Below are 115343 nucleotides of genomic sequence, written 5' to 3' on the forward strand. Positions count from 1 at the left end.
TCCCGCAAAAATTGGGTGACATTTGGGCCATCCTTCGTATGAACATTTTCAAAGTCAATATTAATACCGTCCAGATCATTTTCTAGGGCAAGTGAAATCATCTGATCTACAATCGACTTTCGACGTTCAAAGGTGGACAAAGCTTCTGTTGTTAATTCGGGATTAAAGCTGTTGCTCAACAAGCCCCAAACCTCCATCCCCTTGCGATGTGCCCAGCTGACATAGGCAGGATCTGCCTTGCTTTCTACAGTACCTTCATGATCGACGACACTGAACCACGTAGGGCTCACCACATTTACTCCAGGCATAGGATCAAACTTGGAAGGATCGGGCTTGCGATTATAGACAGCTTCCCAAGCGAGGTTTACTGATCTACCCTCCCAATGTTTTTCCGAGATGGACAAATCGTCCTTAACCGAAGGGATCACAAGCTCTTCTCCTTCAGCGACATGGTCTGACTTAATGTATCCTGCATAACCATTGTCTAACTGAACAAAATACCAATCGCCCTGTTTGGACCAAATACGCACCTTCGTCCGCTGAGATATATCTGTCAAAATGAAAGATAGGCTAGAGGCTTCTTTACGTAAGGCGATTGTAGCATCCTGTGGGCCATCCTTCTTTTCTACACTCCCCAGCCTGACCTTCTCTCCAGCCTTCATTAGGATGACAGCACCAGTCACAGGGTCTTCGTGTATAGAAACGCCGTATACTTCACGTACAGCCTCTATCGGGATATATACCTCTCCACTGATTACCTGAGGGGTTGCGCTCAGCGCATATGTTTTACCATTCAGTTCCCCTTGTGCCTTCGAAACCTTCATATAGAGCAGGTTTTGTCTCGTCGCCATAATGACGGTTTGGCTGTCATCCTCGTAGCGAACCGTAGGATCAATTTTACTTTGCACCAATTTAAGCGGCATCAGCATGTTCTTGCCGGAGCTCTGAGCTTCATACCCAGTCAACTTTCCCTGCATAAAAATAGGACGGACACTGCCCTGCCAATCGGGTTTCTCGTGAAGGGGATTACCAAACCATACAACAGTAATTGCACATATAATCGCTGCAAATAATAGCAGGCTTGCCGCTCCTTTGAATCGTGAACGTTTACGGCGGCGTCTGGAATGATTTCTGGCCAATATTGAACCTCCATTGTATGAACTTTGAATTTCCGTATTTTGTAACCTCAACAGATTACTTAAAACAAAAATAAAGTGATTTAAACAAAAAAACGCGGTAAATCCCCGCTTATGGGGAATTCCTCACGTTTCCAATCCATTACAATATATACATACCGCACAAAAAACTTCTATTCCTTGTTTCGTTACGTTTGTTTGTTACTACAAGCTTTGCATACTCCGTGTAACTCCATACGATGTCCATGCACCTCGAAGCCTGTTTCCAACGCGGCATGGCGTTCCACATCGGCCAAATACGGATAACTGAAATCTTCAATCTTTCCGCATTTTTCGCAAATGATGTGATAGTGCTCCGAAATATTGGCATCATAACGACTGGCGTTATCTCCATAGGTCAACTCATGTACCATACCCGCTTCTATAAACATCTTTAAGTTATTATAAACCGTAGCCACACTCATACTTGGAAACTTGGACTCAAGCGCTCGATATATTTCATCTGCAGTCGGGTGCCCCATAGTTTCCATTAAATAGTTTAATATGGCATGACGCTGGGGTGTTATGCGTACACCTGTCTTCTTCAGAAGTTCCAAAGCATGCTGGACGCGTGCTGCCATATATGTCCACCGCCTTATCCCTTACTTACGATCCTATCAATTACCACGCATCTATTTACAATTCACTTCTAAACCTACTCACATTGTACGGTCTACTCAAGTTTCTTGTCAACGCGCCGTATTGTCGCCGGATATTCCTATAGAGGTATCTGTCTCAGAAGCTCCCGGTTCAGCCGCAGAGCTTTCAGATGTATCGGGCGCAGTCGTACCCCCGGAATCATCCAAGTCGGGTAACGACGGCATCAGTAACTTTTTAATGGTTAAATTACTGTTGCCCTCTACGTTGATCGCATACTTGCCTGTCCCGTTTTGGCCTGAAATACTTTTACTGTCTATTTTAAATGGAAAATCGGATTGAAGATTACCATAACTGCTTGAACCCTCTAACTGAAAATCTCCATTCGACGGAAGATCCAATACGATATCACCGACAGCACTGTATATTTTCCAATCTCCGCCTATCTGCTCGCTATGCACTTTGATAGAGCCATTAAGCGAATTTGCATTCAGCTTGGCTGTAGAATTCAGCACATTCATGTCACCATTCTGAGTATCTACGGTGATGTCCCCTTCCGAACGAGCGAGTTGAATATCACCTACCATGGTGTGCAGTGTCACAGCTCCTTCAATATCGCCTGCTTGCATGTCGCCACGGTTCGTGCGCACATCCACATCTCCAGAAATCCGATGCAATTTAACCTGACCGTTCAGCGTGCCTCCCTTGACATTGCCGATAGCGTCATTAACAGTGAGATTTCCATTACCGCTCTCAAGCCGAATGCTGTCAATTGCATCAACTCCATTCAAGGAAATATTCCCGTTGGAGGTTCTAATCTGCACATTGAACCGCCGGTCCTCCGGCACGGTGATCAGCATGTTCACACGAGGCTGACGTTTGCTTGATGCTCCGTACGACTTTGCCTCCGGACGAATCTGGATAGTCTTGCCGTCGGTAGAAGTCAGTGAAGAAGCTTGAGCAATCTTGTCCGCTTCGGCAGCAGGCGCTTGATCCACCCACAGAGTACCTCGTACCTCTATATTGGACACAGGCCGTCTGATCAGTGTTACATCACCATTAACCGAATCAACTACTAAATCGGACGTCTGCATAGTTACAGGTACCAGCATACCACCCATATCATACCGATTCTCTTTAGCCTGGCTAAAATCCATAGAGGCTGACGTCAGATTGAGACTGACCCGGTTCCACAGATACATATAATGATTTTGCTGGGTCACGATAAAAACCGAGGCTGCCACTACCAAAGCGGACAGAATCCCCTTTAGGTCAGGTCTGAATCGCCTTCCGTTGTCAGACTTGCCTTCTTTCCGATAGTACATGGCAAAAAAAATCAGATACTCCAGTCCCCAAAGCACAAAGATTACGGGCCACCAAACGAGGAGCTGAAGCATATATTCAGTATTTTGAAACACATCTACAATAAGCAAAATGCCTACAGCCATCAACAGAAGCGAAGAGGTGTAGCGCCCGACTCTTATTTTGCGGTGCACGCCAGCTTCACCCTCTTTCTTTCAACTTTTTACGCTTAAAGTTCAGAAAGGCTTCCCTTAGAAAAAGGAATAAACCGATCATCATTAATAAAATGGCCAGCGTAAGGAATCCATAATCCTCAAAGAAATTACTCAACCAGCGAGGTTTCATGCGAAACAAAATCATAAGTCCACCGCCTGCCACCATTAGCACAGCAAAAGCAAAGCCTCTCTCCCATGAATAAAAAGGACTACTTTGCTGGCCTCTAGCATCCATTCGTGCATAACGATCTGGCTTACGCCGATAACGAACCATGTAATCTGCTGACTGTAAGACATCATATACATTATAAAAATATAAAACGGGTATGAACAATCCAAGCAAAATAAGTAATGGAATGTTGATCCTCAAGCCGTCAGAGGAAACATACAACATCGCAAAAATATCTAGCAGGAGCAATACAATAAAACTAAGCCCCCTAATAAACAGTCCTAAAAAAAGATGTCCCAGTCCGGGTAACAATGCCGCCATGATAATAGCAATCACTTTGCGAAATTTAGCGTATTTTAGACGTTTCCCCTGTCTGGGCTGTTCCCGCTGTTCCGACGCTTGTAGCTGTCCAGTCTCTCCAGACGGTAACGGTTGTTCCGAGTTCATGCCATCCTCCCCTTTGAATCCCATGCGTGGCTCCGCTGAAAATACTTCGATGCTTACATAGTACCCCAATCGGATTTAAGAGTAACTGTTAAAAAAAGGGAGACTATTACTCGACGGAGACAGCAGCTATATCTTCCCATTGTCGTAAATCAGCTGCAATACGTACGGGATTAAAATCATGACGGGCCAGCACCTCTAGGGAAACTTCCATACTCTGCCGATCTGGGTGTAATTCGTGAAATGGGACATTTTCATGTTCTTTAATCATTATTTTACGTATTTCCACTTTTTCTTGCTCTAAATAAGTCGAAATCTGCTCCAGCAGTCCGTGAGAGGACAATCCGTACAATGTAATAAGATGACGCTTGCGTCCACGCATATACCGAAGTTCAACTTTGTTAAACACCCATAAATTTAAAAATACGAGCACTGTCGCCGCTATAGACGGGAAATAAAAGCCTGCTCCCACCCCAAGGCCAATAGCAGCCACGACCCAAATGGAAGCCGCAGTCGTTAGTCCGGTAATGGATTTACCTGTGAACATAATCGTCCCTGCACCCAAAAAGCCTACGCCAGTGATCACAGCCGTAGCCAAACGAGCGGGATCTATGCGTACATTAACTTCTTTAATGAAATCGGCAAAGCCGTAAATGGAGAGTAGCATAATCAGCGTCGAACCAAGACTGACCATAATATGAGTCCTCAAACCAGCTGCGTGATTGGAACGTTCGCGTTCAAAACCAATGAATCCACCGAGAAGCATGGACAGTAAAAGCCGTAAAATGATATGTGAATCGTCTATAATCCACGGATTATTCATTCGAGTCTCTCCTCCCGGTTATGTCGTGCTTCCCACTCCGGGTGCGCGGTTTGTGGGCTTATGTGCATTTTTAATGCCAATTTAATGATATCTCAATGCTATTCCACCTTATGCAGATGGTAGGTGGTTAATTCCACGCCTGGGGCGACCTCGGCCGCAGATACGGGGCGAAAGCCATGTTTTCGATATAATGTCACCGCAGGAGTATTTAAGGTTCCTGTAGAGACGATAAACAACGGGATATTTTGATATTCACTCAAAACATGCTTCATTAAAGAGTCCGCAATGCCTTTACGAAAATGATCCGGGTGAACCATCATACGTGTAAGGGTAAGCGAATCGGGCGACTCAGACTGCACAGCCAGTGCTCCTAGCAATTCACCGTCCTCCAGCCACCCATAAAAAGACTCTCCACAGCTTTTCAGCGTATCCAATGTATCCATCAGTGGAGGAATCTCATCAAACCCAATCAGCTCAGCTTCCAACCTATAGGCAACGTGCTGTAGACGCCATATCTGACTGACGATATCATCATCTTCCAATGAACATAGGGTAACCATGCTGTTTTCCCTCCTAAGGAAACTCATAAAATGCCATCAGGATTCTAAAGCTTGTTCGCGCCAACCGTTCTCAGCGTCTATGCAAAAGGGGCCTGTCCCTAAAAGACAAGCCCCTGTCAAATCTATGCCATTAGCGGTTCAGCACTTCCGTCAGCAACTTATTAGCAAGACCAGGGTTTGCCTTCCCCTTGCTCTCCTTCATCACTTGACCGACTAGGAAGCCGATGGCCTTTTGCTTGCCAGCTTTGTAATCTTCGACCGATTGCGGGTTAGCTGCTACAACTTGTTCGACAATCGTCAGGATTGCACCCTCATCACTGATTTGTACAAGCCCTTTTTCTTCAACAATTTGCTGTGGCAGTTTATCACTTTCCAGCATTTCCTTGAAGACCGTTTTAGCGATTTTGCTATTGATCGTTCCCTTCTCCAGCAGTCCGATCATTTCACCCAAGCCCCGTCCGGTCAATTTAACCTGCGACAGCTCCACACCGGCACTGTTCAAATAACCGAGTAAATCCCCCATAATCCAGTTGGATACTGCTTTGGCATCCTTGGTAAATTGAAGGCTATCCTCGAACAAATCGGCCAATGGCTTGGAGGACGTAATCACCTGGGCATCATACTCAGGTAATCCATATTCCGAAGTGTAGCGTGCTTTACGCTGGTCAGGCAATTCAGGAATCGAAGCACGGATGCGCTCTTTCCATTCTTCATCAATATGCAGTGTAACAAGATCCGGGTCTGGGAAATAACGATAGTCATGAGCCTGTTCCTTACCACGCATGGATAAAGTTTTACCTTGCGCTTCATCCCAACGACGTGTCTCCTGTACAATCGTTCCGCCTTCGTCCAGCGTCTGCTCCTGCCGGAACTGTTCATATTCCAGTCCGCGCTGTACGCCACGGAAGGAGTTCATGTTTTTCAGTTCCGCTTTAGTTCCCAGCTCTTTTTGTCCATGCGGACGAAGGCTGATATTCGCGTCGCAGCGAAGTGATCCTTCCTCCATCTTCACATCGGATACGTCACAATACTGCATAATGGCACGTATTTTTTCCAGATAGGCCTTGGCTTCTTCCGGCGAAGATATTTCCGGCTCCGAAACGATCTCGACCAATGGTGTGCCGACCCGGTTAAAATCGACCAAAGATGCGTAGCCACCATCAACATGTGTTAATTTGCCTGCGTCCTCTTCCAGATGCAGTCGGGTAATACCGATACGCTTTGTCTCACCATTCACTTCAATATCAATCCAGCCATTTTCGCCAATGGGTTGATCGTATTGTGAGATTTGGTAAGCCTTAGGTGAGTCGGGGTAAAAATAGTTCTTGCGGTCAAACTTGCTCACATCAGCAATGGTGCAATTCAGCGCCATTGCTGCTTTCATCGCATAATCAACGGCCTGACGGTTCAATACCGGCAGCACCCCTGGATGACCGAGACAGACCGGACATGTATGAGAGTTGGGTGGTGCTCCGAAGGATGTCGAGCATCCACAGAATATTTTAGACTTCGTATGCAATTCCACGTGCACTTCAAGTCCGATGACCGTCTCATATTTGGATGTAGTTGTAGACATGAATAGGTTCCCTCCTTTTTGGCAAATTACAGCTGCGGACGCTGCTTGTGAAATTCGGTATTTTGTTCAAAAGCATGAGCTACGCGTAGCACGGAAGACTCGTCAAAGGCTTTTCCGATAATTTGTAGTCCGACTGGCATTCCATCCGCAAGACCACACGGAATGCTGATGGCTGGCACACCAGCCAAGCTTACCGGAATCGTCAAAATATCGTTCAAATACATTGTTAATGGATCGTCCACTTGCGAGCCGATTTTGAAAGCAGTTGTCGGTGCAGTAGGTCCGATAATCACATCATATTGTTCAAATACACGATCAAAATCCTGTTTAATCAGTGTGCGCACTTTTTGAGCTTTCAAATAATAGGCATCGTAGTACCCGGAGCTGAGTGCATAGGTACCCAGCATAATCCGACGCTTCACCTCGGGACCAAACCCCTGCGTACGGGACTGATGGTATAGATCAAGCAGATTGTCCGGATTGTCAGAACGCACACCATAGCGCACGCCGTCAAAACGGGCCAGATTGGATGACGCTTCGGATGAAGCCAGCAGGTAATATGTAGCTACCGCATATTCTGTGTGAGGGAGAGACACTTCTTCCCAAACAGCACCCAGTCCTTCCAGCGTTTTCAGTGCATCCAGCACCTTTTCCTTGACCTGAGGATCGACGCCCTCACCAAGATACTCTTTAGGCACAGCGATACGAAGTCCTTTTACATCCCCGGTTAAAGCGTTCAAATAATCAGGAATGTCTACCTTCGCAGAAGTGGAGTCCTTCTGGTCATAACCTGCAATGGCTTGTAGGACATAGGCTGAATCCTGAACATTTTTAGTAATGGGTCCAATTTGGTCTAAAGAGGAGGCAAAAGCCACCAGTCCAAAACGGGATACTAGACCATAGGTTGGTTTCAGGCCAACTACACCGCAGTAAGAAGCAGGCTGGCGAATGGAACCACCTGTATCCGAACCGAGTGTGAAATAAGCCTCACCCGCTGCAACAGCCGCAGCTGAGCCGCCACTGGAACCGCCGGGAACACGTTCTAAATCCCAAGGGTTACGTGCAGGGAAAAAGCTGGAGTTCTCGTTAGAGCCGCCCATGGCGAATTCGTCCATGTTCATTTTACCGAGTGTCACGGTTTGCGCTGCGCGTAACTTGCTAACAACTGTGGCATCGTAAACGGGATCAAAATTTTTCAAAAACTGACTGCCACATGTTGTACGCAGCCCTTCTGTCACGATATTATCCTTAATACCAACCGGCAGGCCAAACAACAGCCCTCTTTCCTCTCCGGAAATCAGCTGATCATCCAGCTGACGTGCGGATGCACGGGCCTGTTCCTCGTCAACGGTAATATAAGCTCTGATCTTGTCTTCCCGCGCACCAATCGTCTCCAGAGCGTGTCCCACCAGATCACTCACGGAAATTTCCTTTTGATGCAGCTTGTTATGTATCTCGGGCAATGTGTTATTGAACAAGCTCAATTTGCATCCTCCTTTCAAATATGAGATCTATTCCAGAACAGCTGGAACCTTAAACTGTCCGTCTTCTTCTTCAGGTGCATTGCGCATCACTTGCTCATGTGTCAAACTTTCGCGAACTTCGTCGTCTCGCATGACATTGCTGACGTGCAGCACATGAGTGGTCGGTTTTACCTGCTCCGTATCCAGCTCATTCAGCTTCTCCGCATAATGGAGAATGGCGTTTAATTGTCCTGTCATCGTTTCTTCCTCAGCCGCGGTCAGATTCAACCTGGACAGCTTGGCTACGTGACGGACATCTTCCGTGGAAATGTTCATACAAAACCCTCCTCATGTATATGAGGATTTTGCAAAAAATCCTATAGGCGGCTTCCAATGAGCAAGATATAGATCAAAATGGTTTAGTTCATCTATATATTGCACTTCGGAGCGACTGGAATTGAATTTTGCAAAATCCTAATATTAAAAAATGCTGCACCGAACTTCGAAATAACGTTTTTAATTATAGGATAGAACCCTTTACAATTCAATCTTTGACGCGGTACAGAAGCAAACTGTACATCAATGAGGTAAATGTTGCTAAAAGGATATAAAAAAAGCACCTCTCGGTGCTCTTTCGAGAAAACTATAGGAGCTGAGATTGTGCCCATTATATATTTTTAAAAAGAGTCGGCAGTAGCCGACTCCTATATCCAAGCACGCAAATTGACTTGTCTGATAAAATCAGCCTGTGACAACAACTCTGCCGCGGTTTCTTCTTCCTCTTCAGTCTCTACCGAATCAAGACCACCGTTCATTACATGCTTGAACAGTTTCTCATTATGAGTAGCAAGGGCGTAATCTATCAGCGCTTCACGCTCAATCCGCTCGGCTTCCAGCTTGAGAATACTCTCTTCCAGCTCGATGTCCCCGGATGGTACAAAAAAGTTGCGGTTCACCTTCGGTACGCGAATGACATAGTCAAAAGCATTGTCCGCATTACGGTCGTAAGCAATGATATAACCATGTTCGCCCACAGGAAGATTCTGCTCAAAAGCATCCGCGACGATCATAATTCTAGCTCCTAAATGATGCATCGTTAGCCCCCCCCGTTTGTCTGAACTTATCTGCTAAGTCTACTAAAAAAAAAGTAGCTTGTCTATATCATCTATGTATCTTCATAATCGACCGTCTCCACGTCCCAACCTGTGTTCATTCAGCCTCACATGCCAGTTTTGTGAAGGGATTCCGCTCCGTCGTTTCACCTTTTTCCAAGTCATGATCTTCGGCTCGGAACCTACCACAGAATCTTCAATATCTATTATATTGGGAACACGGAAACTACCTCCAATCTCACGTTGTACCCCAAATATATGTTTTCTTTTCATTCTTGCTCCCCCTTGTGATCTGACGGCCTCATGCCTCTTTATCCTCTTAATGGGCAAAAAAAAGAACGCAAACCGGGATTCATCCACAGCTTGCGTGCTTCGCGAGTTTAGTATGTAACTTTAATAAATTTATGTTAACAAAAATAAAAACCTTTGTCTATACATAATTTATAATTTGTTGTCGAAATGGGGCAAAACCTGTCACACCTTTGATTTTGCCCCTACTGAAAACGTTCATCACATTTACCGGATATACGGATTATTAGCTTTCTCATAACCGATGGACGTTTTGGGACCGTGACCGGAATAGACTGTAACGTCATCTCCGAGCGGAAACAATTTGTTCTGAATAGAATCGTATAGATCCCGTTCCCGACCACCCGTCAGATCCGTGCGTCCGACGCCCTGACGAAATAGCACATCCCCGGAAAAAAGATCTTTGCCGCACAAAAAGCTGACACTTCCGGGTGAATGGCCCGGTGTATGGAAAACCCGGAACGTGTGCCCGATCAGGTTCAATTGCTGACCTTCTGCCAAATCATACTCGGCAGGTTCCGTCGAGATCGGAGGGGATGCCTCTGGCCACATCAAGGAACCATTCAGCTTAGGAGATGTGAGCCAGTCTTGCTCCAAGGCGTGCAGATAAACCGGGCAGCCTTTGGTATTGCGAATCTCCTCTACTCCACCGATATGGTCAAAATGGGCATGAGTCAGCAGGATAGCTTCAATGGTCAGTGGCTCAATAGCTCTGAGCAAAGGACCCGGATTCATCCCCGGATCAATAATAACGGCGCGCTGCGGATCATCCCCTTGAAGCAAATAAGCATTTGTTTGGAGAGGACCGAGATTAAAGCTGCGAATAGATAACGTCATAAGTTAAAATCCCGAGATCAGCTCGCGTAATTCCTGAACAATCACAGGATGGACCTCGGTTCCCTCCCCATATTTTTCAGCCATTTCTTTACGAGCAACTGCGATTTTTTCTTGATAATCATCAGCTTCCCGATCTGGATTTTCACGTTTGAATCCAATCATAATTTGTTGGACATGTGCAGGGCGTGGTCCCCAGTGGCCAAGTACGTGACCTCCTGTATCCGCAAAAATCACAATCGGAACAGCACGTCCACCCATTGTCAGGAAGTCATCCATCAGCGCCTGATGGTTTTCCAAGATTAATACTTCGGTCGGAATCCCGCTATTCTCCAGCGCACGGAACACAACTGGCACATTGCGCACCACGTCCCCACACCAGTCGGCAGCCAAAATAAGCACGCGCAGATCATCCCGATGGTTCAAGCTTTCAAAATACTCTCGATCCTCTTCGCGATTCCACACAAACTGATCGTACCCAGAGCGGAAGGCTTCTTTGTTCTTTTCCATGCCCTCCATAAACTGTTCAGGGCTTAAGCCCTTTCCGAAGTATTGCGATACATTAGTACGGCTCATGTTATACACTTCCTTTTTTGTTTTTGGACAAAATCCACTTGATAACAAAATAAATGATCAAGAGTGCAAGGGCAACCAGCAAAATCGGTTTGATGTAAGGTGCTGCCACTTCGTCAATTTGCTCCCACTTGTCTCCTAGCAGCATACCTAAATATATAAACAAAACAGACCAAGGTATAATCGCTAGCGTTGTCAAAATAGTAAAGCGCCATACGTTCATTCGAGCCAACCCGGCAGGGATTGAGATGGCATGACGCACAACAGGAATAAAGCGAGCTGTGAAAATGACCCCTGTGCCGTATTTGTTAAACCAGGCTTCAGCATGGTCGACATGACTTTTTTTGATAAGTATGTATTTCCCATACTTATCTAATACCGGTCTGCCGCCATAGCGCCCAATCCAGTAAATGAATAGCTGGGCCAGCACCCCGCCAATCGTTCCAAAAACGACTGCGCCAAAAAAATTAATATGACCCGAGGATACCAAAAAGCCACCATAAGCGAGGACAATTTCGCTTGGAATGACCTCAACCATCAAGCCTAGCATAATACCAAAATACCCAAGACTACGAATGATCTCAAACAAATAATTAATGATACTAGATATTTGGTCCACTTCTCTTCCCACTCCCTGCCTGTTTCTCTATTTTCATTAGTGTATCACAGCGGCAGAACAAGTCGCCACTTCGCCCAAATAGGGAGGTCAGTGACCCCGACCCCTCTGCCCGCATAAGTTGAGAGAGAGAGGAGGGGGTACAATATGCCTCCCGGCAAATTCCCCAAACATGACAATTCACAATCCCGTTTACCCACGGCTCGTGGTATTCGCCGCGCATGTATCAAAGAGTTGTATCGAACCTGCAAACGTCTGCCTGTTCACATTGCTCCTGATCTGGTCAAGCAGGGCGAGGAGCTATACTGCCGCAAGGTCGTCGGACACCTTATCTGGATTGCGGAAAACCATAGTAACCGCAAACTACTATGCGACTGGTGGGACGAAGATGTCAGTGAGGAGCTCGCAGCATTGTGGAAGGTGGATCGCGATGTTTTGTGCACCGCTTTTAGAAGTGCCTATGGTGGATAGATGTTTGCGTACTGCAACTATGAACCGTGAACTACAAAAAAAGTGGAGCCACCCCGCAGTGGCTCCACTTTTACTATATTCCTAGCTGTGTGTCTACTTTTTCCCTGCTCCTTCGGGAAGCAAATCCGCACAAGCGCGTTCCAAATAAGGATCAGCATGAATAAAATCCCGAAATGCTGTGTATTCACGCCACAGAACGGATTGTTCTCCCGCCTGTCCTTTGACGGCACGAATCAGAATGTTTTTAGGTGTATGCTCCATGTCGATAAATTCCAACAGCTGTGTCCGATATCCCATCATATCCAGCAGTTTGGCCCGGATTCCATCCGTTGCCAGTGCTGAAAAACGCTCCTTTAAAATACCATGGGAAAGCAACGGCTCCAATACCGGATTTTCCAGTTGGCTGAACAGCTCATGCTGGCAACACGGAACCGACAAAATGACGGAAGCTCCCCAGCGGACGGCCTTTTCCAGCGCCGCATCCGTTGCTGTATCACAAGCATGCAAGGTAACAACCATATCCACCTGTTCCAGTTCGTTATAGTCTGCGATATCACCAACCAGAAACTCCAACTGTCGATATTGCAGCTTTTGAGCCAGAACATTACAGGTTTCAATGACATCTGCCTTCAAGTCCAAACCAACGATCTGCAATGGTCGCTTTTGCTGTACAGCCAAATAGTGATACAGCGCAAAGGTCAAATACGATTTGCCACAGCCAAAATCCACAATCGTCAATGGGCGGCCTACCGGAAGGCTAGGCAATACATCCTGCACCATTTCGAGAAACCGGTTAATTTGACGAAACTTATCATACTTGCGGGCCAGTACCTTACCATCCTCATTCATTATCCCGAGCTCAATCAGGAAAGGAATTCGTTCCCCTTCTTCGAGCACATATTGCTTTTTGCGATTATGAGACAGGTCGGCTTTACTTTTGCTCGGTGACTTTGTCAGAATGGATACTTTATATTTTTTACTGATCAGCACTTGGTAGTCTGCATCCTTGGCGCATAAAAGTCCTTGGCGGAACGTGTCCTCAAACAAGGCAGTCATACGCTCATTAGCTTCGTCAGAGGTCAGATTTTCATGAATGACTTTGTTGCTATAATGAAAAGCAAACTGGTAATGCAGCTTGTTTTTCAATTCTACAGGTTTGATTTGCACTTTAGTAAAAGAAGCATCCTCCCGTTTGCGAAGCTGACTCAGCGTCGCTGTTATGAGGGATCCTCCCGTGGTCAATTGGTATATAAGTTCGCGCAGTGAATCCAAAAGGTACATCTCACTTTCTTTCATGTAATTGGGTGATCTCGGTCAAACCCTCGGTGACTTCCTGGCGTGAAATTCCACCCAGCTCCAGCTCTGCATTGGTCTTATCCAGTAATTGACTATAAAACGTCTCCGCTTCCGCTAGCAGCTCTGGCTGCTCCCATGCCAATCCAAACCAGACATCGGCGGCTTCGTCCAGCCTGTTTTCCCGCTCGTAATGAACAGCCAACAGCTTGCTGGTTTCAGGGGGAAGCTCATATTCATGCACCAGTTGCACGATACACGCTATTCGTTCAGGCAGGACCTGTAGATTACGAGTCGCACCATTCAAATCGCTGTACAAATATAAATGAAGAGATTTCATCAAGATTCGTACGCCCTCGTCTGTTCTGCTGGTTTCCAGGTAAATCACGGCTTCTTCCTCTAAAATGCGAGCCACCTGCTGGAGCTTGTCTGCTTCAATTCCAGGGCCCAATCGGAAAAGCTCAATAATTTGTTCCGGCGGCAATCGTCTGAGCAGATCTGAACGAAGACGAAACTGCTTGTTGAGCAGGTCATCTAGCTGTTTTAGCGCTTCGACGTGTTTATTTTCACGCCTTAGACCGAGCACCGATGCTACTGCGGATGTCAATTCTTCCATCATACTGAGCAAATAATCTTTTCTAAGCAAGCCGTTCCCTTCCTTTCATCCCGATGCCTAGACAACCAGAAACTCTGTCTTCTGATTGTATGACATCCTTGTCTAAAAGCCAAATGCCCCACCATGCAGAAATACCACTCATAACCTTCACCCTCAGTTAATAACATCAATGATCAGGTAGTCAGAATGCTCACGTATGGCAGTGAAATTCCTACGGTACAGTACTTTGTAGCTGATCATGTGAATAGCGAATGATGAGTTTTTTTAAAATCAATATTGCTTCTTTGTTAGTGTCGTGATATTTTTGTTTCATACGAAACAAAAAATAATCAGTATATTTAAACATTCTATAAAATAATTCATAGTAATTATTTTCTTTAGAAACAAAATTTATATGAATATTTTTGTGAGAAAGGATGATGGAGTTTGGGTAAACAATTTAGCTCGATATTACCGGAACATCAAGAGTTTATACAGCGGCAGCACATTTTCTTTGTAGGATCAGCACCGCTATCCAAGACAGGGCACGTTAACCTTTCCCCCAAGGGATATGATTCCTTTCGTATTCTATCGGACCAAAGGGTAGCCTATCTCGACTTGGCGGGAAGCGGCAACGAGACAAGCGCTCACATTATCGAGAATGGACGGGTAACAATCATGTTTTGTGCATTTGAGGGCGCTCCCAGTGTACTAAAGCTCTATGGTACTGGTACCGTCGCGCTGCCTGATACTAAGCAATGGAATGAGCTGTACCCACTCTTCAACCCGCTTCCCGGTGCAAGACAAATCATTGTTGTGGACATTCACATGGTTCAGAATTCATGTGGTTTTGCGGTTCCCTTCATGACATACACGAGCGAACGGGAAAAGCTGAAGGAAGTCTCAATTCAGATGGGAGAAGAAGCACTTAAAAGATATGCCTATGAGAAAAATTTGGAGAGTATTGACGGTTTGCCGACAGCGTTTGCCTTTAACAAAAGCAACATAAATTAGACACCTTACACTCCTAAAAATAATTGACTACACAAAAAAACAGAACCTTCTGATTATCACCTCAGAAGGTTCCGGTTTTTTGGGCTTCCCTTAGTCTATTTTTTCAAGTTCTGCTCTAAAAATGTCAAGATAGCGTTCGCTAATAACTCCGGTGCTTCGAACAAGCTCATGTGACCTGCTTCCGGTAGGGTAACCTGAGTTACTCCGGCCCGATCTGTTGTAAACGTCCGCGCTGGAGGAACCGCCTGATCCTGCTCACCCGCTACTAAAAGGGCCGGCAATGCAGAAGCCGACAATACATCCCGACGATCAGTACGCTCGCGCATAGCCAGTGATGCTCCTACGGCTCCTTGTGGTGGTGTTTTGTAGCCAATTTCTTTGACTTTCAGTAATTGGCTGGACATCGACTCCACATGATCAGGAGCAAATAGCCCCGGTACAAGTCCATCTACAAAGGTTGTAATCCCCTCCGTTTGGATGGTGGATACAGCCTTATTCCGCTTTTCTTTACCTTCGTCCGTATCTGCATAAGCTGTGGAATGAATCAGTCCAAAGGCTGTAAGGCGCTCTGCATGTCTCTGCACTGCCGAAAGGGCTAGATAGCCTCCTAGGGAGTGACCAAACCAGGCAGCCTGAGGGATGTCCAATTGTTCTTGAAGTTTAAGCACATCATCTGCCATTTGATCAATAGTATAGGCTCCTAGTGGAGCATCGCTGCGTCCGTGTCCACGCAAGTCTGGAACAATACAACGATAGCTTTGGGACAGCAATGGAACAACCTCATCCCAATAGGAGGAACTTCCGCAAAAACCGTGCAATAAAATGATCGGTTCTCCTTTTCCCTGTTCGGCATAGCAGATCGTCGTTCCTTCGCATAATACCTTTTCCATATGGAACCCTTCCTTCTCTGTATATAATCTATTGGAGCTGAATATATTATTAAGTAGAACAATGCTGATGTATATTATTAAGCAGACCATCAATATCTGAAACGGTAACCCTCTGGAAAATCTTGCGAAGCTGTTTTCAAACCAAATTCATAAGCCGCCGCATTAGCAATATGCGCAGCCATTGTCATGACCAAGTGAAGCGACGTCATTTGGAGTGTCCAATAGGGTTTGGGGCTGCGCTCATTTACAATCGCTGCAACACTATAATGACCAACAGACGGCAGAGACAGCCCCACCGATCGCGCAGGAGTTAGCGGTTCACGCGCAATAAGAAACATTCCCGTTGAGCCGTGCTGTCCAAGACATGCATCTATGGCGATCACATGATGATCTTGGGGAATGCACTCCAAGTATGAAACCAGATGATCCGCATCACAGGGCTCCGTCATTGTGCCAATCACGTGCGGAAAGCCTTGCTCCTTGAGCATGGTGCCTACCAGTGGCCCGAGTGAATCACCCGATGAGCGATCTGTACCGATGCAAACAAAAGTCAACTTATCTATAGCATGCTGATGATGAATTTCTCGGAAAAACGGCGCGAGTCCATCTCGATCTATTTTCTTTACATTATGTTCTAAGGACGAGCGACCGGGTGCGGAAGCTCGATTATACAAAGACAACTTTGTCCATCCTCCTTGATTCGGTTGTATATCGGTAATCTGGCTTTCAGTACATTCTACAACAAAAACATGATACAATACAGGCAACTTCCCCTGTTATGAAAGGATGGAAAATTAACGATGGATTTGTCTGTACCGTCTCATGCCAACATTGAGTATATGATTGAGGGTATTAAAACCAAGCTCCGTATGGCGAGTGGTGCTGCTATGCAGGCATCCGCTTTCTCGCTGGAGCAATACGAGGACATTCATGATGTCTATGATATGGTGATAAGCAAGCCTAACCTGAGCATTTCAGAGGTTGAAGCTATTGTTTCTGAACTGGGCAGATTGCGCAAGTCCTCCTGAATCAGCTTGTAGGACAGCCAGCTTAGCTGTATTACATCCTATCATCATGAGCAACAGCTTTCATGATAGTAGCCCTGTCAGCGTAAATAAAGCTCGTATCTCCGGTCGTCTCAGCAGACGTGCAACGGGATACGAGCTTTATTTTTTCGATTGCATATACGCATTTTCATACACTTCTTCACTCAAGGATGCTTCAAGGCAAATCAGCTAACACCAGTTCAGATATATCCTCATTCCCTGTAGCTCGTATCTTTAATGTACAGCTTTTTTGAATTCGCGCGGCATCACCAGGCCCTAACTGAAAATCCCCATCCTGGCATGTAACTTCTACATGACCGCTAACTACATAAATGTGGGTGCGGCGCTCCTCTTGCTGCGGATATTCAAGCTGCTGTCCTTTTTCCAATCTGCTCAGATACAGATTTATATCCTGCGCGATGGATAACGCTCCCTCCACTTCTGAACCAGACACAACAGGCTGAAGCCGATTTAGACGTTCACTGTGCTTGAATCTTTGCACCTGATAAGAAGGCTGAATGCCAGGACTCTCGGGTAAAAACCACATTTGCAAAAAACGAACTGGTCTTTCATCCCCAGTATTTCGCTCTTCATGTTCAATTCCGGTGCCTGCACTCAGAACCTGGATCGAGCCGCTTTTCAAATCCTGCTCATGTCCTAAGCTGTCGCTATGATGCAATTGGCCTTCAATTACATAGGTGATGATTTCCAAATCGTGATGCGGATGTCTTTTGAAGCCTTGCTGCGGTTCAAGCTCGTTATCATTATGGGCTAGCATACAGCCAAAATGGGCATTGCTCGGATCTTCATAATCGGCAAACGAAAAGCTAAACTCGCTATGAATCCACCCTTTATTTGAGGTATGTCTTTCTGCCGATGTCACTATTTTAATCATCCTTAACACCTCCATGGATTACAGTTCCGTAAAGCAGCTTTGCTTCGTGATGACTATTCCACTTCCGGCCCTGGCATTACAAACGCTGTGATACGATCCCTTTACCCCGGGCTTATATGCCTCAATCAGCCTGTCGTCTCCGTCGGGTTTTGCTCTTAAGTTCATTATTAGTTAAGTTAATAGTACGAAAAATTGAATCTATCACAGCCATAAGGAGGAGATTTATTACATATGCTATCTCATGAACCCCAATCATCCCGTTTCCTACCGAGCTATTTGCGCCGTAGTCTGTATGCATCTATTACCATGATCGCTGTGTTGCTTCTCGTCGCCTACTCTGTGAAATGGATTGGCACAGCTCCTTTTCTATATTGGGATGAACGCATACAGGATGCCATTTTTCCAGACACAGCAGCTGTTCGCTACCAACTGCTAACCATCGCTATATTCATTACATCTTTCGGTTCATTCCGCATGTCCTTGATCATCGCCCTCGGTGCTGCTACCTTGTGTTGGGTCAGTCTTCGTTCAAAAGCTTATTCCTTTGCGATCCTAAGCAGCTTTACGGCGATGTGGGTGCTGAATACGCTCATTAAGGAAATTTTGCAACGGAAACGCCCGTCACTTCAACATTTGGTTGAAGCCGGGGGCTATAGTTTTCCCAGCGGTCATGCGATGATTTCCATGGGATTTTTCGGAATGATATTTGCCATTTGGGCCATGGAACGAAAGATTCGTGGGCGTTCGCTCTTTCTTCCGTGTGTTCTTGGTGCACTACTGATTCTCTTGATTGGATTAAGCCGCGTATATCTAGGCGTTCACTTTCCTACAGATATTGTGGGTGGCTATATTGCAGGTATAATTTGGCTGGTGTTTACCGTTCCTGTGATCTATTGGCGAGCGCGCATGAAGCTTCCTTCCACTCCCCACCGGTAAATGTCCGAGACGGCTTTTTGTTTCACTCCGGGTCACGACGTTTATATACGAAGTAAGCAAGGCTCAGCAATATCGAAGCTCAGCCTTCATTAAAAACGTTATGGTTTTGTGAACTTAGGATAAGGGAGGCGATCCTTGTGTGGGGAATTGTACTAAGTATTGTAATGGCTATTATTATCGGATTGATTGGCGATGCACTGGCTGGTCATGAAATGCCTGGCGGCATTGCGGGCTCTATGATTGCTGGATTTGTAGGAGCTTGGCTAGGTGTCATGCTATTGGGAGACTGGGGCCCGGTCATCGGAGATTTTGCAGTCATTCCAGCCATACTCGGAACCGCATTGTTCGTGTTCTTGCTCGGACTTGTGTCCAGGCTATTAAGAAGGGCTACCTAACATTTATATATATATCTTTTATTCTTTAATTCTATAAGAGGAGTGATATAACATGAGTAACATTGACAATCAAAATATGGCAAGTACTTCAGGTTTTGCAAAAGGTTTATTTATTGGAGGTTTGATTGGTGCTGCCGCAGCCCTGCTGTTCGCGCCGAAGCCGGGTCGTGATTTGCGTAGTGATCTGTCTGATAAAATTACAGTTGTCTCTGATAAAACAAAGGACGTGGCATCTGTAGTTAGCAGCAAAGCGACAGATTTGGCCAAAACCGTTTCCACCAAAACAGCAGATGTAGCCAAAACGGTATCCGAGAGCAAAGACAATATCGTATCCAGCGTAACCAAGGCTTCTGCAGATGTCGCTAATGAAGCAGCCAAAGCGGATAAAGAGGTTATGGATGCAACGGCTCAAGCGGCCAAGGATACGCAAAAACAATTGAATGCTAATTCCTAATAGCTACACATTCTGATGGCAAAAAAATAAGCCCTAGACACTGAACAGCCAGCATGCAAGAAGCTGGCTGTTTTTAAATGATAGAAAGGCTGGGATGACAATGAGCAAGCCAAACTCCTATGGAGATGATCTTACCGCGAACAACAAAAGAACCTTTCATCCCCTACAGGCTCAAGATCAGCCAGATGAGGTTTCATCCAAGCAGGCTTCTTCTACTCCCAATCATGTTAAAACGCATGATCACGAGAGAGACTTTGATGTAAATGAGCATCCTTTTGAGCTGCGCCATGAGGTCAAGCGGCTTAACAAACGCTTAGATCAAATAGCAGATACGCTCGAAAGAGCAGAGTTCAAAGATATTCTGGAGAACTACTCCAGCACTAAAAGAAGAATTATGAGCAATCTGACCGCAGGGATTGCACGTGGTCTCGGCCTTACGCTGGGTACAGTGGTCATACTCGCCTTGCTCGCTTGGTTGCTCAGTTTCCTGGTACAATTAAATCTTCCGGTCATCGGAGATTTCATCGCCGAATTATTAGGATATATCAAAATGAGCCAAGGTACTAAGTAATTGTCCCTATCTCATTTAAAAACGATCCATCGTAACCGGTAATAGACTCCTCAAAGAGCCTCCAGTTACGATGGATCGTTTTTTATTTGTAAATTGTAACAGCTGTAGTCAGCCGCTACAATTTGTTGCGCTTGTTAGCTTTCAATAAGTCTCCTGTCCACCCCTTCATCATCAGCCAGCCGTACATTCCCGCCATACTTAGCAGTGTGGCAATAATCACGGTGGTAAAACCCCAGCCTGTTTTAATCCAAGGCAGATTTTCAAAGTTCATGCCCCATATAGCGCCCACTACAGTTGCTGGTGTAAATACGGCGGTGACAATGGTGAGCGTCTTTGTAATCTCATTCCCCCTAAATGCAGAAATGGCGTCGTCAATGGAGATCAATGTGTCGATTTCCTTTTCATAATGCAGGAAAAGTCCTTCCATCCGAGTAACACGGTAAAGTAACTGCTTGAAAAAACGATTCTCCTCCAGTTTATCCAGATATGCCTCCCGAGAAGCCGTCACCAGCTCTGAAAAGGGAATGAACATATTGCTCCAATACAACAGCTCGAAACGTGCATTCAATATAGAATCCATCAGCGTACGAGCATTCCTTTTCTCCATGTCCTCTTCCAGTCTTCTCAGGTTGATCTCGAACTTATCCATACCTGTATGAAAGTAATGGAGCACGGCTCTCGCCAATACAAACATGCCATCAGCTGCATCCTCACACTGTTCCAGCATTTTTTGGCGTTCCGCGGTGTGCATGATTTCACGGGTATTTTGATCCAGATTTAACGTCACTAACTTCTGATTTAAGACCAGAAAATAAAACTTGTTGCAATTGCGCTGACTGTCGATCTCCTCCTGAACAGAGTAGATCAGCGACCCGTACATTAAGGGCTGATTGCCATCTGGAAAGCGCACAGATATAAAGCTGGATGGAATGTCCTCTACCTTGTCCAGCCATTCTGAGGCTTCTGGGAGCTTCTCCTTCAAATGCTGTATGACCGAATCTTGCCAATTCCCAGCACTGATGTCCCACCATTCCCATCCTCCACGAAAGGAAGAAATCTGTTCAAATGCTGTCATGGATTCCAACCTTCCTCCCAACCTTTTTCGCTTTATAAAAAGGACACGCTTCCCATATCGGAATAACGTGTCCTTACGATGTGACGTCAAATATTTTAAGCCATATAATCTGCCATCTACTCATGAAATAGAGGAATTAGACATAATCTGCTTCAGCTTTTCCGTTGCCCGCTTCTGAATACGGGAAACGCTCATCTGCGATACGCCCAACGTCTGTGCAATCGCACGTTGAGATTGACCGTCCTGAAATGCCAGAAGAAGCACCTTTTGTTCCTGCTCCTTCAGTTGGCTTAAAGCCTGCTGCAAATCCATTCGTTTTTCCACAGTGTCATAATCGTTAGCATCCGAGCTAATGAGCTCGCCTAACGTAGCTGCACTCTCATCCTGGGATAAAGGCGAGTCCAGTGAAACATAGTGATAGCACTCACGGCCAGCAAGCACCTCAATCGTTTCTTCCACGGTAAGATCCAAATAGGTCGCAATCTCGTCCACATTGGGTGAGCGTTCCAATTTAACGGTTAGTTCATCAATAGCATGTTGAACAAGCGCACCCTTTTCTTTAATGCGGCGAGGAACCTGGATGTACCAGGATTTGTCGCGCAAATAATTTTTCATATGTCCCAGCATACTTTTCATAGCGTATGGTTCAAATGGGATACCCAAGCTGATATCGTATTGCTGAAGCAGACGTATCAAAGCCATCTGACCGGTCTGATATAAATCCTCGTATAAGTCCGGACGGTTACGGGAGATCTTCCCAGCAGCCATCTTGACCATCGGCTCATACTTACGGATCAGCACGGTAGCAATCTCGTTATCTTTTGTTTGCTGGTACTCCCAGATTAGACCAACGGCTTCATCCATCGACTCCGGGGGAGTTACCTTTTCATTCATACTCTTTCCTCACTTCTGGTCAGTCGCTTTACAAGCACCACTTCGGTGCCTTTTCCTGCCTCATTCAAGATATGGACATCGTCCATAAGCGCCTGCATGAGATAAAAGCCTAATCCGCCTATCTGCGCATCATTCAACTCCTTGTCATGCAAGGATGCGATACGGGACGGGTCCTCCACACGTTCAAAGCTCTCCCCTTCATCTTTGACACGAATGGACAACGAAACTTCATCAAATTCGAATATTACTTCCACGACTCCCCCCTCATGACCATATGCATAAAGGACAGAGTTATTACAGGCTTCCGATACAGCCACTTTCATGTCTTCAATATCCTCATAAGAGAATCCCATTTTCGCGGCAATACCGTATAAATTTAATCTTACAATATCAACAAAGTCAGCAGTTGCCGGCAAATTAAGAACTACTTTTTGAATTTGAGCATTCATTTCTTTTTCTTTCCTTTCCTATTGGGAATTCTCCTGGGGGACAAAGAATTTGGCAATACCGGTCATATCAAACAGCTTTTGAATTTGAGGCGGTACCTCTTGAACAGCAAAGCGAGACTCCATCCCATGCCTTGCTTTTAAAATGGATAACAAGATACCAATCCCCGTGCTGTCAATGTATTTAAGGTCTCTCAAGTTAATAATCAAATCTTGGCTGGACTCCCCCACCAAAGGCTCCATCACCAGACGAAAATCAGGTGCTACCGAAAGATCCAACTCTCCACTCAGATAAACGGTATTTACGCCATCGGTTGTTTCTGTAATTGCATTAAACTTCTCATTTTTATTTGTATTCATAGGCCTACTCTCCCGAAAAAAGATTTCCCTACATACTAACCCATTATACGATCGTTTGAATCACGGTATAACTTTTTAAACACTACCAAATGCCACCATCTAGGCTTCATTGATTTGTTCTTTACCCGGCTGCATTGGAAAATGGTCCGGAGAATGCCGTAGCAACGCCTGTTTTACACTGCTGATTTTAACGGGCTTACTGATATAATCGTTCATCCCAGCTTCAATACATCGAGGCTGAATACCCTCCATCACATTAGCCGTCATGGCGATAATGGCAGGTTGGGATCTTCCCGCCAATTGCTCACGCACTCTACCCGTACACTCCAGACCGTCCATCACAGGCATCTGCAAGTCCATAAAGATATAATCATAGTCCTGATTCGCCATGACCATTTCAAGCGCCTGTTGCCCATCTGCTGCCACATCTGAAGCTAAACCGAGCTTATCCAGTATATTAACCATCAGCTTCTGGTTAATCGGATGATCATCTACGACCAGTACAGGTTTACGGCTTGGAGATTCCCGATGTGGAATTTCCCAGTCGTGGCTGGACTCCCCCTCCAGTTCATTTTCCTGAGCAAAGCCAAGCTTCATTGTAAAATGAAACGTCACGCCCTGTTCTCCGCTCGTATCTACACGGATATCTCCGCCCATCATATTCACTAAGGTTTTACAAATGGCGAGTCCTAACCCGGTTCCACCATATTTACGCGTCATTGAAGAATCCAGTTGGGAAAAGGGCTGAAACAGCCTTCCAACCTTAGCGGGATCAATACCAATGCCTGTATCCTTCACAGAAAACTCAACGGTAAGTCCATTGTCGCTTTGCTCTTTGACAGATGCGAAGACATACACCCCGCCCTGATCTGTAAATTTGACGGCATTGGATACCAGGTTAATCAATACTTGACGCAATCTTCCCATATCTCCATATAACACAGGAGGCATCTGTTCATCGAGGAAATAAACCAGTTCCAAGTTCTTTCGGTTCACCTCTACCGTAAATAGGCTGAAAACTTCCTTGATACAGGAAACCAGATCAAAAGGATATTCCTCTACCTCCATTTTGCCTGACTCCAGCTTAGTGAAGTCCAGAATATCATTAATGACTGCTACCAGCGCGTCTGCACTACGACGGATGATATCGGCATATTCCTGTTGGTCACTTTGCAGCTCCGTCTCCATCAGCAAATCAATCATGCCAATGACGCCGTTCATAGGTGTGCGGATCTCATGGCTCATCATCGCCAGAAATTCCGTTTTGGCATTGGCAGCAATCTCTGCTGCCTCCTTGGCGGCAATCAGTTCGCTGTTCATCTTCTCCAGCTGCTGGGTCTTCTGATGAAGCAGCATGGACTGTGTCTTCAAGCGCTTGTTTGTCAGATACATTTGCACGAAGCCTTCAATTTTGGACTTGAGAATTTGAGGGATGAACGGCTTCACCATATAATCAATACCGCCCGCTGAATACCCCGCAAATAAATGCTCCGCTTCCTTGCTGTTAGCTGAAATAAAGATAATCGGAATATCCTTCGTTTTCTCTCTGGCCTTGATTAACTTTGCGGTCTCAATTCCATCCATACCCGGCATCTGCACATCCAGGACTACGATTGCAAATTCATCTTTTAATAGACATCGCAGCGCTTCTTCCCCGGATGTGGCCTTTACCAAATTATATTGTTCACTCTCCAGCACCGCCTCAAGAGCGAGCAGGTTCTCAGGTCTGTCATCTACCAGCAATATATGAATCGGTTCATGAAGCCCCATGGAATCCTCCTAAGCATCTCTATTTAATCTTCCGGTAAATTTTTTCTATCCGGTCCAGCGGCTCGTAGGAATCACTATAATCGGTAAAATGTATGGATTCCTTGGCCCCAAGCACCAACACACCAAAATGACTCAAGCTATCATAAAACAACCCATGCACGTGGTTGCGAAGTTCGTCGTTAAAATAGATCATGACATTCCGGCAAAAAATAACATTGAACTCGTTAAAGGACCGGTCAGTCGCTAAGTTGTGCTCCGCAAAAATAATATTTTTCCGTAAAAAAGGATGAAACATCACTGAATCATACTTGGCTGTATAATATTCAGAGAACGATTGCGTGCCCCCGGACTCCAAATAATTTTTGGTATACAGCTTCATTCTGTCGATCCCGTATACGCCTTCCTTCGCCTGCTGTAAAGACAGGTTATTCATATCCGTCGCATAAATGCGGGCCTTATCATATAAGCCTTCTTCATGCAGCAAGATCGCCATAGAATATACTTCCTCACCTGTGGAGCAACCTGCATGCCATATTCGAATGTACGGATACGTTCGCAAAATAGGAATGATTTTCTGCCTAAAATTCAGAAACAGCTCCGGGTCACGGAACATCTCGGTCACCGGAATGGAAAGGCTTTGCACCAGTCTATCGAAGGCGCTGCGATCATGCAGCACCTTCTCCTGAAGTCCTGATATCGTGCTTACATTCTCGGACTGCGCATGATAATAAACACGCCGCTTAATCGATGGCAGAGCGTAGTTACGAAAATCGTAGCCGTACAGCCGATGTATACCTTCCAGCAACAGCTCAATCTCAATCAATTCCCGCTCAGTATCATTCGATTTCACTTCATTAGCAGCATTATCCGCCATATCCTTAGATGTCATAATCTCTCTCCAATTCCTAAATAGGTTTTGCCTGTGCCGCTCCAATCATGTGTCGATTTATATTACCCAATTTTTTGGGTTACGAATACAACCACACCCGCATTAATGATAAAAGCTGTTCGGTTTGAATCGGTTTTTTTACATAATCGGAAGCGCCTGCCTCAATACACTTGGAACGATCATCCTTCATGGCCTTGGCTGTCAGGGCAATAATAGGCAACTTCTCGAATTGTGGCATTAGCCGGATACGTCGCATCGCTTCATATCCATCCATTTCCGGCATCATCATATCCATCAGAACCAGATCAAAATCAGGTGTCTGTTCCAGCAGTTCCAGTGCTTCTCTTCCATTTTCCGCAAAGGTAACCTCCATACGATAGCTTTCCAGCACGCTGGACAGAGCAAATACATTGCGAATATCATCGTCTACCAACAATATTTTTTTATCTTCAAACAGTTCTTCCTTGTTGTATAGCTTCTGCAAAATTTTGCGTTTATCCTCAGGAAGATTCGCCTCTACACGATGCAAGAACAACGTTGTTTCGTCTAAAAGCCGTTCCGGCGATTTAACATCCTTAATAATAATAGACTCTGCATATTTGCGAAGTTGCGTTTCTTCTTTGCTATCCAGATCTTTGCCTGTATAAATAATGATCGGCAGATCAGTTAGCTGCTCGTTCTCTCGAATACGATCCAGCAGTTCAAAACCAGTCATGTCGCTCAGCATCAGATCCAGTACCATGCAGTCATACCGCTGGATAGCCAGCTCATTCAGTGCTTCCTGACCTGTCGATACCGCCGTAATGGCAACATCATCATGATCGATCAGCTCAATAATGGATTTACGCTGATTATCATCATCTTCAACCACAAGGAGACGTTTGACCATTTGGTCCGTATACGATTTTATATGTGAAAATGCCTTATCCAGACTTTCCTTCGAGGAAGGCTTTTTGAGATAGGCAATCGCGCCCATCATTAAGCCCTGCTTCACATCATCTATGACCGAAATAACATGCACTGGAATATGACGTGTCGATGAATTTCCTTTCAGCTCGCCCAAAATGGACCAGCCATCCATCACAGGTAATTGAATATCTAGTATAATAGCGTCCGGCAAATAAGATTGAGCCATGTTGAGCCCATCGTCTCCTTGGAGAGCGATCAGTGCCTTAAAGCCCCGGCTACGGGCCATATCGTACAAAATATTAGCAAAATTAATATCATCCTCAATAATCAACAGCACTTTATCCTGCGAGGTAATCTCGTTTCGGTCGTCCCCCGGATGTATAATGTCCTCCGCTTTGTTTTTCGAAGGCATCTGATATAATGGCAACCGTTTAGCAGGCATAATCATGGGAAGGTCCGTTTCTACCGAGGCTGCGACACTCTCAAAACCCGAATTCACATCCGCACCGTTAAATTCCTCTCTCGAATGAGACTCCATATCCTCAGCCGTTGGCGTTTGTTCCGGCAAATACAATGTAAAACAACTGCCCTGTCCCTGCTCGGATTCCACCGTAATAACGCCGCCCAACAATCTGGAAAGCTCGCGGCTGATCGACAGACCTAGTCCTGTCCCCCCATATTTCCGGCTGGTTGTACCGTCTACCTGCTGGAAGGCTTCGAAGATCAGATCCGTTTTATCGGAAGCAATCCCAATGCCCGTATCACGCACAGATAGAGCCAGATAGGATCTTCGTGGATTTAGCAGACCAGGAAGCTGCTCTCCGTTTGCCCGAGATACAATGAAACGAATAGAACCTTCCGTGGTGAACTTGAAGGCATTAGACAGCAAATTACGTAAAATTTGTTTGAGACGATAACCGTCACTGATAATGGCATCTGGCAAGTTCTCTTCGATTTCGGTATGCAGTTGAAGCTCACGTTTGGCTGCGACCGGAGCAAAATTCTGCTCCACAAACAGTTCCAGTTCCTTCAAATGGACCGCTTCATGGTTAATATCCATTTTTCCAGCGTCCACTTTGGATAAATCCAGAATTTCATCAATCATTTTCAACAAGTCCGCGCCTGACATATAAATGGTTTGTGCATATTCCACCTGCTTTGGCTTGAGATTGCCTTCCTTGTTCTCAGACAAGAGCTGAGAAAGAATAAGCAAGCTATTTAGCGGAGTACGCAGCTCATGAGACATATTGGCCAAAAACTCAGATTTGTATTTGCTTGTGATTCCTAGCTGCATGGCCTGTTGCTCCAACTGAGCTCGTGCATGTTCAATCTCATCGTTCTTTTCTTCCACTTCTCGAACTTGTTCTTCCAGCGCTCTAGTTTTGGCAATCAGTTCAGTATTAAAATGCTCCAATTCTTCCTGTTGACGCTGTAACAATTCCTCTGAACGCTTGAGCTCCTCTGTTTGCTCCTCCAAATTTTCGTTGGAGCGCTTGAGTTCCTCTTGCTGAGTTTGCAGCTCCTCGGACTGGCATTGCAATTCCTCAGTAAGTGCCTGGGATTCGCGCAGCAATTGCTCTACACGCATCCGTCCCTTGATATTGTTCAGAATGATCCCCAAGCTCTCTACTAATTGAGCAAATAGCTTCGTTTCCAGATCACTGAAGCGATCCAGTGACGCTATTTCTATAGCACCGATGCACTCATCCTCGAACAAAATAGGGAAAATCATAATTCCCACTGGCTTACTTTCTCCTAAGGCAGAGCCTATGGACAAATATCCGTCAGGAGCCTCTGTAATCAAGATCGGCTTACGATCCAGAACACATTGTCCGAGCAACCCTTCGCCCACATGGATAACGTCCCTAATCGAATTTTCGCCAGTCACCTTTGCATAGGAGCCGTATAACTTAAAACGGTTGTCTTCTACATCTTTTCCTTGCAAATAGATAGCTCCATAGCTGCCTCCCAAGATGGGCGTAAACTCACTAATGAACATCTGAGCAACCTGCTCCAGTGAATTCACACCACGGAACAGCTCAGTCACCCGAGCAGTATTGGCATTAAGCCAAGTTTGATCCTTCTGCGTTTGAAGGACAGAATGCTCGAATTTCCGCTTTTCTTCCAAGTCCCCGGCCATTTGTTGAAATACACGAGCGACCTCACCGATTTCATCTTTGGAGGCAACACTCATTCGGCTGATGGCCCTGTACTTTCCCTTGCCAAAACCATTAATCATGAGACTAACGATATTTAGACCTTTGGCAATGCTTGGGAGCACCCACAAAATAACCAGTAAGCCCATGATCAGACCGGCGGCCATCAGAATTGTGGTAATCTGTACAGATTCCTCATAGGCCTGATTGGCTTGCTTCATGTCGTTATCAATCTCCCGATCCTGAAAAACGGCAAGGGCATTAATGCTGTCCATTGCCTCCTCTTGAGCAGGCAAACCAGTACTATTGCGGAAAGCGTTAGCCTCATCAATGCGATCTTGTCCCAGCAAGGAAACTAACCTTTGTTCGTAACTTAGAAATTCATTCCAGGCGACGGCTACCCGATCAACCTGCTGCTGCTCTTCACTGGTGCCTGAGTTTGTTTGCAGACTTGCCAGCACTTTCGTTCCAGTAGCGGAAATATCATCGAGCTCACGTTTGGCCTCGCCGACGGAGGAGCCCGGATTCAAAATCAGGTTGGCCATAACTTTGGCCATATCATTCACCTGACCGCGAATAGCCGTTGTTTTCCGGACCTTCACATATCGGTCCTGGTAAACCTGATTCAGCTGCTCATTCAGGCTCCCCATACGGTCATAGCTGATTAGCGTCAGCACAAGGAGGATCGCCATAAGCGATCCAAAGCCGATCAGCAGTTTATTTCTGATTTTCATGCAAGCTCTCTCCCTCTTTCAATGAAATCCAGATCAGGCACTTATCATCATCGCGATCCTGTGGCGCCTCATTACGAAAAAATGCATCCAGCATCGCTTCTTCATTCCAATCCTCATACTTACGTAGGCACTCAGTCAGATACTCCAACTGCTCCTCATATTCACCTTCCACCGCTTCCAGCAAGCCATCCGTATACAAAGCGATATGTCCAGTTCCTTCATAATGAATCGTGTGCATTTCTGCATCAATCTTATCAAACAAACCAACCGGGCTACATGCACGGTCAAATTTGGTAATGCTGCCATCCTGGTTGAACAGCAAACCGGGAGGATGTCCCGCATTTACATAGTCAATTCGCCGTGAACGGGTATCAATCACCATATAAATCGCCGTAAAATAATACTGAACCAGCTGCTTGCCCAGATCCAGTTGATTAAAACGACGATTTAGCTCTTGTATGACTTTCTCAGGCTCCACATATGTGGTCACCGTATCCTTAAGTACAGACGCAATAAACATGCAGAACAGCGAGGAAGAAATGCCATGCCCCATCATATCAAGCAAAATGATGGCATATCGCCCCTCCCCTAACGGATACCATGAATATAAATCCCCTGCCAGTTCAAAGGAAGGCTGATAGAGCGCATTCACTTGCAGCACCGGGTCCTGAATGGCAGGACTAAGCACCGCCTGCTGCACCATCGCGGCCAGCTTCAACTCATCCTGAATTCGCTGATCCCGATCCTTATGCCAGTCCTTCTCCTGTTTGAGACGCAAAGCAGACCGGATTCGCGCCATTAGCTCTACCTTGTTGATCGGCTTTGTGACATAATCGACGGCTCCCACATCCAGAGCTTCGGCCAATTTTTTGGAATCGCCTACTGCCGTTACCATAATAATCGGGATATCTTTTAAATGCTCATATTCCTGCACAATACTGCAAGCTTCAATGCCGTCCATTTCAGGCATCATCATGTCCAGCAGCACCAAATCAATATCTGAAGGACGGGGTCGAAGACTAATGGTACGATCGCCGATTCCCAGATGCTCCAACATTTCTGCGGCCGAGCTAGCAGAGATCACATCCCGATAATTTTCTTTTTTCAGTATTTCACGAATAATAATGACATTCGTCGGGTTATCGTCAACAATTAGAATTCTCATTGGCCTCTCCTTATCTGTAACTCATGTATTATACTATACCTGCTTAAACGGCAACACCCTTGTTCAATAGAAGTAGTGTTTCCGTAAGAAGGCATTCCAAAAACATAGATAAGGAATGAGGCTGGAACCCCATTCCTTATCTATGTTTTTGGAGGACCCGCGAAACACTTGTGCTGCGGTCAACATCCTCTTTTTCGAATCTAATGCCACTCTGCTTTTATGGTGAACAGCAATATCACGCTTTTTTAGCAATGACCAGCACTTTACCCTGATCCAGTTCTTTTTCATAAAAGTCAGCTTCGGTATCTGTAAATCCCAAGGAAGTAATTTTAGCGCGAAGCTCATCGCCGCGGGAACGGAACAAGTTGGCTAATGAGTCGAAAACGCCCTCTTCCTTAATCCCGATTTCCTTGGCATCCACCGTATCAGCAATACGATCTGTCCGATCCTGATCATGAGCGAGCACGAACACATCCTCATAACGATAGCCCGTGTTACGCAACTCATTTACTGCTTCAACGGCTTGTACACCGTTATCTACCACTTTGGCATAAGATTTATGATTGGTCTGATTCATGTTTCTCACGCTCCTTTAAGGATTGACTTCTCTGACTATTACACTTCACACATCCATTTGAAACTTCCATGTTATGTCACGCCTCGGAAATATCAATTACCATTCCGTTTCATCAAAAAACTCGACATACTTAGGTTTATCAGACGTCTCATCCATAAACACTTTGATTGCACGTTGTCCGCGTACATAGACCTCTCCGTCTTCCGCCGTGAATTGCGAGCCACCCAGCGCCTGATCCAGCGTTTTCCGTTGCAGCGGCAGCCACTCATCATTTACCTTGATTCGACCGGCAGCAGGGTCTACATGCACATAAGAAACGACGTCATCACGCATACCAACTACAACATCTGGATATTGGTATTCTGTAGAAAGCAGCAGCATATCCTTTTTGACTCGTAGTGGCTTGCCCAGCTTTTTCAATACATCGGCACGTGTATCATCCAAAGATATGCCATTTAAGGTATGAAAATCTGCTGGTACAGCATGTGGAGCGGGTATCGTCTGCACAGTCCTAACCATATGCCCCGCTGTTTGCGGGGAAACGGTTTGCTGAACCGTATCCTGTCCGGAAAAGGGAGTGAGCAAACCAGCAGCTAGTAATAACGTCTTCATCATAAATCTCACCCTTTCAATGAATTTCCTGTAGTTTACGGTTCAGCCACTATGCTACTGACGCATTTTCTGCCACACCCCAGCAGCGATGTCTACATAACCCAACCAGTTTTTACCCGGCTTGGCCGCAGGCTCTTCATAAGTCGCATTGTAGCTCTGAACCGTCCGCTCCGTTGCGGTCAAAGGTCTACTCGGTGTCGTTGCCTTAATCGCATTATCCGTTCTGGAAGTATTACTCGCAGCGCTATGCGATTTCTGAAACCGTGTCATTAACGCTGTTGAAGCCTGCTTGGCAGCCAGCGTCACTTCGCTGAGTACCTCCCCCAAGTTTCTAACCGATTCCATCACTGGCTCCACTTGCTTCAATTTATGATCAACATCTGCGGTGATGTCATTCGCATGTCGAACCGTTTGTTTTACTTCATAACTCAGTTCATCTACCGTTTTTTGCACATCCTGTAAGGTTTGAGTCACCTTATCCAGTGAGCCTTGTGCTGCTTTCAACGTTTTAATGAGGAAAATAACGAGAACTGCAAATGCGATAGCAATAATAAAAATGCTGACCTGTGTTAACATGGCGTAACCTCTCTTTCGTCTTTCACGATGATGTTTATGATTACTGCATAGTTACCCTTTAGATTCAGACACGAAACAACGTCCAGGCTGGCTTCTTCTCCGCTCCAAACGTTATGATTCACGGACTCTCGCACCGTTTAAAACAACATATAACGATGGCACAGCCACGAGTAATCTATAGAAGTCACCGTCATCTGCAACCACGCTCTATCGGGGCGTGAGTATGCCACATTATATACAATTAAAGGAGGATACAGAACATGCTAAAATGGTCCGCTTTATTCTTAATTTTTGCTGTGATCGCCGGAATCTTAGGTTTTTTTGGTATCGTCGTGTCCATAGCTGCTACAATCGCTAAAATATTATTTGTGATATTTCTGGTGTTGTTCGTCATTTCACTCTTTACCGGAAGAAGACGGGTTTCATAGTTATCGGATGCTAGCTGTACAAAAGCAATATTCTAATGTTTATAAAAAAAGGATGTTCCCACCCTGGTCAACAGGGCTGTGGAACATCCTTTTTTGATGCAGCTTTTTTACGGTTAACGGCGCTTTTATTGAATCACGCTGCCCCCAAACAGGAAACGGTCCTGCCAAGGCTTGCTGAAATCCGTAACTTTTACACCGCCACCCGCTACAGAAAACGTATGGAGAAGCTTGTTGTCTCCCAAATATACAGCTACGTGTGTAATCGTTTGAGAGGAATTATCCAAGGACGTGTACGCCCCGGAAGATGCATTATAATTTGTAAAGAAGAGTAAATCGCCACGCTTCAGCGTAGTCATGTCCATATTCGGCTGACTGTTTTGCTTGATCCACTCACCCTGTGAACGGGAATCTGCCGGAAGCTGGATACCTACAGCCTGACGGAAAATTTGACGGGTAAATGCCGAGCAATCAAAAGTAGCCGTACTGTTACGATCCGAACCATATTCATATGGAGTTCCGAGATAAGTCATCCCCGTATTAATAACCTGCTCTATTGCAGCCGCTGCATCACCGGAAAACATGTTCGTAGTTGACGCAGGAGATGCTGTCACAGGTATTGCGGTAGTATCAGGAGTGGTTGTCACCGGAGCAGCCACAGGCTGCTGCACAACAACGCCCTCGCCAATACGAATATACTGTGGAGACGAGCTGACGTAGCCCACCGTACCATCAGCATTGGTAACCTTGAACCAATAAGCATTACTTGGATCGGTAATCGTAACGACATCCCCTGCATTCAAATAGCCCAAAACCTCGGAAGAAGTGGATGCCTCCGCCCGCAAACGAACGGACGTTTGAATCGTGGCTTTCGTTTGACCGGCAGAACTATTCACTGAGGCCACAGCCTCTTTAGCTGAAACATTTTTAACTGACTCTGCGGCTTCCGGTTTACGGCTGGCAGATGAGGTGACAGCAGCAGCGACGCTGGTAGCGCCAACTTTTATGTACTTGTCGGAGCTGCTAGTGTATCCGGTTACTCCATCAGAAGTCTTGATCTTATACCAATAGCTGTTCGTTTTCTCCAATACCGTTACGGCCTCTCCCTGCTTCATAAAGCTGACTACATCCCCTGTAGTCGAAGGACCGGATCTAAGCTTTACAGCCGCCTGAATAACCGCCTTCTGTCCTGTGGATGCTGTTGATGCCGCTGCGTCAACCTGACCCGGCGCCACATGAATTGCTGCCAACAGCGCGGCTGACGTCATGAGCATTCCCATCACGCGTCTTCTCAATGTTGCACCTCCTGGCTGTTTTTACGAATTTGAAGAGCATATCCAATTCCGACGAATATAGCCGGACATGCCTTCATTATAGTAAAAGCAGCAGGAAGAGAGATATAATCCAAACGTCACAAAAGGAAGCGTATACGCCTTTTTCATATAGGTCTAAAGTCACTTTTAACACTAAATATTCAATAAATAATCTATAATTTGGGTTCTACATGGACATGGACATGCATCGTATTATGAACCTCTTGCAGACGTTCCTCAATCCGGTCGCTGATCCGATGCCCTTCAATCAGGCTGAGTTGCGGATTGACCTCAATGACCACATCCACCAGCGCATGATTGCCGTGTACACGTGCCTTAACGTCCCGAATCCCCTCTACTCCAGGTATACAGGCAATCGTACTCCGTAAGTCAGACAGCTCTTGCTCATCAAATCCATCGGTCAAGCTGTGCGTGGAATCCTTAAAAATATCCCACGCTGTTTTACAAATGATAAATCCTACCGCGATCGCAGCTACAGTATCCAGCCAGGGTAGGCCGAACTGTGCGCCGATAATGCCAACTGCTGCCCCAACACTGACAAGTGCATCCGATAGATTATCCTTGGCCGCTGCCAGCAAAGCCTTATTGTTAATTTGCCGTGCCAGTCTGTTATTGTAAAGGTACACTCCCAGCATAATCACTGCACAAATCACAGCTACACCCGCGGAGGTGATATCCGGTATTTGCTTTCCGCCCTTGAAAATGCTCCCGATCCCATCAATAAGCACCTGCAAACCGACGACAGCCATAATAAAGGACGCCAGCAGCGCCGCGATCGTTTCTGCCCGAAAATGTCCATAGGCATGGTCAGAGTCCGGTGGCTTTTGGGAAATTCTCAGTCCAACCAGTACAGCAACCGACACTACAATATCGGTGACATTATTGAAGCCATCCGCCCGCAACGCGCTAGAAGCAAATATATATCCGCTAATCAGCTTAAAGGCGGACAACAAGAGATAAGCAGCAATGCTCACCCACGCCCCACGCTCACCTTTTCGTATCTCTTCATAGACATTTACCACAACGTAGGACACTCCTTCAAATATATAGTTCCCAGCAGAACGATCTCACCGGGCCCAAAAATAAAAATAGCAGCGTTGCTGCCCTGAATAATATCAATTTTCTTTGGTTAACTGTTATTTTCAGGATAGCAGACGAACTTTGTGTGGGTCTAGAGAAACAGTCTTTCCGCTCTGCATCGCTGTAGTAACAACGAAAAAGTATTGCCAGGCCCCATTCCTGTAGGTTATACAAAACATTTTTTACTTCACGCAAAAAACAGAGGTTTTCTCTTCCAACCCACCCCAGATGTGTGTTATCATTGTTGCCCTTGTCCCTTCTTTTAAAAACGTATAAAATGAGGACACAGCCGCGTTTTTATTCAATCCAGCATGATTGACATGAATTTGGCGGCAACAGGAGGAATTTATTCATGAGCGATGCTAATGAACCACGTAAAGTTAATCTCGCAGATGCCATTCGGGAAAAGCTGGCACAAAAAAAACAGCAGTCCGGCGCTTCACAGCAGGGCGGCTTTCAAGGCGGTTCCGCCAAAACACTGAAAAGCCAAAATACGAAGAAGCCGAACAACCAACGCCGTCGTACAGGCGGATCATAAGCCACCCCATAGTATATATATTGTACGCAAAATCGGACGAGGTCTATCTTACCTCACTCCGGAACCGAGTAAGCTATGGGCATGACACAAAAACGAAAAAGAGGAGTCTCCCCGCCATCTAAATGGCCTAAGGAGCTCCTCTTTCGTTTATCTAGTTGTTGAAGTTAGCCGGTTTGGATTTTAGCCGATTTCTACCGGATACATACGTTCACGCAATTTTGTGATTTCTTCATTTTCCAAGTATTCATCATAGCTCATCGTACGGTCGATTACGCCGTTTGGTGTAATTTCCACGATTCGATTCGCGATCGTTTGAATAAACTGGTGGTCATGGGATGTGAACAATATAGTACCGTCAAAATCAATCAGACCATTGTTCAGCGCTGTAATGGATTCCAGATCCAAGTGATTGGTCGGTTCTTCCAGCAACAGCACATTGGCACCGTTCAGCATCATTTTCGCCAGCATACAGCGAACCTTTTCGCCCCCGGACAGCACACTTGCTTTCTTAAGCGCTTCTTCTCCAGAGAAAAGCATACGTCCCAAGAAGCCGCGCAGGAACGTTTCGTCCTGATCCTTGGAATATTGACGCAGCCATTCCACAAGATTCATATCCACACCTTCAAAATAGGTGGAATTATCTTTCGGGAAATAAGCCTGGCTAGTTGTAATCCCCCAAGAGAATTCTCCGCTATCCGCTTCGATCTCGTTCATCAACACCTGGAAGAGCGTCGATTTAGGCATGCCGTTCGGGCCAACAAACGCGATTTTATCGCCTTTGTTCACAACCAGACTGAACTCATTCAGCACTTGCTCGCCTTCAACAGTTTTACTGAGGCGGTCTACTGTCAGGAGTTGTTTGCCTGCTTCGCGTTCAGGCTTGAAGTTCAGGAAAGGATATTTACGGTTCGATGGACGGATGTCATCCAACGTAATTTTATCCAGTTGTTTTTTACGTGAAGTAGCCTGTTTGGACTTGGAAGCATTCGCGGAAAAGCGCTGAATAAAGGCTTGCAGTTCCTTGATCTTCTCTTCCTTCTTCTTGTTGGCATCACGAGTCAAGGCAAGCGCAAGCTGGCTAGACTCATACCAGAAGTCGTAGTTTCCGACGTACATCTGGATTTTGCCAAAATCAATATCCGCAATATGCGTACATACCTTGTTCAGGAAGTGACGATCATGGGATACAACGATGACGGTGCCTTCATAGTCCATCAAGAAATTTTCCAGCCATTGAATGGATTCGAGGTCCAGATGGTTGGTAGGCTCATCGAGCAGCAAATTGTTCGGACGACCAAACAACGCTTGAGCCAGGAGAACACGTACCTTGTCATTACCACTCAGCTCAGACATGTTCTTGTCATGCAGGTCGCGGGGAATACCAAGACCGATCAGCAAGGAAGCTGCATCTGGCTCGGCATCCCATCCGTTCAGCTCCGCAAATTCACCTTCAAGCTCACCGGCACGTAGACCGTCCGCTTCGGTAAATTCCGTTTTGGCATACAGCGCATCCTTTTCCTTCATGATTTCATACAGACGCGTGTGGCCCATAATAACGGTTTCCAGAACCGGGAATTCATCGTATTCATAATGGTTCTGCTTGAGGACTGCCATCCGTTCACCCGGTGTCATGTGAACCTCGCCAGAATTGGCTTCAATTTCACCGGAAAGAATTTTCAAAAAGGTGGATTTACCCGCGCCATTCGCCCCAATCAGGCCGTAGCAGTTCCCAGGAGTAAATTTGATATTTACGTCTTCAAAAAGTGGGCGTTTACCATAACGAAGCGTTACGCCGCTTGTACTGATCATATAAGCATACCATCCTTATCATTAGTAAAGTGCTAAACACAAAATTACCGACGGCAATAGTATAACACACAAAAGATCGGATTCGAACCGTAGTATAAGTATAACCGCCCCTGAATCTCATCCAATATCTTATAAATAAAATAAAAAATGCTTCTGTCTCCACCATTGTCGCCTGACAAACACATGGACCAGAACCATTTTCATGTTCTAAATTCGTTGAGATGCCGTTAGGACAGACGCGTTATTCAGTCGCGGCATTGATGTTCCATGCGCTTGTAATTGTCAGGAAACCCCGACACCTAACGGAATGAGGTACATGCCGACTTCATCATCCTGTTTGATTACGACCTCCACGTCATAGACCGTCTGGATCAGTTCAGATGTAACGACCTCTGTAGGTGGGCCGTTCGCTATAATACGCCCTTCCTTCATGGCAATCATCACATCGCTATACCGAATAGCCTGATTGATATCATGCAGCACCATCACGATTGTCAGTCCATGTTCCTGGTTTAACTGCCGAATGAGCTCTAAAATTTCAAGCTGGTAGTACATATCCAAATAGGTGGTCGGCTCATCCAAAAATAAAATTGGCGTCCGCTGTGCCAAGGCCATTGCAATCCATACACGCTGCCGTTCTCCTCCTGAGAGCTGATCCAATGTGCGAGTTCTACGTTCGTTCAGGTTAGTGCAGGCTATTGCCCACTCAATCGCCTCCTCATCCTCGTCACGCCTCGCTGTGAACATGTTCTTATGCGGCAACCTGCCGAAGCTTACGAGCTTTTCTACAGTCAAGTCGGAAGGTGCCTCGTTCTGCTGATGGACTACCGCCAGTTGACGGGCCAGCTCCTTGGGCTTGTAGTGGGCTATCTCCTTGCCGTCCAGAATCACTTGGCCCAAGCGGGGAACAGCATTGTTGGACATCACGCTGAGCAGCGTTGATTTGCCGCATCCGTTGGGACCGATAATGGTAGTGATCCGTCCCGACTCAATAACAGCATTAATAGCATGCAGACGATCTGTTTTCCGATCATAAGAGAAGGTTATATCCTTAATGTCCATAGGTGCGATCCGCCTTTCTGATCAGGAATATCAGGAACGGCCCGCCAATGACGGCCATAATAATAGAAGCCGGGATTTCATTGGGAGCAAGCACTGTCCGCCCCAGTGTATCCGCGAGCAGCAGCAGCAAGCCGCCGCATAAGGCGGAAAATGGAATCAACCACTTATGATCCGAGCCAACTAGGTAGCGGGCACAATGCGGAACGAGCAGACCGATAAAGGCAATCACTCCCGCGATGGCTGTAGCCGTTGCTGCAAGCAGCACTGCAATCACAGAAATCAAAAGTCGTGCACGCGTTACATTGAATCCCAGATTTTTAGCTGTTTTATCTTGAAGGGACAAGAAATTGCACCAAGAGAACACGAGCATGGCTAAAATTAGTCCAATCCCGCCATAGGTCACAATAACCTCGACATCTACCCATTTTTTCATAGACAAGGTTGAAGTGGTAACCTGATTAATGCTAGTGACTGCATAACTGCCTCGATAGTTAAACGACTGACCTAGGCCGGAAAAAATGGCGTTCACAGCCACCCCGATCAGAATGAGACGAATCGGATGCAAGCCAGATTTCCATGAAAAACCATAAACCATTAGACAGGCTAACGCACCGCCAATAAATGAAAAGAACGGCATCCAGAAATAAAGCGCAGGAAAGACCGTCACCGCAATCAGCGAGATCAATGCCGCTCCCGAAGAAATGCCGATAACCCCTGCATCCGCCAGTGGGTTTTTCATGACGGCTTGCAGCAAAACACCCGCTACTGCAAGTGCTGCACCTGCCATCACGGACACGAAAATTCTCGGTAGTCTCAGGTCCTTGACCACATTCACCTGATCATCTGTACCTGTCCACAATCCGGTCATCAACTGACTCAAATCCACCTTGAGACTGCCTGTCATCGCTGAATACAGCATGACGCCGACGAGCAAGACAATTACAACAATAAGGCTCCATACTTTTTTGGACATGTCATCAGCTTCCTTTAATTCGAAGGATACAGCATTTTCATCAGCTCATCCAGCGCCGAGTTTGCCGCTAAATTCCCTGTTGTGCCAAACAACGGTTCAGGCAGATCATAGACATGCCCATTTTTCACAGCGTTGAAATGCTTCCAGATATCGTTAGTTTTGAACTCTTCATCGAACATTTTCACTACTTCATCCGGCATCCCGTGTGCAGCGCGCAAAATGATATCGGGGTTGGATTGCTGCAAGGCTTCGGTATTGTGGGCAATGAACTCCACCTTCTCGCCCTGAACCACATTGGTTCCGCCTGCAATTTTAACCAGATCCCCAATATAGGAATGCTCGGTAGCCACCAGATAGCTTCCCGGTACTCCCAGCAAAATCAATACTTTAGGGGATTTCTTCCCTTTGATCTTTTGTTGAATCTCAGCTACTTTCGCATCCAAAGCTCCATTAATCTCTTTGGCCTTATCGGCTTTGCCAAACGTGTCTCCCAGCTTTTGAATTTCTTTTTGCATATTCGCGAGACTTTCAAAATTTAAAAATTCGGCATTGATTTTCAAATCTTTAAATTTAGGCTCCAGATCATATTTCAGTGTCGTCACCGACAGTACGTCCGTCGGCTTCAATGACATCACTTTTTCCATATCAGGACTCATCGGATTACCCACATCAGGCACATCCTTGTAACGGTCAGGCAGCACTTTCGTGCTTGTCGGCTTGCCTGCCAAATCCAGGCCCAGTGCATCCGTGATTTCCGCAATGGCTACCGTAGTCGCCACAATACGAGGAGCTTGAGCTTTACCGTCAGACGACTTTCCGGTTGCATTAGATGTTGCCGCTGATTTCGAACCATCGCTCTGGTTCTGCCCGGCCTGTGCCCCTCCCGAACATCCAGCCAGCAACAAGATCACGATGCCGATTAACATATACAAACAAAACGATCTTCCTTGAGCCAATGCTATATACCGTTTCATGAAAATCCAGTCACCTCAATTCAAAATATAGAACAACATTAGGAACCCCAACTTTTCGGGTATCCGGATTTTGCAAAATTCGATTCCAGTCGCTCCAAAGTGCAATATATAGACGAATTAGACCATTTCGATCTACATATTGTTCATTAGAAGTCGCTTATTGGATTTTTGCAAATTCCTCGGGTATGTAAATGCTGACAAGTCTTGATGCCGGGGCACCAAGACTTGCTCGCATACAAACTTTGCTGTTATTCAGACTACATTGATTATCACAACCTGAGGCTACTTCGCTTTTAGGCTTTCTTCATCAAATTGGAACTGAACTGTATACCAGTGATCATACGGCACTCCGCCAAGAACCAAACCAGGCACAATGACGTGTGTGTAAGCACCAATTTTCTGAGACAAGTCCCCTACCTCGAATTGAACGACACGTGTATCGTCGGATGTCGAGATTACTTCCACATCTTTCAGGGTACCGTTTTGCTCTACTTGGAGAGCTGGCATCCAGGAACTATTTTTCAAAGTAATTTGAATATAGCGCTTGTCTCCCTTTTCAATCAGTGTAGCTGGCTTGTCGAGATAACCGTCCATAACGGAAGCTTCACTCGTTTTGTCTTTAAATACGTTGTAATTAATCGTGTATTGCTTCTCAGGAGCCATTTGAACCGGTTGCTCAACTACTGGTTTTGTTTCAGCCACAGGTGTGGTCGTTTCTGCTGCCTTGTCCGTAGAGGCCGCTGTCGGTTCAGTAGCGGTTGCGGTTGCAGTTGTAGCTGCATTGACTCCCTCACCTTTAAGCGATGCACGGTCAAATTGAATCTGTCCGCCGAATTTCTCATTTAGAATGTATTTCTCAGGCAGATATACCTGTGTGTACACACTCAACTTTTTATCCAGATCAGGCACTTCGAACGCAATAGTGTGCGTATCACCTTTGGTGTCCGAACCCATAATCGTCGGATTGGCATAACGGCCTTCAAAATCCGTTTGGAATAGCTTCAAAGCCTGGTTGTCCGTAACGGTTACATGGGCCTGAACCTTACCATTTTTCACAATCAATTTCGCTAGATTTTGTACAAAAGGAGCCGCTAGAGAATCCTTGTCCGTTCCGTTCGCAAGCACACGGAAGTTCGCACTGTACTCTCCATCCGCTAAGTTGTTTTTCCCTTGCTCTACTTCGTCTGCTTTAGTTTCGTTGTAGTAAGAAACATCACTGGTGTTAAATTTAAATTCAAAATCGTATACCTTCTCTACCCGATCCTCAGTCTTAAAGACCATCGGAGTGGAACTTGCCACTTTAGGGGCTTCATAGACAACCAGTTGGCCTTTTACATTGTTTTTAAAGTCATTCACGCTAAAACGAACGTGCTTCGTATTGCTTGCTGCATCTTCCTGTGTCACTTCTGCGTCTCGGTAGTCCCCGCTTGCGTTGTCCCAAATGCGCAGCGCCTTCACTTCATTACTGTTTTGCAGCTTCAGACCTACAAACCGTTTGTCGCCTTCCACGACCAATTGCGCCGATTCGTCAGTGATGAAGCGTTGAGCCGGAGAATCCACTCCTGTGGAAAAATCAGACAAAACGATACTGAATTTCAAAGCATATTTACCATTGGCAAGCTTGTCGAAATCCAATTTAACAATGGGATCAGCTGCACCCGAAGAGGAAGGCTCGACAAAGCTGCGAATGGTAGCAGGCTCGAATTGATACTGCACATCATATACGTGGTCATAAGGGATGCCACCCAAATCCAATCCAGGTACGATGACATGCGTATTTACTGTCACTTTATCCGACAGATTGGGTACTTCGAATTGTACTGTTCTTGTATCTGCGGAGCTCGATTGATCGACAACCTGAGCCTCTGCACCATTTACTTTGAACGTTTTAATCCAACTGCTCTTGTCCATTTTGATCTGAATCACATTTTTACCGGACTGTCTTAACAGCGTGGCTGGTTTCTGCATATAGCCATCCATCACAGATATTTCATTGCTTCCATTTTTGAGTACGGAGAAATCAATGCTGTATCTGCCGTTTTCAGTCACGGGAGTTGTGCCGCCGTCTGTTCCTTTTACTGCAATGCTGCTGCGGTCAAATTGAAGACGAAGCTTATGATCCATCTCATAAACCCCACCTGGATAGGTCGTGCTCACATGTACCTGTGCATTCATAATAGCGTCCAAATCGGCCACTTTGAATTTCACAACACGTGTGTCCGCTTTCTTGTCCACGCTTACGATATCTGCATCTGTTAACGTTCCGTTTTGTTCTGTTTTGAACTCCGTCACTGTGGCGCTGTCTTTGATCGTGAAGGAAGCTTCATACTTGCCTTTTGATACCGTCAGTGTTGCCGGAGATAATAAATATTGCGCCATTGCCGATTTTTGATCTTTTGTTGCGTGCAATGCATTGAACTGGATCGAATACGTTCCATCAGCTAAAACTTTTCCTGGCGTACCTGGCGTCCCAGGATCAACCGGGGATGTTGCATTAGTGATGCTACTCTTATCAAATTGCAGACGAAGTTTATGATCCATCTCATAAACCCCACCTGGATAGGTCGTGCTCACATGTACTTGTGCATTCAAAATAGCGTCCAAATCCGCTACTTTGAATTTCACAACACGTGTATTAGCATTCTTGTCCTCACTTACAATATCCGCATCCGTTAACGTTCCGTTTTGTTCTGTTTTGAACTCCGTTACTGTGGTGCTGTCTTTAATGGTGAAGGAAACTTCTTTTTGCCCTTTCGATACCGTCAAAGTCGCTGGAGACAACAGATATTGTGCCATGGCTGACGCTTGATCTTTTGTGGCATGCAGTGCGTTAAAGTTAATCGAGTACGTTCCATCCGCCAAATCTGATGGTGCGGGTACAGAAGCCAGCTGAAGATCTACATTATAAGTATGCACGTAGCCCAGCTCAGGCCAGTTGATGCTTACCCATGCGCTTAACTTAGCAGGTATTTCTTTAACCTCGAATTCAATAACTCGTGTATTCGCAGTTTTGTCTTCACTTACTGTAGCAACATTAGTTAATAATCCATTTTGTTCTACCTTAAAGCCATCAATTTGCTTACTGTTTTTCAATGTAAAACGTACATACTTCTTGCCATTACGTTCAATCAAAGCGCCTGGTTTCTCTGTATAACCATCCATCATTGACTTTTCACTTGAACCGTCTTTTAACAGCGTGAAGTCCAGATTTGACGTTACTGGAGATGAACCGTTGTCCGTTCCCGAGATACTGTTTTTATCGAACTGAAGACGAAGTTTATGATCCATTTCATAAACCCCACCTGGATAGGTCGTGCTCACATGTACTTGTGCATTTAAAATCGCGTCCAAATCCGCTACTTTGAATTTCACAACACGCGTATTGGCTGTCTTGTCCTCACTTACAATATCCGCATCTGTTAACGTTCCGTTTTGTTCTGTTTTGAACTCCGTTACTGTGGTGCTGTCTTTAATGGTAAAGGAAACTTCTTTTTGCCCCTTCGATACCGTCAAAGTCGCTGGAGACAACAGATATTGTGCCATGGCTGACGATTGATCTTTTGTGGCATGCAGCGCGTTAAAGTTAATCGAGTACGTTCCATCCGCCAAATCTGATGGTACGGATACAGAAGCCAGCTGAAGATCTACATTATAAGTATTCACGTAACCCAGCTCAGGCCAGTTGATGCTCACCCATGCGTTGAGCTTGGCAGGCAGATCTTTTACTTCAAACTCGATCATTCGTGTATTCGCAGTTTGATCTTCACTTACAACAGAGGTGTCGGTTAACACTCCATCTTGCTCTACCTTGAAACCATCAATCTGCTTACTGTTCTTTAATGTAAATTGGACATATCGTTTACCACCACGCTCAATTAGAGAGCCTGGTTTCTCCGTATACCCATCCATCATTGACTTTTCATTGCTTTCATCTTTCAAAAGGGTAAAGTCCAAATCAGCGAGTTTCTCTCCTGTATTAGGAGGCGTTACCGGTGGTGTTACAGGTGGAACCGTTGGATTCTCCGTTGAGTTTTTAAGTCTCAAACTGGAAGGATCAAACTCAATCCATTCCTTCACTGAACGGTCTGGATCGGTATCTACATACCATGGAGAACTGCTATTAAATCCAAACTCCGTATTTACATTTTGATGAAAATCATAAACATCGAAGCTTACAGTCCCGGAAGTTTTCCCAGAATCCACCTCTATTTTTGCGGGAACTGTTTCCCCGTTTTGTTCAACTAAAAATTTCGAAAGACCTTGAGATTCCGCAAACTTAAATGAAAAATGGTATTTTCCATCCTTAATGATCAAATCTCCAGGATAGGTATAGTTTGTTTTGAAGCTTGAATCCCTAGTGCTACCGCTGACTGTCTTTCTTAAAGGTTTGTAATCAATCAGGTATTCTCCATCTACATAGGTCGCATCAGTAGTGGTCACAGCATTGGTAGGCTCAGCATATGTGCTGGGCACTTCTACCGGAATCTCATAAGTAGCATAAGTAGCACTAGTGACTGTAGTGCTTAAATCGGGCAAATTCAACGAAGTGAACTCATCCTCAGGTGTTGCTCCTACGTACGGTGAAAATAAAGAAAACAACATTAAAACAGCAGCAAATGTCGTTATAAATTTGTTAAATCGGCTTTTCAAGGTGATGTATCCCCCTACTTAAAATATACTCATTTGGAGCTTTGAAACTAAGCTCCAAATGAGTATTCAATTCAAAATTATATTTTCAAAAAGAAGTCTTAGATATCGCTGTCGTCGAATTGGAATTGAACCACATAGTCGTGATCGTACGGAATACCACCAGTGTATTCTGCAGGCACACTTACATGCAGTTTAACGTTCAATTTTTGAGACGGGCTAGTTACAGGGAATTCGACTATTCTTGTATCCCCTGATGTGCTTACTACAGTCGCATTCACATACTGACCGCTTTGTTGAGTTTTGAATTCAGTAACCCAAGCACTTTTGGTAATAGCTACTCTCACTTTATATTGACCATTCGTAACAATCAGTGTGGCTGGTTTTTTCACATAACCATTTGTATCCATGTAGGATGGCTGAGTGGTTCCATCTTTATAAACGGTATAAGGCAATTGATACGTTCCATTAGGCAAAGCCGCATTCGCTTTATTGGCAGAAAATGGAGCTAGTACCACAAAAACAAGCGCTGCCATCAGTACAGTAAGCATTACTTTTTTCAAAGACAATTTTTCCATACGATTCATAATCATGTTCATGTTTTTAATCTCCTTTTACGTTTTATTTTGGATTAGATTTCGTCGAACTGCAGTTGTACATCGTACTTGCCTGTGTAGCCGATTACTGGAATTGTGATCTCAGCGTAAGCATTCACTTTTGCATTCAGATCAGCAACTTCGAATTCCACTACACGAGTGTTGCTAGCAGTATCTGTGCTTACTACAGTCGCATCTTGCAGTACGCCATTTTGCTCTACTTTGAACGTTGTAATCAGATTGCTGCTTTTCACAGTCAGACGAACGACATTTTTGCCATTAGCTACCGTAACCTGAGCAGGCTTCGTCAGGTAGCTATCCAATCGAGAAGTTTCATTGGTTTGATCCTTCAAAACAGTGTAGTCTACGTTATACGTGCCGTCGGCTGCTGCCGCTTTAGCTGAGAATGGAGCAACGAGTGCAAAAACAAGCGCTGTCATGATCAATGCTACAAATACCTTCTTAAAAGAAAATTGCTCAAAGCGATTCATTACCATATTCATATCTACACACACTCCTCAATTTTTTATGCTTCAATTTGTGTTGATTTTATGAACGATAAAGATGGCTTGAATTTACTTCTTGGAAGATTTAGTTGATTTTGCTGACTGGACGGCTGCTATTTTTTTGACGCTTTTGGAATCAAAAGCGAAGCGGATCGTATAGTCATGATCGTAGTTATACGCAGGGACAGTAACATGAATTTTAGAGATTAGCGGGCTGTTCACACTCGTAATTGGAAATTGTACGATGCGGGTATCGGTTTTGGCATCCTTATGGATGACCTTTGTATCGATGATTTTGCCTTTGTAATCTACTTTAAACCCAGTTGTCCATTCGCTATGATTCAGCTTAATTTGCATGGTCATTTGACCTTTTTTTACATACAACTTAGCTGGTTTTTCAAAATAATCATTAGCCATGGACACCGAATCATTTTCTGCCTTGAGGATATTGTATTTGAGCGTGTATGTACCATCCGCCAATTTTGGAGAAGCCGCAGCGGCTACTACAGATGACGAAGTTGGCCAAAAGCTCAGCACACTCACCAGCAGAAACACAGCAATAATTGCAGAATACCCCTTCTTCATTATGACAGCAGTCCCTCCCCACGAGAATTTAAGTAATTGATTATCATTCTCAATTGATAATTAAAAAAAATAGCTCTTTTTGAGCCGTGTCTTCCCACCTTTCTATTCCAGAATTTCGCAAAATAAAGTAAACCCATCACCAATATATCTTACACTTTTCGAAAATGTCAATATGTATTTGCATGTACATAACCCCTTGATATATGCTATTTTTTAAGAAAAATTTGTAGTTCCTTCTTCTATAATTCGAATATACCCCTTTTATTTTTAGTTCAAAATTTATTTAAAAATTTGCTTTTTTCAATTGACAATCCCCAGTGATATTCATTATCATTCTCTTATACATAAATGAAAATGATTATCATTATTGTTTAACTCGAAAATTGCAGGAGGAATAACATGAAATCTTATATGTTGTGGTCGTCCGCAGCGCTTTTATTGGCAGTTACCGGATGTAGTAATGGTGCCTCGACCGCAGATCACAAACCAACCAGTGCATCCGTATCTGCCACTTCTGGTACGACAAGCGGTGCGGCGATTCAAGTTACTGATTTTTCAAAACGGACGTTGGCGTTTCAAAAGGTCCCTCAACATATCATTGCGCTCAGCAATGGCGATCTGGATATCATATACGCATTGGGTGGAACTGCCGTGGGCAGGCCCAACTCCAATGGACCTGCCATCGTACCTGCTGCTGAGAACGTTCAGCAAGTAGGCTCCACTCATGAAGTCGATCTGGAGAAAATTACGATGCTCAAACCGGATGTCGTGCTAGGCAATTATCCTATGAATGAAAAAGACATTCCAGCCATTGAAGGAGTCGGTTCACAGCTGCTGCTGACGGGAGCCAATTCAGTTCACGATATTCAGTCGCAAATTACGCTGTTCGGACAATTACTGCAAAAGCAGGCTCAGGCCGTGAAGCTAAATCAGCAAATTGACCAACAAATAGCTAAGCTGCAAAAGGAAACCGCTTCTGCCTCCAAACCGAAGGTGTTGCTGGTCTACGGAGCCCCGGCCACGTATATGGCTGCACTACCTAATTCACTAAGCGGAAACATTTTGGAAGCTGCAGGTGGCTTCAACATCGCCGCTGATTTTCCGGGCCTGCAAAATTTCCCGCAATATGCGCAGCTGAACACAGAACGCATCATACAGGCTGACCCTGACTACATCTTCATCATGACCCATGGCAATACGGAAGATGTTAAAGCCGCATTTATAAAAGAAATGCAGGAAAATGCAGCTTGGAACGGAATCCGAGCAGTCAAAAACAATCAGGTCGAGGTTTTACCTTCAGATCTGTTCGGTACGAATCCGGGCACACGTGTCACTAAAGCGCTGGATTTGATGCATCAAAAGCTGTATCCGGCGAAATAGGCGATGGAGATGAACAAACTACAGCGCGCCAGAAGACGCACCATCGCCTGGATTACCCTTCCGATTCTACTGCTGGCCGTCTCTGTGTACGGTCTGGCCTACGGTTCGGTGTCGATTCCACTTCAAGAAATTAATCATGTTTTGCTACATAATGATGAATCTACATATCGCACGATCCTGATGGATCTCCGGCTACCCAGAGTATTAGTAGGTTTACTGGTAGGAGCTTGTCTCGCAGCTTCCGGAGCACTTCTTCAAGGTGTCATGAAAAATCCATTGGCTGACCCTGGCATTATTGGTGTATCGGCTGGAGGTGGACTTGCCGCCGTCATTACGATGGTGATGCTTCCACAGCTCAGCTACCTTCTTCCGATAACCGCCTTTTTGGGAGCCTTTCTGAGCGCAATCGTCATTTATCTGCTGGCTTGGGACCGAGGGGCATCGCCTGTTAAAATTGTGCTCGCTGGCGTTGCGATCAACGCGCTGCTGGGCGCACTCACCAACGGCGTAATGGTCATGTACAGCGACCGCGTACAGGCCGTTCTTCCTTGGCTATCCGGCGGATTAAACGGACGAAGCTGGCATCATCTAGAGTTCATGGCTCCTTACGCCATCATTGGATTAATCGCCTCTTTCTTTGCGATTAAACCTGCTAATCTACTGCTGCTGGGCGACGATTCAGCACAGCTGCTGGGCCAGCGAGTAGAGCTTCAACGCATGCTCATTATCCTGCTTTCTGCCCTGCTTGCCGGTACAGCAGTCAGTGTAGCCGGGTTGATCGGCTTTGTAGGACTGGTCGTTCCCCATGTCATACGGCTGCTGATCGGGGAAGATTATCGGTTCCTCCTTCCCCTTTCCATTGTGGGCGGCGGAACGCTGGTTGTTCTCGCAGATACGGTGGCGCGATCCTGGTTTGACCCGATTGAACTGCCTGTAGGTATTTTGCTAGCCGTCATCGGAGCACCGTTCTTCTTAATCCTGCTCAAGAAACGGGGGAGTTTCGGATGACAGCCATTCAGGGTGAGCATATCTCCTTACAACGTGGGTATTTCAAGCTGGACGATGTGAATATCACCTTGCCCGCTGGTCAGCTCACTGCGATCGTCGGACCGAACGGTTCAGGCAAGTCCACGCTTTTGCGGATCATGACCCGGCTGCTCAAGCAGGATCAGGGTCAGGTTTCCGTCCTCGGCAAGCCCGTGCAGGAATACAAGCGGCGTGATTTTGCCCAGACGATTACAATGCTACCGCAAATGAAGGATATGCTGCCGTTATTGACGGTCCGCGAGCTGGTCGCTTACGGAAGATCTCCTCATGCCAAGGGCTTGAGGGTACGCCATACCGGACAGGACCAGCAAATCGTGGACCATGTCATGAAGATCACGGGCATCCAGCCCTATGCAGATCGGATGTTCCATACTCTATCGGGAGGTGAACAACAAAAAGCACGAATTGCAATGGCCTTGGCCCAACAAACGGATATTCTTTTGCTCGATGAACCGACCACTTTTCTGGATATCGCCCACCAATTTGAAGTTATGGATATGCTGCGGCGTATCAATCACGAGTCCGGCTTGACGATTGTTATGGTACTGCATGATTTGCAGCAAGCTGCGGCCTATTGTCATCATATGATTGCGCTTAAAAAGGGACGAATCGCCGTTGCCGGCGAACCCCGTGAGATTTTGACGTCTGCTTTTCTTCGCGACATTTATGAAATGAACGCTACCATCAAATTTGAGAATGGCTATCCGGTTATTATACCGACCATACCACATCATTCAGGAGGAATTTAATATGGTTATCGTTACAAATACATCTAAAATCACACCGGGCAATGCACATCTACTCATCGAAAGATTTAACAAAGAAGGAAAAGTTGAAAAAATGGAAGGTTTTCTCGGTCTGGAAGTGCTGCTGACTGAAAACACGAAGGATTATGAGGAAGTAACGATCAGTACACGCTGGAAAGAAAAGGAGAACTTCCAAGGCTGGACGAAAAGCGAAGCGTTCCGCGAATCCCATAGCCACCGTCAAATTCCGGACTATATTATTGAAAATAAAATCACGTTCTATGAAGTTAAAATCGTTCGTCATCCCATCGCCAACAGCGATTCCTCTTTGGCGAGTGATACGGAAGCAGTTTAATCCTGCATCACAGCCTAAAAACAAAAAAAGCGACTCCGCAGACAACATCAATTGTCCGCAGAGTCGCTTTTTCTATAAGGATTATGTCGAATTCCTCAAATTGTAGTGGAGCAGCGACGTCCAATTTTCAGCGTCTCTCCGTGCCCTAGAATATGAATACGTTCCTTCGCAATACCCATACGCTCACGTTCCGCTTCGAGACGATCCAGCGCCTCCCTTGGCGTATCATCCGCAAGCTTGAAGGCTCCGTAGTGCATCGGAATCATCTGATCTGCGCCGCAATCTACAAACCCTTGCAATGCCTCCTCCGGTGTCACATGCTGCGAGGTCATGAACCATTCCGGTTCATACGCACCAATCGGCATAAAGGTCAGGTCAATGGCAAAGCGCTCGCCAATCTCCTTAAACCCACGAAAATATCCAGTGTCTCCCACAAAATACAACGTCGGTGTATGCTCTGAATCTGTATTCGAATGAGGATGAGGTTCCGTGACGGACGTGGCAGAGCCAATCACCTGCTGCTCATTTTGCAGAACGTATCCACCCCAATGCGAAGTGTTCGTATCAAACGGCGTGCGTCGTGTCCAATGCTGGGCTGGAACAAACGTAAATCGCACCCCTCCTACCGTAAAATGCTCCCACCATTGCAGCTCATGACAGTTACGAAAACCTTTGCGGATCATTTTCGCCTTTAACCCCGTGGGTACGAGCATCAGCGTATCTGCACGATATAATTTCCGCAACGATTCTAAATGTAAATGATCATAATGTGAATGAGACAGCAGAATGATGTCCAGTGGTGGTACATCCTGAATACGAATGCCGGGCGGAGCCAACCTTTTATCAAGAGCCATACGCTCTGCCCATACCGGATCGGTGACGATATTCAGCCCAAGATACTGGATGAAAAAGGTGGAATGTCCCACCCAGGTCGCTGTCGCCATCTCCCGATTGCTATGCAGGAACTCCAGCTCCGGGGGATGGTTTGGCACAACGAATGTATAATCCTTTATTTTGCTGCGTCGCTCCTGCCGCCATTGTCTGAATTGCTTGATTGTTTTATCGGTATTTACATGATCCATATTGTTAAAACGAACTTTGGGCATGATGCAGCTCCCTCCCTGATGAACCCGTTTTCCAAAAAACGCAGCGGTTCAATTTAACTATATATTGTCACTCGAGTGTGAACATAAAATGATGCAACATCCTGATATATGTAAAGTATAATTCAATCACGTCTGTAAAGGAAATTCTGCGATAATACAGCAAAAACAGACCTCCCGAATCAATCAGGAAGGCCTGTTCCACCTGTTGTTGTCAGTCTTGTGGATTTTTAAAGCGTGCCGAATAAATAAACAAAAACACAATCGCCACGACAATAATGATAGGTGACTCGTACATAATCGTAAAATGCTCGAAAGCAGCCACTCTAACTCACCCTTTCTTCCCTTCATGTCCGCGCACATATTTTGCATCGAACAGAAACAATCTTAATATCAGGATTAGCGAAGGGATCAGCACCAGCAGACCCGCAACAAACGCCGTAATCAATGCATACGCCATCGTAGAATTTGTAAAGCTGTCGTAGACATTAATGTAGGGATACAGAACATACGGGAGATGCGAGCGGCCGTAGCCATACCAGGCAAATGCAAATTGCAGCATCACCAATATGAATGAAACCCCTAGATGCCGCCGCTGCCATACCAGATAAACTGCTCCCGCAAAGCATATGAAGGATGCAACAAACATCCAGGCTATGTTCAGCATATTGGTAAAATGATCTGGATTTTGTTTGTTAATCTGAAAAAATGCGAGCAGACTCGCCAAAATCGTAGGAGCACTCCAGAGCAACGCGTACCCTCGTACGATTTCGAAAGCAACCTTGTCCCCTGCCCTTTTGGCATAAAAGGACAAAAACATCGCCGAGATATACAATACACTCACCAGCGCCAGAATAATAACCGCCCACGTGTAGGGGTTGCTTAATAGCTGGCCCCATTGCAGATGAACACCTGTGCTGTTTTCTACAATAATGCCGCCTTCCGAAATGGCAAGAACCGTGGATAGTGCCGCCGGAATCAGCAACCCTGTCGCACCGTATAACGCCATGTAGACGATATTATTTTTACCGGAATGCCCATACGTATTGTATGCATAATACACTCCTCGGATGGCAAGAAGCACAATCGCAATACTGCCGGGAACGAGTAACGCCGTACCATAGTAATATGCCGCATCCGGGAAGAACCCGTTTAATCCCACCACAAAAAAGATGAGAAATACGTTTGTTACCTCCCACACCGGGGACAGATACCGTTGAATGATATTGTGGATTTTGTTCTGGTGGCCTGTTAACACACTGTAAAAGCTGAAAAACCCTGCACCAAAATCAATGGATGCCACAAGCAAATATCCGAACAGGAACGTCCACAAAATGGCGATACCTACAATCTCATAGCTCACTTGCCTTCAGCCCCTTCCAGGCCCAGCTGCCTTATCTCTTCTACCGCATCCTTATTGCGGAATAGCTTGCTGAGTACCTTAATGGCCGAGAAACACAACACCAGATACAAAATAACAAACAGCATCAGCATCCACCCGACACTCGTAGAAGTGGTCGCTGCTTCGGAGACTTTCATATATCCGCGTAAAATCCACGGCTGTCTACCGACCTCCGCAAACATCCATCCGAGCTCAATAGCTACCATCGCCATCGGCCCCACCAGAATGAGCGCCAACAGCAGCCATCTGGGGTATGGTTTGCGACCTGGCAAACGCTTGCGGATCAGATATAGCAGCGGAATGACGAGAATCAGCACCCCTGTAGTGATTTTGAGGTCAAACATATAATGGATAGACAGTGGCGGACGCTGATCTACGGGATAATCATTTAAGCCCTTGACCTCCGTACTGGGCAGGTTCCCGGCCAACACACTAAGTGCATAAGGCACTTTCAGCGCATACTTGATTTCACCGTTCTTATCCATATATCCGCCATATACGAAGGGCGCGTGCGTCATCGTATCAAAATGCCATTCGGCGGCGGCCAGCTTCTCTGGCTGATATTTGGCCAGAAATTTACCGGATGCATCTCCAATCATCACGGTACTGATGGCAAACACAATGGTACAGGTAGCAGTCAGCTTCAGCGCCTTTTTGAAATAAGGGTGATTACGTCCCCTCAGCATGCTGTAAGCCGCCAGTCCCATCAGCACCCCAGCGCTCAATGTATACGAAGAAGCCAGTACATGAGAAACTTTAGTCGGGGTAGCCGGATTTAGCATGGCCTGGATGGGATGAATATCAGTCATGACTCCATTTTTGAGTGTAAAGCCTTGAGGTTGGTTCATGAACGAGTTCACAGTCGTAATAAAAACCGCTGATGCAGATGAGGCAATCGCTACCGGGATGAGCAGCATCAGGTGAAAATATTTGCTTTTAAACCGATCCCAGGTATACAAGTAGATGCCCAGGAATATAGCTTCGATGAAAAAAGCAAACGTCTCCAAAAACAGAGGTAGCGCAATCGCTTGTCCAGCCACCCGCATAAAGGTGGGCCAAAGCAAGCTGAGCTGTAGACCAATGGAGGTGCCTGTAACGACACCCACGGCAACGGTAATGACAAACCCTCGCGCCCACCGTCGGGCCAGCAGTGTATAATGCGGATCACCGGTTCGCAGCCCACGCCATTCTGCTAGTGCAATCATTAAGGGTACGCCAACGCCGATGGATGCAAATACGATATGAACAAACAGGGTAATTCCGGTCAGCATCCGGCTTAGCAATACAGGGTCCAATGAAGACAAATGGGTTTCACTCCTTCATTTCACATTTTAAACATCGCGGATCACTCTGGATTACCAACTAAGGAGTCAAGCGAGCTATGCTTTTAATTACGGCATATAGCATAATGGCCGCAATTACTATACATACAATAATGAGCGTTCTTTCCTGCTTGCGGAACATAGGAACGCCTCCTTCACTTATCTATTGGCGCATTTTGGTAACCTATTCACAGTTTGGTTCATTCTTCCGAGTTTTAACCCTGCTTATACATTGAATGTAGCCGTATTTCTTTTTAGATATTGTCTTATGCATTTCAATACGTTATATTGATATATAGTTAGATAACCTAATTATATGAAAAGAGTGAACTTATGCCACCAAAACAAAGTAAGCGGGACACCATCCAGCAACCCCTTCCCCGTCTGGGTCCAGAACCTTATCTGGAGTTAATGGATCAAACTGCCCTTGCAGGAACGGACCGACAACTTGCCCGCATTGGTCTCTTCTTGCTGTGGACGGGTGATAACGTGCTGGACGCGATCGATCTAGATCTATCTGCCTACGGCCTCACAGAGAGTAAGCTAGATCTGTTGTTGCTGTTGACACTGCACCAATCTCAGGTTCAGATGAGCCCATCTATGATTGCCGACCGTCTGGGAATCCGTCGTGCATCTGTTACATCAATCTTGGACTGGACAGAGCAACGAGGATGGATTATCAGAGAACATAATTCTACAGATCGACGCAAAATTCATGTACGCATTACAGAAGCGGGGACTCATCTTGTACAGCAGGTGCTCCCTGTATTTTGGTCTTCCTGTGCTTCTCTAGCGAGTATTTTGGAGCCAGAGGAGCAGGTCGTTTTTTCGCGGATTATAGAAAAAATCCATCATCATATGGAAGGCAGATTGGGGGTGGGCAGATAAATTTTTTTAAACATATAATTAGGTTATCTAATATAATTAATTACGCGTATCAACAAGCTGTTTATTTTATGATCAAGGAGTGTTCATTGATGAGTAAATTACGAACCAATCATACCGTTATACAGAAAGAAAATGTGGCTCTCCCTTATGCATGGATGACTGTAATCCTATGCTGGTCAGCGGTTGCCGTTATGTCCAGCCTGTATGTGACGATCCCTTTGGTCCCTCTTTTTGCTAAAGTGTTTGGAAAAACACTTGCTGAAGCAGCCCTGCCGGGCAGTATCTTTTCCTTAGGCTTTGCGGCAGGATGTCTTGTTTATGGTGGATTGTCTGACCGCTTTGGACGAAAGCAGGTTATCGTCACCGGACTGCTCGCATTAACGATTATTTCGTTATCCATCAGCTTAACCAGTCAATATTCTGTATTAGTTACACTGCGCTTGCTTCAGGGTTTAGCTGCGGCCACCTTTTCTCCCGTTGCTCTTGCATACGCTGTCGATATGTTCCCGACCGAAAAACGGGTAACGGCTATCGGCTTTATCAGCACCGGTTTTCTAGTAGCAGGTATCGCTGGTCAGGTATTTAGTATTGTCATTAGCGAACAAATGGGGTGGAATACGGTATTTCGGATGCTAGGCATTTTGTATGCAATTACCTTCCTAATCGTCCTTTTTTTCCTGCCTAAAACCCCCTCCCCTCAACGAGGTGTTCGCATTTGGGCAGCTTTCAGTCAGTTGGGGACCGTTCTGCGCTCGTATCCTTTATGGTTAAGCTATACGGTTGCTTTTGTTCTCCTGATGTCCTTTGTGAGCATGTATACGGTTTTGGGTAGCTATCTTGGCGGCCCTGAATTTGGCCTGAATAGCCGACAGGTGCTTTATGTCAGATCCGCTGGTATCATCGGCATGCTCCTTTCACCATTCGCCGGAAAGCTAGCCCAGAAATACGGTGTGCACCTTATATTACGTACAGCTCTTATTCTTTCCATTCTGAGTTTGGCGCTGATGGGAATGACACACTCTCTTATGACTATCGTGGTGTTGAGTGTATGCTTTGTCAGCGGCATTGCCCTGAGTGTTCCTTCACTCATAGCAATCGTCGGCCAGCTCGGCGGCGCAGCGAGGGCTATAGCTGTCTCACTATATACCTTCATCCTGTTTGCCGGTACAAGTCTAGCTCCTGTGCTTTCCATTCGCTTGATGGATAATGGCGGTAATCAGACGACTACATTTATGCTGCTGGCAGCTGTTCTGTTTCTAGGCTTTATCGCCTCCCTGCTCATTCGCAGCCACCAGAACGATCCGCTGAAGCGGAATGCATAGACAGCATCAAACTATAAACCAAACTTAAAAGCTACCTATAGCGCCACTGCGCAGTCGGATGGTGCTTCCCATCGCCACCGCTACGCTTGTACAGCACCATTCCGCCACTCCGTTTTCATGTTAATTTTTCGAGTTCGGCTTATATAGCATCCTGTTTTTATTAAAAAAACCTCCATATTCATCAGCCATGTTCACATGAATTAGTGTGAGATATGTCATTGTGTTTTCCTCGGAAACACGAACTTCTCTTTGGAGACATTCGCAGAATGAGTTACAATACAGATAAGCTATATATGGAGAACTTTTGAACAGGAGGCTGTACTGAGCTATGAAAATAACATCTATCGAGCCAACTCCCAGTCCGAACACCATGATGCTGCATCTGGATGAGCGACTGGAAGCGGGTATCCGCAGAACATATACACGGGACAATGAGCGTTCCGCTCCTCCATTTATCCGGCGCATGCTGGGCATTGAAGGGGTCAAAAGCGTGTTTCACACGACCGACTTTGTAGCCCTTGACCGCAAAGGGAATGCAGACTGGTCCACCATTTTGGGTCAAGTCCGGGATCGGCTAGGCGAGGAAGGCGCTGACGCCAATTGGGATTTGCCAGAGGAAACCTCTGGAGAAGCATTTGGCGAGGCACAGGTCTTTGTGCAATTTTTTCGCGGCATTCCTATGCAAATTCGAGTCAAGGCGGGGCAGCAGGAGGAACGAATTTCCTTGTCTGACCGCTTTGTGCAAGCCGTTACCCGTGTAGCGAGTGCAACGCTGATTAAGGAACGCAAGCTGAGTGATTACGGCGTCCGCTATGGTGAACTACCGGACATTGCACGCGAGGTCGAGCAGGAACTGGAAGCTGCCTTTCCGCAAGAGCGGCTGGAGCAGATTATCCAACAGGCGATTGCCCACGGCGCAAACAACAGCGAATTCGTGGAGGAACGCCGCGAGTGGAGCGATGCCGAGTTGGGGCAGGCCCTGCAGCACGAGGATTGGCGCACACGCTACGCTGCGCTGGATCGGCTGGAACCGACGCCCGAGCATTTGCCGCTTATCCGGCAAGCGCTGCATGACGACAAAATGCAGCTGCGGAGGCTGGGCGTCGTCTATCTGGGCGATATTCGCTCACCGGAGGCGATGGATCTGCTAGCCGAGGCACTGCGCGATCCTTCAGCGGCAGTACGCCGCACCGCAGGCGACACGTTGTCGGACATCGGCGACCCGGTCGCTACCAGCGCAATGATCGGAGCCCTGTCGGATAGCAGCAAGTTGGTGCGCTGGCGGGCGGCACGTTTTTTATACGAGGTTGGAACCGAGGATGCGCGTGATGCGCTGGAGAAGGCCGTCGATGATCCCGAATTCGAGGTTAGTCTACAGGCTAAAATGGCGCTGGAGCGCATCGAATCAGGCGAACAAGCCGCGGGAACAGTTTGGCAGCAGATGGCCAAGCGGAACTCTTAATTTAAGATTCTACGAGTGATTTTCAAAAAATTGTCGATTGTCAGAAGATGTACAGGTACGATATACTGTAGTTCGCTATACAATAAAATATCATGTCATACACCTCATCAACCCTGTTTTATGATGAGGTAGAGGTCGCGGATGTAATCAGTACACCGGAGGAGACGATAAGAGCCGTCTGAGATTCCAGTGGAAAGGTACACCCGCCGAAGTATGCGGAGCTGACTCTTTGTAAATACTCCGAATGCTGGGGCTGCTAACCGAAAGGAGCAGAACTGTCACACGCTGTCCTAACACAGACACGTGTGTTGAGCTATCTTGTTATAGAAGAAGGTATGGTGCGGAATGCATAGACAAGACCGCAGGCGTATTCCCTGCGGTTTTTTGATTTATATACTCCCCCTCCTTCTGGCTCTTGCCCTGACATGAAATACAATTTCATGAAGGAGTGTTTGAACGTGCAACACAAAGCAACACCTGACGCAACCTTGCGTAAAAGTCTCAAAGCCCGCCATATGACAATGATCGCCCTCGGCGGCTCTATCGGAACAGGTCTGTTCCTCGCCAGTGGAGGCGCGGTTGCCGAAGCTGGACCCGGTGGTGCCCTGCTGGCTTATGCAGCAGTTGGTCTCATGGTCTACTTCCTCATGACCAGCCTCGGTGAGTTGGCTACATTTATGCCTGAATCTGGCTCTTTTAACACCTATGCAGGTCGCTTCGTCGATCCGGCTTTTGGTTTCGCCATGGGATGGAACTTCTGGTACAACTGGGCGGTGACGATTGCTGCCGAATTGGCAGCAGCGACCGTGCTCATCAAATACTGGTTCCCGGAAAGCCACTCTGCCTGGTGGAGCCTGTTATTCCTAGCCGTAATCTTCGCGCTGAACGCGTTGACGGTCAAAGGCTACGGTGAGTCTGAATACTGGTTCGCCATGATTAAAATTGTGACCGTCGTCATCTTTTTGACTGTAGGTGTGCTGATGATCTTTGGCATTATGGGTGGCCCTGCGATCGGCTTTGCCAACTTCACGGTAGGAGACGCCCCGTTCCATGGCGGATTCTTTGCTGTACTGGGCGTATTCATGGCAGCGGGCTTTTCCTTTCAGGGAACGGAGCTGATTGGGGTAGCCGCTGGAGAGAGCGAAAATCCGCGTGAAAATGTGCCGCGCGCCATCCGTCAAATCTTTTGGCGCATCCTGTTCTTTTATATTCTGGCGATTCTCGTGATTGGATTGATCATTCCGTACACCAATCCGAATCTGCTGCGGGGAGATATCAGTGACATCGGGGTCAGCCCGTTCACGCTCGTATTTGAAAAAGCAGGGCTTGCGATTGCTGCTTCTGTTATGAACGCCGTTATTTTGACTTCCGTATTGTCGGCAGGTAACTCGGGTATGTACGCGGCAACTCGGGTACTGTACGCTTTGGCACGGGAAGGTAAAGCCCCGCGTTTCCTCGGACATATCAATAGACGCGGCATTCCTATGAACGCGCTTCTGATCACGACCGCTGTCGGTATGCTGGCCTTTCTCGCCTCCCTGTATGGAGACGGTGTAGTCTATAACTGGCTGCTGAATGCTTCTGGAATGTGCGGATTTATTACGTGGGTCGGGATTGCGGTCAGCCATTATCGTTTCCGTCGTGCCTTTACTGCACAGGGTCACAGTCTAAGTGAGCTGCCATACAAAGCCCGCTGGTTCCCGTTTGGGCCGTTGTTCGCCTTCGCTCTGTGTATCATTGTCATTATCGGGCAAGGGGCGGATGCCTTCACCGGACAGGAGATTGACTGGAAAACGATGATCGCTACGTATATGAGTGTGCCGCTGTTCCTTCTGCTGTGGCTCGGCTACAAATGGATCAAACGTACTAAAATCGTTCCGTTAAAAGAATGTGATTTGAGTCCAGATGCTTCTTCCGATAAATAATAGAAAACAGTAAAAAAAGCCCGTCTCCACATATCAGGGAAAACACGCTGGTAAACCTGGTCCAAGACCGTTTATCCGCATTTTCACCTGTATATGCCCGGAGACGGGCTTTTTCTGTTTATTTGAAGGAAGGTTCCAATGAAGCTGACAAAGACATGGATAAGGCACGACGACTAAAAATACCGTATATAACAGCAATCAGCGTCAGCACTGCAGAAAACAAGTACAAATTAACGATGCCCAGATGATCTGCAATCCAGCCCATTAACAGCAGCGATATACAAAAGGTCAAACTTGTCAGTGTGGCCTGGGCAGACAGCACCTTGGGCAAATCATGTACGGACACACTCATTTGCATCATCGTGCGGCGGGATACGACGGACATTTCCGCAGGTAGTCCCATCAACAACACGATAAGCAGTGTCAGCGGCGGTAATGTGTTCAGTGCATACCACGCTGTCAGCAGCCCGTAGCCTACCATCCCCGCCAGCATGGCGGGCAGCAGTCTACGCTGCAAATGCTTGACGCAGGCGAGGACAACGATGCCGCCGCCAATCGCTCCTGCAAAATACGCTGCATTGATGTATCCCCACCATGCCTCGCTCTTGTGCAAAACCTGCTGAGCGAAAGCAAGCGTGAACGCGCCTACCCAAACCGAACCCCCTAGAAGGTCAATCATATCCATAAAAATAAGAGCTTTCAGTCTGCGACTGGCTCCGATGAGGCTCCAGCCTTCACGGAGTATTTCCTTTTTACGTTTGGGAGGTAGTGCGGTGCTCTCTGATTCCGGGCCATACAGTGTATCTTCCAACCGTGCAGGAGGCAAGTCATGATGCCCTTGCCCGGACTCAGTTACAGCTTCGGAAACTGAGACATCTCCACCTCGCACCCGTGTTCCAGGTTGCAGCAAATAATGGGCTTTGCCCTCTAGTGGATCTCGAATCAGACTGGTGAAGATCATTGCTACCATATACAGCCCGCCGGCCACCAGTAGTGTTTTTTCTGAGCCTAGCATGGCTACGAGCACACCACTAAGCCCCCACCCCGCTAATTGCACCGTCTGATCGCTGACCGATACCAGACTGTTTGCCCGCATGAGTCCTTCCCCAGACGCAAGGCGGGGAATCAGCGCATTACGCGCAGGCGTGGTCCATCCGTCCAGAAAGGACATGGCTGCCACCAACGTAAACACCATCACCCATATCGGCTCCGTACCCGCTGACCACAAGTGGCCCAGCAGAACAGCAAAGAAAGCCAATTGCCCGAACTGAGAAACGAATAAAATAAAAGGAAGCTGGAATCGGACCAAAATGAGCGGTGCTAAAAAGCCGCTGATCATCTGTGCCCCCATTCGCAGCAACGGGACGAGTACCGAAGAGAAGATCGAGTCCGTTTCATGAAAAACCAGAGACACAAGTGCCATAATGTAAAGAATGTCGGCCGCATTGGACATAGTCTGCGTGCCAAGCAAGTAGGTAAAGGAACGCTTGTGCATATAAATAGAATACTCCTTTGTTAATGTAGCTTTTTACAGCAAGATGATTAGGTCCATTTCAGGGTTACACGAAGATTGCCGGTACTTCCTAGATCCGTAATCTGATAGGAAATGGATTTTAAACCGAGTTGATATAAGGATTGTAAATCCTCCTTGAGACTTCGCTCCGTTCCCTGATAGGCAAAGGTAAGTGTCGTCCCTCCCTTATTTACAATCTTACGCACCTGTTCCTTAATGTCGGCGGATGTTTTAACCAGACCCTTGCCGTCTTGCAGCGGATATTCGAGGGTATTGTACAGTTTTTGATACACAGCAGCCTTTGATCCTCCGGTAGCCACCAGAACTGATAAGGTTTCACGATACGATGTATTCGCCTGAGGATACGGCTTTACCCATGAGTGATCCCGTCGCATTTCGGTATCCGTCAACAGATAATATGAAGTGCTTACCTCGTTCGCGCGATCCGGGGTTGGATCATCCCATGTCGTATCCATGTGATACCATCGACCATCTAATAAAACAAGATTCCAGGCATGCAGCTGGCCCCCTGCTCTTCCTTCCACAATCCGGTTCGTAATGCCTGCACGTTCCAGCATTTTATAGGCCAGCAGTGAATAACCCTGACAGACTGTGCTTCCCGTTTTCAGGCCATCATAGGCTGTGTACTTTTGCTGTGATTCATCATACTTCAGGCGAACGACGATCCAATCATGAATGGCCTTTACCTTCTCATGATCCGTCATTCCCTTCGTAATAATATCCCCCAGCACTGCTTTAACTGTGCTATCCACATATGCTGTCTGTTCCTTCGTCTCCCGGTAGCTTAGACGAATCGTAACCTGAGCGGAGGTCGTTGTGCCTGTATAGCTGAATGCGTAGCTTTTGATCGTATAATTCACATACGGATCGCTCTCCATGGCCTGTTGGATGGCCGTCTGTAATTGTTGCTTGAGACCGTTCACTCGCCCTTGATATGTAAAGGTCAGCGTTTCACTCCGCGTAGCCATTGCCTGTAAAAGCTTGTTCTGAAGCTGCTGCGATGATACGGATGGAGCCGGCTTGGTCGATGCCGCATACACATTGCTACCCCACTCCACAGCCTGCGGCAGCAACACAGCCAGCGCTGCACCCGCAACCAGACATTTTACAAGCCTAACCCCGATTTTTCTGTTCATACAGAGCGTTCCTGCCCTTCTTAGCATAGTTGTAAACAGCTATATCTTACCATAAAAACAGTTGCCCCAAACGCTCTAGTTTTGTCGGTTGCAGACGAGTAAGGGAGTAGTTCAAGACAGGTTGTGACATTATACACGCCTATATAACAGATGGGACAACGAGCAGACTTGTCGTTCACAGAGAGTTTTATCACAGCAATCTAGGTTTCCTCATGATATGGTACTGGCATCGGAAGTAAATGATATTGATTCTCATTCTAGATCAGAAAGGCTGAGCACCATGCCAGAATGTATCTCACTCCTTCGTACACCATTAGGTCAAACTGTGCGTTTGCAATCTCTTGCCCCTCTTCATCCCTCATTGCGCCGTCGCTTAACAGATATGGGTATCAACGAAGGTTCCATCATACGATTAAAGAAAATCAGTTTATTGGGCGGTCCTATCGTCATTGAATGCAACGGCCAGCTGGTTGGCCTCCGTCAAAATCAAGTGAAGCAACTGGAGGTTGTTCCAACATGGACATGATCGCTCTATTCGGTAATCCCAACACAGGAAAAACCTCATTATTCAACAAGCTGACTCGTACGTATGCAGAAGTAGGAAACTGGTCCGGCGTCACAGTGGAAAAGAAAACAGGAATCCTGCGTGACAAGTCTGCCGTATTGGTGGATTTGCCGGGCGCCTACTCTTTACTCCCTCTTTCGCTGGATGAAGGTGTCGCAACTCGATATTTGCTGGAAGAACCTCCTACGGCCCTGATCAACATTGTGGATGCCTCCCAGCTCCAGCGTAATCTCTATCTAACCGTACAACTACTGGAGTATGGCCGTCCGCTTGTACTTGGCTTAAACATGACTGACGTAGCCGATGCCACGGGTCTTCGTGTAAACAAGGAATTGTTAGCCGATCAGTTGAACGTTCCCATCATTCCTATGGTGGCGCGTACAGGCAGTGGAAGTAAGCAAATGCTCGCTTCTCTTCGGGAGGTAAGACGTACATCCAATGCTTTTCAATTGGACTACGGCCCTGCCGTTGAAGCTGCTATTACCGATATTTGCGACTTGCTGCCAAATGCACCTGTGCCGCAACTGCGGTGGGCCGCACTGCAATGTCTGGAAGGCAATCCTGTCGTCATGGAATGGATGACGAATGAGGTACAGCGTGAACAAGTAACTGTGCGCATCCACCGTTGCGAGGAAGAACTTCTCGGTGAAGGCCATGCCATCACCCCTGCTCAGCATATTCGTTCTGTACGAACAGCATGGATTGCTGATCTGTGCACCAAGGCACTCGACACCTCCAAACTCAGACCGCACAGCCTGACGGATAGGCTGGATGCACTATTAACTCACCGGTATCTGGGGATTCCGATCTTTTTGCTGCTGATGTACGCTACCTTCAAGTTCACCTTCGATTGGGCGGGTACGATCCTTTCAGATATGCTGGATGGATTTTTTTCAGGGACACTCAGCACTTGGATTTCTGAGTTACTCGTTCACTTGAACGCGTCCGCTTTTACGCAAAGCCTAGTCGTGGACGGCATCGTGGCTGGAGTCGGGGGTGTGCTTGTTTTTCTGCCTCAAATTGCTATTTTATTTCTGATAATTTCAGTGATCGAAGACTCCGGGTATATGGCACGGGTCACGATACTAATGGATCGCCTGATGCAATCCGTTGGCTTGAACGGGAAAAGCTTCATTCCCTTCATCATCGGATTTGGCTGCAATGTCCCTGCGATTATGGCAGCACGCACCATTGAACAGCCCAGAGAACGTCTCATTACAACATTGTTGGTGCCCTTTATGTCATGTTCGGCCCGCCTGCCGGTATATGCGTTGTTTGCGGGTGTGTTTTTCCCAACACATGCGGCAAGCATCATCATGCTGATGTATGTGTTAGGAATCATCGTTTCACTTATACTTGCCAAAATTTTTTCCAAAGTATCCATTTTGTCGGGTGAGCCCTCCCTCTTCATCGTGGAACTTCCTCCCTATCGAGTGCCGCAGGCTCTTACACTATTCCGCAGCACATGGGAGAAGGTCAAAGGCTTCGTCCGTAAAGCTGGAACCATTATCCTTGCAGGTTCCGTTGGCATCTGGCTCTTGTCCAATTTCGGTCCGCAGGGCTTCGGGGCAGACATGGATGACAGCCTGCTTGCCACCGTTGGAGGTTGGTTCGCTCCATTACTGGCCCCTCTCGGTTTTGGCACCTGGCAAGCAGGTGCTTCTCTGCTCACGGGCTTTATGGCCAAGGAAGTTGTCGTATCAACGATGAATATTATTTACCACGTTCCTGATATGCAGGGACTTGAACTACAAGTCAGACAGGCCTTTACACCGCTTGCCTCTTTTAGCTTTATGGTGTTCATTCTGTTGTATGTTCCGTGTCTGGCTACGGTAGCGGTCATTCGTAAAGAAACCCTTTCGTGGCGTTGGACCGCATTTTCTGTGATCTATCCTTTGACCGTCGCATATATCATCGCCGTCTTGATCTATCAATGTGGCAGATTATTAGGTTGGGGTTAAGTCAGGCCCTACAGTAAATAAAAGGAAGTGGATTCCATGATCAATATCATCATTTTATTGGCGATCCTCGGTTATAGTGCGTGGGTGCTGGTACGATTTTTGCGAAAAAGCCGTCAAGGCGCCTGTGCGGGGTGTTCGTCGAGCAAGTCATGTCCTGGCTGTGCCGGGAGTTCTATGAATGAAGATCATGCGAAAATCGAGAAAAGTATTTAATTCAAACTCATCATCACATGAAAAAAAAGCGGCTCCGGGGGTTTCTTACACCCGAAGCCGCTTTTCATTTACGCTCAAAACTCACCGTATTCACCGATATACTGCCAAATGCTCACTTAGCTCTCGCGTATGCAGGTAAACTTCACGGTACAGTTCGTATAGGCCTTCATACCGTGCCACATGTTCCGGGTTTGGCGAATATCTCGCTGCTTCACGCAAAAAAGCTTCAGCACACGCTTGCAGAGATTCAAACCAGCCACTACCATAAGCAGCCAGCATGGCCGCCCCCAAGGCAGGTCCCTGCTCGCTTTCCAGCTTGATGATATCCGCGTTAAAAATATCTGCCTGCATTTGCAGCCATGCCTCATTACGTGCACCGCCACCGATGGAAATGACTTCGTTCACCGTTTTGCCCGTTCCTCTGAGAATATCAATGGATTCCTTGAGCGAAAACGTAATTCCCTCCAGTACCGCCCGTGTAAAATGCGCAAGCTTATGCCCCGCATCCATCCCGATAAAGCTGCCTCGAATGGTTGCATCTGGATGAGGTGTACGTTCGCCGACGATATAAGGCGTGAACAGCAGCCCTTGGCTGCCCGGCTCAATAGAGTTCACATCTGCCAACAGTGCATCAAAAGAATGCTCTGGTGCAAAGGTATCCTTAAACCAAGTCAAGCTGTATCCGGCCGCGAGCGTAACCCCCATAATATAATAAGCATCCTGCTCACTATGATTAAAAAAATGCGCCCGCCCCTGCACATCAATATCCTTGCGTTCCTCATAAGAAAGTACAACCCCTGAGGTGCCGATACTGCACAGGGTGCGGCCTTCGCTCAAAATGCCGGCGCCAATCGCGCCACATGCGTTGTCCGCACCACCTGCAAAGACCTTCGTTTCAGGCGAAAGCCCGCTCTGCTCCGCAATCTCCGGCAGTAGCGTACCCGTCTGATCAAAGGATTCCACTAGCGGCGGGAACAGCGACAACGGTAGGTCAAACGCGGCAGCGATCTCTTCGCTCCACTGCTTGTTCGCAATATCCAGCAGCAGCGTGCCCGCCGCATCCGAATACTCCGTCGCCAGCTCTCCTGTCAGACAGTAGCGCACATAATCCTTGGGCAGCATAAAATGTGCCGCACGGGCCAGCACGTCTGGCTCATGCTCCTGCACCCACAGCAGCTTGGGCAGCGTGAAGCCTTCCAGCGCGCGATTACGTGCGATGTTCAGCAGCTCCGATCCGAGCTTTTCTTCAATTCGACGGCATTGTGCTGTTGTACGCGTGTCATTCCACAGAATAGCCGGACGAAGCACTTGGCCTTCCTTGTCAGTCAGCACAAGCCCGTGCATCTGCCCCGAAAAGCTAATACCGTCCACGGCATCTGTGCCGCCGATTCCGGCCTTCTCCACAAGCTGTTTCAGTGATGCTAACGTGCCACTGACCCAGTCCTCAGGGTGCTGTTCGCTATACCCCGCCTTCGGCTGATGGAGCGGATAAGACTGGGAGGTTTCATAAGACACCTGCCCCTTGCGGTTAACCAGCACCGTTTTGACCGCGCTGGTACCCAAATCTACGCCGATGACATAGCGTTCCTGCTCCTGATTTAGCTTCTCCTGCATTGGAGTTCCTCCTTCCCTGTTATCGTACTGCCCTTATAAGTTCTGGCATTAGTCAGCTAAAATGTATTGATTTAATGTTGCTTTCAGATATTCCTGACGACCGGATACGTTTTTGCGTGGTGTTTCGTTCGCCAAAGCATATTCAGCAAGAGAAGCAAGCGTTGCTTTTCCGGATACGATGTCTGCTCCAATACCTTCTTTAAAGCTGCTGTAGCGCTTCTCAATAAAGTTTTCAAACACACGATCTTCGATCAGTTTGGCGGCTACCTTCAGTCCCTTCGCATACGTATCCATACCTGCGATGTGCGCAAGGAACAAGTCTTCTGGCTCAAATGATGCTCTGCGCACCTTGGCATCAAAGTTGATACCGCCACGGCCCAAGCCTTCATTTTGCAGCACTTCATACATGGTCAGTGTGGCATCATACAGATCAACCGGGAATTCGTCCGTATCCCAGCCCAGCAGCAAATCTCCCTGATTTGCATCCAGTGATCCCAGCATGCCGTTAATCCGTGCTACACGTACTTCATGATCAAAAGTATGCCCCGCCAAAGTTGCATGATTAGCTTCCAGATTAAGCTTGAAATGCTGATCCAGATCATATTTTTGCAGGAAGGCAATCGTCGTCGCCGCATCAAAATCATACTGATGCTTCGTTGGCTCCTTCGGTTTTGGCTCAATCAGGAACTGAGCGTCAAAGCCGATTTCACGCGCATAGTCTACGGCCATATGGAACATACGTCCCAAATTGTCCTGCTCCAGCTTCAAATCCGTGTTCAGCAGTGTTTCGTAGCCTTCACGGCCTCCCCAGAAAACATAGTTATCCGCGCCCAGACGTTTGCCCACTTCCAACCCTTTTTTAATCTGAGCAGCTGCGTGTGCGTATACATCTGCATTGCAAGTCGACGCAGCTCCATGCAAATAACGTGGATGGCTAAACATGTTCGCCGTATTCCACAGCAGTTTTTTCCCCGTAGCTTTCATATGTTCCTCAATCAGATCCACGATGGTATCCAGATTGCTGTAAAATTCCTTCAATGACGCGCCTTCTGGTGCAATATCCACATCGTGGAAAGCAAAATAAGGTAAATTCAGCTTATCCAGCAGCTCAAAGGCAGCTTCTACACGTGCCTTCGCCAAATCCAGCCCGGTAAACTTGGACCATGGACGTTCCGCTGTTTCTACACCAAAAGGATCAGAGCCGCCTGCAACCAGTGTATGCCAATAGGCCATGCTAAAACGCAAATGCTCCTCCATCGTTTTTCCCGCTACAATTTCCTGTGGATTATAAAATTTGAACGCAAAAGGATTGTCGGATTGCTTGCCCTCAAAGTTAATTTTAGATACCTGTTCGAAATAAGCCATTATAAGTTCCTCCTTTATAGTAAACGTTTACAAAAACGATTCTAGCACAGCTAAATGACTTTGTCTATTGCTTAAACTAAGTTTGTTTTTATGATATAATATCAGGAATTACACCAACAGGAAGTGAATTAACATGAATGTCACTGGCGATCAGGCGCTTGTCAAAAAGCTGAATAAATCCATTGTGCTGGAGCGTATTCGCCTTCATGCTCCGCTATCCCGCGCACAGTTATCCAGTCAAACTGGATTAAACAAGGCCACCGTTTCCAATCTGGTGGCAGAGCTCATCACCGATGGACTTGTGTATGAGACGGGATTAGGGGAATCCAGCGGCGGGCGTAAGCCTTTGATGCTACTGTTCAACAGCCGTGCAGGCTTTGTACTCGGTATTGAGGTGAGTGTACAGTACATCAAGGGCGCTCTAACCGATCTGGCAGGTACCATTGAAACAGAGCTTACCTTTTCCCTAACCCAGCATGATCCTGCCTTTATCATGGAACAGATTCGAAAGCTCGTTCAGGAGCTCATGCAGGTCACTCCTCCCTCCCCTCATGGTATCGTCGGCATTGGGCTGGGGGTACCGGGTATGGTGGATGAAACCGGAACCGTTTTGTTCGCACCCAATCTGGGCTGGGAAGAGGTTCCGCTGCGGCAGCAGCTTGAGGCTGAGCTAGGTTTGCCCGTCGTAGTGGATAACGAAGCCAACGTCGGCGCGCAGGGCGAATTGTACTATGGTATGGACGGTGATCACCGACAGCTGGTGCGGGATCTGGTCTACATCAGTGCAGGGTCCGGGATCGGGGCCGGGATTATCATTGACGGCAAACCGTATCAAGGAGCTTGGGGGTACGCCGGAGAGACGGGTCATATGACCATTGATTGGAACGGACGGCTCTGCTCCTGCGGTAGTCGCGGCTGCTGGGAGCTGTATGCTTCGGAGAAGGCGTATGTAGCATCCACATTGAAACTGCCTGCACATAATACAGCGGAATTACTGCCGTTTGCTCAGCAAGGTGAAGCGAGTACATTAAGCGTCCTTAGTGATATTGGGCGATATTTGGGTGTGGGTATTACCAACATTGTGAACAGCCTCAACCCCGGAATGCTTATCATCGGCGGTCCACTGGCGGAAGCCAGACCTTGGTTGGAGCAAAGTATGCGTGAAGTGATTGACGAACGTGCTCTGCCCTATCACCGTCGGCAACTACAGATCCGTTTCTCCACGCTTGGCAGCCGTTCGACGATGCTAGGTGCCGCCTATGCAGCAACAGCTCCTTTTCTCGGGCGTGTGCGCGTATCTTTATAAGAAAAAAAGCGTACGGGAACACTTAGGTTCCTGTACGCCCACTTTTCTCGGGATTTTGCAAAATCCTCTTCTTACAACCCGTTATTGGAGATAACATCCTTATACCAGTAGAAACTCTTTTTTCGTTTTCTTTCAAGTGTCCCATTACCGTCATTGTCTTTGTCCACATATATAAATCCGTATCTTTTTTCCATTTCAGATGAGGAATAACTGACCAAGTCGATCGCTCCCCAGCTGGTGTAGCCCATGAGTTCAACCCCGTCTAGAATCGCTTCATGCATTTGTTCAAAATGTGCACGGAAGTAATCAATACGGTAATCATCCTGAATACTACCATCTTCCTCCACCTTGTCGTATGCCCCCAAACCATTTTCTACAATGAACAATGGTACTTCATAGCGGCTGTACAGCTCATTCAGAGAGAGTCTCAAGCCGACTGGGTCAACCTGCCAGCCCCAATCACTCGTTTCCAGATAAGGATTTTTAACGCCGCCAATCGTATTCCCACTGACTTTTTCCATGCCTTCACTATCCGCACTAGCAACCAACGACATATAGTAACTAAAGGAAATGAAATCCACCGGATGCGTCTTCAAAATTTCATCGTCACCCTCGAGCTTTTCAATCACGATTTCCTTTTCACGGAAGAAGCGTTTCATATAATGGGGATACGCTCCGCGAACCTGTACATCCGTGAAAAAATAGTTGAACTGATTATCTTTAAATGCTGCCAGAATATCCTGCGGATTACAGGTGTGCGGATACGTCGTTAGCCGGGTTAACATACAGCCGATTTTAGAATCCGGAATGATTTCGTGGCAGTATTTTACGGCCAGAGCACTAGCTATAAATTGATGATGCAGACCCTGATAAACCGCTAGCTCTACATTTTCAAAGCGCTCCGGTAAAATACCACCGCTCGTAAACGGATGGCGCACGATACTATCTATTTCATTAAAAGTGATCCAGTGCTTTACTTTATTTTGGTATCTTTTAAATACAGTCTTACAAAAATGGATAAAGAAATCTACAACTTTCCGTTGGGTCCAGCCCCCGTAATGGTTTACAAGATACATCGGCATTTCGTAATGGGACAGGGTGACAAGTGGCTCTATCCCGTTTTTATGCATTTCATCAAACAGCCGATCATAAAATTGCAGTCCAGCCTCGTTGGGCTTGTCCTCATCTCCGTTGGGGAAAATACGCGTCCAAGCAATAGAAACTCGCAACGTTTTAAATCCCATTTCACCAAACAATGCTAAATCTTCGGGATAGCGGTGATAAAAATCAATTCCCTGACGTTTGGGATAATCATGATCTGACGTGTCCTGCATCGCCTTTTTGATATGCTCCTCAGTCATTGAATTGTGTTTTTTATAGTCAGCTTTGCTCACATTTTTTTTGTAAATAGCCATATCTGCTGTAGATATCCCTTTACCATCGACATTCCAGGCGCCCTCTACCTGATTTGCGGCTATCGCTCCTCCCCATAAAAAGCCTTTCGGAAATGTTCTTTTTATTTCTGTCATCTCTAGCTCCTCCTCTTAATTTCTGCTTATGACTCGTTTTAAGTGAATGATCAGATACATGAGTTCTTCATCCGGGATCAAAAGTTCGAATTTGGCTTCAATATATTGTTGAATCGATAACGCACACTTCTCTTCTTCAGGGTACTTGTTCACAATTTGGCTCATTAATTCTGGATCTTGAGAATCCAACATTTTATGTTCGAGTAATCTCTGAACAAAAAATTGAAGGTGCGTTAGAAAACGCGAATAGTTGATGCTGTGGGTATCCAGTTCGATTTGGTAATGCAGTTTAATGATGTTCAAAATGTCTTTGACCGTATTGGTCATCAATAAAACCTGGTTCATATTGTTATCGGTTTGTTGAGCATTGACCAAATGAAAGGCGATATTCGCCGCTTCCTCTTCAGGCAGTTCTAGACCGATACGCTTTTCAATCAAGGTGAGCGCATACAAGCCAATACCGAACTCTTCCGGATAAAACTTTTTGACCTCCCATAGCATCCGATTCTGAATCTTCATATTTTCTTTAAATCGTTTGGTTGCCATGTACAGATGGTCTGTCAGGGATACATATAAATGCTCATTCAAGTGACTGGATAGTGTATTTTTGGCATAAGATATGATTTCGTCTGCCAGAATTAAATACTCTTTGGGTGTTTCCTTCATTAGCGCTGTCAGATCGGAAGACATGCTTTCATTTTCAAGAACATATATCTTTTCAATCTCGTTCTCATCGACGAAATCACCAGGTTTGCTTTTAAAGCCGATCCCTTTCCCCATCACGATAATTTCTTTGTGATCCTCTCGTTTGGCAAGAACAATACTCGTATTGAGAACTTTAATTACTTTCATATCCAACGACATCTCACTTTCCAGGCTTGATTCCCCCAACAAACACACTGTTAAAATACAGTAATTAGAGGCTTCTCCGGCCCTGTCTTTTCTGAACTTTCATGACCCATGATTTCCAGATAGTCCGCCGTGTTGGTCACAATAATCGGAGTTATCGTATCATACCCCGCCCTTTGTATAGCTTCAAGTTCAAATTCAATTAGAAGTTGTCCATGCTTAATTTCGTCCCCTTCCTGTACATGCACAGTAAAATGCTGGCCTTTCAGCTTAACGGTATCCAAACCGATGTGAATGAGCAGTTCTACGCCTTCAACTGATTTTAAGGCTATGGAATGCTTGGTGCGGAATACATTTGCTACGATGCCGTCAAAAGGTGCGACCACTTTTCCGCTACTTGGTTGAATAGCCATCCCTTTACCCATTGCTTCCTGAGAGAATGCTTCATCTTTGACCTGCTGTAAGGGAATTACGGTGCCCTCCATAGGTGCGAAAATAACGGTTTTAGATTTGAAGCTTTTACTTATACTTTGTGCTTTAGCAGGCTCGGGACGAGCTTCTTTTTTAGCCGGTTCGGTAACCGTATCTTGAAAGCCGATCATATAAACTGCAATAAACGTCACAATGATCGAAATGGCCATCGTAATAAGCGCATATACCAGGTTAGAGTGATCTTCACTGATAAACATCGGCAGTGATGCAAAACCTGGACCCACAGCTGCATAAGCTTTTAAATTCATAAGACCTGCAAACAATCCGGCAACCCCGGCTCCAATCATACAGGCGAACAGTGTTTTTTTCAGGCGTAAATGTACGCCATACAAAGCGGGTTCCGTAATGCCGAATACCCCTGAAATACCTGCGGACAAAGCAATTTGTTTGAACTTGGGATCTTTCGTTTTCAGCGAGACGGCAAATGCACCCGCGCCTTGGGCCATATTGGAAGCCAACATGGCAACCAGTACCAATGTTTCATATCCTGGTGAAGCCAGCGCAGCAAAAATAATAGGATAGAATACTTTGTGCATGCCGAACATGACGATTAGCGGCATCACGATAGACATCAATACGACTGTAAGCCAGCCGATTCGTTCCTGAATCCAGAATACACCGTTGGACATACCTAAGCCCAAATACGTACCTAGAGGTCCTAAGGCAATGAGAGAAACAGGTGCGACAATCAGAATGACGATTAATGGTTTTAGAAATATTTTCACAGGTCCGGGAGAGATTTTATCAGCAAATTTCTCAATGTATGACATAAGCCATATGGTCAAAATAATAGGAATAACGGAGGTAGCGTATTGTACCGATGCTACGGGCAGGCCCGCAAATGTGACAGCTTTCTCACCTCCTAGCAAACTGATTAAGTTCGGATGAAGTAGCACACCCCCTAGGAGTACGGATACGAATGGATTAGTCTTGAATTTCTGCGCGCTGGAGAAAGCCAGCAGCATAGGCAGAAAATAAAATGCCGCATCCGAGATTACACTTAGGATCATATACGTTTGGCTTTCCTTGCTCATGATTCCGGTTACTGTGCATAGCAAGAGCAGTGCTTTTAACATCCCTGATGCAGCAATGGCCGGAATAATGGGCTGGAAAATACCTGCAATCATGCTCGCAAAACTATTGAACAATCCCTTAAAGCTTCGATCCATCTTCACTTTTTCGGCTTCATCGGAAGACGATTGATTCGGGTCCAGCAATTTGACTAGCTCATTGTAGACATAGCCTACATCATTTCCTATAATGACCTGATATTGTCCACCGCTATTCACGGCTCCCATAACTCCGTCCAAAGCTTTAATTTCATCTGTTTGTGCCAATTCCGGCTTACGAAGCGTCATCCGTAATCGAGTAGAGCAATGAATGACACTGTTAATATTATCGTTCCCGCCCACTTTGTTAAAAATGGCTTGTGCGATATCTTTGTAATTCATGAGTTACACCTACCTTCTTAAAATAAGGAACAAAAAAAGACCTAAAAAGGGTAGGGAAAAATATCCTACCCAATCTAGGTCTTGCCTGCCGAACAGTAACACGCCTTTATTGGATATTGTGCTATTTAGTTAATTAGAAGTCATAATTGATGGTGCATTGATGAATTGTTACATAGAAGCAACCCGGGTTTTAAGCGCTTACAATTAAAATATAGCACCTATTATCTACAGATGCAATACTTTTCGACAAAATTCTCTCTTTGTAAAAAGAAGTAAAAAGACCTCCATCGCAGCTGTAACTGCAATGGGGGCCTTATTTAAACCATATTACGATCATAGGACCGTCATCTGCTGTTAGGTTGGATTAAGCGTTCAACACTTTTTCAAACTTGGTTTTGTTCATACCGGAAATACGTTCTTCCCCGATCAAAGTCAATGGAACGGCACGAATGCCCATATCCCAAACCTCTTGAGCAAAAGCTTCATTGGTTTCAATGTTGCGTTCTTCGTACTCCACGCCTTTTTCACTCAAATAGCTTTTTACTTGACGGCAATGCGGGCAGTTTGTAGATGTGTATACAATTGCTTTTTCCATGAATATCACCTCATCATTTATTTTGTTACATCATATTTATTCAACCTTGCGAAGATCATTACAGGGCCAGTGCGCTGTGCTCCAAGCTTTCGATGTATTTCTCGCTGTCCATAGCAGCCATGCAGCCACTACCTGCTGCGGTAATTGCTTGTCTGTAGCGTGTATCCTGTACGTCGCCACAAGCGAATACGCCTGGCACGTTTGTTTCGGAAGTCCCCGGATTTACGACGATATAACCGTTCGCATCCGTTGTAATTTGCCCCTCGAGGAAGCCTGTATTCGGATGGTGACCAATCGCCACGAATACGCCGCTAACTGTAATGATCTCCTCTTCGCCTGTTGCATTATTCAGCACTTTCAAGCCAGTGACTCCGTTCTCGTCAGCGATCACTTCTACAGGAGTACGATTAAGCGCCCATTCAATTTTGTTGTTCGCACGAGCACGATCCTGCATAATTTTGGAGGCGCGCATTTCTTCACGACGATGCACCAACGTTACTTTGGAGGCAAAACGAGTCAGGAAATTGGCTTCCTCCAGTGCAGAGTCTCCACCGCCGATGACAACAATTTCTTTGCCACGGAAAAAGAAGCCGTCGCATGTTGCGCAAGTGCTTACGCCACGTCCGATATTATCCTGTTCACCGGGAATACCCAGATATTTGGCAGTCGCCCCTGTGGAAATAATCAGTGTATCGGTAACCAGTTCACCCAAACCTTCTACATCCAATGTAAATGGACGAGCAGTTGTGTCTACCTTGTTTACCCAACCTGTGCGGAATTCAGCGCCAAAACGCTCTGCTTGCTTACGCATATTATCCATCAAATCGGGCCCCATGATTCCTTCAGGAAAACCTGGGAAATTTTCGACTTCCGTAGTCGTGGTTAATTGTCCGCCTGGCTGTGGTCCTTCGATCACCAGTGGGCTCATGTTAGCGCGTGCCAGATAAATTGCAGCGGTCAAACCGGCAGGGCCGGTACCTATAATAATGGACTTGTACATATCTTGGTTCCTCCTAAAATATCATAAGTATTATATAACGAGTTTTCGACACCGGGCGCTGGGCAGCTGCATATACTCTAAAAGTAATTCCACCAGAAGCTTATCCCAAAATGTGGACACCCGGATATTGCAAAAACGAATCACTTGTTTTGTAGGTTCTTATGACTTAGACTGATTCTAAATCCTAATTTCATTATGCGGAAATAGCTGTAAACAGTCAAATGAAGTTTTCATGAAGCGAAGCTTAAAGATAAATTAGGTATGGAGGGATTATCCCGATTATGAATGACGTTTTTGTAGGTAGCTTTATTTCTGCCCTGTCCACTGGACTCGGCGCCGTGCCCATACTATTTATGCGTAATATCACGCATCGGCTTCGCGATGTTTTGTTGGCTTATGCCGCAGGAATTATGACCTCTGCATCCGTGTATAACCTCATTCCCGAAGCGATCGAGCATTCCAATTGGTTCGTGTTGACTGCGGGAATCCTGCTCGGCTGTCTCGTATTACTGGTGATGGAAATGTACATTCCCCATGCGGATTTGGAGGACCCGGACTCCAAGACCTTTCATCTGGAGTCCAAATCTTTTCTCATTATCGCAGCTATTACATTGCACAATTTGCCAGAAGGGCTTTCCGTTGGAGTCAGCTATGCAAGTGAGACTCACAATCTCGGCAATCTGATCGCCTTCTCTATCGGCCTGCAAAATGCCCCGGAAGGCTTTATCGTAGCATTATTCCTTGTGAATCAAAACATTGGCCGTTTCAAGGCATTGGGCATTGCTACCCTCACCGGAGCCGTGGAAATCATAACGAGTCTGATCGGGTTTTATTTGAGTAGCTGGGTGAACGGACTGGTACCTTACGGGCTTGCTTTTGCCGCCGGAGCCATGATGTTTATCGTCTACAAGGAACTGATTCCCGAGAGTCACGGGGATGGCAACCAGCGGATCGCCACATTCTCTTTTATTCTCGGCTTAATTACGATGATTGGGCTAACCGAATGGCTATAGCCGAGCAACACAAAAAAGCTGCCTTCTGCCTGTAATCCAGACAGATAAGCAGCCTTTTTGGCATGTTCACATGAAGGTACCTCATTTTTTTTGGTTCATGGAGCGCAGTGCTTCACGGTACTGCTCATCCTCACTTTTGTGAGTCTCCTTCTCTCTATCAGATATTTGGGAACGTTCATCCTTTTCTTCGTCTTTTCCAGCAAAACCACGTAAAGCCGCACGATAATCCTGATCCCCGTAAGCACCTTTGATGTTCTCGCGATCCTTTTCCACCTTCTTATCCGTCTGGATATCCGGCATATTGCGATGCTCCTCGGCATGGTGTTCTTCGACGTCGAGATTTTTATGCTGCATCTCTCGCGTATGATCTGTCAATTCACGCACCTCGGGTTCCACCTGCACAGGATAAGGACGTTTGCTTCTTTGCCGTGTATCCTCTTCGGTGGGGTGAGTCTTGGGAGAGGACTTGCGCGTCATCTTCGTATTAAATACCAGCAAAAAAATAAAGGCAACCGCAGCTACTACGATAAAAGCAATGGTCATCGGCGGCCTCCTATTCTCTTTCAGCGCTACGGTACCGTCTCGCTATCTCAGCGACCCGTTTGCCCAAAGAGCGACCTAGTGCAAGATCATCACCCGTTGGAAGATTAGGCGGTCCATTGGGGTCTGTCTCCACCGGACATGTTATCCCTACGCCGTAATAGGAGCCGTATAACGCATTTTCCGTAATATTAGCTGGCAGTCCTACAACAATCATGCCTTGATGAAGCATCGGAGTAATCAAATTCAGAAGTGTGGATTCTAATCCACCATGAACAGTAGCGGTTGTGCAAAACACAGCGCCGATTTTATCCACCAGCTTGCCCTGTGCCCACAGATACCCCAGCTTATCAATCCAGCTTTTCAGACCGCTACTAATGGTACCAAAATGGCCCGGGCAACCCCATATGATTGCGTCCACATTCACTAGCTCGTTCACATCGGCCTCGTTCACATGCTTTAGCAACACTTCCGTGTGCTCAAGGCGCGCGCCTTCTGCGATGGAGCGAGCGAGACGTTCAGTATGCTCATTTTCACTGTCATATACAATCATGATTCTGGTCGTCATTATGCGCATCATCCTTTGTCAGCAAAATCATCCTTTTCGCATGCGCTCTTAACCTTGCCCAAAATCCATCTGAATATTATGAATCGTTTGACGCATACTTTGAAAATCCAAGAACTAGGGAGGCATGTTACACATGAATTCACGCGCCATATTAGTCAACCTGCTAGTTATTATCATTATTCTGGCAGGAGGTGGAGCCGCCGCCTATTACTATAATCAATCCGCCAACTACATAAAAACCGATAATGCCCAAGTGAGCGGACAAGCGGTTACCGTTGCCTCTCCAAGCGCGGGCAAGCTCACAGGCTGGAATGCTGAAGTTGGTAAAACCTACACCGCTGGAAGCACGCTTGGGAATGTAGAAGGAGGCGGAAGTCGAATTAGCGTTACGATTCCAACCGATGGTACCATCGTGCAGCAATCTGCGGTCAATAACTCGATTGTTGGGGCAGGCACGCCTTTAGCGAAGGCTTTTGATCTAAACAATTTATGGATTACCGCCAATATAGACGAAACGGCTGTACAGGATCTTCAAGTAGGACAGACCGTAGATGTATATATTGATGCTTACCCGGATACGTCCCTGAGCGGTAAACTCGAAAAGATCGGCCTGGCGACCGCATCGACTTTTTCACTACTGCCCACTTCCAATACCACTGCCAACTATACCAAGGTAACACAGGTCGTGCCTGTCAACATTTCCATTCAAGGTTACAAGGGGCTGGGTATTATCCCGGGAATGAGTGCGACCATCAGAGTTCACAAGTAGGAGGCTGTCATGGATCAAAAAATGTCCGTCGGACGTATTCTGTCCGTGCTGCTGCTAGGCGCCTTCATTTCTATTTTAAATCAAACGCTGCTTAACGTGGCCATTCCACACTTGATGAATGATTTCAATGTATCTGCAACGACCGTTCAATGGCTATCCACCGGATATATGCTAACCAACGGGATTTTGATTCCAATCACCGCTTTTCTGATTGAGTCATTCGGAACACGTGCGCTGTTCATATCCGCGATGGGGTTATTTACTGCCGGGTCTGTCGTCTGTGCTGCCAGTACCGGCTTTGCGCCTATGCTGGTTGGACGCGTTATCCAGGCCAGCGGAGCGGGCATCATCATGCCTGTGGTCATGAACGTGTTCCTGACTGTGTTTCCTCCGGAAAAACGGGGCGCTGCCATGGGTACCATGGGGATCGCCATGATGTTTGCCCCGGCGATTGGACCGACTTTATCTGGCTGGATTGTGGAGCATTACAGCTGGCGGCTGCTATTTTTACTCGTTATTCCGCTAGCGATCATTGATATTCTGTTCGCCATACGCTGGCTCAAAAATGTATCCAAGCTAACAAAACCGAACTTTGACCTGTTGGGAACCATCTTTTCCACCCTTGGTTTTGGCTTTCTGCTGTATGGCTTTAGTTCAGCTGGAGACAAAGGCTGGAGTAGCAATACGGTAATACTTACACTCGCTGCCGGGATTGTGTTTATTGTAATGTTTATCGTACGTGAGCTGAACATGATACAACCGATGCTGGAGTTCCGTGTGTTTAAATATGATATTTTCACTGTATCGACCTTAGTCGGGGCTACCGTCAACATGACAATGTTCGGCGGGATGCTGCTGCTGCCGATCTATTTGCAAAATATACGCGGCTTTACACCGCTGCAATCCGGTCTGCTGCTGTTGCCGGGTGCACTGCTGATGGGTGTGATGTCACCGATATCAGGGGCAGTATTTGACCGTATCGGCGCGAGGCCATTGGCGATCATTGGACTGATCATTACGGCAGTCACGACATGGGAATTCAGTCTGCTGACCGATGCCACCACCTACGGACATATTATGATCATCTATACGATTCGCAGCTTCGGAATGTCATTGCTGATGATGTCCGTCCAGACGGAAGGGCTAAACCAGCTACCTGCCCATCTCGGTAGCCACGGTACAGCCATGTCCAACACAGTACGGCAAATCGCTGGGTCTATCGGTACCGCTTGGCTCATTACTGTAATGAGCAGCCGGACCACGATTCATGTAGCGGATTATGCGAATGTCGCTACCACCGCCAATGTTCCTTTAACCGAAGGAGTAGCACAGTTGGGACAAACCCTCGCGCAAACAGCGGGCGTTTCAACAGAAAGTGGTTCAGCGTTGGCGCTACAACAGGTGTACCGCAGTGCCGTTACGGAATCGACGATCCATGGCATTAATGATGCCTTCATCATTGCTACAGGGATTGCACTTGCAGGGCTATTGTTTTCCTTGTTCTTGCGACGGTCTACACCGCGACGAAGATAGACGTACAGCGTTAGCGAACTAGAGGTATGAGATGAACTTGCCTTTCAGACAGATAGGCTGGCACTGCAAAAGAAGGAGCATTCATCCCCCTGGATTTTAAGAGGTATGAATGCTCCTTCCTGTTTGTCATCTTGTAATTATTAGTCCTATGACCGCAATAAGCGCAGGCCATTCAAAATGACAAGTAATGTGCTGCCTTCATGCCCAATAACCCCAAATGGCAGGGCTATATCTTGCACAAAGTTGCTGATCACAAGCAGCAAAATGACACTTACCGCGAAGATCATATTTTGTTTGACCACCCGCTGCGCCTTGCGCGCCAGTGCTATCGTCGGAGCAATCTCCTCGATTCCATCGTTCATCAGTACCACGTCAGCGACCTCTAGCGCTGCTCCGCTGCCATGCATCCCCATGCCTAGTCCTACGGTTGCCGCAGTCAACGCTGGAGCGTCATTCACACCGTCGCCGACCATGACGACATGCCCGTACTGCTCCCGCAACATGCGAATATGGCTGACTTTGTCCTCCGGCATTAAGCCAGCATATACGGCGTCGACTCCGGCCTGCTCCGCGATCACAGCAGCCGTTTCTGGGCGGTCTCCGGTCAGCATGACGACCCAGATCCCCTGCGCTTGCAGGCGTTTCACGGACTCTTGGGCCTGCGGACGCAGCTCGTCGCGTAGTGCCAGCATCCCGGCAATCCGATCATCCGCGAGGATAATGGATACGGTTTTGCCCTCAGCTTCCAGCCGGGCCCGACTCTCCATCCACTGTGGCTCTGCCAGAGGACTAGGTCCATCCAGTACATTTGTACGACCGATTTTCCACTTCACCCCGCCTACGATGCCTTCCATCCCCCATCCGGTGAGTGCCTGCACTTGCTCGGTTGGGAGCAGCTCTCTCTGTCCCCATTCAGCTTCGGCTTTGGCTACAATCGCTCGCGCCAGCGGATGCAAAGAATAACTTTCGATTGTAGCGACAATGTGCAATAGCTCATCGGCATCGTATTCTGCGGCGGTAATCCAATCCGTGACGACAGGTGACCCCATCGTTAACGTGCCTGTTTTGTCAAAAGCAACAACAGAAGTCAATGCCATATTCTCCACATGTGCGCCACCTTTGAACAGGATGCCCCGCCGGGCACGGTTGGAAATGGCCGATAGCATCACTGGCATAATGGATGACACGAGCGCACAGGGTGAGGCCACGACGAGGAACACCATAGCCTTGTAGAACGCTGCTGCCCACGTCCAGCCTAATGCTATGGGTGCACCGGCAATGACGATCAGCGTGACAGCAACAACAATTCGAGCGTACACCGATTCAAACGTTTTAATAAACCGCTGGGAATCAGGAACTTCGGTCTGAGCCTCTTCCACCATACGAATGATTTTTGAAAATAAAGTGTCCTCCGAGGACTGACTAACCTCTACATATAGCACGCCTTCTCCATTAATGGTGCCGGCATATACTTCGTCACCTTCCACCTTATTTACCGGAACAGATTCCCCGGTAATAGATGCCTGATTCACTGCCGAAACGCCCTTGGAGATTCGCCCGTCCGCCGGAATCAGTTCGCCCGGCTTCACCAGCAGCAGGTCGCCTGGCAACAGCTGCTCAATGCCGACCGTTTCCGTCCCCTCGCGAGACAAGCGCAAAGCCGTTTCCGGCTTCAACGCCATGAGCTCAGAAATATCCTTACTACTACGCTCGGTGGTATAGCTCTCCAGCGCACCGCTGAGTGCAAAAATAAAGATCAGCATGGCTCCTTCATTCCAATAGCCAATGGCCGCAGCTCCTAGGGAGGCAGCGATCATGAGCAGATTAACATCCAGATCATGTTCTCGGATCAGTGTTTCGATCCCTTCTCTGGCTTTGGACCAGCCCCCAAGGGCGTAAGACACCACATACAGAATGACCGATAGCCATTGCCACCAATGTGAAATCCCCCATGCCATTAGCATCAGCAATCCACTACCTAGAGCAGCTTGCATCTCCTTGTTTTTCAGCATGCTTTTAAGCTGAAATTGCGGCTTGCGATTCGGACCGGGTCGTCCGCTGCCACTGTTTTTTGAAAGGGTTCGGTTAGAGGAAGACAATGTATCTTGTAATCGTTGAGCAGCTTGCATCATGTCACGTTCCTTTCATATTTTGTTCCTTGTACTAGCATCTCATTGAGAATGATATCCATTGTTAAGTGCCTTAAAATAGCACATGCTGCTTCGGGAAGCCCGAAGCAGCATGTTTGGCAATGAGAATGATAATCATTTTTGCATCTATACAATTATTTTGGTTTAGTGAAACTTTTGTTTTATTATATACCTTTTCTTTTCCACTTGTAAACCAGTAATGGCCTAAATAAAAAAAGATACCCGCGCAAACACCGCAGGTATCCTCCATATTTAAAGTATCCTATTCAGGATTTGCAAAATTCGATTCCAGTCGCTCCAAAGTGCAATATATAGACGAACTAGACCATTTCGATCTATATATTGTTCATTGAAAGTCGCTTATTGGATTTTTGCAAAATCCTCTATTACATGAATTCGGGTTATCTTCAGGCTAAAGGAAACTTCCACGCATGGTTGTGTGCAGTTCCTGAAGTGTGCTGACGATCTGCGGGCTGTTGCAGTTCCAAACGCGCAGCCGCAAGGCGTGCAGCGGGAACTGCTGTGTCCGGGCAAATGACCCCCGTCAGCTCATTCTCCCAGATCCACATCCCATCCAGAGACTGGTTAATTTCATCTATTGCTACCCATAAAGGAAGCTCGGGCTTTACACGCCGAACAGCCTCCATTATGCATTTTATCATATCACTAGTATTCACATGACCATCGACACCGGATGGAATCAACTGATTTTCAGCCCTAATGTCATCGGATGGAGTTGGTATGACTTCTAAAATGACCGTATCGGCAAAACGTGCCAGATCTGCAGCTTGAGCCACCTGCTTGATCTGTCGCGCGCCCACTTCGGACATGTTATTGGGGTTGGCTGACTCCCCCGACCGTGCGGCTGGCCTGTTCCCTGTTTGGCTTACCTTAGGCACCAAAGACGGATCAACTGTCAAAAGTACGCCTACCCGATATGGAATGCACCGAAGACGTCCGCATAAGGTCTGCTCCGCAACGCCGTCAATCCAGTCTCGGGTTGCCCGGAATTCGTCCACTTCAGCCGGATTGCGCACCATAATCTCCAGCTTGGGTTCTCCCCCCTGCCGCACGCTCCGTAACGCCGCACGCAGTAATGCCTCCAGCTGCATATCTTGCAGGCTTCCAAGACCCACTGCATTGTTCTGCTCAATTAGGGCTATAGTGAGTGGTGATCCGTTCAAAGACTCGAATAAGCCTTCATATTCTGTTTCCAGCAAACTGATAATTCGGCGGGACAAATGCTCACACAATCCAGGCAGGCCAGATGCCTGGTTAAAGGTTTTGTACGTGTCAGATGCACGAGAACCGGGAATAAGGATGGGATCGGGCTCCCCGTCAGGGGCATGAATCATCTGTCCAGACTCAGCTACGTCCAGATAGGCATAGCATAATTCCCCCACGCGGCCAGATGCCTGTGACAAGGGACCATGCAGAAGACTATAACCGTCAAAACTGCCTATTTCTGATGCTGTCTCTGTACTTATACGACTCAAACTTGCAGGAGCATCGGCGTAAATCCGTATGGAGGTGCGCCTGTATTCATCGCTCCATTTTAGGAGTGTGCCCATTGCTTGCCCAATATCGTTGTCGTTATTCAGCATCGTTTTCCCAAGTAATTCCGGATTCGCAGCCATCAAAGCCTCCGCTCGACTGATTATGCCCTGCTCAGCTAAACCAACCAGCCAGCCCAACGGATCTTCCTCCTGCGTAGCAGATACTTCATGGCTGCCTGCCCTTAACGTCTCCATAGCCAACCTCTGTGCAGCAGCCTCCGTACCCGACTCTGGAACTTTGAGATCCCGGCTGTTTTTGCCACCCAACAGCTCTGCGAATACATGCATCAGTTTAGCCTCCATGCTATTAATCCATCCTTTCTTCCGTCAGCAAGTTGGCACACACGAATTCGAGTACCCTCCAAACAAAGAAAACGCTTACTCATTATGGAGCAACCGAATCTTACATGGGCCTTACCTGTAAAGCCCCTACCTTAACGTATTAGGCACGCCACACATTTATACATCTGGGCACAACCACCCTACATCCCAAAATAAATCTCTATACTGCTGGCAGCACAAGACCACTCGAAAAAGGAACCTATAAAATAAACACCCCCGGTCTTCACAGGATGCCTATACATCCAATGCTAACCCAGGGGTGTTTATTTTTATTCGTAAGAACGAACCTTCAATACACGCATCACATTCAATACGGCTAGCAATGTTACACCTACATCGGAAAATACAGCCTCCCACATAGTAGCAATACCGAATGCTCCCAGCGTAAGAAACACAGCTTTGACGCCTAGCGCAAATATAATGTTTTGCCATACGATACGACGTGTGCGCTTGGCGATATGGATCGCCGTAACCAGCCTTGAAGGCTCGTCGTTCATGATTACGATATCTGCCGCCTCAATCGCAGCATCCGATCCCAAACCGCCCATCGCTACACCGACATCTGCCAGTGCCAGTACGGGTGTATCATTAATCCCATCGCCTACGAACAAAATTTTGTCGCTCGTTTTTTTACTTGCAGACAACTGCTCGATAGCTTCAGCTTTGTGCTGAGGTAACAGCTCTGCCCGTACTTCATCCAAACCCAGCTGTCGTCCTACAGCCTCGGCAACTGTCCGATTGTCACCCGTCAGCATGATGGTTTTCACCACACCCAACTTTTTCAGTGAAGCAACCGTTTGGGCTGCGTCTTCCTTAACCTCATCTGAAATCAGAATGCACCCAGCATACGTTCCGTCTACAGCCACATGTACGACCGTTCCTTCATCCAGCGTCCCTGCTTGCTGCGCCGCGTTAAAAGCCACATGCTCCCGCTCCATCAGCTTGGCGTTCCCGGCCGATACCAGACGACCATCTATTTGTGCCTGAATCCCGTGACCCGATATTTCACTATATTGCTGAACCCGTTCTGCTCTGAGTTCTTTACCGTAGGATTCACGCAAAGACGCAGCAATAGGGTGTGTGGAATGCAGCTCCGCCAAAGCGGCGGTTTCGAGCAAGCTTTCGTTTGTAAAATCTCCGGCAGGATAAATCCCTGTTACACGGAAAACACCTTTGGTGAGTGTGCCCGTTTTATCGAAAACAGCGTATTTCACATGATTCAGAGCTTCAAGATAGTTCCCGCCCTTGATCAGAATACCTGAACGGGAGGCTGCCCCGATTCCCCCAAAGAAGCCCAGTGGAATGGATACTACCAGCGCACAAGGACAAGAAATAACGAGGAAAACAAGCGCACGGTATACCCAATCTGCAAATTGTGCACCTGGCACAACAAGCGGTGGAACAACCGCCAACAACAGCGCTACAATAACCACTACTGGAGTATAGTATCTGGAAAATTTCGTGATAAACTTTTCAGTCGGCGCTTTTTTGGCACTCGCATTTTGCACTAATTCCAAAATTTTAGAGACCGCGGATTCACTAAATTCTTTGCTAACCTCTACCGTTAGAAGTCCGTTCGTATTGATAAATCCACTCAACACACTGCTTCCCGGCTCTACAGTACGAGGCACCGATTCACCAGTCAACGCAGAGGTATCCACATGCGATTTACCATCTATAACTTTACCATCCAGCGGGATCTTCTCGCCCGGCTTAATTACAATCAAATCCCCAATGCGAACGTCTTCTGGGGACACTCTCCGTACGGACTCAGCCGTCTTCAGGTTGGCATAGTCCGGTCTAATATCCATCAGATCACTGATGGACTTACGTGAACGGTTAACTGCAATGCCTTGAAACAGCTCTCCGATTTGATAAAAGAACATGACAGCTACGCCTTCCGGGTATTCCCCAATCGCAAATGCACCCACAGTAGCCAGCGTCATCAGGAAGTATTCGTCAAAGGCCATTCCACGCACCAAACTGCGTGCAGCCTGCAAGACAACATCACCGCCAACGATGATATATGCCAGTAAAAATAGGGCCAGCTTGCCTACACCTTCGACAGGTAACCACCAGGCAACAGCCGCAACGACCGCACCAATAGCCAAACGCGCAATCATGCGGCGCATACCGTCCGTACCGTGATCATGCGTATGTCCAGCGTGGCCATCATCTCCATGCGAATGTGAATGAGCGTGGGTGGCTTCACCATGTTCGTGCTCTGCATGGTGGTTGTGATGCTCGTGTCCATGATCGCCGTGGTTGTGTCCATCGTGCGTATGGGCTTGCTTGCCATGTGCTCCATGATGATGACCAGCGTGGCTGTGAGCCGCATGTTGCCCGATCTCGTGTGTATGCCCTTCACTATGATGCTCATGACCGCATGCACAATCCTCTGTGCAGTCTGACTGTACTGCACCAGCATTGCTTCGACTATCTTCACGCAGGCGTCCACGAGCATTTTTTACCACCATCCGAACATGTGGCTCAAGTCTGTGAACCTTCCGTTCAGTCTGGCGAAAAATCTCTTCTTTTTGATCCGAACTTGTGGTCATCGTCAACGTTTTCGTAACAAAATTGACCGAGCAATCCAGGACCCCTTCTATTTTACTGACTCCATTTTCAATCTTTAGAGCACAGTTGGCGCAATCCAAACCTTCCAAAATCCATTCATGCCGTTCCGTTCTTTTTAGAGCATCCATAATCCATCGGCCTCCAATTAACTATATATGAGCAACTGTTCATATATTATTTGTTAAGGCCATTATATTCAGGATCAGGGTCAAAAGTCAATGACTCTAGCCCCTTTTTAACAAAAAAATCGACTTCAACGGACAAACGCCAAAAGAGCGCCAATCACTTGGCGCCCTACTGTTGTTTTATTCCAAAAAATCATTGATGTGATATGTGCTGATGGGTTTGCAAAAAGATCTGCTCCACATGATTATCATCCAGTGAATAAAACACCGTCTTGCCTTCCTTGCGTCGTTTGACAATACGCAGGTTGCGCAAATAGCGAAGCTGGTGGGATACCGCAGATTGTCCCATGTTCAACACCTGGGTCAGATCATGAACACACAATTCTTTTTGTGCCAGGGCATAAATCAGCTTAATCCGTGTCGGGTCACCCAGTGCTTTAAACAGCTCCGACATTTTGTATGCGATGGAATCCTCGACAAGGGAAGATTTTATGCGCTCGATTTCCTGATCTGAACCGTGACAAGCCGGCTCGCAATCCAAAGCTTCCGTTTCAGAATTCATCCTTTTCACCCCGTGTATTTCGACTTGATGCTTCTATTATAGCAAATTCGTAGAGTTTACGAATAGCTTATATTACAGCTTGCCCTGTAACAGAAAACTTCCAAGTTTCAATGCTTGCCTAACGCTATAGCTTTACACGACATAAAGCTTAATTCAACGTCTTTAATACTTCATCACTGTAAGGAATAATTTCTTCTATTTGTTGATCACGTAACTTCACCGCAAACGCTGGATCAACCAACAAAGCACGCCCAACCGCAACCAGATCAGCTTCCTCTCGTTCTACTTGCCCCACGAGTTGTTCTAATCTTGCCTCTACACTACTGGATTGATCGGTTTGACGATTATTATTTTTTTCCAAATCACTCAAAAAGGCCTTCTCCAAACCAATCGAGCCCACAGTAATAACTGGCTTGCCTGTTATCTTTTTGGTCCAAGCTGCCAGGTTTAGATCAGACCCTTCAAATTCCGGTTCCCAAAAACGGCGGCTTGAGCAATGGAATATATCCACCCCGGCCTTCACTAATGGAGTGAGAAACTGTTCAAGTTCCTGTGGTGTCTGTGCCAGCTTTTCTTCATAGTGATACATCTTCCACTGGGAGAATCGCAGTACAATTGGGAAATTCGGCCCCACTGCACGACGGCAAGCCTCAATGACCTCCACCGCAAACCGAGTACGCTGGACCAAATTGCCTCCGTATTGATCGGTACGCTTATTCGTTTTGTCCCAGAAAAATTGATCGATTAAATAGCCATGTGCTCCATGAAGCTCAATACCGTCAAACCCCACTCGCTGGGCATCGGCAGCGGCCTGAGCATAAGCGGAGATAATATCCGCAATCTCAGCCTCCGTCAATGGCTCGACTACCTTTTCACCAGCGGGAGAAATACCGGACGGACCGACAGGCAATGCCTCGGGATTCGGTTGATTATCTGCACCTATTTTACGGGCCGTACCCACATGCCAGAGCTGCGGTATAATCTTGCCACCTACCGCATGAACCTCCTCAACTACCTTGGCCCATCCCTCTAATCCCTCTCCATAAAAATTAGGAATGCTTGTGTGCTCCACAGCTGCAGGATGATTAATAGCAGTGCCCTCCGTAATAATCAATCCAACTGCATTTTCCGCACGGCGACGATAATACGCGGCCACTTCAGGCCCTGGAATACCTTGAGGAGAAAAATTCCGTGTCATAGGCGCCATAACAATCCGATTGGGAAGAGATAAATTACCTGCCTTAAAAGGTTTAAACAGTAATTCTGTGTTCATTAATTTTTCCTCCGCTCTCCACTAGTATTATCGTTTTCACTCTACTGTTATACAATTCCATTTTACACATATGTAAACTTGAGTTCAAGAAGCCACAGTTTTATTTTTAATAAGCTACACAAAAAAAGAAGAAGCGGCTCTAAGTCCGCTTCTTCTTTCCTAATTCGTTTGTACTTGAGTGATTTTGCAAAAATCCTGACTTATTAGTGTGCTACCATGTTGTATTCCATAATCCATACAGAACCACCAACAATGGTCAACAGGATAACTACCCCGAAAATCAAAGTCATGACATTCCAGCGTGGTCCATTGCTTTCACGAATGTGCATGAAGAAGAAAAGCTGAACCAGAAATTGCAGCACTGCCGCGGCTAAAATAACAACCATGGTCGAAGTGCGGCTCAACATATGATTCATAACCACACCGAGAGGAATGATGGTCAGTACGATGGACAGAATAAACCCGATAACATAGGATTTCACTGAACCGTGAGAATCATCATGACCATGCGAACCCGCTCCTGTTTGATGCTGTGCCATCTACATCACCCCCATCAAATAGACGACTGTCAGCAAGAAGATCCAGACAGCGTCCAAAAAGTGCCAGTACAAGCTCAATGCCGAAACTTTGCCCTTCGTCTCTGGTGTAAGCCCGCGTTTCTTCAACTGGAACATGAGTCCAATCATCCAAACCAGACCTAACGAAACGTGAAGTCCATGCGTTCCGACTAAAGTGAAGAATGCCGACAAGAACGCGCTGGTTCCAAAATTGGCTCCTTCGTGTACCAACTCAACAAACTCGTAAACCTCAAAACCGATAAAACCAAGACCCAGGATCGCCGTCACGATTAACCAGTTAATTAATCCCTTCATGCTTCCTTTGTTCATGGCCAACACAGCCAGACCACTTGTGAAGCTGCTCGTGAGCAAGAGGAACGTTTCAATAATAACGCCCGTCATGTTAAACAGCTCTGCGCCACCCGGTCCTCCGGCTGTGTTGTTCCGAAGGACGACGAAGGTTGCGAACAAGGTACTGAACAGGATTACGTCCGTTACGAGGAAGATCCAAAAACCAAGCATCTTCAATTCTTGCGGATCGTGATGCCCGTGGTCATGATCATGGCTTTGGTGTGCTGCTGCTTGTGCCATTATACAGACCCCCTTATTGCCGCTTCCGTGCGTTTTACTTCATCCGCAGGGATATAGTAGTCGCCATCATAGGAGAAGAACGAACGGCAAATCATACAAATTGCCACACCGATCAACCCTGGAATATAGAAGAACGACCATCCGAATACGAACCCGAAACCTGCAATGAAAAAGAATACCGACATAATGAATGGAATCGCCGAGTTCTTCGGCATATGAATCGCTTCAATTGGCGGCTGCTTTCTGAAAATACCTTTTGCACGTTTATCTTTTTCTGCCCACCAGTCATCACGTTCTTCTACTTGTGGAATGGTAGCAAAATTGTACTCCGGTGCAGGTGAAGGAATCGACCATTCCAACGTATGGCCACCCCAAGGGTCGCCTGTTGTATCCTTCAGCTTGCGGTAATTCTTGATGCCCAGAAGAATTTGAAGAACCTGGAACAAGAAACCAATACCCATCAGGAATGCCCCAACGGTCGAAACGAGGTTAAGCGGCTGCCAGCCGGTATCCCAGCCATAAGTGCTCAGACGACGCGTCATACCCATCAGACCCAGAGAATATTGCGGAATAAAACATACATAGAAACCGATGTTCCAGAACCAGAAAGCCCATTTACCAGGCGTTTCAGGCAATGTGAAACCGAACATTTTAGGCCACCAATAGTACAGACCTGCCAAGTAACCGAACACTACACCACCAATCAGAGCGGAGTGAAAGTGAGCGATCAGGAAGTAACTGTTATGGAACTGGAAGTCAGCAGGCGCTACAGACAACATGACGCCCGTCAAACCAGCAATCAAGAAGTTAGGAATAAAAGCAATTGACCACATCATAGGGGTCTTGAATGTAATCTTACCCCGATACATCGTGAACAACCAGTTAAATACTTTAACCCCTGTTGGTATTGCGATAACCATCGTCGAAATCGCAAAGAATGCATTAACATCTGCGCCTGATCCCATCGTGAAGAAGTGATGCGCCCAGGTGAAGAAGGACAAGATCGCAATAATGAACATGGCGTAAACCATGGACTTGTATCCAAACAATTTCTTTTTGGAGAATACACTGATGACCTCGGAATAAATACCGAAAGCCGGCAAAACTACAATGTATACCTCAGGGTGACCCCACATCCAGATCAAGTTGATATACATCATCGGATTACCGCCGAAATCAAGCGTAAAGAAGTGTCCTCCTCCAAAGCGGTCAAGGAATAGCAAGGCTAAAGTAACCGTCAGAATTGGAAACGCGAAAATGATAATAACACATGATGAAAATACGGACCACGTAAAGACAGGAATCTTCATCCAAGTCATACCAGGTGCACGCATTTTAATGATAGTAACAATAAAGTTGATCCCTGTAGCCAATGAACCTATACCCGAAATCTGAATACCCCAGATATAGAAGTTCTGACCAACGCCGGGACTAAATTGCATTTCTGAAAGCGGTGGATAACTCAACCAACCTGCATCTGGCGAACCGCCGATAACGAAGGACAGGTTGAACAACATCGCTCCCATAAAGAAAAGCCAGAAGCTCAATGCGTTCAGGAAAGGGAACGCAACGTCGCGCGCACCAATTTGAAGTGGTACGGCAATGTTAAACAAACCAAACATCAACGGCATCGCCATAAACAAGATCATGATCGTGCCATGTGTTGTAAAAATCTGGTTGTAATGCTCAGGATGCAGTAGTGTAACATCCGGTGTAGCAAGTTGAACACGCATCAATAATGCATCCACGCCTCCGCGGAATAACATCAAGATGGCCGCAAGAATATACATAATACCGACTTTTTTATGGTCAACGGTAGTCAACCAGTTTTTCCAAAGCCAGCCCCATTTTTTGAAATAAGTGAGCACAAACACGATCCCGATCGTTGCTAGTGCGATGGAAACGTCCGCTCCATAGATCATCGGGTCTCCAGTAACGAAGAAAGTGGATGCAAACTCTTTTATTTTGTCAAGCATTGGGGGCCTCCTTCCCTGTAATCATTTAATGGTGTCCGCTCATATTCATATGACTCATGTCCATTGCAGCTTCATCTTCTGTATCGGACTTGGAAGAACCTTCTGTGGATGTGTGTCCGCCATGTCCAGCATGCGGGTTAGAAGCACCATCCACTACATACTTGCTTACAATGTCTTGGAACAAGCCATCTGGAATTGAAGAATACTCATCAGGTTGGGACAAACCTGGTTTTGCAAGCGCCAAATAGCCGTCTTTCGTCAGCGGCTTAGACTGCTTCTTGATGTTAGCGACCCAGTTTTTGTACTCTTCATCCGACTGAACCTCTACATCAAAACGCATTTGTCCAAAATGCTCACCGCTAAAGTTTGCACCCGAACCAAAGTATGTTCCTTCGTGGTCGGCCTGCAAATGCAGTTTCATTGCCATGCCTGACATGGTGTAGATCTGACCGCCCAATTGCGGAATCCAGAACGAGTTCATCGGGGCGTCGGCAGTCAGTTCAAAACGGACTGGAACACCTTTAGGAATGTGAATTTCATTGACTGTAGCAATACCTTCTTCAGGGTACATAAAGAGCCATTTCCAGTCCAGTGAAGTCACTTGAATGGTTACTGGCTTTTGTGTACTTGCCAACGGCTTGGAAGGCTCCAGCAAGTAGGTATATCTCGCAGTTATAACCGCAAGAATGCAGATAACGATGATTGGAATAGCCCACCATACGGTCTCTAGCTTTTTGCTGTCATCCCAATGAGGTTGGTACTTGGCTTTGTTATCCGGTGCGTCGCGATATCGCCAAATGATGAAAAAAGTCAAAATCATGACCGGTACAATCAGCAGTGCAGCCATAGACGTTGAAAGAATGATCAGCTCTTTTTGTGCTTGCCCAATAGGTCCTTTTGGATCGAAAACAACGTATTTTCCGCCAGCATAAAAACACGTCCAAATGAGCAATGCTACCGTGAGCACGGTCAAAACCAACGCAATAATCGCTTTTGGTTTTTTGTTCATGTTGTTCCCCTCTCCTTAAATAATAAATTACTCAAAACTTACGAACTCCTGTAATGTTGCCCTTATATAAGATAGCAGAAAAGCGGCCACTTTTTTTATTGTTAACAGAATTGTCGATTATTTGTCCGTTTTTTGTGAAAAACATCTCTAAAAATAAAATTTCTCTTGCAAATTCAAAATTTCTTATTAATACAAAGATGACATAATAAAAACGTTATTTGTGTATCTTAAAGAAGTTATATTAAAGAAAAAAGGGGACTCCTTACAGTTATCATCCTACACTGCTCGAAGCCCCACATTGTTGTTTTCGGTATATATTGCTTTAAATCATTTTTAAATTGTATTAACTGCGGCCGTTTTCCTGGTCTTCCTTCTTGCGTGCAATGACAAATGATTTCCCAACTAGAAAAATAAAAATCCCGGCAACAACGCAGCCAATACCTGTCATTAAATATATATTTCGATCAGTTAAATTACCTATATCAAGCAAAATAAGGATAATTCCTGCAATACAGGCGATCCAAGCGATAACAGATACCGTGCGGCTCATTTGGTTATCATTTGATCCTGATTTCCTAACATTCGAAGCCATACCCTCCACTCCCTCTGGTTTAAAATGGTTTAAAACGCCCTCGTCAGGTATTTTTTTCAGTATGCACACTTCTTATTTTTTTATTCCTGCTGTCTCTACATACTTGAAACAACCTGCATTCATCTTGGTTATTATTACCCCAGAGGGCCTCCTATTCAAACAAAAGGGAGCAGAGACAGGCGTAAATCTGCTTTATTTTCAAAACATCTCTTCGTTTAACGTCTGGTCTCCAACCAGTTATTACTTACTACATTTCGATACCAATAGTAACTTTCCTTCGGGGTGCGGACCTGTGTGCGGAAATCGACATGAATCATGCCAAATCTCATATTATATCCCTCTGCCCACTCAAAATTGTCCATAAGTGACCATGCCATATATCCTTTGACATGAAGGCCGTCATGAATAGCCCGGTGTACCTGCACCAAATGCTGCTGCATATACGAAATCCGACGGTCATCCTGAACCTTGCCATTCACGACATCATCGTTGATGCAAGCCCCATTCTCTGTGATATAAATATCGAGGTTACCGTATTTTTGCAAATAATGCAGTACCTCGTACAGCCCACGCGACTCCACTGGCCAACCGATATCCGTTACAGGTAGCCCCATATTGATTTCTTCAGATTGAAGAAACCCGGCTTCAGGATTAAAACGATTAACTGACATAGCATAGTAATTGATACCGATCATATCAATAGACTCGCCGATAATATCCATATCCCCATCCTGAATAGGCACGGTGGCTCCCTGCTCCGCAAACCAGTCTACCAAAAACTGAGGATACGAGCCTTGATAAATAGGTTGAAGAAACCAGTCACTGTGCAGGGAAATGGTGCGCGCACAAGCGGCTTTATCTTCCTCAGATGTGCTGTAAGGAACAGCCCAGGAGACATTGGGAGCGATACCGATCTGGCCACTGGTGCCCAGCTCGCGGAAGCGGCGCACAGAAAGACCATGCGCAACTAGCAAATGATGTCCTACATCAATGGCTGCCTGAAGATTGGTCAGACCCGGGGCATGAACACCCAGCATATTGGATAAAAAGGCGATGCACCACGGTTCATTGAATGTTAGCCAATGGTGTATTTTACCGTGAAATTCGCGGAACATCGTTTCTGCAAACTGGACAAATGCTTGAATCGTGCGACGATTCTCCCAGCCTCCAGCATCCTGAAGCGCTTGAGGCAGATCCCAATGGTACAGTGTACAAAACGGTTCAATCCCATTTTCGTTCAACAAATCGACTACGCGATGATAATAGTCCAATCCTTCTTGATTGACTTCACCGTCACCATTGGGAAATATACGCGGCCAGGACACTGAAAAACGGTATGTACGAATGCCCAGCTCCTTCATTAGGCGGATATCTTCCTCGTAGCGATGATAGCTGTCACAAGCTACATTGCCGTTATCACCGTTGAATACTTTGCCAGGCGTATGGGCAAAGGTATCCCAGATCGACAAACCTCTCCCATCCTCCTCATAAGCTCCCTCGATTTGATAGGCTGCCGTCGCGGTCCCCCACATGAAGTCCTGCGGAAATTGAAAAATGGTCATAATGTCTCTTCCTCTCCTTTAATTATAATCGTATGTCCGTTCGTTATTTCCTGCTCTTTGGTAAAAATCCATGACAAAATGAATCCTCCGTGCTCAGGATCAGGCAGAGCCTGACGAGCATCTGCGCTAAACGGATGTGCACTGCGAATCGTGCAGCTTCCTGCTGAGATGGATGTGGCCAGTTCAGCACGGGCAAGCCGGGAACCGGACCATTCCATGCCGACCGTCATCCCGCCATGTCCCTTCAATCCACTGACCCGTCCCTCCGCCCATGCCGTTGGCAGGGCAGGCAGTAACGTCAGCTCTCCCGGACGGCTTTGTAGCAGCATTTCTGCGATCCCCGCCGTCGCACCAAAATTACCGTCGATCTGAAAAGGCGGGTGAGCGTCGAATAAATTAGGATAGGTCGATCGCGACAGCAACGTGCGAACATACCGATGTGCGGCATCGCCATCTTCCAGCCGAGCGTACAGGTTAATCAACCAGGCACAGCTCCATCCGGTGTGCCCACCACCGTGATCAAGCCGTCGACGCAGCGATATGCGGGCCGCCTCAGCCAGCTCCGGGGTATCACGGATGTGAATTTGTCGACCGGGGTACAGCCCATATAGATGCGAGACATGCCGATGCCCAGGCTCCGCTTCCTCAAAATCGACAAACCATTCCTGTAACTGACCGTGACGGCCAATTTGATAGGGCATTAACCTGTCCCGTGTCTCCTCGCAGCGGTTGCGGAACTCATCGTCTAATTCCAGCAGGTCCGCAGCTTGAATGCAGTTACCCAACAGCTCCCGAATCAGCGTCATATCCATGGTGGAGCCCATAGATATACTGCATTCCTCGCCGTCCGGCGTTTTGAATTTATTTTCAGGTGATGTGGATGGGGATGTCACAAGCCAACCCTCCGGGCCTTCCACGAGCCAGTCCATGCAAAAGGCTGCCGCCCCCTTCATGAGTGGATAAGCTTGTTCTGCCAAATAGGCTGTATCCAGGGTAAACAGATAGCGCTCCCATAGATGGGCGGTCAGCCATACACCCCCAAGCGGCCAAAACGCCCAACTGGCATGGCCCCCTGAAGGTCCAGCGTATCTCCACACATCTACATTGTGATGAGCTGCCCACCCTTGAGCACCATAATGGATGGAGGCTACCCTCCGTCCCGTGCGAGCAACTTCTCCAATCATGTGCAGCAATGGTTCATGGCACTCGGCAAGATTGCATACCTCTGCGGGCCAATAGTTCATCTGAGTATTAATATTGGTTGTATAATTACTGTTCCACGGCGGCTGCACCCGGTCATTCCAGATGCCCTGAAGATTGGCGGGCTGACTCCCCGAACGCGAGCTGCCCATGAGCAAATAACGGCCATACTGAAATAAGAGTACCTCCAGCCCCGGGTCGGCCTGACCTTTCTGATAACGCTCTAATCGCAGATCGGTCGGTAGAACGGAGTCGTGGGTTAGAGTATCGCCTCCCAGTTCTAATGCAACGCGGTCAAACAGCTTTCGATGATCCTGTTCATGGCGTTGCCACACCTGCTCACTTCCCAGCGAAATTGCTTCGTCTAAAATGACTTGACATGCTTCTGCTGACTCCGTTGCATCACTATTCGGCATAGTGTGAAATCCCCGAAATCCGGTAGCTGCTGCCAAATACACCGTGATTTTATCCGCGCCTGAGATGATCAGTGCTCCATCAGCACCCTTCGTCAAGGTTCCTCCCTCGGGAATAACCCTCGCCTGAACTGCAAAAGCCATCCCAAAATCATTTTCATAAACAACAGACTGTGGATGATCGCCGTGATAATTAGATTCCACATGACTGGGCGCTCGTCCAGTCAACGTAATAAAGTCCCCGGACGGCTCCTCGGATGGAGCGTCCTCCTTATCGCTATCCCATTTGGATGAATCACCAAAATGTATATCCTCTCCAACCTCGTCTTCACAAGGATGGAGGGAAGTGATGCGCACGGATGCATGGATCTTCCCAAGCTTATTCGCAGTCAGTGACACCATCATGACTCCATCTGGCGCACTGGCGATAACTTCACGGGTATAGCAGACTCCAGCACTCTGAAAAGTGACCGCTGCCGTTCCGGTCAGCAAATCCAGTTCCCGTTCATAATGTGCAATTTCCCCTAGGCCCTCCTGCGTAATCCACAAATCTCCCAAAGGCTGATAGGCTTCCGTATCGCGACCTAGCATATTCGCATTAATCAGTTGTTCCGCTTCCTTGTATTTTCCATCTGCAATCAGCTTTCTGACAGGCTGCAAATATCGCAATGCATCATACTGAACGCCGTCTCTGGGAAATCCGGACCAGAGCGTATCCTCGTTTAATTGCAAATGCTCCTCTCTTATTCCGCCAAATACCATAGCTCCCAGCCTTCCGTTACCGACTGGCAATGCTTCCTCCCATACCTCAGCAGGCTGGCGATACCATAAACGCAGGGACTGTGGTCTTTCGCTTTTCGTCACATCAAACCCTCCCCTATCAAGATCAAACAGAGCGCTAATCCCGTATGGACCACAAGGACAAGCGCTCTGTCATTCCGGCATTCAAAATTTCGTTAAAAGCAGTCAGCTATTTAGAAGCCTTGCCACTCCATAACTCCACTCTGTCCTTCACCAGTTGCGTGTATTGCTGTTCCATTTGGACAGCTCCGGCGGCATCCAGTTCTTTAATCATGTTGTCGTATACCGTATCAAAATTGGAAGTCGGTGCTAAAATAGCTTCCGGTATACGTTTGCGGATAATGTCTGTCGTTTTTTTGAATGTAACGTTATAGCTGGATTCATTGTCTGTTGTCAGGTTATAGGCTGCGCCCCAAGGCTTTACATCAAATTCTTTCTTGTCAGGGAACAGATCTTTCCACGTTTTTACGCCATACGCTTTAAGTGATTCTTTCTCCGGCTTCGAATAAGCCGCGATAATTTGTTCCGGGAATTTGGCAGTATAGTAGTTACCTGTAGGGTCCTTCACGCCGTCACCATAGTGTCCGCTGATGAGCGTGTACAAATCTATACCCGTAGATTTATTGAAGTTGGTTGTATTGTTCGTTTTTTGCTCCAGTACATCAGCAGGAATGACACGTTTGCCGTCTTTAATTTCATAATGCTTGCCTTCGATCCCCCAGTTCACTAGCACCTGTCCTTCATCGGAAGCTAAATAATCAAGGAATTTAATAGCCCGCACCGGGTCCTTGCAATTCTCTGTAATACCTACTCCATAACCGGACGTGAAGCCCGTATCCTGAAAGGAACGATCCTTGTATTCCTCCGAAAGTGTAACTGGAAAATGCGCGTAGCTGGATTCGGATTTACCTGACGCTTTTAACGCATTTTCGGCATCCTGATAACCCCACTCCTGGTCGATCAGACCGAGGACACGGCCGCTGGCAATTTTGGATTTGTATTGATCACTTTTTTGCACAAATGAATCTTTATCGAGCAGTCCTTCATTGTACATGTGGTTCAACCAACGGAAATATTCCTTTTCTTCCGGACGTTTGTAATGAAGCTTCGCTTCAAATGTTTTGGGATCAATAAAATATTCACCATCATCCGGCGCTCCAGTCGTCTGGAAGGCAGGATTCGTTACGGTAATCATAATTCTCCAGTCGTCTGCATCCAACGTGAGTGGGATCGTTTTTTTGCCATTGATCGTCGGATGTTTGGCTGCATAGGTTTTGAGTACGTTTTCATAATCCTGTAGCGTTCTTACCTTTGGATATCCTAGCTCCTTGAGCACCTTATGCTGAATTTCAAATCCCCCCGTCGCGTCAAAACTCTCCTGTCCCACACCTGCATACGTAGGAAGGACATAAATGGATTGATCTTTATTACTGTATTTCAAACGATCCATATAGGGTCCATATAGCTTTTTGAGATTGGGTGCATGATCGTTGATCAGATCTGTCAGATCAATCATGGCCCCCGCATCCACAAGCTTGTTAATATTCGCTTTAGGAGAAACCAAGTCCGGGTATTCTCCACTTGCTGCCATCAAAGCAATTCGGTCATCTCCACCCCCACCGCTGACATCAAATTCCGCATTCAAGGTTACACCTGTTTTTTTGGTGATTTCCTTGCCTATTTCATCCTTCATTCCGTTCCATTGTGGGCTTGTATCTGCTCCGAAGAAGCTAAACGTAATCGGGTCTGTGCCGCTGGATGTGCCTTCCTTCGCTGCTTTATCGCTTCCTCCACAACCTGCGAGTGCGGTAAGGGACACCGCGAGCAAGGGAATCAGTGCAAATCTGGACCAGTGTTTTTTCATGTATAAATCCTCCTATATTCCTATGATGACTTCTCCTGCAAATAACTGCTATTTTACTACCGGAATCCTGTCTTTTATGATTTCACTGCCCCCAGTGTCATCCCGCCTACAAAATATTTTTGCAGGAACGGATATACCATCAGGATGGGGAGCGTAACCGTAATCGTGATTGCCATTTTAATCGACTCTGGTGAAATTTGAGCCATTTGCTTAGCCATATCGTTACTATTCGTCATACTGGAGCCGCCTTGCTGCGTACTTTGCAGTATCTTCATCAGCTCATACTGTAGCGTCGTCCATTGCGGCGCCCCACCATTATACAAATACGTATCAAACCAAGCATTCCACTGACCTACTGCCAGAAAAAGAGCAATCGTTGCCAATACTGGTTTGCACAGCGGCAAAATAATTCTCCAGTAAATCGTAAAATCATTCGCCCCATCGAGTTTGGCAGACTCCTGCAACGCATATGGCAAACCGTCCATAAAGGAACGAATGACAAACACGTTAAATGCGCTAATTAAGCCTGGAAAAATGTACACCCAAAACGAACCCAGCAGATGCAGATCACGCATCAAAATAAACACGGGCACCATCCCGCCAGAAAAATACATCGTCAACGCCAAAAACGTAGAAATAAACTTACGAGCGCGAAACTCGACCCGACTCAATGTAAAAGCAAGCATAGACGCGCAAATCAATCCGAGTACTGTTCCGACCAAAGTACGAAGAATAGATATTTGCAGTCCCTGAAGAAGGCCATCGTACTGGAAAATCGTTTTGTAATTTTCGAGCGTAAATTGGCGGGGCCATATATAAATTCCACCGCGAACCGTGTCCGTTGAATTGTTCAGGGAAATCGCAAGTACGTTCAGAAACGGGTACAGCGTCAACACCACGATCAGAGCCATGAGGATATAATTGAACAGGTCAAACAGCTTCTCAGACCGGGTAGCATTAAATGCCTTATTCGTCATTTCGCTTCTCCCTCCCTACATGATGCTTTCTTTGGTCAGTTTTTTGAATATACCGTTCGCCGTAAACAACAGCAAAATGCTAACCAGTGAGTTGAAAATACCAATTGCCGTCCCATAAGAGAAGCGACCCAAATTAATCCCGTAATTGAGCGCGTACAGATCCAACACCTCGGAATAATCCGTCACGAGACTATTGCCAAGCAAGAACTGCTTTTCAAAACCATTGCTCACCAGATGCCCAATCGCCATAATGAACAGAACGGCAATCGTCGAGCGGATACCCGGCAGTGTAATATGCCACATCTGTCTCCAGCGGCTCGCTCCATCCACGCGCGATGCTTCATACTGCTCTTGATCAATTCCGGTGATTGCAGCTAAATAAATAATCGTATTCCAACCTGTCTCTTTCCATATGTCGGAAGCGGTTACAATGTACCAGAACCAGTTCCCCTTTGCCATGAACTGAATCGGCTCATCCACAATATGAAGCGCTACCAATATATCGTTGACAATGCCTCCGTCAATGGACAGCATTTTCGTGACCAATCCAGCCACAACTACCCAGGATACAAAATGCGGGAGGTAGGATATCGTCTGCACAAACCGTTTGAACAGCATTCCCCGCAACTCGTTTAACAGAATTGCAAAAAAGATCGGTACGACAAAACCAAATATAATCCCCATCAGGCTCATCGCCAGTGTATTACGTAATACTAGATAAAATCGTTCGTCCTGAAATAACTCAATAAAGTTATTCAGCCCTACCCATTTCTGGTCCGTAAAGGATTTAGCTGGCTTATAATTTTGAAACGCCATCGTCCAGCCCCAAAGCGGAAGATAGCTGAAAACAAACACCCATATGACGAAAGGAATGGACATAAAATAAAGATACTTTTGCTGCTTCACACTGTCCCACAAGCCTTTTCTACCACGTTCAGGCTTCGGGCCGCGAGCCTTGCGTGGTCTTCCCCGATTGGATTCAGGAATCACAGCACCATTGTTGGAAGCGGTTTCAGTTGAAGATTCCATAACAAGCTCCTCCTCATCTCTAGATACTATTATCATACTTTGCTGGCTTGGAAGCGGGTACCCGACGAATTAGGAGAAAAATCAGTTCAAAATTAGATATATGAGGGGTCTCTATGCCTTCCAAGCATAACTTTTTTGCGGATTCCAAACAAAATCGATCCTATAGTGAAAGATGACTAAAATTGTATTGGGGTTTACATTATAATCAAACTTGACAAACTTATTGGATGGAGGAGACTTTATGGAAACTAACGTAATAACATTACCTCTTTTTCATGTTGCAGGTTACAGAATCGAAGCCAATATTAATGAATTTGAGTCTGGTCTTGGCAAGAGCATCTATCATTCATTAATTGAAAGAAAAGATGAAATTCGGGACAGGAAAAATGAGAATGTAATTTTAATGCAAATTTATCCCATGAAGCCTGATTTTAATCCTCAGGTAGATAAGTTTACAAATATAATCTGTTATGAAATAAGTAAACTAGGTGAGGTTCCATTAAATATGATAAGTCATACTGTAAATGAAAGTAAGTATGTAACTTTCACACATAAGGGGCTTGAATCGGAGCTTGATCATTCGTATGACTACATATATGGCCAATGGATTAAAGATACCGGAAATGAACCGAAGGATTACGATTTTGAAATTTGGGGTGAGAAATATAATCCAGAAAGTTCAGACAATGAGATTGAATTATTTATAGCATTGAAATGAACGAGACACAACAATAGCCCCCAACACAAAATGTGTTGAGGGCTATTGTTTGCTTAGGTCAATCTATTCCTAGTTCACAGGCTCGGATGATCCAGCTCATACAGGTTGCGGTATCGGGGCTGCTCCTGCCAAAGCTTTTCATGACTGCCCCGCATGGAAATGACCCCTTTTTCCATAAAAATCACCTCGTCCATATGCTCCATTCCTGTCAGATGATGCGTGATCCAGATCAATGTTTTGCCTTTCAGCACACGAAACATCGTCTGCATGAGTTCATGCTCTGTCAGTGGGTCAAGTCCCACTGTTGGCTCATCCAGCAAAACAATCGGGTGATTTTGCAGCAAAATCCGCGCCAGTGCAATTCGCTGTTTTTCTCCACCGGAAAAACGAAGCCCCGTCTCCTGCATTCGGGTATCGTAGCCCTCCGGCAAAGAATCAATTAGAGTTCCAAGCCCTACCTGCTCTGTTACTGCACGAACCTCATCCAGCGTAGCATCGGGTCGTCCCAGCCGAATATTGTTCGCTACCGTTGTATCGAATAAATACGGCTGCTGGTTTAGCACCGCAAATAAACTGGAGTATGCTCCACCTGTATATACGGGAATCCCTGCGACAGTGACGCTACCTTCATCAGGCTGCAATGCTCCCTGAATCAGGTTCAGCAGCGTGGACTTGCCCGCACCACTGCGGCCAAGCAATGCAACCTTGCCCCCCTGCGGTACGTGCAGGGAGATATTACGCACGCTCCATTCCTGCGTTGCCGCATAGCGGTAGCTTACGTTGTTCAGCAGCAGGTCTCCTCCGAGGCCCAATCGCATAGCGGTAGCCTGTTCCTCTAGAATGTCTGCTGTTCCGCCTGCTCCCGGTGTAGGTGTGTCTTTCTCCGAATCCTTTAACCGCCGAAGTGAATCCTGATACTCCGGTGCATGAACCACCGCTTCTCCAGCGCGAACGAAGGCATCCAGCAATGGAAAAGCCACAAGGGCAAAGGATGCCAGCCATGTGGCTTCTATACGATTCTGTGCTACCAGTCCCCCGGCCCACACAGTCATAATCACAATCCCGCCGCCTACAACGCATTGTGCGATCCAATGAGAACGCCACTCGCTCCGGCGAAGTGAATTCTCCATCACGGCAGCCCTATTGTGCCGTTGTGTAAAGGTACTCAGGAAATGCCCAGTCCGTCCGCTCAGCACCAGATCACTCATGCCGAACAGAGCATCCGTCAGCTCCTGATAGGCTTTACTCCGTTCCTGCTTGAACATTCGCCGTTTGGCGAGTGAGGTCCATAGTGAGATAGCTGGGGCAATAAAAAGCAAAAATCCGCCATATAGCGCCATGAGCAAGGCAAAGGTTCCGTCCATCCGTCCGAGCGCCAAGATGCCTGCTGCATAAATCAGCAAAGCCGATAGCGCAGGCAGAACTAGCTTCAGATAGATGTTTTGAAGCTGCTCAATATCCTCTGCCAGCAATCCTAATAGATCCCCTGTACGGAATTTGCTGCGAATCATCAGCGCCTGCGGTTCTACTGCCCGATATAAGCGTACCCGCATACGGGACACAAGGCGCAGTGCGGCATCATGTCCTACCAAGCGCTCCAGGTACTGAATAACCGCTTTACTAAAGCCAAATGTTCGCACAAGCACAATTGGAACGTACACCATTAATATATTTTCCGGTTTTAAGGCCGAACGGGTAATCAGATGACCGGACGTAAAGAGCAACGCGCCCGCACATCCAATGGCCAGCGCGCCCAAAAGAGCAGCTGCCAGAAAGGCCCAAAAATATTGTCTCAGATACGTCACAAACCAGCCTTGTCTGCTATTGTCCGTTACTCTCATATCGTCCGTTCCCTCCTTCCGATATCCCCGTCAGCAATCGGTAATATGCTCCCTTACGGGCAATCAATTGCTGATGGGAGCCTACTTCTTCCAGGCGACCTTGATCCATCATCCAGACACAGTCCATTTCTGGCATCCAATGAAGCCGGTGGGTGGCAAGAAACATTCTCTTATGTTTCAAAACCGATAAAATCGTCTGTTTTAGCTCCCATTCTGTCTCAATATCCAGATGGGCCGTAGGCTCATCCAATAAAACGACCGGACGATTACTGAGCAATGCCCGCGCCAATGCAATCCGTTGCGCCTGCCCTCCGCTCAGTGTCCGACCTGCTTCACCAATGGGCTCATTCAATCCACCCGGAAGACCGTCTACCAGTTCACGCAGTCCAACCGCGTCAATCGCCCACTCTATCTGCTGGTTGGATGCCTCCGGTTCATAAAAGCGGATATTATATGCCAGAGAAGCGCTAAACAGGTATGGATGCTGTGGAATATAGGCAATATGCCGTTGCCATTCAGCTTTGGCATCCCCAGCCAATCCGCATCCATTCAGGAGCAGCTCACCCGAAGTGGGATCAGCAAAGCCGCCAAGCAGACTAAGCAGCGTCGTTTTACCTGCACCGCTAGCGCCAACGATGCCGATCATGTTCATGTGCGGTTCAACATGTGCAGACACATGTTCAAGCCGAGCCGAACCGTCTTCATTCAGGAGGCACACATCAGATAGCTCGAGAATGTCCAGTCCCGTGATGTCCAATCCTTTATCGCTAGCTGCCTGTTTATTCGGCTCGGTCGCATTATCTTCTGTACTGAGAATGGAGCGTATTGCTCCCCAAGCCTCCTTACCATCCAGTGAAGCATGATAGTCTGATCCCAACTGGCGTATGGGCATAAAATATTCTGGTGCCAGAATAAGCACCGCAAGCGCTGCCTCCAAACCTACCGAGCCACTAATCAGGCGCAGCCCCAAGCCTACCGCGACAAAAGCGACCGATAGCATACTAAAAAAATCGAGGGCAAATGAGGAAAGAAACGCTACCCGCAGCGTGCGCATCGTTGCTGTGCGGTATTGGTCGCTGACCTTCCCAACCGTTTCCCCATGCTCTTGGCTACGACCCAAAAACCTTAGTGTCTGAAGTCCACGTAGCGAATCCGTGAAATGGTGAGATAACAAACGATAGGAACGCCATTGCTTGTCTGCCTGCTTCCGCGCTGCCAAGCCGAGCAAAATAAAGAAGCCCACCAGAATCGGCATCGTAGTCGTCAAAATTACACCTGAAATGACATCCAATGTGAAAACATACACAAGCACAAGTATAGTTACAGCCATCATGTCAATCATTCGAGGAATGGACAGTTCCAAATACGTGCGAAAACGATCCATGCCGTCCAGTGCTAGCGTCACCAACTTGCCACTGCCTTCCTGCGCTGCAAAACCCGGCCCCCGTTCGAACAAACGTGCAAGCAGACGCTCCCGTAAGGAAGCGCCTGAAGCTTCGGCAAAACGGCCGGCTGTCCGACGTTGCAGCCAGATCATCGTATGCCTCATTGCAAAAGCTGCGAAAAACAACGCCAGCGACGGCCAAGCCATCACCAGCGGATTTTTATCAAACAAAATCGTAACAGCCTTTGCCAAGAAGACTGCTTGTGCAATCACAGCAGCCCCCTGGAGCAGGGAAAGGGCAGCCAGTAGCAGCATTACTGGCCGAATGCCCTTTAATTCTAACCATGCCTTATCCATTAGTATTCCAAATGATCCTTCTCACTGAGACGCTTATGGAAAACAAAATAGCTCCACGCCTGATAAGCCAGCACAAAGGGTAAAAGCGTTGCTGCAACAATCGTCATGGCTTTCAGTGTGTAATGACTGGAGCTTGCATTATAAATCGTCAAATCAAAAGCACTGTTAATCGAGCTCACCATAAATCTTGGGAACAAACCAACGAATAACGAAACGAAGGTCAGCAAAATCAATGCACCTGTCATCCCGAAGGCCCATCCTTCGCGGCTCTGCTTCAGGAAGTACCACGTCAGCACATAGGCGACAATTCCCACTGCTACCGCAGCATACATAAAGGGACCGCGACGTGCAAATAAATCCGTTGCAAAATAAGTCCATACCACCATGCCAGCGAGTAAAATGCCCAATACCGGAAGAAATTTGGACGCAATCACGCGAGCACGATCCCGTACTTCTCCAATCGTCCGCAGGGAAATGAACGTCAGCCCATGCATTAGGCACATTCCGACCACTGTCAGTCCAATCCATACGGTGTATCCATTGAACACATCGGAAAATCCAGCTTTCAAATCCATGTTTTGCTGAATAGGTACACCTTTCACCAAAGCCGCAAAAGCCATACCGAACAGCATCGGCGGTAGAAAGCTACCAATCAGAATGCAGGCATCCCACGTTCCTGTCCACCATTTCCCTTCAGCCTTGCCGCGGAACTCAAAAGAAACTCCACGCAAGATCAAACCTAGCAAAATAAAGACAAATACCAGATAATATCCGCTGAACATAGTTGCATAAAAATGCGGGAAAGCGGCAAACATCGCACCTGCTGCTGTAATCAGCCACACTTCGTTGGCATCCCAAAATGGACCAATCGTATTGATCATCAAACGTTTTTGTTGGTCATTGCGCGGTACCAATCCCGTGGCCATCCCCACGCCAAAATCAAAGCCCTCCAGAAAAAAGAAACCGGTAAACAACACTGCGATCAATAAGAACCATAAATCATTTAGCGTCATTATTGTCACCCCCTTGGGCAAATGGATCATGAATTACCGTTTGCTGATGTGGCTCGATATCTGGACCTTTGCGAGCCGTACGGTAAAACAGAAATGCCAGCACACCTGTTAAAATTAAATACAATGTGGTAAATGAGATGAACGAGAACAGCACTTCTCCTGCCACAACCGTAGGCGAAACAGAATCTTTTGTTTGAAGCAAACCAAATACAGTCCACGGTTGGCGACCTATTTCGGTCATGATCCAACCAGCAGTATTCCCAATGAATGGAAGGGATATCCCCCATATCATAAGACGGAAGAACCAGCGATGTGAACCTTCCAGCTTTTTACGGAACGTCAGGTAAGCACCGTATAAAGCGAGTGCAATCATGCCACATCCCGCCGCAATCATAATACGGAAACTCCAGAACGTGGTACGTACTGGCGGGATATAATCACCCGGACCATAGGTTTTTTCATATTCTGCTTGAAGCTCATTCATACCAGGCACAGAGCCGGAAAATTTACTATAAGATAGAAAACTCAGAGCAAAAGGAACTTTAATTTCAAAGGTATTTTCCTTCTTTTCAGGATCAATACCCGCGATAACTGTCCAAGGAGCGGGGTCACCGCTGTTCTCCCATAAGCCCTCACTGGCAGCCATCTTCATCGGTTGTGTTTTCACTAAATATTGAGCCTGACCATGACCAAACAAAGGAATAGCAATGGCACTGATTAAGGCAACAATAATGCTCAATTTAAAAGAAGGTTTAAAAAAGTCCATATTCTTTTTGTGCATCAGCTTCCATGCACTGATACCCGCGATAAGAAATGCCCCCGTTGCAAAAGCAGCAAACAACGTATGCGGAAATTCCCATAACAGTTGTTCATTCGTTAACAGAGCAGCAAAATCTTTCATTTCTGCACGTCCATTTTGAATCTCATATCCTACTGGACGCTGCATGAATGAATTAGCAGCTAGAATCCACAATGCCGATAGCATCGTACCGATAGATACCAACCACATACAAATTAAATGGACCGTTTTGGACAATCTTTCCCAACCGAATACCCATAATCCGATAAAGGTCGATTCCAGGAAAAATGCAAGCAGCGCTTCAATCGCCAGCGGCGTACCGAATACATCACCGACAAAACGGGAAAAGTCCGACCAATTCATCCCGAACTGGAATTCTTGCAAAATCCCGGTGACTACGCCCAATGCAAAGTTAATCAGCAGAAACGTTCCCCAGAATTGAGCCATTTTTTTGTACAAGTCATTTTTTTTGATAACATACATAGTCTCCATAATTGCCACCAATAACGACAATCCAATGGAGATCGGCACATAAACAAAGTGAAGAATCGTTGTAGTTGCAAACTGCAACCGTGCCAAATCCAATACGTCCATGATGTTGCTCCTCCCCCTGCACTTCTCTTAACATTGATTTATAGTGTCTGTAATCTGAAGTCTTCTACATTTGTGATAGTATTCACATTCTTACATATGCAGCGGTCACTTTTTAGAAAATGACTCACTCAACTACCTTCACCATGGTTGTCATGATCCGGCTTCAGATTATCCCCATTATATAGAATAAATTTAAATGAAATAGAATCGAAAATGTGAACATCGTGTCAAATCTGTGTCATAACGATGGCGATTTGATGAAAACGGCCTAAACTACATAATAAATGTGACATTTTCGATTGATCTATCCATTTATCCGCCATAAAAAAAGAGCCTCTCTTCGTTCGGAGGTCGTACCTCCGACATCTGTAAGAGAGACTTCATAGCGTTAAACCTAGGGATTCTATCAACAGCCATCTGTTCCTCCGTTCTTTTGAACCCGATTACGGTAGGAGGAAGGTGACATTCCAACATACTTTTTAAATTTACTATGAAAATAATCTGCATTCGCATATCCTACGCGTTCCGCCACCTGGTGCACCTTAATTCCTTGAGCAAGCAATTCTCTTGCTCGCTCAATCCTCACCTTATCCAGGTAGGCATTAAAGGCCTCGCCCGTATGACTTTTGAACAGTTTGCCCAAATAGCCACTATTGTAATTGAACATATCTGCCAGTAACTCCAGTCGCAAATTTTCATCATAATGACTATGTATAAAGTCAATCATTTGTTTCATGATGATGCCCTTGCCACCAGATTCAGTCTGGCCAATCCATTGCAACACATGCTCCAGCGAGTGATCCACCAGCTCGCCCAATGTGGAATAAGCATATACATCGGTTATAAAGCTGGAGTGCTCCTCCAGCACGGTTCGGCTGTGATCCTGTCCAGCTGCATACTTGTTCAACGCCAGTGTGAATGTTTGGGCGAACGCCGCCTTGATTGCAGATTCTGTGCGATAAATCCGTGGAAATTGGCCTTCCATATCCTTAATGACACGGGTTGCAGCTTCACTATTAGCCATATCTAGCGCATAGTACAGCTTTTCTGCATAACGTATGGGATCATCTGTGGCACTATCAGACGCTCCACTCCTTTCAGTCTCGACTGTCTCCAATTCGTGTAGGTCTCCGGAAAGCATGACTCTTTCTGCCCGGAACAAAAACGTACGCTCCAATAATCGTAGTGCCTGCTCAAAAGATCTGGGAATGTCGTTAAGAATGGCTACAGAATCACCGGCAGCCACATAAATTTCCGTAGCCCACGGCTTTAGCTCCTGTCGCCAAGCAGCCAGTAACTGAACAGCATCTTTCTCCGTTTTTAACGTGGCGGGAAGCAAAAGACCCATATATATTCCAGCCTCAAACACGATACCTCTGCCCTGCACATGGCACAATTCTGTTAGCCGCTGCTTTGCTGCCGACTGCCGGGCTTGCCGATCCCAGTCAGGTATACGTAAATCCAGCAGAATAACCTGATAGCTACTCCAGTCCAACGCTGGTAACACGGGCTGTTGTCCATGTTTTCCGTTACCGCTTTGATGTTCAGCTTGCTTGGATGCTCTGTGAAGAGAATCACTGCTTTCCACAGCATTACGAGCATGCTCTCGATGATCCGGAAACAATAGTGCTTCGATCCAATTACGCTCATGGGAAGGCGGACTTCCCCATTTGCCGTCTTCTTTCTCGTCCTCAATGTTTTGCCATACCCGTTTCAACTCTGTCGTCATTTCTTCCTCATCAACTGGCTTCAGTAGATAGCCATCCACCCCGAAGCCCATGGCTTGCCGTGCATAATCAAAGTCTGCATATCCGCTTAATATGAGAAAATGAAACGGCTCTCCGTTCTTTTCACGTATGCTTCGTATGACCTCCAGCCCACTCATCCCGGGCATACGAATATCTACAATGACCAGCTCCGGTCGATGCTCTCCGAACTTATCCAGAGCCTCGCGCCCGTTCCCTGCCGTGTCGACAATACGGAAGCCACAATTCCCCCAGTCAATAATGGAGGACAATCCTTCACGAATCGCAGGCTCATCATCTACAATCATTGCTTTGTACATTCGACTCTTCCTCCCTTGGTATGGAAAAGTATACGGTTGTTCCTTCTTGTAATGCGCTTTCAATATGCAGTCCATAACGTTCGCCGTACATCAATGTTAGACGTTGATGTACATTACGCAGGCCAATACTGCTCCCTTCTGGCTCTTCCGTCCCCCTGATCCGAGCTAGCAGACGGGTCAGTTGCCCAGCTTCCATGCCAATCCCATCATCTTCTACTTTAATTTTCAGCTCTCTTCGTTCTATTGCAATATCTACCTTCACGGTAACTGGCTCTTCCTTATTTTCCAGGCCATGAATGACTGCATTTTCCACCAGCGGTTGTATGATTAAGGGAGGAATCGACAGGTCCGTCGCGCTTTCTTCCAAATTCACTTCATAGATCAAACGATTTCCAAATCTGAACTGCTGAATTTGCAAATAGGACCGCACCATATCCAGCTCCTGTAGTACCGTCGTTTTACCACTGCCAATCTCCAGATTCCGGCGCATCAGCCTGCCAAGCAAACGCACCGTCGTTGCAATTTCCGCTTCCCCATTCAGATGTGCTTTCATTCGAATGGATTCTAACGCATTAAACAGAAAATGCGGATTAATTTGGCTAGCCATCATTTTTAGCTTGATATCCTTTTGTGCCAATTCCAGTCTGTTGTTATGCTCACTCGTCTCATAGACCTGCGCCATGAGTTGGCGAATACTGTTCACCATATAGTTGAAACGGCGGGATAAATCCCCGATCTCGTCCCTTCCCTCCACACTCGATACCACATGAAAATCGCCCGCGGCTACCTTACCCAGTTCATAGCTCAACCGCTGTAGGCGTTTGGTAATCAGCCAGGAAATGATGGTGATCAGAATCAGTGCCATAACCAGCACCGCAAGAACACATAGAGCACCAATCAAGCTAATTCGGTTGGCTCCCTGTACAATATGCTCCGTCGAAAACACTGAAATAATCGTAAATCCGCTCACACTGGAGGCGGGCAGCAGCTCATCCACGATGATGTTGGAGGACTTCCCGTTGATTTTCGCTTCATATATTCCCTTACCCGCACGCTGGACATCAAAGCCCAAATGTAAATCTCCCAACGTCTGACCCACCGACTGCGGACGAGTAGCTGCGACCACAATACCATTACGATCTGCAATCAATGTTTCAAAGGGCTCCTTGCTCAGCATATCATTCAACTCGGTCTGACTCAGCGATATCATCAGAACTCCCTTGGTATTATATTCGGGAAATGGAATTTGCCGTACCAGGCTCAGGCGATTAACCGGGTTATCTTCCTTATCCTGAATGTAAAACCAGTTAATCGCCGTCCCCTTCAAAGCCGTTTGGAACCACTGCTGCCGCTCAATGTTAGAGTCTACTGGAATAAACTCCAGATTATTGACAAGCGTCGGATTGTACGAATAGAACCGGATGGTAGCAACCTCTCTATATTGCTGAGTATACTCATTAAAATCCTTGTATTGATGATACGCATTCATCAGCTCTACCATACCCGGATACCGTCGGTTCGCCATCTCTCTCAGCCTCTTATCGAACATGAGCCCATTTGAAATATCCGTTGGCACACGCAGTAAATTTGCCGTCTGGCTCTTGATCTTTTCCACATTGTTTACCGTCTGGGCAATTGCACTATTCAATGCCTGCTCTCGCAAATAAAAAGTAACGCAGCCGCCTACCACCAGCACCGGGATCATGACAATCAGTACATAGGAGAACAGCAGCTTATTCCGCATACGCATATTATTCATCAGAAGCCGTACTCCACGATTCATGTCATCCCTCCTATAAGATAAGCGCTTACATTTTTGTGTATTTTCACATCCTCTATCACGAGCTACATGTTTCCAGTTTAAAGCTTCGTAACCTCTATATCCATATTTTTTTGCAAAATTAAAAAATGTGGCGAACGGAGTCACCACACTTTACGGATCATGAGCTATTTACGTACAAAAGGTTCGATATGCACTCCCTGCGGCAGCTTGTGCGGATCTTCCGGATTGATACGGTCATAGAACATAATACCGTCCAAATGGTCCATTTCATGCTGTACTACAATCGCTGCATAACCTTTGAAAGTCAATAGCTCCTGTGTTCCGTCTGGTAAATTGGCCTTAATACGAATTTTTTCATAACGAGGTACATATCCGGCTACGTACCGATCTACAGACAAGCACCCCTCACCTTGTTCCAAATAAATCATGGACGTGGAGTGGCTGACCAGCTTCGGATTAAACAACGCATACTCTACCGTTTTGTCCCCATCTTCATAATAAATAGCGCACATTCTTTTGTTCAAACCTACCTGGTTCGCAGATAATCCCACACCCGGGCGCAGTTCATAGCGGGTAGCCAGCTCTTCATTTTGGCTATTTTTCAGATAATCCAGCATCCATTGCATCTGTTGAAGATCCTCTTCAGACAGTGGCAAGCATACCGGATCCACCTTCGTACGCAAAATAGACTCCCCTTCACGCACGATATCCTTCGTGAGAAGCATGTCCATCGATTGATTACTCATTCGTCAGCCTCGATTCATTAAAATAAATATACTTTCATGTTATTCTGCAAAAGTTAGGGGAGTTCCCAATATTCCTACAAGTTTTATCCCATAAATTATATCTATTCATGAAATGAATTGTCAAAATGAAGCGGTAGTGGAGTGTAAGCAAACAACATGGCTTTTAATAAAAAAATAAAACCGCTCCTTAGAACGGTTTTATAAACTATATTAATATACTATTTTGAAAGCTTAAAAGATGTACTATTTCCACTAATTGTGACTTGAGTATTGGCTACTTCATCTTTAACTGGTGTTTTGGCTATCCCGTCAATTGATATTTCACTTAGAGTAGAATTCATCTGCCCGCTTGCTCCGGAACCAGCAATAGTTGCTAACAACTTATAATTAACTACACTGTTCACTCCAATATTTGATTTAGAAAAGATAGTGGTCAGCTTAGTATCACCATGTCTTGAACATCCAAGATCCGCACATATAGCAGTTCCCGCAAGTTTTAATCTTACAGCGTTATGTTCAACACCACTAGTATAGTTCCTCCATAAGTCCATCTGAACTGGCTGTCCAGTAATATACCCATTTTTATATTGTACCTGATTATAACCATCAAGTAGATATGAAGTTGACAGTGGATCGTCCCCACCTATTTTAAGATAAGGCTGCCAAACTCCCGGAGCATCTCCTTTACTATAAGCCAATCCTGCATCAACTTCCAATCCCCTTGCTGTAAACCCTGTATACATATACGGGGTTCCATTTGTAGCCAGCAAAGTAGAGTTACTTGATGTAGTAATGGCCCTAGTCTCAATGTAGTTACCTGTCGTACTATTGACCAATACCCTTCCTCCAAATCCTCCTTGTATTGCTTGTGGTTTAATAAAGTGTGTTTCCTCTCTACCATTTTCAACTGGTAAAATAATCAACTCTGGATCTTTAATTGAAGAATCCTCATAAAAAAAGAGGTTAGTATCGTCCAAATAACAGTAGTCAACAGTTTCATATGTAGAAGATTCAATAGATGCATTCAATGATTGACTATTTGCTTTTTCTTCTCTAACAACTTTTTTGGCTTGAATAATAAAGTTGTTTATCTTTTCCTGGCTAACCTCAGCATCATTTTTTACTGTAACATTTTTAGAATGTTCTAATCCATAAGTTGATTGCGTTACTGAATCGCTAACTTTTTCCGTAATATCTTCGTTATTAGCCGAAGCAGTAACACCAATTGAAGAGAATAACAGAAAGATAATTATTGAGAACTTTACCTTTTTCATTCACTCTCACCTCATCCTAATTTTTGAGAAAAATTTTTGCTATTCCCCTTCCCTAATATTGTAAAAATTTTCACCCAAAACATATAATAGTATTTCATTATTCATTTGTCTACATTTTTTATGGAAACAAATACATATTAGATGGATTTATTTGCAATTTCTTTCTTGTTTATGGTTATATGATATTAGAAGTTATTTCAAAAAAGGAGAGAGCATATCTTGAAAAATCAAAATTTAAAGCAATGTTTCATAGCTTTATCAGTTATTTTATTAATTTTCTCCTCTTGCTTAGTTTCAAAAGAAGCATATTCAAACGAATATGTAAAACCGTCTCCAGATATAGTTCAATTTTCAAGCAGTGGTGAACATACTTACGCTATTGACAATCAAGGAAAGCTACTTGCATGGGGGCGTAATGAAGATGGGGAATTAGGCTCAGAAGACGGCATAAATCGTTCCGTACCCTCTCCTGTGGTTTCTATGTCATCTGATACTTTTAAACAGGTCACCACGGGTCGCTTTGGTTCTCTAGCCATAAAAACAGATGGTACCGTTGTTAGTTGGCAAAGTAAAAAAAATCAAGGTCGTAGTGTTGCCCCTAAAACCTTCTCAAGCCTAAAAAATGTTGTTAAAATTGCCGCCGGAGGAGATCACTTTTTAGCATTAGATCAAAGCGGGCAGGTTTGGGGCTGGGGTGATAATTCTCGGGGACAATTAGCCAACTTTAAGTCATCTTTCATCAATGAACCAACTTTAATAAAAGATCTACCCATGAATATTGTGGGTATAGCAGCTACGAATCAGGGTTCCTTTGCACTTTCCAAGGATGGAACATTGCTCTATTGGGGCGGCGACAATGAAGATGCGAATATTAAAGAACCACAGCTGCTTAAACAACTTAAAAAAATTAAAATGATTAAAAGTGGAGATTTTGCTATAAGTGCAATTGATATGAATGGCAACGGGTGGACATATAATCCGCTAGAGAGCAAAACTAAACAGTTTAAAATTCCACAGAAGTTAAAAGATATCTCTGCTCAATTCGACCACACTGTTTCATTTGTAACAACTACTGGCGATGTCTGGATTTCTGCTGGTAATTCCAATCCAGAGAAAGTAAAGGGGCTTGCTAATATATCGGAAGTAAACTCTGGAAACGACTTTACAATCGTAAGAACGGAAAACAATAAATTATGGAGTTGGGGGAGCAACGTTAACGGTCAACTTGGAATTGACTCGACATTGAAAAATGTAAAGCAACCGACTATTGTAGTGAAGCCTATTCAATTGACCGTAGATGGCTCTATCATGGATCTGACTACCACTCCCAAATTACTGAACGGCTCAGTCTATGTTCCTTTCAGAGGAATATTTGAAAAATCAGGAGCTAAAGTCATTTGGAATAGTAGCCAAAGGGATCATGTCACCATCACAAAAGGTAAACTGACTATAGAACTAGTTGTAAACCAAAAATTCGCATTGGTTAATGGAAAAAAAGTAAGTCTCGCTGCTCCTCCAAAATATATAAACGGGAGTATTTTGGTACCGATCAGATTCATTTCTCAAACCTTGGGTGCAAAGGTAAACTGGAACGCATCAAAATATGAG

104 protein-coding genes and 1 riboswitch (2 of these 105 cut by a window edge) are annotated in these 115343 nt (G+C 46.3%); of the genes, 26 read left to right on the plus strand and 78 right to left on the minus strand.

Features of this window, described 5'->3' with window-relative positions; genetic code table 11:
* The 14 genes from MKY24_RS22170 to MKY24_RS22235 form a co-directional block, all read right to left on the minus strand.
* Nucleotides 1–1139, minus strand: the 5' portion of a protein-coding gene (locus MKY24_RS22170; RefSeq protein ID WP_339200885.1) for a glycosyl hydrolase family 18 protein. Its footprint begins 580 nt before the window's first position; the window shows 1139 of its 1719 coding nt (coding positions 1–1139); its start codon is at nucleotides 1137–1139; its stop codon lies off the left edge, out of view.
* 185 nt (nucleotides 1140–1324) lie between these two features.
* Nucleotides 1325–1756, minus strand: a complete 432-nt coding sequence (locus MKY24_RS22175; RefSeq protein ID WP_013311903.1) for a Fur family transcriptional regulator — start codon at nucleotides 1754–1756, stop codon at nucleotides 1325–1327.
* 108 nt (nucleotides 1757–1864) lie between these two features.
* A complete protein-coding gene (locus MKY24_RS22180) occupies nucleotides 1865–3268 on the minus strand; it encodes a DUF4097 family beta strand repeat-containing protein (RefSeq protein WP_028541863.1) in 1404 nt (467 codons plus the stop codon).
* A gap of 7 nt (nucleotides 3269–3275) precedes the next feature.
* Nucleotides 3276–3929, minus strand: coding sequence for a hypothetical protein (locus MKY24_RS22185; protein WP_075154735.1), 654 nt, complete (start codon nucleotides 3927–3929; stop codon nucleotides 3276–3278).
* A gap of 82 nt (nucleotides 3930–4011) precedes the next feature.
* Nucleotides 4012–4725, minus strand: a complete 714-nt coding sequence (locus tag MKY24_RS22190) for an MgtC/SapB family protein (RefSeq protein WP_028541862.1) — start codon at nucleotides 4723–4725, stop codon at nucleotides 4012–4014.
* 98 nt (nucleotides 4726–4823) lie between these two features.
* Nucleotides 4824–5285, minus strand: a complete 462-nt coding sequence (locus tag MKY24_RS22195; protein WP_028541861.1) for a GNAT family N-acetyltransferase — start codon at nucleotides 5283–5285, stop codon at nucleotides 4824–4826.
* A 130-nt stretch (nucleotides 5286–5415) separates the two neighbouring features.
* The gene (gatB, locus tag MKY24_RS22200) at nucleotides 5416–6861 is read right to left on the minus strand and encodes an Asp-tRNA(Asn)/Glu-tRNA(Gln) amidotransferase subunit GatB (RefSeq protein WP_013311908.1); all 1446 of its coding nucleotides are present in this window, start codon (nucleotides 6859–6861) and stop codon (nucleotides 5416–5418) included.
* Between the two features lie 26 nt (nucleotides 6862–6887).
* Nucleotides 6888–8345 (minus strand): Asp-tRNA(Asn)/Glu-tRNA(Gln) amidotransferase subunit GatA, encoded by a 1458-nt coding sequence (gene gatA, locus MKY24_RS22205; protein ID WP_023990257.1) that lies wholly within the window; start codon nucleotides 8343–8345, stop codon nucleotides 6888–6890.
* Between the two features lie 27 nt (nucleotides 8346–8372).
* Nucleotides 8373–8660, minus strand: coding sequence for an Asp-tRNA(Asn)/Glu-tRNA(Gln) amidotransferase subunit GatC (gatC, locus tag MKY24_RS22210; protein WP_013311910.1), 288 nt, complete (start codon nucleotides 8658–8660; stop codon nucleotides 8373–8375).
* Between the two features lie 368 nt (nucleotides 8661–9028).
* Complete coding sequence (locus MKY24_RS22215) at nucleotides 9029–9418, minus strand: hypothetical protein (RefSeq protein WP_013311911.1); 390 nt, start codon at nucleotides 9416–9418, stop codon at nucleotides 9029–9031.
* Nucleotides 9419–9499: 81 nt separating this feature from the next.
* Nucleotides 9500–9709 carry a hypothetical protein gene (locus tag MKY24_RS22220; protein ID WP_023990258.1) on the minus strand — a complete coding sequence of 70 codons (210 nt, stop codon included), beginning with the start codon at nucleotides 9707–9709 and terminating at the stop codon, nucleotides 9500–9502.
* Nucleotides 9710–9952: 243 nt separating this feature from the next.
* Nucleotides 9953–10582, minus strand: coding sequence for an MBL fold metallo-hydrolase (locus tag MKY24_RS22225; RefSeq protein WP_023990259.1), 630 nt, complete (start codon nucleotides 10580–10582; stop codon nucleotides 9953–9955).
* Between the two features lie 3 nt (nucleotides 10583–10585).
* Nucleotides 10586–11155: a thioredoxin family protein gene (locus MKY24_RS22230; RefSeq protein WP_013311914.1), complete on the minus strand. Its 570-nt coding sequence runs from the start codon at nucleotides 11153–11155 to the stop codon at nucleotides 10586–10588.
* Between the two features lies 1 nt (nucleotide 11156).
* Nucleotides 11157–11771 carry a DedA family protein gene (locus tag MKY24_RS22235; RefSeq protein ID WP_013311915.1) on the minus strand — a complete coding sequence of 205 codons (615 nt, stop codon included), beginning with the start codon at nucleotides 11769–11771 and terminating at the stop codon, nucleotides 11157–11159.
* A gap of 144 nt (nucleotides 11772–11915) precedes the next feature.
* On the opposite strand from MKY24_RS22235, the gene MKY24_RS22240 reads away from it, so the two are divergent.
* Nucleotides 11916–12239: a hypothetical protein gene (locus tag MKY24_RS22240; RefSeq protein WP_023990260.1), complete on the plus strand. Its 324-nt coding sequence runs from the start codon at nucleotides 11916–11918 to the stop codon at nucleotides 12237–12239.
* A 93-nt stretch (nucleotides 12240–12332) separates the two neighbouring features.
* On the opposite strand, the gene MKY24_RS22245 is transcribed toward MKY24_RS22240, so the two are convergent.
* Nucleotides 12333–13535: an SAM-dependent methyltransferase gene (locus MKY24_RS22245; protein WP_339200888.1), complete on the minus strand. Its 1203-nt coding sequence runs from the start codon at nucleotides 13533–13535 to the stop codon at nucleotides 12333–12335.
* A complete protein-coding gene (locus tag MKY24_RS22250; RefSeq protein ID WP_053326078.1) occupies nucleotides 13522–14178 on the minus strand; it encodes a DUF6483 family protein in 657 nt (218 codons plus the stop codon). Before MKY24_RS22250 ends, MKY24_RS22245 begins: the two co-directional genes overlap by 14 nt.
* A gap of 396 nt (nucleotides 14179–14574) precedes the next feature.
* Between MKY24_RS22250 and MKY24_RS22255 the strand changes: the two genes are divergently transcribed.
* Complete coding sequence (locus tag MKY24_RS22255; RefSeq protein ID WP_053326079.1) at nucleotides 14575–15141, plus strand: pyridoxamine 5'-phosphate oxidase family protein; 567 nt, start codon at nucleotides 14575–14577, stop codon at nucleotides 15139–15141.
* Between the two features lie 95 nt (nucleotides 15142–15236).
* Here MKY24_RS22255 and MKY24_RS22260 read toward each other — a convergent pair whose 3' ends face one another.
* Nucleotides 15237–16031, minus strand: coding sequence for an alpha/beta hydrolase (locus MKY24_RS22260; protein WP_023990264.1), 795 nt, complete (start codon nucleotides 16029–16031; stop codon nucleotides 15237–15239).
* A gap of 89 nt (nucleotides 16032–16120) precedes the next feature.
* Complete coding sequence (gene yyaC, locus MKY24_RS22265; RefSeq protein ID WP_254348996.1) at nucleotides 16121–16711, minus strand: spore protease YyaC; 591 nt, start codon at nucleotides 16709–16711, stop codon at nucleotides 16121–16123.
* Between the two features lie 120 nt (nucleotides 16712–16831).
* Here yyaC and MKY24_RS22270 point away from each other — a divergent pair, with 120 nt between their 5' ends.
* Nucleotides 16832–17059: a DUF1128 family protein gene (locus MKY24_RS22270; RefSeq protein ID WP_013373034.1), complete on the plus strand. Its 228-nt coding sequence runs from the start codon at nucleotides 16832–16834 to the stop codon at nucleotides 17057–17059.
* A gap of 193 nt (nucleotides 17060–17252) precedes the next feature.
* Here MKY24_RS22270 and MKY24_RS22275 read toward each other — a convergent pair whose 3' ends face one another.
* Nucleotides 17253–17972, minus strand: a complete 720-nt coding sequence (locus MKY24_RS22275; protein WP_254348997.1) for a pirin family protein — start codon at nucleotides 17970–17972, stop codon at nucleotides 17253–17255.
* Nucleotides 17973–18203: 231 nt separating this feature from the next.
* Here MKY24_RS22275 and MKY24_RS22280 point away from each other — a divergent pair, with 231 nt between their 5' ends.
* From MKY24_RS22280 to MKY24_RS22295, 4 genes are all read left to right on the plus strand, one after another.
* A complete protein-coding gene (locus MKY24_RS22280; protein WP_339200889.1) occupies nucleotides 18204–18908 on the plus strand; it encodes a phosphatase PAP2 family protein in 705 nt (234 codons plus the stop codon).
* Between the two features lie 137 nt (nucleotides 18909–19045).
* On the plus strand, nucleotides 19046–19303 hold the full coding sequence (locus tag MKY24_RS22285; RefSeq protein WP_013311925.1) for a GlsB/YeaQ/YmgE family stress response membrane protein: 258 nt from the start codon (nucleotides 19046–19048) through the stop codon (nucleotides 19301–19303).
* Nucleotides 19304–19355: 52 nt separating this feature from the next.
* Nucleotides 19356–19757, plus strand: coding sequence for a YtxH domain-containing protein (locus tag MKY24_RS22290; RefSeq protein WP_023990268.1), 402 nt, complete (start codon nucleotides 19356–19358; stop codon nucleotides 19755–19757).
* Between the two features lie 94 nt (nucleotides 19758–19851).
* Nucleotides 19852–20328, plus strand: a complete 477-nt coding sequence (locus MKY24_RS22295; protein ID WP_254348999.1) for a DUF5665 domain-containing protein — start codon at nucleotides 19852–19854, stop codon at nucleotides 20326–20328.
* 115 nt (nucleotides 20329–20443) lie between these two features.
* Here MKY24_RS22295 and MKY24_RS22300 read toward each other — a convergent pair whose 3' ends face one another.
* From MKY24_RS22300 to MKY24_RS22350, 11 genes are all read right to left on the minus strand, one after another.
* Nucleotides 20444–21403 (minus strand): magnesium transporter CorA family protein, encoded by a 960-nt coding sequence (locus MKY24_RS22300; RefSeq protein ID WP_053326084.1) that lies wholly within the window; start codon nucleotides 21401–21403, stop codon nucleotides 20444–20446.
* A 120-nt stretch (nucleotides 21404–21523) separates the two neighbouring features.
* Nucleotides 21524–22297, minus strand: a complete 774-nt coding sequence (locus MKY24_RS22305) for a sigma-70 family RNA polymerase sigma factor (RefSeq protein ID WP_028541852.1) — start codon at nucleotides 22295–22297, stop codon at nucleotides 21524–21526.
* Nucleotides 22294–22746 carry an anti-sigma B factor RsbW gene (gene rsbW, locus MKY24_RS22310; protein ID WP_339200892.1) on the minus strand — a complete coding sequence of 151 codons (453 nt, stop codon included), beginning with the start codon at nucleotides 22744–22746 and terminating at the stop codon, nucleotides 22294–22296. The genes MKY24_RS22305 and rsbW overlap by 4 nt, the downstream gene beginning before the upstream one ends.
* Before the next feature lie 18 nt (nucleotides 22747–22764).
* Nucleotides 22765–23103: an STAS domain-containing protein gene (locus tag MKY24_RS22315; protein WP_023990272.1), complete on the minus strand. Its 339-nt coding sequence runs from the start codon at nucleotides 23101–23103 to the stop codon at nucleotides 22765–22767.
* A gap of 99 nt (nucleotides 23104–23202) precedes the next feature.
* Nucleotides 23203–24873, minus strand: coding sequence for a response regulator (locus MKY24_RS22320; RefSeq protein ID WP_339200894.1), 1671 nt, complete (start codon nucleotides 24871–24873; stop codon nucleotides 23203–23205).
* A 19-nt stretch (nucleotides 24874–24892) separates the two neighbouring features.
* On the minus strand, nucleotides 24893–25762 hold the full coding sequence (locus MKY24_RS22325) for a protein-glutamate O-methyltransferase CheR (protein WP_023990274.1): 870 nt from the start codon (nucleotides 25760–25762) through the stop codon (nucleotides 24893–24895).
* A 79-nt stretch (nucleotides 25763–25841) separates the two neighbouring features.
* On the minus strand, nucleotides 25842–29561 hold the full coding sequence (locus tag MKY24_RS22330; RefSeq protein ID WP_339200895.1) for a response regulator: 3720 nt from the start codon (nucleotides 29559–29561) through the stop codon (nucleotides 25842–25844).
* On the minus strand, nucleotides 29545–30726 hold the full coding sequence (locus MKY24_RS22335; RefSeq protein WP_023990276.1) for a fused response regulator/phosphatase: 1182 nt from the start codon (nucleotides 30724–30726) through the stop codon (nucleotides 29545–29547). Before MKY24_RS22335 ends, MKY24_RS22330 begins: the two co-directional genes overlap by 17 nt.
* 235 nt (nucleotides 30727–30961) lie before the next feature.
* Entirely contained in the window at nucleotides 30962–31303 is a 342-nt protein-coding gene (locus tag MKY24_RS22340) for a general stress protein (protein ID WP_023990277.1), read from the minus strand.
* A gap of 96 nt (nucleotides 31304–31399) precedes the next feature.
* Nucleotides 31400–31918 (minus strand): hypothetical protein, encoded by a 519-nt coding sequence (locus tag MKY24_RS22345; protein ID WP_053326087.1) that lies wholly within the window; start codon nucleotides 31916–31918, stop codon nucleotides 31400–31402.
* Between the two features lie 51 nt (nucleotides 31919–31969).
* Nucleotides 31970–32491 carry a DUF948 domain-containing protein gene (locus MKY24_RS22350; protein ID WP_339200896.1) on the minus strand — a complete coding sequence of 174 codons (522 nt, stop codon included), beginning with the start codon at nucleotides 32489–32491 and terminating at the stop codon, nucleotides 31970–31972.
* 260 nt (nucleotides 32492–32751) lie between these two features.
* Between MKY24_RS22350 and MKY24_RS22355 the strand changes: the two genes are divergently transcribed.
* Entirely contained in the window at nucleotides 32752–32919 is a 168-nt protein-coding gene (locus MKY24_RS22355) for a DUF1328 domain-containing protein (RefSeq protein ID WP_023990280.1), read from the plus strand.
* Nucleotides 32920–33044: 125 nt separating this feature from the next.
* On the opposite strand, the gene MKY24_RS22360 is transcribed toward MKY24_RS22355, so the two are convergent.
* Together MKY24_RS22360 and MKY24_RS22365 are read right to left on the minus strand one after the other, a co-directional pair.
* The gene (locus MKY24_RS22360) at nucleotides 33045–34211 is read right to left on the minus strand and encodes an SH3 domain-containing C40 family peptidase (protein WP_028541845.1); all 1167 of its coding nucleotides are present in this window, start codon (nucleotides 34209–34211) and stop codon (nucleotides 33045–33047) included.
* Nucleotides 34212–34402: 191 nt separating this feature from the next.
* Complete coding sequence (locus MKY24_RS22365; RefSeq protein WP_028541844.1) at nucleotides 34403–35272, minus strand: cation diffusion facilitator family transporter; 870 nt, start codon at nucleotides 35270–35272, stop codon at nucleotides 34403–34405.
* Between the two features lie 410 nt (nucleotides 35273–35682).
* On the opposite strand from MKY24_RS22365, the gene MKY24_RS22370 reads away from it, so the two are divergent.
* The gene (locus tag MKY24_RS22370; RefSeq protein WP_013311941.1) at nucleotides 35683–35868 is read left to right on the plus strand and encodes a hypothetical protein; all 186 of its coding nucleotides are present in this window, start codon (nucleotides 35683–35685) and stop codon (nucleotides 35866–35868) included.
* Nucleotides 35869–36048: 180 nt separating this feature from the next.
* On the opposite strand, the gene MKY24_RS22375 is transcribed toward MKY24_RS22370, so the two are convergent.
* The 8 genes from MKY24_RS22375 to isdC form a co-directional block, all read right to left on the minus strand.
* Nucleotides 36049–37677 carry an ATP-binding cassette domain-containing protein gene (locus MKY24_RS22375; protein WP_023990284.1) on the minus strand — a complete coding sequence of 543 codons (1629 nt, stop codon included), beginning with the start codon at nucleotides 37675–37677 and terminating at the stop codon, nucleotides 36049–36051.
* Between the two features lie 282 nt (nucleotides 37678–37959).
* Complete coding sequence (locus MKY24_RS22380; protein ID WP_023990285.1) at nucleotides 37960–38739, minus strand: ABC transporter ATP-binding protein; 780 nt, start codon at nucleotides 38737–38739, stop codon at nucleotides 37960–37962.
* Nucleotides 38729–39712 carry an iron ABC transporter permease gene (locus MKY24_RS22385; protein ID WP_028541843.1) on the minus strand — a complete coding sequence of 328 codons (984 nt, stop codon included), beginning with the start codon at nucleotides 39710–39712 and terminating at the stop codon, nucleotides 38729–38731. Before MKY24_RS22385 ends, MKY24_RS22380 begins: the two co-directional genes overlap by 11 nt.
* A gap of 14 nt (nucleotides 39713–39726) precedes the next feature.
* Nucleotides 39727–40686, minus strand: coding sequence for a heme ABC transporter substrate-binding protein IsdE (gene isdE, locus MKY24_RS22390; RefSeq protein ID WP_069080839.1), 960 nt, complete (start codon nucleotides 40684–40686; stop codon nucleotides 39727–39729).
* 282 nt (nucleotides 40687–40968) lie between these two features.
* Nucleotides 40969–45336, minus strand: a complete 4368-nt coding sequence (locus MKY24_RS22395) for an NEAT domain-containing protein (protein ID WP_339200898.1) — start codon at nucleotides 45334–45336, stop codon at nucleotides 40969–40971.
* 98 nt (nucleotides 45337–45434) lie between these two features.
* Complete coding sequence (locus MKY24_RS22400) at nucleotides 45435–45932, minus strand: NEAT domain-containing protein (RefSeq protein ID WP_053326092.1); 498 nt, start codon at nucleotides 45930–45932, stop codon at nucleotides 45435–45437.
* A 32-nt stretch (nucleotides 45933–45964) separates the two neighbouring features.
* The gene (locus MKY24_RS22405; protein ID WP_029519187.1) at nucleotides 45965–46432 is read right to left on the minus strand and encodes an NEAT domain-containing protein; all 468 of its coding nucleotides are present in this window, start codon (nucleotides 46430–46432) and stop codon (nucleotides 45965–45967) included.
* 72 nt (nucleotides 46433–46504) lie between these two features.
* The gene (gene isdC / locus MKY24_RS22410) at nucleotides 46505–47020 is read right to left on the minus strand and encodes a heme uptake protein IsdC (RefSeq protein ID WP_023990293.1); all 516 of its coding nucleotides are present in this window, start codon (nucleotides 47018–47020) and stop codon (nucleotides 46505–46507) included.
* A gap of 399 nt (nucleotides 47021–47419) precedes the next feature.
* Between isdC and MKY24_RS22415 the strand changes: the two genes are divergently transcribed.
* The 4 genes from MKY24_RS22415 to isdG are packed head-to-tail and all read left to right on the plus strand — an operon-like array spanning nucleotide 47420 to nucleotide 50548.
* Nucleotides 47420–48400, plus strand: coding sequence for an ABC transporter substrate-binding protein (locus MKY24_RS22415; RefSeq protein WP_339200899.1), 981 nt, complete (start codon nucleotides 47420–47422; stop codon nucleotides 48398–48400).
* Between the two features lie 9 nt (nucleotides 48401–48409).
* Nucleotides 48410–49408 (plus strand): iron ABC transporter permease, encoded by a 999-nt coding sequence (locus MKY24_RS22420; protein ID WP_175405192.1) that lies wholly within the window; start codon nucleotides 48410–48412, stop codon nucleotides 49406–49408.
* Nucleotides 49405–50196, plus strand: coding sequence for an ABC transporter ATP-binding protein (locus MKY24_RS22425; protein WP_076160742.1), 792 nt, complete (start codon nucleotides 49405–49407; stop codon nucleotides 50194–50196). Before MKY24_RS22420 ends, MKY24_RS22425 begins: the two co-directional genes overlap by 4 nt.
* Nucleotide 50197: 1 nt before the next feature.
* On the plus strand, nucleotides 50198–50548 hold the full coding sequence (isdG, locus tag MKY24_RS22430) for a heme oxygenase (protein ID WP_023990297.1): 351 nt from the start codon (nucleotides 50198–50200) through the stop codon (nucleotides 50546–50548).
* Nucleotides 50549–50643: 95 nt separating this feature from the next.
* Here isdG and MKY24_RS22435 read toward each other — a convergent pair whose 3' ends face one another.
* The 3 genes from MKY24_RS22435 to MKY24_RS22445 all read right to left on the minus strand — a co-directional run bounded on the left by MKY24_RS22435 (nucleotide 50644) and on the right by MKY24_RS22445 (nucleotide 54357).
* On the minus strand, nucleotides 50644–51654 hold the full coding sequence (locus tag MKY24_RS22435; protein WP_053326095.1) for an MBL fold metallo-hydrolase: 1011 nt from the start codon (nucleotides 51652–51654) through the stop codon (nucleotides 50644–50646).
* 328 nt (nucleotides 51655–51982) lie between these two features.
* Entirely contained in the window at nucleotides 51983–53014 is a 1032-nt protein-coding gene (locus MKY24_RS22440; RefSeq protein ID WP_023990300.1) for a cytochrome d ubiquinol oxidase subunit II, read from the minus strand.
* Nucleotides 53011–54357 (minus strand): cytochrome ubiquinol oxidase subunit I, encoded by a 1347-nt coding sequence (locus MKY24_RS22445; RefSeq protein WP_339200900.1) that lies wholly within the window; start codon nucleotides 54355–54357, stop codon nucleotides 53011–53013. Before MKY24_RS22445 ends, MKY24_RS22440 begins: the two co-directional genes overlap by 4 nt.
* Nucleotides 54358–54708: 351 nt before the next feature.
* Between MKY24_RS22445 and MKY24_RS22450 the strand changes: the two genes are divergently transcribed.
* From MKY24_RS22450 to MKY24_RS22465, 4 genes are all read left to right on the plus strand, one after another.
* Nucleotides 54709–55263 (plus strand): MarR family transcriptional regulator, encoded by a 555-nt coding sequence (locus MKY24_RS22450; RefSeq protein WP_339200901.1) that lies wholly within the window; start codon nucleotides 54709–54711, stop codon nucleotides 55261–55263.
* Nucleotides 55264–55352: 89 nt separating this feature from the next.
* Complete coding sequence (locus tag MKY24_RS22455; protein WP_339200902.1) at nucleotides 55353–56585, plus strand: MFS transporter; 1233 nt, start codon at nucleotides 55353–55355, stop codon at nucleotides 56583–56585.
* A 328-nt stretch (nucleotides 56586–56913) separates the two neighbouring features.
* Nucleotides 56914–58047, plus strand: coding sequence for a virulence factor (locus MKY24_RS22460; protein ID WP_023990304.1), 1134 nt, complete (start codon nucleotides 56914–56916; stop codon nucleotides 58045–58047).
* Between the two features lie 121 nt (nucleotides 58048–58168).
* Nucleotides 58169–58371, plus strand: a riboswitch (Lysine riboswitch).
* Between the two features lie 134 nt (nucleotides 58372–58505).
* Nucleotides 58506–59972: an amino acid permease gene (locus MKY24_RS22465; RefSeq protein WP_025718689.1), complete on the plus strand. Its 1467-nt coding sequence runs from the start codon at nucleotides 58506–58508 to the stop codon at nucleotides 59970–59972.
* A gap of 118 nt (nucleotides 59973–60090) precedes the next feature.
* Here the strand turns inward: MKY24_RS22465 and MKY24_RS22470 are convergent, their stop codons facing one another.
* Nucleotides 60091–61467: an MFS transporter gene (locus MKY24_RS22470; RefSeq protein ID WP_339200903.1), complete on the minus strand. Its 1377-nt coding sequence runs from the start codon at nucleotides 61465–61467 to the stop codon at nucleotides 60091–60093.
* Nucleotides 61468–61514: 47 nt separating this feature from the next.
* On the minus strand, nucleotides 61515–62642 hold the full coding sequence (locus tag MKY24_RS22475) for a transglutaminase domain-containing protein (protein ID WP_339200904.1): 1128 nt from the start codon (nucleotides 62640–62642) through the stop codon (nucleotides 61515–61517).
* Between the two features lie 280 nt (nucleotides 62643–62922).
* Between MKY24_RS22475 and MKY24_RS22480 the strand changes: the two genes are divergently transcribed.
* Genes MKY24_RS22480 through MKY24_RS22490 form a run of 3 tightly spaced genes read left to right on the plus strand, consistent with a single transcriptional unit; the run spans nucleotide 62923 to nucleotide 65381 of the window.
* Nucleotides 62923–63168 carry a FeoA family protein gene (locus MKY24_RS22480; protein ID WP_016820309.1) on the plus strand — a complete coding sequence of 82 codons (246 nt, stop codon included), beginning with the start codon at nucleotides 62923–62925 and terminating at the stop codon, nucleotides 63166–63168.
* Nucleotides 63159–65168 carry a ferrous iron transport protein B gene (feoB, locus tag MKY24_RS22485; RefSeq protein WP_068938247.1) on the plus strand — a complete coding sequence of 670 codons (2010 nt, stop codon included), beginning with the start codon at nucleotides 63159–63161 and terminating at the stop codon, nucleotides 65166–65168. The genes MKY24_RS22480 and feoB overlap by 10 nt, the downstream gene beginning before the upstream one ends.
* Before the next feature lie 36 nt (nucleotides 65169–65204).
* A complete protein-coding gene (locus MKY24_RS22490) occupies nucleotides 65205–65381 on the plus strand; it encodes a FeoB-associated Cys-rich membrane protein (protein ID WP_023990309.1) in 177 nt (58 codons plus the stop codon).
* Between the two features lie 90 nt (nucleotides 65382–65471).
* On the opposite strand, the gene xylB is transcribed toward MKY24_RS22490, so the two are convergent.
* Entirely contained in the window at nucleotides 65472–66995 is a 1524-nt protein-coding gene (xylB, locus tag MKY24_RS22495) for a xylulokinase (RefSeq protein WP_023990310.1), read from the minus strand.
* Between the two features lie 48 nt (nucleotides 66996–67043).
* Nucleotides 67044–68360 (minus strand): xylose isomerase, encoded by a 1317-nt coding sequence (gene xylA / locus MKY24_RS22500; protein ID WP_068938249.1) that lies wholly within the window; start codon nucleotides 68358–68360, stop codon nucleotides 67044–67046.
* 133 nt (nucleotides 68361–68493) lie between these two features.
* Between xylA and MKY24_RS22505 the strand changes: the two genes are divergently transcribed.
* Nucleotides 68494–69666 (plus strand): ROK family transcriptional regulator, encoded by a 1173-nt coding sequence (locus MKY24_RS22505; RefSeq protein ID WP_339200907.1) that lies wholly within the window; start codon nucleotides 68494–68496, stop codon nucleotides 69664–69666.
* A 71-nt stretch (nucleotides 69667–69737) separates the two neighbouring features.
* Here MKY24_RS22505 and MKY24_RS22510 read toward each other — a convergent pair whose 3' ends face one another.
* The 5 genes from MKY24_RS22510 to trxB all read right to left on the minus strand — a co-directional run bounded on the left by MKY24_RS22510 (nucleotide 69738) and on the right by trxB (nucleotide 75582).
* Nucleotides 69738–71195, minus strand: a complete 1458-nt coding sequence (locus tag MKY24_RS22510; RefSeq protein WP_339200909.1) for a 6-phospho-beta-glucosidase — start codon at nucleotides 71193–71195, stop codon at nucleotides 69738–69740.
* Nucleotides 71196–71210: 15 nt separating this feature from the next.
* Entirely contained in the window at nucleotides 71211–72047 is an 837-nt protein-coding gene (locus tag MKY24_RS22515; protein WP_272639114.1) for a PRD domain-containing protein, read from the minus strand.
* Between the two features lie 50 nt (nucleotides 72048–72097).
* Entirely contained in the window at nucleotides 72098–73987 is a 1890-nt protein-coding gene (locus tag MKY24_RS22520) for a beta-glucoside-specific PTS transporter subunit IIABC (RefSeq protein ID WP_279835128.1), read from the minus strand.
* Between the two features lie 364 nt (nucleotides 73988–74351).
* Nucleotides 74352–74582, minus strand: coding sequence for a glutaredoxin family protein (locus MKY24_RS22525; RefSeq protein WP_007432162.1), 231 nt, complete (start codon nucleotides 74580–74582; stop codon nucleotides 74352–74354).
* A 58-nt stretch (nucleotides 74583–74640) separates the two neighbouring features.
* The gene (trxB, locus tag MKY24_RS22530) at nucleotides 74641–75582 is read right to left on the minus strand and encodes a thioredoxin-disulfide reductase (protein WP_023990316.1); all 942 of its coding nucleotides are present in this window, start codon (nucleotides 75580–75582) and stop codon (nucleotides 74641–74643) included.
* A gap of 281 nt (nucleotides 75583–75863) precedes the next feature.
* On the opposite strand from trxB, the gene MKY24_RS22535 reads away from it, so the two are divergent.
* On the plus strand, nucleotides 75864–76595 hold the full coding sequence (locus MKY24_RS22535; protein ID WP_053326102.1) for a ZIP family metal transporter: 732 nt from the start codon (nucleotides 75864–75866) through the stop codon (nucleotides 76593–76595).
* An 81-nt stretch (nucleotides 76596–76676) separates the two neighbouring features.
* Here the strand turns inward: MKY24_RS22535 and MKY24_RS22540 are convergent, their stop codons facing one another.
* Both MKY24_RS22540 and MKY24_RS22545 read right to left on the minus strand, forming a co-directional pair.
* On the minus strand, nucleotides 76677–77138 hold the full coding sequence (locus MKY24_RS22540; RefSeq protein WP_068938252.1) for a hypothetical protein: 462 nt from the start codon (nucleotides 77136–77138) through the stop codon (nucleotides 76677–76679).
* Nucleotides 77139–77148: 10 nt separating this feature from the next.
* Nucleotides 77149–77703, minus strand: a complete 555-nt coding sequence (locus MKY24_RS22545) for an NAD(P)H-dependent oxidoreductase (protein WP_028541824.1) — start codon at nucleotides 77701–77703, stop codon at nucleotides 77149–77151.
* Nucleotides 77704–77836: 133 nt separating this feature from the next.
* Between MKY24_RS22545 and MKY24_RS22550 the strand changes: the two genes are divergently transcribed.
* Together MKY24_RS22550 and MKY24_RS22555 are read left to right on the plus strand one after the other, a co-directional pair.
* On the plus strand, nucleotides 77837–78472 hold the full coding sequence (locus tag MKY24_RS22550) for an HlyD family efflux transporter periplasmic adaptor subunit (protein WP_028541823.1): 636 nt from the start codon (nucleotides 77837–77839) through the stop codon (nucleotides 78470–78472).
* A 9-nt stretch (nucleotides 78473–78481) separates the two neighbouring features.
* The gene (locus MKY24_RS22555; protein ID WP_023990320.1) at nucleotides 78482–80005 is read left to right on the plus strand and encodes a DHA2 family efflux MFS transporter permease subunit; all 1524 of its coding nucleotides are present in this window, start codon (nucleotides 78482–78484) and stop codon (nucleotides 80003–80005) included.
* A gap of 146 nt (nucleotides 80006–80151) precedes the next feature.
* Here MKY24_RS22555 and MKY24_RS22560 read toward each other — a convergent pair whose 3' ends face one another.
* From MKY24_RS22560 to MKY24_RS22635, 16 genes are all read right to left on the minus strand, one after another.
* Complete coding sequence (locus tag MKY24_RS22560; protein ID WP_339202390.1) at nucleotides 80152–82134, minus strand: heavy metal translocating P-type ATPase; 1983 nt, start codon at nucleotides 82132–82134, stop codon at nucleotides 80152–80154.
* Nucleotides 82135–82207: 73 nt separating this feature from the next.
* Nucleotides 82208–82405 (minus strand): hypothetical protein, encoded by a 198-nt coding sequence (locus tag MKY24_RS22565; RefSeq protein ID WP_071558240.1) that lies wholly within the window; start codon nucleotides 82403–82405, stop codon nucleotides 82208–82210.
* Nucleotides 82406–82562: 157 nt separating this feature from the next.
* Nucleotides 82563–84014, minus strand: coding sequence for a PEP-utilizing protein (locus MKY24_RS22570; protein WP_339200917.1), 1452 nt, complete (start codon nucleotides 84012–84014; stop codon nucleotides 82563–82565).
* A 308-nt stretch (nucleotides 84015–84322) separates the two neighbouring features.
* A complete protein-coding gene (locus tag MKY24_RS22575) occupies nucleotides 84323–86758 on the minus strand; it encodes a heavy metal translocating P-type ATPase (protein WP_339200919.1) in 2436 nt (811 codons plus the stop codon).
* 190 nt (nucleotides 86759–86948) lie between these two features.
* Nucleotides 86949–87317, minus strand: a complete 369-nt coding sequence (locus MKY24_RS22580; RefSeq protein WP_007432172.1) for a metalloregulator ArsR/SmtB family transcription factor — start codon at nucleotides 87315–87317, stop codon at nucleotides 86949–86951.
* A 148-nt stretch (nucleotides 87318–87465) separates the two neighbouring features.
* Complete coding sequence (locus MKY24_RS22585) at nucleotides 87466–88590, minus strand: NADH:flavin oxidoreductase (protein ID WP_023990325.1); 1125 nt, start codon at nucleotides 88588–88590, stop codon at nucleotides 87466–87468.
* Nucleotides 88591–88793: 203 nt separating this feature from the next.
* Nucleotides 88794–89129, minus strand: coding sequence for a cytochrome o ubiquinol oxidase subunit IV (gene cyoD / locus MKY24_RS22590; RefSeq protein ID WP_023990326.1), 336 nt, complete (start codon nucleotides 89127–89129; stop codon nucleotides 88794–88796).
* A complete protein-coding gene (gene cyoC / locus MKY24_RS22595) occupies nucleotides 89130–89738 on the minus strand; it encodes a cytochrome o ubiquinol oxidase subunit III (RefSeq protein ID WP_023990327.1) in 609 nt (202 codons plus the stop codon).
* Complete coding sequence (locus MKY24_RS22600; RefSeq protein ID WP_023990328.1) at nucleotides 89738–91714, minus strand: cbb3-type cytochrome c oxidase subunit I; 1977 nt, start codon at nucleotides 91712–91714, stop codon at nucleotides 89738–89740. The genes cyoC and MKY24_RS22600 overlap by 1 nt, the downstream gene beginning before the upstream one ends.
* 25 nt (nucleotides 91715–91739) lie before the next feature.
* Nucleotides 91740–92723 (minus strand): ubiquinol oxidase subunit II, encoded by a 984-nt coding sequence (gene cyoA / locus MKY24_RS22605; protein ID WP_023990329.1) that lies wholly within the window; start codon nucleotides 92721–92723, stop codon nucleotides 91740–91742.
* 343 nt (nucleotides 92724–93066) lie between these two features.
* Complete coding sequence (locus MKY24_RS22610) at nucleotides 93067–93315, minus strand: hypothetical protein (RefSeq protein WP_013311984.1); 249 nt, start codon at nucleotides 93313–93315, stop codon at nucleotides 93067–93069.
* Between the two features lie 215 nt (nucleotides 93316–93530).
* Nucleotides 93531–94877, minus strand: coding sequence for a GH1 family beta-glucosidase (locus tag MKY24_RS22615; RefSeq protein WP_339200923.1), 1347 nt, complete (start codon nucleotides 94875–94877; stop codon nucleotides 93531–93533).
* Nucleotides 94874–97354: a glycoside hydrolase family 95 protein gene (locus MKY24_RS22620; RefSeq protein ID WP_339200925.1), complete on the minus strand. Its 2481-nt coding sequence runs from the start codon at nucleotides 97352–97354 to the stop codon at nucleotides 94874–94876. The genes MKY24_RS22615 and MKY24_RS22620 overlap by 4 nt, the downstream gene beginning before the upstream one ends.
* Before the next feature lie 106 nt (nucleotides 97355–97460).
* Nucleotides 97461–99155 (minus strand): ABC transporter substrate-binding protein, encoded by a 1695-nt coding sequence (locus MKY24_RS22625; protein WP_339200927.1) that lies wholly within the window; start codon nucleotides 99153–99155, stop codon nucleotides 97461–97463.
* Between the two features lie 74 nt (nucleotides 99156–99229).
* The gene (locus MKY24_RS22630; protein ID WP_023990333.1) at nucleotides 99230–100132 is read right to left on the minus strand and encodes a carbohydrate ABC transporter permease; all 903 of its coding nucleotides are present in this window, start codon (nucleotides 100130–100132) and stop codon (nucleotides 99230–99232) included.
* 15 nt (nucleotides 100133–100147) lie between these two features.
* Nucleotides 100148–101161, minus strand: coding sequence for a sugar ABC transporter permease (locus MKY24_RS22635; RefSeq protein WP_339200929.1), 1014 nt, complete (start codon nucleotides 101159–101161; stop codon nucleotides 100148–100150).
* A gap of 241 nt (nucleotides 101162–101402) precedes the next feature.
* On the opposite strand from MKY24_RS22635, the gene MKY24_RS22640 reads away from it, so the two are divergent.
* Nucleotides 101403–101879 (plus strand): GyrI-like domain-containing protein, encoded by a 477-nt coding sequence (locus tag MKY24_RS22640; RefSeq protein WP_023990335.1) that lies wholly within the window; start codon nucleotides 101403–101405, stop codon nucleotides 101877–101879.
* Nucleotides 101880–101953: 74 nt separating this feature from the next.
* On the opposite strand, the gene cydC is transcribed toward MKY24_RS22640, so the two are convergent.
* From cydC to MKY24_RS22680, 8 genes are all read right to left on the minus strand, one after another.
* Nucleotides 101954–103720 carry a thiol reductant ABC exporter subunit CydC gene (gene cydC, locus MKY24_RS22645; RefSeq protein ID WP_339200930.1) on the minus strand — a complete coding sequence of 589 codons (1767 nt, stop codon included), beginning with the start codon at nucleotides 103718–103720 and terminating at the stop codon, nucleotides 101954–101956.
* A complete protein-coding gene (gene cydD, locus MKY24_RS22650) occupies nucleotides 103701–105461 on the minus strand; it encodes a thiol reductant ABC exporter subunit CydD (RefSeq protein ID WP_339200931.1) in 1761 nt (586 codons plus the stop codon). The genes cydC and cydD overlap by 20 nt, the downstream gene beginning before the upstream one ends.
* A complete protein-coding gene (gene cydB, locus MKY24_RS22655; protein WP_023990338.1) occupies nucleotides 105461–106474 on the minus strand; it encodes a cytochrome d ubiquinol oxidase subunit II in 1014 nt (337 codons plus the stop codon). The genes cydD and cydB overlap by 1 nt, the downstream gene beginning before the upstream one ends.
* Entirely contained in the window at nucleotides 106461–107867 is a 1407-nt protein-coding gene (locus MKY24_RS22660; RefSeq protein WP_068938261.1) for a cytochrome ubiquinol oxidase subunit I, read from the minus strand. Before MKY24_RS22660 ends, cydB begins: the two co-directional genes overlap by 14 nt.
* A 406-nt stretch (nucleotides 107868–108273) precedes the next feature.
* Entirely contained in the window at nucleotides 108274–109932 is a 1659-nt protein-coding gene (locus MKY24_RS22665) for a response regulator transcription factor (protein ID WP_339200932.1), read from the minus strand.
* Nucleotides 109907–111715 carry a sensor histidine kinase gene (locus tag MKY24_RS22670; protein WP_339200933.1) on the minus strand — a complete coding sequence of 603 codons (1809 nt, stop codon included), beginning with the start codon at nucleotides 111713–111715 and terminating at the stop codon, nucleotides 109907–109909. The genes MKY24_RS22665 and MKY24_RS22670 overlap by 26 nt, the downstream gene beginning before the upstream one ends.
* 164 nt (nucleotides 111716–111879) lie before the next feature.
* Nucleotides 111880–112461, minus strand: coding sequence for a peptide deformylase (gene def, locus MKY24_RS22675; protein WP_028541815.1), 582 nt, complete (start codon nucleotides 112459–112461; stop codon nucleotides 111880–111882).
* 218 nt (nucleotides 112462–112679) lie between these two features.
* On the minus strand, nucleotides 112680–113735 hold the full coding sequence (locus MKY24_RS22680; protein WP_339200935.1) for a YrpD family protein: 1056 nt from the start codon (nucleotides 113733–113735) through the stop codon (nucleotides 112680–112682).
* Nucleotides 113736–113954: 219 nt separating this feature from the next.
* Between MKY24_RS22680 and MKY24_RS22685 the strand changes: the two genes are divergently transcribed.
* Nucleotides 113955–115343: the 5' portion of a stalk domain-containing protein gene (locus MKY24_RS22685; RefSeq protein WP_028541813.1), read on the plus strand. The gene runs 21 nt beyond the window's last position; 1389 of the gene's 1410 nt are visible here — the first part of the coding sequence; the start codon lies at nucleotides 113955–113957; the stop codon falls past the right edge of the window.

Origin of the sequence: Paenibacillus sp. FSL P2-0322, assembly GCF_037975315.1 — a bacterium.
Taxonomy (GTDB): Bacteria; Bacillota; Bacilli; order Paenibacillales; family Paenibacillaceae; genus Paenibacillus; species Paenibacillus polymyxa_B.

Excerpts from the sequence above, each read along its gene's own strand:
- def (WP_028541815.1), bottom strand. The coding sequence starts at position 112,461 with ATGAGTAATCAATCGATGGACATGCTTCTCACGAAGGATATCGTGCGT.
- MKY24_RS22350 (WP_339200896.1), bottom strand. The coding sequence starts at position 32,491 with ATGTTAACACAGGTCAGCATTTTTATTATTGCTATCGCATTTGCAGTT.
- MKY24_RS22540 (WP_068938252.1), bottom strand. The coding sequence starts at position 77,138 with ATGACCATTGCTTTTATCGTAGTAGCTGCGGTTGCCTTTATTTTTTTG.
- MKY24_RS22315 (WP_023990272.1), bottom strand. The coding sequence starts at position 23,103 with ATGAATACAAATAAAAATGAGAAGTTTAATGCAATTACAGAAACAACC.
- MKY24_RS22600 (WP_023990328.1), bottom strand. The coding sequence starts at position 91,714 with ATGCTTGACAAAATAAAAGAGTTTGCATCCACTTTCTTCGTTACTGGA.
- MKY24_RS22660 (WP_068938261.1), bottom strand. The coding sequence starts at position 107,867 with ATGGACGTATTGGATTTGGCACGGTTGCAGTTTGCAACTACAACGATT.
- MKY24_RS22615 (WP_339200923.1), bottom strand. The coding sequence starts at position 94,877 with ATGACCATTTTTCAATTTCCGCAGGACTTCATGTGGGGGACCGCGACG.
- cyoD (WP_023990326.1), bottom strand. The coding sequence starts at position 89,129 with ATGGCACAGCATCAAACAGGAGCGGGTTCGCATGGTCATGATGATTCT.
- gatB (WP_013311908.1), bottom strand. The coding sequence starts at position 6,861 with ATGTCTACAACTACATCCAAATATGAGACGGTCATCGGACTTGAAGTG.
- cydC (WP_339200930.1), bottom strand. The coding sequence starts at position 103,720 with ATGAGAGTAACGGACAATAGCAGACAAGGCTGGTTTGTGACGTATCTG.
- MKY24_RS22625 (WP_339200927.1), bottom strand. The coding sequence starts at position 99,155 with ATGAAAAAACACTGGTCCAGATTTGCACTGATTCCCTTGCTCGCGGTG.
- MKY24_RS22630 (WP_023990333.1), bottom strand. The coding sequence starts at position 100,132 with ATGACGAATAAGGCATTTAATGCTACCCGGTCTGAGAAGCTGTTTGAC.
- MKY24_RS22375 (WP_023990284.1), bottom strand. The coding sequence starts at position 37,677 with ATGATCAGTACAAGCGGCGTAACGCTTCGTTATGGTAAACGCCCACTT.
- MKY24_RS22610 (WP_013311984.1), bottom strand. The coding sequence starts at position 93,315 with ATGGCTTCGAATGTTAGGAAATCAGGATCAAATGATAACCAAATGAGC.
- MKY24_RS22545 (WP_028541824.1), bottom strand. The coding sequence starts at position 77,703 with ATGACGACCAGAATCATGATTGTATATGACAGTGAAAATGAGCATACT.
- MKY24_RS22385 (WP_028541843.1), bottom strand. The coding sequence starts at position 39,712 with ATGTCCAAAAAAGTATGGAGCCTTATTGTTGTAATTGTCTTGCTCGTC.
- MKY24_RS22190 (WP_028541862.1), bottom strand. The coding sequence starts at position 4,725 with ATGAATAATCCGTGGATTATAGACGATTCACATATCATTTTACGGCTT.
- MKY24_RS22480 (WP_016820309.1), top strand. The coding sequence starts at position 62,923 with ATGCCAGAATGTATCTCACTCCTTCGTACACCATTAGGTCAAACTGTG.
- feoB (WP_068938247.1), top strand. The coding sequence starts at position 63,159 with ATGGACATGATCGCTCTATTCGGTAATCCCAACACAGGAAAAACCTCA.
- rsbW (WP_339200892.1), bottom strand. The coding sequence starts at position 22,746 with ATGAATGCTCAAATTCAAAAAGTAGTTCTTAATTTGCCGGCAACTGCT.
- MKY24_RS22555 (WP_023990320.1), top strand. The coding sequence starts at position 78,482 with ATGGATCAAAAAATGTCCGTCGGACGTATTCTGTCCGTGCTGCTGCTA.
- MKY24_RS22220 (WP_023990258.1), bottom strand. The coding sequence starts at position 9,709 with ATGAAAAGAAAACATATATTTGGGGTACAACGTGAGATTGGAGGTAGT.
- MKY24_RS22175 (WP_013311903.1), bottom strand. The coding sequence starts at position 1,756 with ATGGCAGCACGCGTCCAGCATGCTTTGGAACTTCTGAAGAAGACAGGT.
- MKY24_RS22335 (WP_023990276.1), bottom strand. The coding sequence starts at position 30,726 with ATGAGAATTCTAATTGTTGACGATAACCCGACGAATGTCATTATTATT.
- MKY24_RS22505 (WP_339200907.1), top strand. The coding sequence starts at position 68,494 with ATGAATGTCACTGGCGATCAGGCGCTTGTCAAAAAGCTGAATAAATCC.
- MKY24_RS22415 (WP_339200899.1), top strand. The coding sequence starts at position 47,420 with ATGAAATCTTATATGTTGTGGTCGTCCGCAGCGCTTTTATTGGCAGTT.
- MKY24_RS22305 (WP_028541852.1), bottom strand. The coding sequence starts at position 22,297 with ATGAATGAAAAGGTAACTCCCCCGGAGTCGATGGATGAAGCCGTTGGT.
- MKY24_RS22280 (WP_339200889.1), top strand. The coding sequence starts at position 18,204 with ATGCTATCTCATGAACCCCAATCATCCCGTTTCCTACCGAGCTATTTG.
- MKY24_RS22320 (WP_339200894.1), bottom strand. The coding sequence starts at position 24,873 with ATGGGGCTTCATGAACCGATTCATATATTGCTGGTAGATGACAGACCT.
- MKY24_RS22665 (WP_339200932.1), bottom strand. The coding sequence starts at position 109,932 with ATGTACAAAGCAATGATTGTAGATGATGAGCCTGCGATTCGTGAAGGA.
- MKY24_RS22640 (WP_023990335.1), top strand. The coding sequence starts at position 101,403 with ATGGAAACTAACGTAATAACATTACCTCTTTTTCATGTTGCAGGTTAC.
- MKY24_RS22245 (WP_339200888.1), bottom strand. The coding sequence starts at position 13,535 with ATGAAAGAAAGTGAGATGTACCTTTTGGATTCACTGCGCGAACTTATA.
- isdG (WP_023990297.1), top strand. The coding sequence starts at position 50,198 with ATGGTTATCGTTACAAATACATCTAAAATCACACCGGGCAATGCACAT.
- MKY24_RS22295 (WP_254348999.1), top strand. The coding sequence starts at position 19,852 with ATGACAATGAGCAAGCCAAACTCCTATGGAGATGATCTTACCGCGAAC.
- MKY24_RS22575 (WP_339200919.1), bottom strand. The coding sequence starts at position 86,758 with ATGGATGCTCTAAAAAGAACGGAACGGCATGAATGGATTTTGGAAGGT.
- cyoC (WP_023990327.1), bottom strand. The coding sequence starts at position 89,738 with ATGGCACAAGCAGCAGCACACCAAAGCCATGATCATGACCACGGGCAT.
- MKY24_RS22450 (WP_339200901.1), top strand. The coding sequence starts at position 54,709 with ATGCCACCAAAACAAAGTAAGCGGGACACCATCCAGCAACCCCTTCCC.
- MKY24_RS22380 (WP_023990285.1), bottom strand. The coding sequence starts at position 38,739 with ATGGACATTAAGGATATAACCTTCTCTTATGATCGGAAAACAGATCGT.
- MKY24_RS22195 (WP_028541861.1), bottom strand. The coding sequence starts at position 5,285 with ATGGTTACCCTATGTTCATTGGAAGATGATGATATCGTCAGTCAGATA.
- MKY24_RS22535 (WP_053326102.1), top strand. The coding sequence starts at position 75,864 with ATGAATGACGTTTTTGTAGGTAGCTTTATTTCTGCCCTGTCCACTGGA.
- MKY24_RS22225 (WP_023990259.1), bottom strand. The coding sequence starts at position 10,582 with ATGACGTTATCTATTCGCAGCTTTAATCTCGGTCCTCTCCAAACAAAT.
- MKY24_RS22300 (WP_053326084.1), bottom strand. The coding sequence starts at position 21,403 with ATGACAGCATTTGAACAGATTTCTTCCTTTCGTGGAGGATGGGAATGG.
- xylA (WP_068938249.1), bottom strand. The coding sequence starts at position 68,360 with ATGGCTTATTTCGAACAGGTATCTAAAATTAACTTTGAGGGCAAGCAA.
- MKY24_RS22270 (WP_013373034.1), top strand. The coding sequence starts at position 16,832 with ATGGATTTGTCTGTACCGTCTCATGCCAACATTGAGTATATGATTGAG.
- MKY24_RS22230 (WP_013311914.1), bottom strand. The coding sequence starts at position 11,155 with ATGAGCCGTACTAATGTATCGCAATACTTCGGAAAGGGCTTAAGCCCT.
- MKY24_RS22370 (WP_013311941.1), top strand. The coding sequence starts at position 35,683 with ATGAGCGATGCTAATGAACCACGTAAAGTTAATCTCGCAGATGCCATT.
- MKY24_RS22275 (WP_254348997.1), bottom strand. The coding sequence starts at position 17,972 with ATGATTAAAATAGTGACATCGGCAGAAAGACATACCTCAAATAAAGGG.
- MKY24_RS22560 (WP_339202390.1), bottom strand. The coding sequence starts at position 82,134 with ATGCAAGCTGCTCAACGATTACAAGATACATTGTCTTCCTCTAACCGA.
- MKY24_RS22585 (WP_023990325.1), bottom strand. The coding sequence starts at position 88,590 with ATGAACACAGAATTACTGTTTAAACCTTTTAAGGCAGGTAATTTATCT.
- MKY24_RS22215 (WP_013311911.1), bottom strand. The coding sequence starts at position 9,418 with ATGCATCATTTAGGAGCTAGAATTATGATCGTCGCGGATGCTTTTGAG.
- isdC (WP_023990293.1), bottom strand. The coding sequence starts at position 47,020 with ATGAAGAAGGGGTATTCTGCAATTATTGCTGTGTTTCTGCTGGTGAGT.
- trxB (WP_023990316.1), bottom strand. The coding sequence starts at position 75,582 with ATGTACAAGTCCATTATTATAGGTACCGGCCCTGCCGGTTTGACCGCT.
- MKY24_RS22325 (WP_023990274.1), bottom strand. The coding sequence starts at position 25,762 with ATGACATCTAAGGATATGGCGGATAATGCTGCTAATGAAGTGAAATCG.
- MKY24_RS22425 (WP_076160742.1), top strand. The coding sequence starts at position 49,405 with ATGACAGCCATTCAGGGTGAGCATATCTCCTTACAACGTGGGTATTTC.
- cyoA (WP_023990329.1), bottom strand. The coding sequence starts at position 92,723 with ATGAACAAAAAACCAAAAGCGATTATTGCGTTGGTTTTGACCGTGCTC.
- MKY24_RS22345 (WP_053326087.1), bottom strand. The coding sequence starts at position 31,918 with ATGATGAAGACGTTATTACTAGCTGCTGGTTTGCTCACTCCCTTTTCC.
- MKY24_RS22185 (WP_075154735.1), bottom strand. The coding sequence starts at position 3,929 with ATGGGATTCAAAGGGGAGGATGGCATGAACTCGGAACAACCGTTACCG.
- MKY24_RS22670 (WP_339200933.1), bottom strand. The coding sequence starts at position 111,715 with ATGAATCGTGGAGTACGGCTTCTGATGAATAATATGCGTATGCGGAAT.
- MKY24_RS22580 (WP_007432172.1), bottom strand. The coding sequence starts at position 87,317 with ATGAATTCTGAAACGGAAGCTTTGGATTGCGAGCCGGCTTGTCACGGT.
- MKY24_RS22570 (WP_339200917.1), bottom strand. The coding sequence starts at position 84,014 with ATGGAGGCTAAACTGATGCATGTATTCGCAGAGCTGTTGGGTGGCAAA.
- gatC (WP_013311910.1), bottom strand. The coding sequence starts at position 8,660 with ATGAACATTTCCACGGAAGATGTCCGTCACGTAGCCAAGCTGTCCAGG.
- xylB (WP_023990310.1), bottom strand. The coding sequence starts at position 66,995 with ATGCAGGAGAAGCTAAATCAGGAGCAGGAACGCTATGTCATCGGCGTA.
- MKY24_RS22525 (WP_007432162.1), bottom strand. The coding sequence starts at position 74,582 with ATGGAAAAAGCAATTGTATACACATCTACAAACTGCCCGCATTGCCGT.
- MKY24_RS22435 (WP_053326095.1), bottom strand. The coding sequence starts at position 51,654 with ATGCCCAAAGTTCGTTTTAACAATATGGATCATGTAAATACCGATAAA.
- MKY24_RS22290 (WP_023990268.1), top strand. The coding sequence starts at position 19,356 with ATGAGTAACATTGACAATCAAAATATGGCAAGTACTTCAGGTTTTGCA.
- MKY24_RS22680 (WP_339200935.1), bottom strand. The coding sequence starts at position 113,735 with ATGAAAAAGGTAAAGTTCTCAATAATTATCTTTCTGTTATTCTCTTCA.
- MKY24_RS22455 (WP_339200902.1), top strand. The coding sequence starts at position 55,353 with ATGAGTAAATTACGAACCAATCATACCGTTATACAGAAAGAAAATGTG.
- MKY24_RS22515 (WP_272639114.1), bottom strand. The coding sequence starts at position 72,047 with ATGAAAGTAATTAAAGTTCTCAATACGAGTATTGTTCTTGCCAAACGA.
- isdE (WP_069080839.1), bottom strand. The coding sequence starts at position 40,686 with ATGAAACGGTATATAGCATTGGCTCAAGGAAGATCGTTTTGTTTGTAT.
- MKY24_RS22260 (WP_023990264.1), bottom strand. The coding sequence starts at position 16,031 with ATGGAAAAGGTATTATGCGAAGGAACGACGATCTGCTATGCCGAACAG.
- MKY24_RS22405 (WP_029519187.1), bottom strand. The coding sequence starts at position 46,432 with ATGAATATGGTAATGAATCGCTTTGAGCAATTTTCTTTTAAGAAGGTA.
- MKY24_RS22240 (WP_023990260.1), top strand. The coding sequence starts at position 11,916 with ATGCCTCCCGGCAAATTCCCCAAACATGACAATTCACAATCCCGTTTA.
- cydB (WP_023990338.1), bottom strand. The coding sequence starts at position 106,474 with ATGACGCTAAATGATTTATGGTTCTTATTGATCGCAGTGTTGTTTACC.
- MKY24_RS22520 (WP_279835128.1), bottom strand. The coding sequence starts at position 73,987 with ATGAATTACAAAGATATCGCACAAGCCATTTTTAACAAAGTGGGCGGG.
- MKY24_RS22510 (WP_339200909.1), bottom strand. The coding sequence starts at position 71,195 with ATGACAGAAATAAAAAGAACATTTCCGAAAGGCTTTTTATGGGGAGGA.
- MKY24_RS22635 (WP_339200929.1), bottom strand. The coding sequence starts at position 101,161 with ATGGAATCTTCAACTGAAACCGCTTCCAACAATGGTGCTGTGATTCCT.
- MKY24_RS22565 (WP_071558240.1), bottom strand. The coding sequence starts at position 82,405 with ATGGAGGATACCTGCGGTGTTTGCGCGGGTATCTTTTTTTATTTAGGC.
- MKY24_RS22330 (WP_339200895.1), bottom strand. The coding sequence starts at position 29,561 with ATGAAAATCAGAAATAAACTGCTGATCGGCTTTGGATCGCTTATGGCG.
- MKY24_RS22420 (WP_175405192.1), top strand. The coding sequence starts at position 48,410 with ATGAACAAACTACAGCGCGCCAGAAGACGCACCATCGCCTGGATTACC.
- MKY24_RS22460 (WP_023990304.1), top strand. The coding sequence starts at position 56,914 with ATGAAAATAACATCTATCGAGCCAACTCCCAGTCCGAACACCATGATG.
- MKY24_RS22400 (WP_053326092.1), bottom strand. The coding sequence starts at position 45,932 with ATGAACATGATTATGAATCGTATGGAAAAATTGTCTTTGAAAAAAGTA.
- MKY24_RS22340 (WP_023990277.1), bottom strand. The coding sequence starts at position 31,303 with ATGAATCAGACCAATCATAAATCTTATGCCAAAGTGGTAGATAACGGT.
- MKY24_RS22490 (WP_023990309.1), top strand. The coding sequence starts at position 65,205 with ATGATCAATATCATCATTTTATTGGCGATCCTCGGTTATAGTGCGTGG.
- cydD (WP_339200931.1), bottom strand. The coding sequence starts at position 105,461 with ATGGATAAGGCATGGTTAGAATTAAAGGGCATTCGGCCAGTAATGCTG.
- MKY24_RS22355 (WP_023990280.1), top strand. The coding sequence starts at position 32,752 with ATGCTAAAATGGTCCGCTTTATTCTTAATTTTTGCTGTGATCGCCGGA.
- MKY24_RS22470 (WP_339200903.1), bottom strand. The coding sequence starts at position 61,467 with ATGCACAAGCGTTCCTTTACCTACTTGCTTGGCACGCAGACTATGTCC.
- MKY24_RS22475 (WP_339200904.1), bottom strand. The coding sequence starts at position 62,642 with ATGAACAGAAAAATCGGGGTTAGGCTTGTAAAATGTCTGGTTGCGGGT.
- MKY24_RS22550 (WP_028541823.1), top strand. The coding sequence starts at position 77,837 with ATGAATTCACGCGCCATATTAGTCAACCTGCTAGTTATTATCATTATT.